The sequence below is a fragment of the Pseudomonas sp. NMI760_13 genome (genome assembly GCF_021283245.1).
Classification (GTDB): domain Bacteria; phylum Pseudomonadota; class Gammaproteobacteria; order Pseudomonadales; family Pseudomonadaceae; genus Aquipseudomonas; species Aquipseudomonas peradeniyensis.
In genome coordinates this window covers 113033-226504 of sequence record NZ_JAJSRC010000001.1, presented here as the reverse complement: position 1 = coordinate 226504, position 113472 = coordinate 113033, and the positions used below count along the sequence as shown (strand labels likewise).

At 64.9% G+C, this 113472-nt stretch carries 105 protein-coding genes and 1 other RNA gene (1 of these 106 running past the window's edge); 75 read left to right on the top strand and 31 right to left on the bottom strand.

The features are described from left to right. Positions 1–19: 19 nt before the first annotated feature. The 5 genes from LU671_RS01040 (at position 20) to LU671_RS01020 (ending at position 2494) form a co-directional block, all read left to right on the top strand. The gene (locus LU671_RS01040) at positions 20–265 is read left to right on the top strand and encodes a hypothetical protein (protein WP_232854693.1); all 246 of its coding nucleotides are present in this window, start codon (positions 20–22) and stop codon (positions 263–265) included. Then, a complete protein-coding gene (locus LU671_RS01035; protein WP_050703802.1) occupies positions 262–513 on the top strand; it encodes a DUF3077 domain-containing protein in 252 nt (83 codons plus the stop codon). The genes LU671_RS01040 and LU671_RS01035 overlap by 4 nt, the downstream gene beginning before the upstream one ends. A 202-nt stretch (positions 514–715) precedes the next feature. Then, entirely contained in the window at positions 716–1279 is a 564-nt protein-coding gene (locus LU671_RS01030) for a GNAT family N-acetyltransferase (protein WP_232854692.1), read from the top strand. A 51-nt stretch (positions 1280–1330) separates the two neighbouring features. Next, positions 1331–1870, top strand: a complete 540-nt coding sequence (locus LU671_RS01025) for a hypothetical protein (RefSeq protein WP_110736792.1) — start codon at positions 1331–1333, stop codon at positions 1868–1870. An 84-nt stretch (positions 1871–1954) separates the two neighbouring features. Then, the gene (locus tag LU671_RS01020) at positions 1955–2494 is read left to right on the top strand and encodes a hypothetical protein (protein WP_232854691.1); all 540 of its coding nucleotides are present in this window, start codon (positions 1955–1957) and stop codon (positions 2492–2494) included. Between the two features lie 124 nt (positions 2495–2618). Here LU671_RS01020 and LU671_RS01015 read toward each other — a convergent pair whose 3' ends face one another. Further along, on the bottom strand, positions 2619–3086 hold the full coding sequence (locus tag LU671_RS01015) for a DMT family transporter (protein WP_203647938.1): 468 nt from the start codon (positions 3084–3086) through the stop codon (positions 2619–2621). Positions 3087–3177: 91 nt separating this feature from the next. Here LU671_RS01015 and LU671_RS01010 point away from each other — a divergent pair, with 91 nt between their 5' ends. The 4 genes from LU671_RS01010 (at position 3178) to LU671_RS00995 (ending at position 5659) form a co-directional block, all read left to right on the top strand. Further along, positions 3178–4098 (top strand): LysR family transcriptional regulator, encoded by a 921-nt coding sequence (locus LU671_RS01010; RefSeq protein WP_203647937.1) that lies wholly within the window; start codon positions 3178–3180, stop codon positions 4096–4098. 196 nt (positions 4099–4294) lie between these two features. Next, positions 4295–4681, top strand: coding sequence for a lysozyme inhibitor LprI family protein (locus LU671_RS01005; RefSeq protein ID WP_062575096.1), 387 nt, complete (start codon positions 4295–4297; stop codon positions 4679–4681). Positions 4682–4798: 117 nt separating this feature from the next. Next, positions 4799–5239, top strand: coding sequence for a Panacea domain-containing protein (locus LU671_RS01000; protein ID WP_203647936.1), 441 nt, complete (start codon positions 4799–4801; stop codon positions 5237–5239). Positions 5240–5242: 3 nt separating this feature from the next. Then, positions 5243–5659, top strand: a complete 417-nt coding sequence (locus tag LU671_RS00995) for a hypothetical protein (RefSeq protein ID WP_232854690.1) — start codon at positions 5243–5245, stop codon at positions 5657–5659. 270 nt (positions 5660–5929) lie between these two features. On the opposite strand, the gene mnmH is transcribed toward LU671_RS00995, so the two are convergent. Continuing rightward, a complete protein-coding gene (mnmH, locus tag LU671_RS00990) occupies positions 5930–7042 on the bottom strand; it encodes a tRNA 2-selenouridine(34) synthase MnmH (protein ID WP_232854689.1) in 1113 nt (370 codons plus the stop codon). Next, entirely contained in the window at positions 7042–8076 is a 1035-nt protein-coding gene (gene selD / locus LU671_RS00985) for a selenide, water dikinase SelD (RefSeq protein WP_232854688.1), read from the bottom strand. The genes mnmH and selD overlap by 1 nt, the downstream gene beginning before the upstream one ends. Positions 8077–8239: 163 nt before the next feature. On the opposite strand from selD, the gene LU671_RS00980 reads away from it, so the two are divergent. The 8 genes from LU671_RS00980 (at position 8240) to moaE (ending at position 14451) form a co-directional block, all read left to right on the top strand. Beyond that, entirely contained in the window at positions 8240–9094 is an 855-nt protein-coding gene (locus LU671_RS00980; RefSeq protein WP_232854687.1) for a putative selenate ABC transporter substrate-binding protein, read from the top strand. Continuing rightward, a complete protein-coding gene (locus LU671_RS00975) occupies positions 9091–9885 on the top strand; it encodes a phosphonate ABC transporter ATP-binding protein (protein WP_232854686.1) in 795 nt (264 codons plus the stop codon). Before LU671_RS00980 ends, LU671_RS00975 begins: the two co-directional genes overlap by 4 nt. Continuing rightward, the gene (locus LU671_RS00970) at positions 9879–10706 is read left to right on the top strand and encodes a PhnE/PtxC family ABC transporter permease (protein ID WP_232854685.1); all 828 of its coding nucleotides are present in this window, start codon (positions 9879–9881) and stop codon (positions 10704–10706) included. The genes LU671_RS00975 and LU671_RS00970 overlap by 7 nt, the downstream gene beginning before the upstream one ends. Further along, positions 10703–11470 (top strand): phosphonate ABC transporter, permease protein PhnE, encoded by a 768-nt coding sequence (phnE, locus tag LU671_RS00965; protein WP_232854684.1) that lies wholly within the window; start codon positions 10703–10705, stop codon positions 11468–11470. The genes LU671_RS00970 and phnE overlap by 4 nt, the downstream gene beginning before the upstream one ends. A 294-nt stretch (positions 11471–11764) precedes the next feature. After that, a complete protein-coding gene (locus LU671_RS00960) occupies positions 11765–13159 on the top strand; it encodes a PhoH family protein (protein ID WP_011535580.1) in 1395 nt (464 codons plus the stop codon). Positions 13160–13280: 121 nt separating this feature from the next. Further along, positions 13281–13751 (top strand): cyclic pyranopterin monophosphate synthase MoaC, encoded by a 471-nt coding sequence (gene moaC / locus LU671_RS00955; RefSeq protein WP_046857035.1) that lies wholly within the window; start codon positions 13281–13283, stop codon positions 13749–13751. Continuing rightward, positions 13751–13996 (top strand): molybdopterin converting factor subunit 1, encoded by a 246-nt coding sequence (gene moaD / locus LU671_RS00950; protein WP_203647930.1) that lies wholly within the window; start codon positions 13751–13753, stop codon positions 13994–13996. The genes moaC and moaD overlap by 1 nt, the downstream gene beginning before the upstream one ends. 2 nt (positions 13997–13998) lie before the next feature. Next, positions 13999–14451: a molybdopterin synthase catalytic subunit MoaE gene (gene moaE / locus LU671_RS00945; RefSeq protein WP_203647929.1), complete on the top strand. Its 453-nt coding sequence runs from the start codon at positions 13999–14001 to the stop codon at positions 14449–14451. 154 nt (positions 14452–14605) lie between these two features. On the opposite strand, the gene rhlB is transcribed toward moaE, so the two are convergent. Both rhlB and LU671_RS00935 read right to left on the bottom strand, forming a co-directional pair. Beyond that, positions 14606–16072 carry an ATP-dependent RNA helicase RhlB gene (gene rhlB / locus LU671_RS00940; RefSeq protein WP_203647928.1) on the bottom strand — a complete coding sequence of 489 codons (1467 nt, stop codon included), beginning with the start codon at positions 16070–16072 and terminating at the stop codon, positions 14606–14608. 92 nt (positions 16073–16164) lie between these two features. Continuing rightward, entirely contained in the window at positions 16165–16821 is a 657-nt protein-coding gene (locus tag LU671_RS00935) for an alpha/beta hydrolase (protein ID WP_203647927.1), read from the bottom strand. A gap of 335 nt (positions 16822–17156) precedes the next feature. Between LU671_RS00935 and LU671_RS00930 the strand changes: the two genes are divergently transcribed. The 4 genes from LU671_RS00930 to LU671_RS00915 all read left to right on the top strand — a co-directional run bounded on the left by LU671_RS00930 (position 17157) and on the right by LU671_RS00915 (position 21314). Further along, positions 17157–18185, top strand: a complete 1029-nt coding sequence (locus tag LU671_RS00930; RefSeq protein ID WP_232854683.1) for an amino acid ABC transporter substrate-binding protein — start codon at positions 17157–17159, stop codon at positions 18183–18185. A 67-nt stretch (positions 18186–18252) separates the two neighbouring features. Beyond that, positions 18253–19431 carry an amino acid ABC transporter permease gene (locus LU671_RS00925; RefSeq protein WP_232854682.1) on the top strand — a complete coding sequence of 393 codons (1179 nt, stop codon included), beginning with the start codon at positions 18253–18255 and terminating at the stop codon, positions 19429–19431. Between the two features lie 10 nt (positions 19432–19441). Beyond that, positions 19442–20539 carry an amino acid ABC transporter permease gene (locus LU671_RS00920; protein ID WP_232854681.1) on the top strand — a complete coding sequence of 366 codons (1098 nt, stop codon included), beginning with the start codon at positions 19442–19444 and terminating at the stop codon, positions 20537–20539. Positions 20540–20549: 10 nt separating this feature from the next. Beyond that, positions 20550–21314 (top strand): amino acid ABC transporter ATP-binding protein, encoded by a 765-nt coding sequence (locus LU671_RS00915; protein WP_232854680.1) that lies wholly within the window; start codon positions 20550–20552, stop codon positions 21312–21314. A gap of 123 nt (positions 21315–21437) precedes the next feature. Here LU671_RS00915 and algW read toward each other — a convergent pair whose 3' ends face one another. Further along, entirely contained in the window at positions 21438–22598 is a 1161-nt protein-coding gene (gene algW, locus LU671_RS00910) for a Do family serine endopeptidase AlgW (RefSeq protein ID WP_198745891.1), read from the bottom strand. A gap of 268 nt (positions 22599–22866) precedes the next feature. Here algW and LU671_RS00905 point away from each other — a divergent pair, with 268 nt between their 5' ends. The 3 genes from LU671_RS00905 (at position 22867) to cysN (ending at position 26731) form a co-directional block, all read left to right on the top strand. Further along, positions 22867–23625, top strand: coding sequence for a Nif3-like dinuclear metal center hexameric protein (locus LU671_RS00905; RefSeq protein WP_028689771.1), 759 nt, complete (start codon positions 22867–22869; stop codon positions 23623–23625). Positions 23626–23896: 271 nt separating this feature from the next. Then, positions 23897–24814, top strand: a complete 918-nt coding sequence (gene cysD / locus LU671_RS00900) for a sulfate adenylyltransferase subunit CysD (RefSeq protein ID WP_011535568.1) — start codon at positions 23897–23899, stop codon at positions 24812–24814. A gap of 15 nt (positions 24815–24829) precedes the next feature. Continuing rightward, a complete protein-coding gene (gene cysN / locus LU671_RS00895) occupies positions 24830–26731 on the top strand; it encodes a sulfate adenylyltransferase subunit CysN (protein ID WP_203647925.1) in 1902 nt (633 codons plus the stop codon). 171 nt (positions 26732–26902) lie between these two features. On the opposite strand, the gene LU671_RS00890 is transcribed toward cysN, so the two are convergent. Further along, the gene (locus LU671_RS00890; protein ID WP_028689769.1) at positions 26903–27382 is read right to left on the bottom strand and encodes an Lrp/AsnC family transcriptional regulator; all 480 of its coding nucleotides are present in this window, start codon (positions 27380–27382) and stop codon (positions 26903–26905) included. Positions 27383–27509: 127 nt separating this feature from the next. Here LU671_RS00890 and LU671_RS00885 point away from each other — a divergent pair, with 127 nt between their 5' ends. After that, positions 27510–28706 carry a methionine gamma-lyase gene (locus LU671_RS00885; protein WP_232854679.1) on the top strand — a complete coding sequence of 399 codons (1197 nt, stop codon included), beginning with the start codon at positions 27510–27512 and terminating at the stop codon, positions 28704–28706. Positions 28707–28730: 24 nt separating this feature from the next. After that, positions 28731–31421 (top strand): alpha-ketoglutarate dehydrogenase, encoded by a 2691-nt coding sequence (gene mdeB / locus LU671_RS00880; RefSeq protein WP_232854678.1) that lies wholly within the window; start codon positions 28731–28733, stop codon positions 31419–31421. A gap of 282 nt (positions 31422–31703) precedes the next feature. Here the strand turns inward: mdeB and LU671_RS00875 are convergent, their stop codons facing one another. After that, positions 31704–32141, bottom strand: a complete 438-nt coding sequence (locus tag LU671_RS00875; protein ID WP_203647922.1) for a YhcB family protein — start codon at positions 32139–32141, stop codon at positions 31704–31706. 135 nt (positions 32142–32276) lie between these two features. Here LU671_RS00875 and LU671_RS00870 point away from each other — a divergent pair, with 135 nt between their 5' ends. From LU671_RS00870 to zapE, 3 genes are all read left to right on the top strand, one after another. Continuing rightward, positions 32277–32912, top strand: coding sequence for an alpha/beta hydrolase (locus LU671_RS00870; RefSeq protein ID WP_232854677.1), 636 nt, complete (start codon positions 32277–32279; stop codon positions 32910–32912). A 25-nt stretch (positions 32913–32937) separates the two neighbouring features. After that, the gene (locus tag LU671_RS00865) at positions 32938–34287 is read left to right on the top strand and encodes a tryptophan--tRNA ligase (protein WP_232854676.1); all 1350 of its coding nucleotides are present in this window, start codon (positions 32938–32940) and stop codon (positions 34285–34287) included. A gap of 224 nt (positions 34288–34511) precedes the next feature. Next, positions 34512–35606, top strand: coding sequence for a cell division protein ZapE (zapE, locus tag LU671_RS00860; protein WP_203647919.1), 1095 nt, complete (start codon positions 34512–34514; stop codon positions 35604–35606). A 109-nt stretch (positions 35607–35715) separates the two neighbouring features. On the opposite strand, the gene LU671_RS00855 is transcribed toward zapE, so the two are convergent. Beyond that, positions 35716–36612, bottom strand: coding sequence for a GlxA family transcriptional regulator (locus tag LU671_RS00855; protein WP_203652703.1), 897 nt, complete (start codon positions 36610–36612; stop codon positions 35716–35718). A gap of 243 nt (positions 36613–36855) precedes the next feature. Next, on the bottom strand, positions 36856–37896 hold the full coding sequence (locus LU671_RS00850) for an NADP(H)-dependent aldo-keto reductase (protein WP_232854675.1): 1041 nt from the start codon (positions 37894–37896) through the stop codon (positions 36856–36858). A 256-nt stretch (positions 37897–38152) separates the two neighbouring features. On the opposite strand from LU671_RS00850, the gene rplM reads away from it, so the two are divergent. From rplM to LU671_RS00805, 9 genes are all read left to right on the top strand, one after another. Next, positions 38153–38581 carry a 50S ribosomal protein L13 gene (gene rplM, locus LU671_RS00845; protein ID WP_008097538.1) on the top strand — a complete coding sequence of 143 codons (429 nt, stop codon included), beginning with the start codon at positions 38153–38155 and terminating at the stop codon, positions 38579–38581. A 14-nt stretch (positions 38582–38595) separates the two neighbouring features. Beyond that, positions 38596–38988 carry a 30S ribosomal protein S9 gene (gene rpsI / locus LU671_RS00840; RefSeq protein ID WP_043198013.1) on the top strand — a complete coding sequence of 131 codons (393 nt, stop codon included), beginning with the start codon at positions 38596–38598 and terminating at the stop codon, positions 38986–38988. A gap of 265 nt (positions 38989–39253) precedes the next feature. Beyond that, positions 39254–39847: a ubiquinol-cytochrome c reductase iron-sulfur subunit gene (gene petA / locus LU671_RS00835; protein WP_023628711.1), complete on the top strand. Its 594-nt coding sequence runs from the start codon at positions 39254–39256 to the stop codon at positions 39845–39847. Continuing rightward, positions 39847–41058 (top strand): cytochrome b, encoded by a 1212-nt coding sequence (locus LU671_RS00830; protein WP_203647917.1) that lies wholly within the window; start codon positions 39847–39849, stop codon positions 41056–41058. Before petA ends, LU671_RS00830 begins: the two co-directional genes overlap by 1 nt. After that, positions 41058–41837: a cytochrome c1 gene (locus tag LU671_RS00825; RefSeq protein WP_050703833.1), complete on the top strand. Its 780-nt coding sequence runs from the start codon at positions 41058–41060 to the stop codon at positions 41835–41837. Before LU671_RS00830 ends, LU671_RS00825 begins: the two co-directional genes overlap by 1 nt. 117 nt (positions 41838–41954) lie before the next feature. Beyond that, positions 41955–42578 carry a glutathione S-transferase N-terminal domain-containing protein gene (locus tag LU671_RS00820; protein WP_232854674.1) on the top strand — a complete coding sequence of 208 codons (624 nt, stop codon included), beginning with the start codon at positions 41955–41957 and terminating at the stop codon, positions 42576–42578. A gap of 12 nt (positions 42579–42590) precedes the next feature. Beyond that, the gene (locus tag LU671_RS00815; protein WP_203647915.1) at positions 42591–43010 is read left to right on the top strand and encodes a ClpXP protease specificity-enhancing factor; all 420 of its coding nucleotides are present in this window, start codon (positions 42591–42593) and stop codon (positions 43008–43010) included. A 286-nt stretch (positions 43011–43296) separates the two neighbouring features. After that, positions 43297–46296 carry an autotransporter serine peptidase EprS gene (eprS, locus tag LU671_RS00810; protein ID WP_232854673.1) on the top strand — a complete coding sequence of 1000 codons (3000 nt, stop codon included), beginning with the start codon at positions 43297–43299 and terminating at the stop codon, positions 46294–46296. Positions 46297–46474: 178 nt separating this feature from the next. Next, positions 46475–49471: an autotransporter domain-containing protein gene (locus LU671_RS00805; RefSeq protein ID WP_232854779.1), complete on the top strand. Its 2997-nt coding sequence runs from the start codon at positions 46475–46477 to the stop codon at positions 49469–49471. A 74-nt stretch (positions 49472–49545) separates the two neighbouring features. Here LU671_RS00805 and LU671_RS00800 read toward each other — a convergent pair whose 3' ends face one another. From LU671_RS00800 to LU671_RS00780, 5 genes are all read right to left on the bottom strand, one after another. Next, positions 49546–49764 (bottom strand): YgdI/YgdR family lipoprotein, encoded by a 219-nt coding sequence (locus tag LU671_RS00800; protein ID WP_028689754.1) that lies wholly within the window; start codon positions 49762–49764, stop codon positions 49546–49548. A gap of 58 nt (positions 49765–49822) precedes the next feature. After that, the gene (locus LU671_RS00795; protein ID WP_050703839.1) at positions 49823–50401 is read right to left on the bottom strand and encodes a BON domain-containing protein; all 579 of its coding nucleotides are present in this window, start codon (positions 50399–50401) and stop codon (positions 49823–49825) included. Then, positions 50398–50991 carry a phosphoheptose isomerase gene (locus LU671_RS00790; RefSeq protein ID WP_198744430.1) on the bottom strand — a complete coding sequence of 198 codons (594 nt, stop codon included), beginning with the start codon at positions 50989–50991 and terminating at the stop codon, positions 50398–50400. The genes LU671_RS00795 and LU671_RS00790 overlap by 4 nt, the downstream gene beginning before the upstream one ends. An 87-nt stretch (positions 50992–51078) precedes the next feature. After that, positions 51079–51450: a YraN family protein gene (locus tag LU671_RS00785; protein ID WP_203647913.1), complete on the bottom strand. Its 372-nt coding sequence runs from the start codon at positions 51448–51450 to the stop codon at positions 51079–51081. Continuing rightward, positions 51450–53267 (bottom strand): penicillin-binding protein activator, encoded by a 1818-nt coding sequence (locus LU671_RS00780; protein WP_232854672.1) that lies wholly within the window; start codon positions 53265–53267, stop codon positions 51450–51452. The genes LU671_RS00785 and LU671_RS00780 overlap by 1 nt, the downstream gene beginning before the upstream one ends. Positions 53268–53456: 189 nt before the next feature. Here LU671_RS00780 and rsmI point away from each other — a divergent pair, with 189 nt between their 5' ends. From rsmI to lpxC, 18 genes are all read left to right on the top strand, one after another. Next, a complete protein-coding gene (gene rsmI / locus LU671_RS00775; protein WP_332880035.1) occupies positions 53457–54332 on the top strand; it encodes a 16S rRNA (cytidine(1402)-2'-O)-methyltransferase in 876 nt (291 codons plus the stop codon). Between the two features lie 379 nt (positions 54333–54711). Then, positions 54712–55071: RNase P RNA component class A (gene rnpB, locus LU671_RS00770), an RNA gene on the top strand. Positions 55072–55380: 309 nt separating this feature from the next. Next, positions 55381–55836 (top strand): division/cell wall cluster transcriptional repressor MraZ, encoded by a 456-nt coding sequence (gene mraZ, locus LU671_RS00765; RefSeq protein WP_011535546.1) that lies wholly within the window; start codon positions 55381–55383, stop codon positions 55834–55836. After that, on the top strand, positions 55833–56780 hold the full coding sequence (gene rsmH, locus LU671_RS00760) for a 16S rRNA (cytosine(1402)-N(4))-methyltransferase RsmH (RefSeq protein ID WP_442964114.1): 948 nt from the start codon (positions 55833–55835) through the stop codon (positions 56778–56780). The genes mraZ and rsmH overlap by 4 nt, the downstream gene beginning before the upstream one ends. Then, positions 56777–57070, top strand: coding sequence for a cell division protein FtsL (ftsL, locus tag LU671_RS00755; RefSeq protein WP_028689746.1), 294 nt, complete (start codon positions 56777–56779; stop codon positions 57068–57070). The genes rsmH and ftsL overlap by 4 nt, the downstream gene beginning before the upstream one ends. After that, a complete protein-coding gene (locus tag LU671_RS00750) occupies positions 57070–58797 on the top strand; it encodes a peptidoglycan D,D-transpeptidase FtsI family protein (protein WP_162232950.1) in 1728 nt (575 codons plus the stop codon). The genes ftsL and LU671_RS00750 overlap by 1 nt, the downstream gene beginning before the upstream one ends. Beyond that, a complete protein-coding gene (locus tag LU671_RS00745) occupies positions 58797–60260 on the top strand; it encodes a UDP-N-acetylmuramoyl-L-alanyl-D-glutamate--2,6-diaminopimelate ligase (RefSeq protein WP_232854671.1) in 1464 nt (487 codons plus the stop codon). Before LU671_RS00750 ends, LU671_RS00745 begins: the two co-directional genes overlap by 1 nt. Further along, on the top strand, positions 60253–61620 hold the full coding sequence (locus LU671_RS00740; RefSeq protein ID WP_232854670.1) for a UDP-N-acetylmuramoyl-tripeptide--D-alanyl-D-alanine ligase: 1368 nt from the start codon (positions 60253–60255) through the stop codon (positions 61618–61620). Before LU671_RS00745 ends, LU671_RS00740 begins: the two co-directional genes overlap by 8 nt. After that, on the top strand, positions 61620–62702 hold the full coding sequence (mraY, locus tag LU671_RS00735) for a phospho-N-acetylmuramoyl-pentapeptide-transferase (RefSeq protein ID WP_028689742.1): 1083 nt from the start codon (positions 61620–61622) through the stop codon (positions 62700–62702). The genes LU671_RS00740 and mraY overlap by 1 nt, the downstream gene beginning before the upstream one ends. A 6-nt stretch (positions 62703–62708) precedes the next feature. Beyond that, a complete protein-coding gene (gene murD / locus LU671_RS00730) occupies positions 62709–64055 on the top strand; it encodes a UDP-N-acetylmuramoyl-L-alanine--D-glutamate ligase (protein ID WP_203647908.1) in 1347 nt (448 codons plus the stop codon). Beyond that, entirely contained in the window at positions 64052–65266 is a 1215-nt protein-coding gene (gene ftsW / locus LU671_RS00725) for a putative lipid II flippase FtsW (RefSeq protein WP_189657241.1), read from the top strand. The genes murD and ftsW overlap by 4 nt, the downstream gene beginning before the upstream one ends. Next, complete coding sequence (murG, locus tag LU671_RS00720) at positions 65256–66335, top strand: undecaprenyldiphospho-muramoylpentapeptide beta-N-acetylglucosaminyltransferase (RefSeq protein WP_203647907.1); 1080 nt, start codon at positions 65256–65258, stop codon at positions 66333–66335. Before ftsW ends, murG begins: the two co-directional genes overlap by 11 nt. Further along, a complete protein-coding gene (gene murC / locus LU671_RS00715) occupies positions 66328–67776 on the top strand; it encodes a UDP-N-acetylmuramate--L-alanine ligase (protein WP_203647906.1) in 1449 nt (482 codons plus the stop codon). The genes murG and murC overlap by 8 nt, the downstream gene beginning before the upstream one ends. Further along, entirely contained in the window at positions 67773–68729 is a 957-nt protein-coding gene (locus tag LU671_RS00710) for a D-alanine--D-alanine ligase (protein ID WP_232854669.1), read from the top strand. The genes murC and LU671_RS00710 overlap by 4 nt, the downstream gene beginning before the upstream one ends. A 6-nt stretch (positions 68730–68735) precedes the next feature. Further along, a complete protein-coding gene (locus LU671_RS00705; protein ID WP_232854668.1) occupies positions 68736–69605 on the top strand; it encodes a cell division protein FtsQ/DivIB in 870 nt (289 codons plus the stop codon). A 14-nt stretch (positions 69606–69619) separates the two neighbouring features. Further along, the gene (gene ftsA, locus LU671_RS00700) at positions 69620–70888 is read left to right on the top strand and encodes a cell division protein FtsA (RefSeq protein ID WP_028689735.1); all 1269 of its coding nucleotides are present in this window, start codon (positions 69620–69622) and stop codon (positions 70886–70888) included. A 55-nt stretch (positions 70889–70943) separates the two neighbouring features. Next, positions 70944–72140: a cell division protein FtsZ gene (ftsZ, locus tag LU671_RS00695; RefSeq protein WP_054894013.1), complete on the top strand. Its 1197-nt coding sequence runs from the start codon at positions 70944–70946 to the stop codon at positions 72138–72140. A 112-nt stretch (positions 72141–72252) separates the two neighbouring features. Further along, positions 72253–73164 carry a UDP-3-O-acyl-N-acetylglucosamine deacetylase gene (gene lpxC, locus LU671_RS00690; protein WP_028689733.1) on the top strand — a complete coding sequence of 304 codons (912 nt, stop codon included), beginning with the start codon at positions 72253–72255 and terminating at the stop codon, positions 73162–73164. 164 nt (positions 73165–73328) lie between these two features. Here the strand turns inward: lpxC and LU671_RS00685 are convergent, their stop codons facing one another. Further along, a complete protein-coding gene (locus LU671_RS00685) occupies positions 73329–73784 on the bottom strand; it encodes a DUF721 domain-containing protein (protein ID WP_232854667.1) in 456 nt (151 codons plus the stop codon). Between the two features lie 355 nt (positions 73785–74139). Here LU671_RS00685 and secA point away from each other — a divergent pair, with 355 nt between their 5' ends. From secA to LU671_RS00665, 4 genes are all read left to right on the top strand, one after another. Then, positions 74140–76875 (top strand): preprotein translocase subunit SecA, encoded by a 2736-nt coding sequence (secA, locus tag LU671_RS00680; RefSeq protein WP_203647903.1) that lies wholly within the window; start codon positions 74140–74142, stop codon positions 76873–76875. Between the two features lie 162 nt (positions 76876–77037). Continuing rightward, the gene (gene argJ, locus LU671_RS00675) at positions 77038–78255 is read left to right on the top strand and encodes a bifunctional glutamate N-acetyltransferase/amino-acid acetyltransferase ArgJ (protein WP_232854666.1); all 1218 of its coding nucleotides are present in this window, start codon (positions 77038–77040) and stop codon (positions 78253–78255) included. A 138-nt stretch (positions 78256–78393) separates the two neighbouring features. Continuing rightward, positions 78394–79026, top strand: a complete 633-nt coding sequence (locus tag LU671_RS00670; protein WP_232854665.1) for a glutathione S-transferase family protein — start codon at positions 78394–78396, stop codon at positions 79024–79026. After that, positions 79023–79967: a Nudix family hydrolase gene (locus tag LU671_RS00665; protein ID WP_232854664.1), complete on the top strand. Its 945-nt coding sequence runs from the start codon at positions 79023–79025 to the stop codon at positions 79965–79967. The genes LU671_RS00670 and LU671_RS00665 overlap by 4 nt, the downstream gene beginning before the upstream one ends. A gap of 81 nt (positions 79968–80048) precedes the next feature. On the opposite strand, the gene LU671_RS00660 is transcribed toward LU671_RS00665, so the two are convergent. Genes LU671_RS00660 through LU671_RS00650 form a run of 3 tightly spaced genes read right to left on the bottom strand, consistent with a single transcriptional unit; the run spans position 80049 to position 83595 of the window. Then, positions 80049–80612, bottom strand: a complete 564-nt coding sequence (locus LU671_RS00660) for a cob(I)yrinic acid a,c-diamide adenosyltransferase (RefSeq protein ID WP_203647899.1) — start codon at positions 80610–80612, stop codon at positions 80049–80051. A 1-nt stretch (position 80613) separates the two neighbouring features. After that, complete coding sequence (locus LU671_RS00655; RefSeq protein ID WP_232854663.1) at positions 80614–82641, bottom strand: sensor histidine kinase; 2028 nt, start codon at positions 82639–82641, stop codon at positions 80614–80616. Positions 82642–82677: 36 nt separating this feature from the next. Next, positions 82678–83595 (bottom strand): putative 2-dehydropantoate 2-reductase, encoded by a 918-nt coding sequence (locus LU671_RS00650; RefSeq protein WP_203647897.1) that lies wholly within the window; start codon positions 83593–83595, stop codon positions 82678–82680. Between the two features lie 100 nt (positions 83596–83695). Here LU671_RS00650 and LU671_RS00645 point away from each other — a divergent pair, with 100 nt between their 5' ends. The 3 genes from LU671_RS00645 (at position 83696) to LU671_RS00635 (ending at position 86548) form a co-directional block, all read left to right on the top strand. Continuing rightward, positions 83696–84181: a YajQ family cyclic di-GMP-binding protein gene (locus LU671_RS00645; RefSeq protein WP_203647896.1), complete on the top strand. Its 486-nt coding sequence runs from the start codon at positions 83696–83698 to the stop codon at positions 84179–84181. A 112-nt stretch (positions 84182–84293) separates the two neighbouring features. After that, on the top strand, positions 84294–85133 hold the full coding sequence (locus LU671_RS00640; protein ID WP_203647895.1) for a mechanosensitive ion channel family protein: 840 nt from the start codon (positions 84294–84296) through the stop codon (positions 85131–85133). Between the two features lie 170 nt (positions 85134–85303). Beyond that, positions 85304–86548 (top strand): MFS transporter, encoded by a 1245-nt coding sequence (locus LU671_RS00635; RefSeq protein WP_232854662.1) that lies wholly within the window; start codon positions 85304–85306, stop codon positions 86546–86548. 130 nt (positions 86549–86678) lie between these two features. Here the strand turns inward: LU671_RS00635 and LU671_RS00630 are convergent, their stop codons facing one another. Both LU671_RS00630 and LU671_RS00625 read right to left on the bottom strand, forming a co-directional pair. Continuing rightward, entirely contained in the window at positions 86679–88226 is a 1548-nt protein-coding gene (locus LU671_RS00630; RefSeq protein ID WP_203647893.1) for an AmpG family muropeptide MFS transporter, read from the bottom strand. 44 nt (positions 88227–88270) lie between these two features. Continuing rightward, positions 88271–88624, bottom strand: a complete 354-nt coding sequence (locus LU671_RS00625; protein WP_110739830.1) for an MGMT family protein — start codon at positions 88622–88624, stop codon at positions 88271–88273. A 152-nt stretch (positions 88625–88776) separates the two neighbouring features. On the opposite strand from LU671_RS00625, the gene LU671_RS00620 reads away from it, so the two are divergent. From LU671_RS00620 to groL, 5 genes are all read left to right on the top strand, one after another. Then, entirely contained in the window at positions 88777–89784 is a 1008-nt protein-coding gene (locus tag LU671_RS00620; protein ID WP_232854661.1) for a DUF481 domain-containing protein, read from the top strand. 247 nt (positions 89785–90031) lie between these two features. Next, on the top strand, positions 90032–90757 hold the full coding sequence (locus LU671_RS00615) for a HugZ family pyridoxamine 5'-phosphate oxidase (RefSeq protein WP_232854660.1): 726 nt from the start codon (positions 90032–90034) through the stop codon (positions 90755–90757). A gap of 66 nt (positions 90758–90823) precedes the next feature. After that, positions 90824–91285, top strand: a complete 462-nt coding sequence (locus tag LU671_RS00610) for an FxsA family protein (protein WP_232854659.1) — start codon at positions 90824–90826, stop codon at positions 91283–91285. 302 nt (positions 91286–91587) lie between these two features. Beyond that, positions 91588–91881: a co-chaperone GroES gene (locus LU671_RS00605; protein WP_028689692.1), complete on the top strand. Its 294-nt coding sequence runs from the start codon at positions 91588–91590 to the stop codon at positions 91879–91881. Positions 91882–91931: 50 nt separating this feature from the next. After that, positions 91932–93584 (top strand): chaperonin GroEL, encoded by a 1653-nt coding sequence (gene groL / locus LU671_RS00600; RefSeq protein WP_203647890.1) that lies wholly within the window; start codon positions 91932–91934, stop codon positions 93582–93584. Between the two features lie 140 nt (positions 93585–93724). Here the strand turns inward: groL and LU671_RS00595 are convergent, their stop codons facing one another. Beyond that, a complete protein-coding gene (locus LU671_RS00595; protein WP_232854658.1) occupies positions 93725–94453 on the bottom strand; it encodes a phosphatase PAP2 family protein in 729 nt (242 codons plus the stop codon). A 179-nt stretch (positions 94454–94632) separates the two neighbouring features. Between LU671_RS00595 and colR the strand changes: the two genes are divergently transcribed. From colR to LU671_RS00570, 5 genes are all read left to right on the top strand, one after another. Further along, the gene (gene colR, locus LU671_RS00590; RefSeq protein WP_028689695.1) at positions 94633–95316 is read left to right on the top strand and encodes a two-component system response regulator ColR; all 684 of its coding nucleotides are present in this window, start codon (positions 94633–94635) and stop codon (positions 95314–95316) included. After that, complete coding sequence (locus LU671_RS00585) at positions 95306–96634, top strand: sensor histidine kinase (protein WP_232854657.1); 1329 nt, start codon at positions 95306–95308, stop codon at positions 96632–96634. The genes colR and LU671_RS00585 overlap by 11 nt, the downstream gene beginning before the upstream one ends. Positions 96635–96741: 107 nt before the next feature. Continuing rightward, positions 96742–97422, top strand: coding sequence for a class I SAM-dependent methyltransferase (locus LU671_RS00580; RefSeq protein WP_050703871.1), 681 nt, complete (start codon positions 96742–96744; stop codon positions 97420–97422). 6 nt (positions 97423–97428) lie between these two features. Further along, on the top strand, positions 97429–98130 hold the full coding sequence (locus LU671_RS00575) for a lipopolysaccharide kinase InaA family protein (protein ID WP_203647888.1): 702 nt from the start codon (positions 97429–97431) through the stop codon (positions 98128–98130). After that, positions 98127–98357 carry a hypothetical protein gene (locus tag LU671_RS00570; RefSeq protein ID WP_028689699.1) on the top strand — a complete coding sequence of 77 codons (231 nt, stop codon included), beginning with the start codon at positions 98127–98129 and terminating at the stop codon, positions 98355–98357. The genes LU671_RS00575 and LU671_RS00570 overlap by 4 nt, the downstream gene beginning before the upstream one ends. An 864-nt stretch (positions 98358–99221) precedes the next feature. Here the strand turns inward: LU671_RS00570 and LU671_RS00565 are convergent. The 5 genes from LU671_RS00565 to LU671_RS00545 form a co-directional block, all read right to left on the bottom strand. After that, positions 99222–102269 (bottom strand): multidrug efflux RND transporter permease subunit, encoded by a 3048-nt coding sequence (locus tag LU671_RS00565; RefSeq protein ID WP_232854656.1) that lies wholly within the window; start codon positions 102267–102269, stop codon positions 99222–99224. Between the two features lie 13 nt (positions 102270–102282). Then, complete coding sequence (locus LU671_RS00560; protein ID WP_232854655.1) at positions 102283–103425, bottom strand: efflux RND transporter periplasmic adaptor subunit; 1143 nt, start codon at positions 103423–103425, stop codon at positions 102283–102285. A gap of 175 nt (positions 103426–103600) precedes the next feature. Beyond that, positions 103601–104698: a DUF1513 domain-containing protein gene (locus LU671_RS00555; protein ID WP_232854654.1), complete on the bottom strand. Its 1098-nt coding sequence runs from the start codon at positions 104696–104698 to the stop codon at positions 103601–103603. Between the two features lie 2 nt (positions 104699–104700). Continuing rightward, a complete protein-coding gene (locus LU671_RS00550; protein ID WP_203647884.1) occupies positions 104701–105765 on the bottom strand; it encodes an imelysin family protein in 1065 nt (354 codons plus the stop codon). Positions 105766–105784: 19 nt separating this feature from the next. Then, positions 105785–107206 (bottom strand): di-heme oxidoreductase family protein, encoded by a 1422-nt coding sequence (locus LU671_RS00545; RefSeq protein WP_232854653.1) that lies wholly within the window; start codon positions 107204–107206, stop codon positions 105785–105787. A 170-nt stretch (positions 107207–107376) separates the two neighbouring features. Between LU671_RS00545 and LU671_RS00540 the strand changes: the two genes are divergently transcribed. Continuing rightward, positions 107377–107517 carry a hypothetical protein gene (locus LU671_RS00540; RefSeq protein ID WP_232854652.1) on the top strand — a complete coding sequence of 47 codons (141 nt, stop codon included), beginning with the start codon at positions 107377–107379 and terminating at the stop codon, positions 107515–107517. Here LU671_RS00540 and LU671_RS00535 read toward each other — a convergent pair. From LU671_RS00535 to LU671_RS00520, 4 genes are all read right to left on the bottom strand, one after another. Then, positions 107505–108842 carry an imelysin family protein gene (locus LU671_RS00535; protein ID WP_203647882.1) on the bottom strand — a complete coding sequence of 446 codons (1338 nt, stop codon included), beginning with the start codon at positions 108840–108842 and terminating at the stop codon, positions 107505–107507. The two genes, LU671_RS00540 and LU671_RS00535, sit on opposite strands and share 13 nt — an antisense overlap. A 158-nt stretch (positions 108843–109000) precedes the next feature. Further along, the gene (locus LU671_RS00530; RefSeq protein ID WP_050703880.1) at positions 109001–111052 is read right to left on the bottom strand and encodes a putative bifunctional diguanylate cyclase/phosphodiesterase; all 2052 of its coding nucleotides are present in this window, start codon (positions 111050–111052) and stop codon (positions 109001–109003) included. Between the two features lie 321 nt (positions 111053–111373). Then, positions 111374–111970 (bottom strand): superoxide dismutase, encoded by a 597-nt coding sequence (locus LU671_RS00525; protein ID WP_203647881.1) that lies wholly within the window; start codon positions 111968–111970, stop codon positions 111374–111376. Between the two features lie 354 nt (positions 111971–112324). Further along, positions 112325–112924, bottom strand: coding sequence for a LysE/ArgO family amino acid transporter (locus LU671_RS00520; RefSeq protein WP_186713154.1), 600 nt, complete (start codon positions 112922–112924; stop codon positions 112325–112327). Positions 112925–113049: 125 nt separating this feature from the next. Here LU671_RS00520 and LU671_RS00515 point away from each other — a divergent pair, with 125 nt between their 5' ends. Continuing rightward, positions 113050–113472, top strand: the start of a protein-coding gene (locus LU671_RS00515) for a LysR family transcriptional regulator ArgP (RefSeq protein WP_186713153.1). Its footprint extends 468 nt past the window's final position; the window shows 423 of its 891 coding nt (coding positions 1–423); it begins with the start codon at positions 113050–113052; the stop codon falls past the right edge of the window.

Below are 113472 nucleotides of genomic sequence, written 5' to 3'. Positions count from 1 at the left end.
TCAATTTCGAGGAGTAACCATGAAAAAACTAGTACCCGACCCACCCTACCCAATCCCCTTCGTCACCATCATCAGCGACCTCGACCACGAAGAAGCCATGGCCCACGCCAACAAGCTGATGCACACCCTCAGCGACACCGTCCACGCCTACACCGTCTGCCAGCGCGACGAGCGCCTCGACGTGATGAAGGACAGCGTCGAGATCCTCGGCCAACTGGTCATCTCGCTGGTCCTCCACGCCCGGGCCAAGGGGGCGCCGGTATGAGCGACGACTTCAAGCCCGGCCCGACCCAGGGCAAGACCACCTGCCTCGAGATCTTCTGCATCCAGCCTGGCATCCCGTTCGATCACGCCTTCAGCGACCTGTCGGTGCTGCTCGGCTGCGTGGCGCATTTCACTACCGAGGCGGAGATGGAAGGGGACCTCATGGCCGCCAGTGCGGCGCGGATTCTCAGCGGTCTGGCCAAGGGGCTGATCGATGACATGGAGTTGGGGTTGAATCGAGCGCGGTGAATGGGGGGCTGCTGCGCAGCCCTTTCCGGCCGGTCCGACGCCTCGGCAAGGCCGCTCCTACAGGGGATCGCGTTTTCTTGTAGGAGCGGCCTTGCCGAGGCGTCGGACCGGCCGGAAAGGGCCGCAAAGCGGCCCCAGGGATGCCAGACCGGGCCACTGTCGTTAGACTGTCATCTCCCCACCACCGGACAGGAGTCCCGGCGTGCCCGACCCCCGCAGTTTCCCCAGCGACCTGTGCCTTGAAAGCCCACGCCTGCAGCTGCGCCCCATGCGCCATGGCGACGCGCAGCAGTGGCTGACCATCATGGCCGACCCGGAAGTGATGCGTTACTGGTACCACGCCCCCTGGCAGACCCTGGCCGAGGCCGAAAGCGCCCTGGCCGCCGACCGCGAAGCCTATGCCGCCGGCCAGTTGCTCAAACTGGGCATGTACCGCCGCGACAACGGCGAGCTGATCGGCATGGTCCAGCTGTTCAACCTCGAGGAGGGCTCGCGCCGTGGCGAGGTCGGCTACTGCCTGGCCAAGTCGGCCCAAGGGCGGGGCTACATGGACGAGGCGCTGACCTGCTTCATCGACTACCTCGCCCACACCCTGCACCTGCGTCGCCTGGAGGCGGAAATCGACCCGCGCAACCAGGGCTCGGCGCGCACCCTCGAGCGCCAGGGCTTCGTCCTGGAGGGGACGCTGCGGGCCCGCTGGTGCGTAGCGGGTGAGCTGTCTGACTCGGGGCTGTACGGGCTGCTGCTGGAACCGCCTGTGGCCTGATACCCGAGGGTGTCATGGACGAGTCTTTTATTGATGGATGGAGCCCGTGTTTTGCCTGTTTTATATGTGACGTTCACCTTGCTGCTGTTCCTGCTATGCCTGTGTTTCGACGGCATCCTGATGGGCGTCGATGGGCATATGCCTGCTTTGCAGATACTGCTCATGGGCCCTTGGGGCATTGCCTTCGGGCAGTACCAGTGGTTTGCCAATCCGCTGCTGGGCCTGGCGCTGCTCGCCCATCGGCGCTTTCGCCGGCTGGCGCTTGCAGCCGGGGTGATCGCGCTGGGCCTGGCGCTCAGTTGCCTTGGCATCGAACGGGTGCCGGACAACCGCAGCTATAACTTCCTGCCCCTGACGGGTTTTGGCGCCGGTTACTATCTATGGACACTGGCGATCCTGCTGTTCTGCGTCGGGCAGGCCTGGTGGTGCCGCAAGGTGCGTTCGGCGGCGGATGTGCCGGGCTGGCGCTGGTTCGATGGTGTGTTGATCACGGTGCTGGTGGCGACGATCTACGCCGGGACGCAGATGCCGAGCCTGCGCGTCCAGCCGAGCGGCGCCGACGAGTTGCCGGAGCAGGCTGCGACACGCTGATGCGGTGCGGCCCGGATGGGTTTGGAAAGTCGACAGGGGCTGGGTTAAGGTCGCAGCTTGTCCCGTTTTCTCCAGGTACCTGACTTGCCCGCTTTCTACCTGACCACAAGCCTGGCCCTGTACCTGCTGAGCCTGGCTTTCGACGGTGCCCTGACGGGCGCCGGGCGGCATGTGCCGGCGCTGCAGATGCTGCTCTACGGCCCCTGGGGCATCGCCTTCGGCCTGTACCAGTGGTTCGCCAATCCGCTGCTGGCGCTGGCTATCCTCGCCCATCGACGGTTCCGCCGCCTGGCGCTGGTATGCGGCCTGGTGGCGTTGTACCTGGCGGCCAGCAGTTTTGCCATCAGCCGCTTGCCGGACAACCAGAGCTACGCCTTCCAGGATGTGACCGGCTTCGGCGTGGGCTTCTACCTGTGGCTGCTGGCGATCCTGGTGTTCTGCCTGGGGCAGCTGTGGTGGTGCTGGAAGGCGCGCTCGGCGGCGGATGTGCCGGGCTGGGGTTGGCTCGATGTGGCGCTGATCGCTGCCCTGAGCGTGGCGCTGTATGCCGGTACGCAGATGCCCTCGCTGCGCTTCGAGCCGCACAAGGTGATCGTGCCGCCGGAGCAGCCGCGCAGCTTGTGATGGATTGCCCTGCGACAAGGCCCTTAATGCCAGCTCTTTCAAGGTCTTTGGGTGCGAGGATTGTTGACCGAGTGAGGGCCACCAAGTGTTCGCTGCAAGGCGAGCGGCGGGCACTTGATGGCCCTCAACGCACCGTTCCCCACTGCACCACGATCATCCCGATCACGATCATCCCCACCCCCGCCAGCCGCAACAGGTTCACCGGCCGCTCCGGCAACCCCATCAAGCCAAACTGGTCGATCAGCAGCGACGACAGCACCTGCCCGGCCACCACGCAGACGATGAACCCGGCTGCCCCCAGGCGCGGCGTCAGCACCAGCGCGGCGGTGATGTACAGCACCCCGGCGACCCCGCCGAACCAGGCCCACCAGGGCGCATGGGCCAGTTGCTGCACCTGCGGCAGCGGCGCGCGCATCAGCAGCAGGGCCGGCACCAGCATCAGCAGGCTGACCAGCAACGACACCCCGGCGGCCCACAGCGGATGGCCGAGCAGGCGCCCGAGCGCGGCGTTGCTGCCCGCCTGGAACGGCACGGCGGCGCCTGCAAGGAGGGCGATGAGCAAGGGGAGGGCGGCGAAGAGGCTGGCGGGCATGGTGTCTACTCCAGATAAGAACACTGGCCTCAGTCTCGATCATGCATTTCAATGATGGAAATTCGAACTTCGCACAGGCTGTATTCGTACCATGGATGATTTGCGCCGCATCGACCTGAACCTGCTGCTGACCTTGCACGCCTTGCTCAGCGAGCAACATGTCTCCCGCGCGGCCCTGCGCCTGCACCGCAGCCAGCCGGCGGTCAGCCATGCCCTGGCGCAGTTGCGCGAGCTCTTCGCCGACCCGCTGCTGGTGCGACGCGGTGGCCGCCTGCAACTGACAGCCCGTGCCGAGGCCTTGCAAGCGCCGTTGCAGGAGGCGTTGCAGCAACTCGACGGATTGCTCGGCACGCCGGGCTTCGAGCCGGCGCGGGTACGGCGTACCTTTCGCTTGGCCATGTCCGACTACGGCGCCCGCGTGGTGCTGCCAGCGCTGATGCGCCTGCTGCGGCGCGAAGCGCCGGGCATTGACCTGGTGGTGTCCCAGGGCAGCCGTGAGGCGATGCTCGGCCAATTGATCGACGGCGAAGCGGACCTGGCGCTGGGCGTGTTCCCGGAGCTGCCGACGGAGATGGCCCAGCAGGTGCTGTTCGAGGAATCCTTCGTCTGCCTGGCCGACCGCGCCAGCCTGCCGCCCCGTGGCGGCCTGGCGCTCGACCCGTGGCTGGCGCGGCCCCATGTGCTGGTGGCGGTACGCCCCGGCATCGACAACGAGATCGACCAGGCCCTGGCCAGCTTGGGCGCACGTCGGCGCATCGCCTTGACCCTGCCGCATTGGGGTGTGGCCCAAAGCCTCATTGCCGGGACCGATCTGGTGCTCACCGTGGCCCGGCGCAGCCTCGCCGGTGCCCGGCTGGACCCGGCGCTGCGCCAGTTCGCGCCGCCCCTGGCGATCTCGCCGTTCGCCTTCGCCCAGGCCTGGCATTCGCGGCGTGACGGCGATGCCGGGCACCGCTGGCTGCGGGCGCGGATCCAGGCGCTGTGCGTGAACGAAAGCGTGGCAGGGTGCTAGTGTCCTGTCTCGGAAATAAGCTGTTCACTTTTGGCGGCGTCTTGGGCGCCCGGCCGGCGTTGCCACTCCTCGCCATAGCCCTGCTATGACTCGTCGCGGCGCCTTGCCCGAACACCCAAGCCACTCGCCAAAAGAGAACGTATTTCCGAGACAGGACACTAGGCTGTGCCAAGACCCTAAGCGAGAAGGAATGCCCATGTTCAAGCGTTACCTGCCCGGCGTTGCCGCCCTGCTGATCGCGACCGCTGCCCAGGCCGAAGACTATTCGCCCACCTACACCCAGTGCATGGACAAGGCCTCCAGCACCTTGGCCATGGGCGCCTGTATCCAGGCCGAGACCCAGCTACAGGATGACCGGCTGAACCGGGTCTACAAGCAGTTGATGGCCAAGCTCGACAGCCAGCAGCAGAAGGACCTGCGCGAAGTCCAGCGTACCTGGATGAAGTACCGCGACGGCAACTGCGCGTTCCACGGCAAGTTGAGCAACGGCAGCATCTACCGCATCGAAGGCGCGATGTGCGAGATGGACATGAGCAAGGACCGGGCGGCGGAGCTGGAGCGTGTGCTCAGTCCGGGGCAGTAGCGCAGCATCAGCTTACAGATTGGTGGTTGATCTGGTCGGCTGAAGGGTATCGCCGCGACCTTGATGGCTGTATTTTTGTACAGCTCATGGACAGCTTGTTCACCAAGGGAGGAGCACATGCCTGACAGCACCGATGTCGCCAACTACTTCCTCACGCTGGAAGGCGAGGCGGGTGAAATCTCGAACCTGAAGCTGCAGAAGCTGGTTTATTACGCGCAGGGCTTCAGCTTGGTCTTGCTGGGCGGGCCGTTGTTCGAAGAGCGAATCGAGGCCTGGATGCATGGCCCGGTGGTGCCCGACCTCTACCGCCGGTTCAGCCAGCACGGCTCGAACCCGATTCCGGTGCCTGCCGTGTTCGAGCCGACCTGCTTTTCCCGGGAGCAGGCCCGTCTGATCAAGGAGGTCTTCGAGGTTTATGGGCAGTATTCGGCGTGGAAGCTCCGCCAACTGACCCATGAAGAAGACCCCTGGCGGGACAATTATCAGGAGGGCGCTTTCAGCCGGGAAATTCCCCGGGACGAAATGCAGCGCTACTTCAGGAACCACCTGGTGAACTGAGCAATGGTACGCAAGCGACTCAAGGAGCGAGACGCCCAGGGAAATCAGGTCAGGACACGCCAAGCGGCAGGCGAGGCTGACGATTCGGACCTGCGCCCACCAGTGTTCTCACTGGAGCACCTGCAATCAGGTTGGTGCATCCAGGATTGCCAGCAGGCGGAGCGGGCGCGGATGCTCGAGCGACTGCGCCAGATCAGCCAACGCACGTGGCGAGAGATCCGCCAGCTCGATCGACACGGTTATGGCACGGAGACGATTTCACGCGGCAGTATCAGGGCTGTGTTGCCTTCATTTCTCACCGAGGATGTTCGGTTGCTGGCGTTCAGGGCTTTCGATCTGGTGGCGATGGTGGGGTATCGCAGCGGGCGGATCTTCCATGTGATCTGGATAGATCGTGAGTTCAAGTTGTACAAGCATTGACGCGAAGTGCAGTGGTCCTTTGGTGGGCTAGTCAAGCGGGGTATGGCACCGGCTTTGCCGGTGTTCGCGGGCAAGCCCGCTCCCACAGGGTGCGCGGACTACCCGCGAAGTCAGCTCCCTGCGCGACTGTGGGAGCGGGTTTACCCGCGAAGAATCCAACGCGGTGCCTGGCACCGGCTTCGCCGGTGTTCGCGGCTAAAGCCGCTCCCACAGGTCCCTGCTAAATCAATCAGTCATTTGCAGTTCCATTGGAGCGGTCTTGCCCGAGCTTCAGGCGCTGCGGTGCGCGCGTCGTGCCCGGGCCTTCAGGTACTCGCGCACCTCCACGCCGTCTCCGGCGAACTCGATCCGCTGTGCCTTGGCCTCACGCTGGTAGGCGTACATCGGGTCGTAGTACTCCTTGAGCAGCCCTTCGATCCACCCTCGGTGCAGGCTCACGTCACCACTGCGCAACTGCTCCTCCAGCGCCTGGTCGAGCAACGTCGACAGCCGCTGGAAGCGTTCGCCGCCCAGGCGCTTGTGGATGTTGGCCATGCTCTGGCGCATACGCTCGGCGAACAGTGGGCCGCCGGCCTCTGCACCGTGCACGGCGATGTATTCGGCGCACAGGTTGATCACGTAGTCGCGCAGGATGCGTTCCACGCGATGCTCGAAGCTGTCTTCAAGCCACACCAGCGGATAGCGCTGCATGCCCTGGTACAGCTCCAGCGGCACCGCGCAGCTGCCGACCACGCGGCCTTCGTCCTCGAGCACGAACTGGCCGGTGCCACGCTCGCGTTTCTTGAGGATGTCGATGGCCAGCGCGTTCTCGAAATCGATCTGCGCCGGCTGCGCCGTGGCGCGCTTGCCGAAGCTGGAGCCGCGGTGGTTGGCGTGGCCTTCGAGGTCGAGCACGTTGTCCAGCTGGTGCAGCACATCGGTCTTGCCGGTGCCGGTCAGTCCGCCCAGCAGGACGAACTCGCACTGCTGCACCGCCTGCAGCGTGGTATCCATCAGCAGGGTGCGCATGGCCTTGTAGCCGCCCACCACCTTCGGATACTGGATGCCGGCGTCCTTGAGCCAGCCCTGGACGATCTGCGAGCGCAGACCGCCACGGAAACAATAGAGGTAGCCGTCGGGATGGACCTGGGTGAACGCGGCCCAGGCTTCCAGGCGCTGCTGCTTGAGCGCGCCGTTGACCAACTGATGGCCCAGGGCGATGGCGGCGGCCTGGCCCTGCTGCTTGTAGCAGGTGCCGACCTTCTGCCGCTCCTGGTCGTTCATCAGCGGCAGGTTGACGGCGCCGGGGAAGGCGCCCTTGGTGAATTCGATCGGCGCGCGCATGTCCATCATCGGCACGTCGTCGAGGAACAGCTGTTTCAGCTCGGTGCAGTCGGGGCGCATCAGATCACCTCGACTGCGTGGCTCTGTCGCTCGACCAGCTCGCCGATCGGCGCCAGCTCGAGCCCCAGTTCCCGCGCCACGGCGAGGAATTCGGCCTCGCCCTGCGGGGTGACCGCCACCAGCAGGCCGCCGCTGGTCTGCGGGTCGCACAGTAGGTGCTTCTGCTCGTCGCTCAGCGCGCCGATCTTGTGGCCGTAGCTGTCGAAGTTGCGCAGGGTGCCGCCGGGGATGCAGCCCTCGGCCAGGTAGTGTTCGACGCTGGGCAGGCGCGGCACGGCATTGAACTGCAGGCGGGCGGTGAGGCCGCTGCCCTCGGCGACTTCGACCAGGTGGCCGAGCAGGCCGAAACCGGTGACGTCGGTCATCGCCTGCACGCCGTCGAGCTTGCCGAAGCGGCTGCCCGGGGTGTTGAGGGTGCACATCCAGTCGCGGGCCAGGCCCTGGTCCTGTTCGCGCAGCTTGGCCTTCTTCTCGGCGGTGGTGAGGATGCCGATGCCCAGCGGCTTGGTCAGGTACAGGTGGCAACCGACGCTGGCGGTGTCGTTGCGCTTGAGGTGGCGCTTGCTCACCACGCCGGTCACGGCCAGGCCGAAGATCGGTTCGGGGGCGTCGATGGAGTGGCCGCCGGCCAGCGGGATACCCGCTTCGGCGCACACGGCGCGGCCACCGCGGATCACCTCGCGGGCGACCTCCGGCGGCAGCACGTTGACCGGCCAGCCGAGGATGGCGATGGCCATCAGCGGATCGCCGCCCATGGCGTAGATGTCACTGATGGCGTTGGTGGCGGCGATGCGGCCGAAGTCGTACGGGTCGTCGACGATGGGCATGAAGAAGTCAGTGGTCGAGACCACCCCACGCTCGTCATCCAGGGCGTAGACGGCGGCGTCGTCGCGCGAGGCGTTGCCGACCCAGAGTTTCGGGTCGAGGGCCTGGGTGCCGCTCTCGGCGAGGATCACATCCAGGACCTTGGGAGAAATCTTGCAGCCACAGCCAGCGCCGTGGCTGTACTGTGTCAGACGAATCGGCTCGCTCATGTGCACCTCGACTTTTCGTGATGCGCGATTGTAGCAAAGCTGGCCTTTGTGCCTGCGGCTCTTATACTTCCCTCGTTTATCAGCATCGCGGGGCAAGCCCGCTCCCACGCAGACCTGCGATGCGCCATCGACTCATGCCCCGCTATCGAACCGGAGAATCCCCATGCTCAAACGCCCCCTGGCCCTGTTTGCCGGCCTCGCGCTGTCCTGCTGCGCGGTGGTCGCCCAGGCCGCCGATGTGCTGCGCGTCAGCGCCATCCCCGACGAGGCGCCGACCGAACTGCTGCGCAAGTTCAAGCCGCTGGGCGAATACCTCGAGCAGCAGCTGGGCATGAAGGTGCAGTTCGTGCCGGTGGCCGACTACCCGGCGGTGGTCGAGTCGCTGGCCAGCGATCGCCTGGACCTGGCCTGGCTGGGGGGCTTCACCTTCGTCCAGGTGCACCTGAAGGACCCCAAGGCCACGCCGCTGGTGCAGCGTGAGCAGGATGCCAAGTTCACCAGCAAGTTCATCACCGCCAACCCGGACGTGAAGAGCCTCAAGGACCTGAAGGGCAAGACCTTCGCCTTCGGTTCGATTTCGTCCACCTCGGGCAGCCTGATGCCGCGTTACTTCATGCTCAAGAACGACAACATCAAGCCCGAGGAGTACTTCAGTCGCGTCGCTTATTCCGGCGCCCACGATGCCACCGCCGCCTGGGTCCAGGCCGGCAAGGCCGATGCCGGCGTGCTCAATGCCAGCGTCTGGGACAAGCTGGTCGCGGCAGGCAAGGTCGACACCAGCAAGGTCAAGGTGTTCGCCACCACGCCGGAGTACTTCGACTACAACTGGACCGTGCGCGGCAACATGGACCCGGCGCTGAAAGAGAAGATCAAGCAGGCCTTCCTCGCCCTGGACCCAGCCAAGCCTGCGGACAAGGCGATCCTCGACCTGCAGGCCGCCAGCCGCTTCATCGAGACCAAGCCGGAGAACTACCAAGGCACCGAGCAAGCCGCGCGTGAGGCTGGCCTGCTCAAGTGAGTATCCGTGTTCAGGGCGCCAGTGTGCGCCATGGTCAGGTCCAGGCCTTGAGCGCGGTGGACCTGCAGTTCGGCCAGGGCGAGCGGGTGGCGATCATCGGCCCGTCCGGGGCCGGCAAGTCCAGCCTGCTGCACCTGATGGCCACTGCCGTGCCGCCCAGTGACGGGCGCCTGGAGCTGTTGGGCGAGCAACCCTGGGCCTTGTCTGCCCGGGCCCGCCAGCGCTTGCGCGCACGGGTTGGCCTGGTGCACCAGGCGCCGCCCCTGCCGCCGCGCCAGCGGGTGGTCACCGCCGTGCTGGCGGGGCGCCTCGGGCAGTGGGGCACGTTGCGCGGGCTGCTCAATCTGATCCATCCCGGCGATGTGCCCGGTGCCCGCGCGGCGCTGGCCGAGCTGGGCATGGCCGACAAGCTGTTCGCCCAGTGCGGGCAGTTGTCCGGTGGCCAGTTGCAGCGGGTCGGCATTGCCCGCGCCTTGTACCAGCGACCTGAAGTGCTGCTGACCGACGAACCGGTCTCGGCCATGGACCCGGTGCTGGCCGACCACAGCCTGGCGCTGCTCAACCGCCATGCCCAGGCCCATGGCGTGACCCTGGTCGCCAGCCTGCACGCGGTGGAGCTCGCGCTGGCGCATTTTCCGCGCATTGTCGGCATTCGTGCCGGGCAGGTGGCGTTCGACTGCCCGGCAGCAGCGGTCAGCGAAGCGATGCTCGATGCCTTGTACGCCAACGAGCAACTGGCCTCGCCTGTCACCGCGACGGCAAGCCTGCAGGTGCAGATCCCGCGATGCTGAGCACTGACCAGCGCGATCCCGCTGCCATCCCTCGCTTGTTGCTGACCCTGCTGTGCCTGGCGCTGCTGTGGCCGGGCTTGCACTTGAGCGAGCTGGATCCCGGCGTGCTGTTGCAGGCCGAGAACCGTCAACAGATGGCCAGCTTCGTCAGCGCGTTCTGGCCCCCGGCCCACGACGGCGAGTTTCTCGATTTATTGCTCAGCGCCACGGTGCAGACCCTGGCCGTGGCCACGGCGGGCATGACCCTGGCGCTGCTGCTGGCGGTACCGGCCAGTCTGTTGGCCAGCCGGGCACTGTCGCTGCGGGCGGCTTCCAACGGTGGACGTCTGCGACCGTGGTCACGCGCTGCGCGCCTGCCGGTGCGCGGCGTGTTGATCTTCCTGCGCAGCGTGCCCGAGATTGTCTGGGCACTGCTGTTCGTCCGCGCTGTAGGCCTGGGCCCGACCGCCGGGGTGCTGGCCATCGCCATTACCTACAGCGGCATGCTCGGCAAGGTCTACGCGGAGATCTTCGAATCGGTGGACCAGCGCCCGGCCCATGCCTTGCTCCAGGCCGGCAGCAGCCGGCTGTCGGCGTTTCTCTACGGCACCCTGCCCGAGGCCGCGAGCGAGGTGGTGTCCTACACCGTGTACCGCTGGGAATGCGCGGTGCGCGCCTCGGTGGTGATGGGCTTCGTCGGCGCCGGCGGCCTGGGCCAGCAGATCGACCTGTCGATGCGCATGTTCGCCGGCGCCGAGGTGGCGAGCATGCTGCTGACCTTCCTGCTGCTGGTGATGCTGGCCGACCTGCTCAGCCGCTTCCTGCGCGGGAGGCTCGCATGAGGCGGGTGATCAATGGGCTGGTGATTGTCGCGATCCTGGCGGCGGTGCTGGCGTCGTTCGCCTACCTGGAGCTGGACCTGGCAGCGGTTGTCGGCAGCGGTGGGCCGGCGCAGATGGGGGAATACGCGGCGCGTTTCCTGCACCCGGACCTCTCTGTGGCGAACCTGCGGGCGGTTGGGCGCGGCGCCTTGGAAACGCTGGCGATGTCGGGGATGGGGACACTGCTGGCAATACTGCTCGGCCTGATGCTGGCGCTGCCGGCCGCCGGACGCTTTGGCTGGCCGTTGCAGGGCGCGGCGCGCCTGCTGCTCAATGCGCTGCGGGCGATTCCGGAGCTGGTCTGGGCGGCGCTGACCGTGCTGGCGGCGGGCCTGGGGCCGAATGCCGGCACCCTGGCGCTGGCGCTGCACACCGCCGGGGTGCTGGGGCGGCTGTTCGCCGAGGCGCTGGAGAATGCGCCGCCTGAGCCTGCGACGGCGATCCGCCTGCAAGGCGGCAGCCAGGTGGCGGCGTTCTGTTTCGGCACGTTGCCCAACCTGTGGCCACAACTGCTGGCGTACAGCCTGTATCGCTGGGAAAACAACATCCGCATGGCCAGCGTGCTGGGCTTCGTGGGGGCGGGCGGGCTGGGACAGATGCTCTACGCGACCCTGAGCCTGTTCCAGGAGGCCCAGGCCAGCACGGTGATCATCGCCATGCTGTTGCTGGTGCTGCTGGTGGATGCCCTGAGCAATGTGCTGCGCCAGCGTTTCGTGCGCGCCTGAACGGGCTTGATGCGCTACCTGATCTCTGACTGTAGTCCCGCTCCGGCCTCGCGCCAAGCCCTGTTCGTCAATCCGAAAAATAAACTTCACCGGAGCGTAAAAAGACTTTTTTCGGTCATGGTTTTTGCGGTATCAAGGAACCAGACAGCCGAACCCTGCAGCACAGGTGGCGTCATCCACGCCCTCCTTGCCAGGTGAGCTTCCCGCCCGTAACAACGCGGATACGGGAAGAACGGCAGTCACTCTGCGGCGCAGCCGTTCGCGCCGTGTGGCTTTCACATAAGGTGAACGAGTATGGATGACCAAGGACGCAACCCTTCCTCCAACCAGCCAATCCTGTATGTGCTCGATACCAACGTCCTGATTCACGACCCCAACGCCCTGCTCAACTTCGAGGAGCACCACGTCGCCATACCGATGACGGTGCTGGAGGAACTCGACAAGCTCAAGACCGGTAAACACACCATCGCCGCCGAGTGTCGCCAGGCCATCCGCCTGATCGACCAGACCCTCGGTGATGCCTCGCCCAGCGATGTCGAGCAGGGCGTGCCGATCCAGCGCGGCAAGAGCGGGCCCAAGGGCTTCCTGTCCATCCTCATGAGCACGCGCAACGAGCCGAACCGCCTGCTCCCCGAAAACCTCGCCGACAACATCATCATCAACCAGCTGCTGGACCTGCGCGCCAAGCGCAAGGACCTCGACGTGGTGCTGGTGACCAAGGATATCAACATGCGCCTGAAGGCGCGTGCCTGCGGGATCGCCGCCGAGGACTACAGCACCGACCAGCTGGTCGACGACGTGTCCTTGCTGTCCAAGGGCTATCACTCGGTCACAGGGTCGTTCTGGGACCGCGTGAGCAAGGTCGACACCCGCCAGGAGCGCGGCCGTACCTGGCACCGGGTGCAACTGATCGACAACCTGCCGGCGGTGCATATCAACGAGTTCATCATCGATGAACAGGGCTTCGTCGGTTGGATCAAGGGCATCCGCAACGACGAGCTGCTGCTGCTCGACCTGCACCAGGAACCGCTGCTGCACCAGGAAGCCTGGGGCCTCAAGCCGCGGGACATCCACCAGAGCCTGGCGCTGTTCGCCCTGCTCGACCCGGATATCCACCTGGTCAACCTGACCGGCGCCGCCGGCTCCGGCAAGACCATCCTGGCGTTGGCCGCGGCCATCGAGCAGACCATGGTCAGCAAGCGCTACCGGCGCATCATCGCCACCCGCAGCGTGCAGGGGCTGGACCAGGAGATCGGCTTCCTGCCGGGCACCGAGGCGGAGAAGATGGAGCCCTGGCTGGGCGCCATCACCGACAACCTCGAAGCGCTGCACATGGACGACGAGAGCACCCACGGCAGCGTCGAGTACATCCTCGAGCGGGTGCCGTTGCAGTTCAAGTCGCTGAACTACATCCGGGGTCGCAGCTTCCAGCAGAGCCTGATCCTCATCGACGAGTGCCAGAACCTCACGCCGCACCAGATCAAGACCATCATCACCCGCGCGGGGAACGGGTCCAAGGTGGTCTGCCTGGGCAACCTGGCGCAGATCGACACGCCGTACCTGTCGGCCACCAGCTCCGGGCTGACCTACCTGACCGAACGCTTCAAGGACTTCCCCCACGGCGTTCACATCACCCTGCAGGGCGTGCCGCGCTCGGTGCTGGCCGAGTACGCCGAGTCGCATCTGTAACCCAAGCCCGCTCCCACGATTCGTCGTGGGAGCGGGCTTACCCCGCGATGCGCTGATCTGCCCTCTGCTCAAAGCTGACCTGCAGGTTTACACTCTGTATTCCCTACCCAGGAGCAGAGCAGTGCTGACTCATCTTGATTCCCAGGGGCGCGCCAACATGGTCGACGTCACTGAAAAGGCCGTGACCGCCCGCGAGGCGATTGCCGAGGCGCGGGTGCGCATGTTGCCGGACACCCTGCGCATGATCGTCGATGGCCAACACCCCAAGGGCGACGTGTTCGCCGTGGCGCGCATCGCCGGCATCCAGGCGGCGAAGAAGACCAGCGACCTGATCCCGCTGTGCCATCCGCTGATGCTCACCGGCGTCAAGGTCGAGCTGGCCGCCGAAGGCGAGGATGTGGTGCACATCGTCGCCCGCTGCAAGTTGGCCGGGCAGACCGGCGTCGAGATGGAAGCCCTGACCGCCGCCAGCGTCGCCGCGCTGACCATCTACGACATGTGCAAGGCGGTGGACAAGGGCATGGTCATCGAGCAAGTGCGCCTGCTGGAGAAGACCGGCGGCAAGAGCGGCCACTACAAGGTGGAGGGGTGATGAAGGTCAAGGTCATGTATTTCGCCCGCTACCGTGAGTTGCTGGGCGTCGATGCCGAGCGCCTGGAAGGTGACTTCAAGGTACTGGAGGATGTGCGCCAGGCCCTGGTGGGCAAGGGCGGGCATTATGCGGTGCTGGCCGAGCAGAACCTGATGTGCGCCCGCAACGAAGAGCTGTGCCGGCTCGATGAGCCAGTGGAAGAGGGTGACGAGATCGCGTTCTTCCCACCCGTGACCGGAGGTTGACCGTGGCCGTACGTGTCCAGCAGGCGGCCTTCGACCCGGGCGCTGAGGTCAACGCCATGCACGCCGCCAATGTCGGCGTGGGCGCGGTAGTCGGTTTCGTCGGCTACGTGCGCGACTTCAACGATGGCCTGGATGTGGCCGGGATGTTCCTCGAGCACTACCCGGGGATGACCGAGAAGGCCCTGGCCAAGATCGTGGTCGAGGCCGAGCAGCGCTGGCCGTTGCTCAAGGTCGAGGTGCTGCACCGCATCGGCGCCCTGGAGCCGGGCGAGCCGATCGTCTTCGTCGGCGTGGCCAGCGCGCACCGCCAGGCGGCGTTCGATGCCTGCAACTTCATCATGGATTACCTGAAGACCCGGGCGCCGTTCTGGAAGAAGGAGAACACCCGGGAAGGGCCGCGCTGGGTCGAGGGTAAGCAGAGCGATCAGGATGCGGCGGGGCGCTGGGAGTCCTAGGGAAAGGTCGCTTTCTGTAGGAGCGGCCTTGTGCCGCGAAAGGGCCGCAAAGCGGCCCCAGGGTTTCAGCATTGATGCAGATATTGCTGGGGCCGCTGCGCGGCCCTTTCGCGGCACAAGGCCGCTCCTACAGGGAGGTGAGCGGCCTTGAAGATCAATGATGCTTGCGCGGCACCGGCTTCAACAGCTCGTCCGGCGGCATCTCGCACTTGATCTTGCGCCCCAGCAGCTCCTCGATCGCCGGCAGCTGGTACGAATCGTCCTCGCCGGCAAAGCTGATCGACACACCGCTGCTGCCCGCACGGCCGGTACGGCCGATACGGTGCACGTAGTCGTCCGGATCTTCCGGCAGGGTGAAGTTGATCACATGGCTGATGCCGTCGATGTGGATGCCGCGGCCGGCCACATCGGTGGCCACCAGCACGCTGATGCGTCCTTCGCGGAAATTCTCCAGGGTGCGGATGCGCTTGTGCTGTGGCACGTCGCCCGACAGCTGGGCGGCGTTGATGCCGTCGCGCACCAGTTTCTCCTCGATGCGCCGCACCTCGTCCTTGCGGTTGGCGAACACCATCACCCGTTCCCACTTGTTCTGCGTGACCAGGTTGTACAGCAGCTTGTACTTGTCGCTGCCGGCCACGGCGTAGACGTGCTGCTCGACGGTCTCGCTGGCCACGTTCTCCGGCTCGATCTCGACGATGGCCGGATCGGTGGTCCACTGCTTGGCCAGGTTCATCACATCGTCGGTGAAGGTGGCCGAGAACAGCAGGGTCTGGCGCTCGCTCTTGGGCGGGGTCTGGCGGATGATCTGGCGGACCTGGGGGATGAAGCCCATGTCGAGCATGCGGTCGGCCTCGTCCAGCACCAGCACCTCGACCATGTCCAGGTGCACCTCGCCGCGCTGGTTGAAGTCCAGCAGGCGGCCGGGGGTGGCCACCAGGATGTCGCAGTGGCGGGCCTCCAGCGATTTCAGCTGCTTGTCGAAGTCCATGCCGCCGACGAAGCTCATCACGTTCAGGCCGCTGTACTTGGTCAGGGCCTGGGCATCCTTGGCGATCTGCACCACCAGCTCGCGGGTCGGGGCGATGATCAGCGCCCGCGGCTCGCCCATGTAGCGCTCCTTGGGCGGCGGCACCTGCTGCAGCTGCGAGATGATCGAGACCAGGAACGCGGCGGTCTTGCCGGTGCCGGTCTGGGCCCGGCCGATGGCGTCCTGGCCACGCAGGGTGTGGCCCAGGACCTGGGCCTGGATCGGCGTGCAGTAGGGGAAGCCGAGGTCGTGGATGGCGTGCATCAGCTCGTTGGAGAGCTTGAAGTCGTGGAAGCGGGTCTTGCCTTCCTGCGGCTCGACCACGAAGTCCTCGGGCTTCCACAGGCTGGCCTGGGGCTTGGGCTTGCGTTCGCGGCGCGGCTTGTCCCGGGCGGGCTGCTCGGCGCGTGGCTGGTCGGCGGGCTGGGGTTCGGCCTGCGGTTTTGCCGCGGCCCTGGGCTTGGCGTGCTGGCGCGCTGGTGCCTTTTCGACGGCCGGTTGCGCGGCCGGCGCGGGCGGGGTCACGGCGACGGGCTCGGCGGCCTGTGGCGCGGCGTCTCCCTTGGCGAATATTTTCTTGAGTGCCTTGAGCACGGTCGTCTCGTCAACTGGTTAAGGAATGTACGCCGGGCAGTGTAATGCAAGAATCGGGCGCGGCGTAGTGCAATGCATCCTGGGCTACAGGATCACTTCAGCTGGTGGCTCAGCCAGTCGTGGATGTCGGACAGCTCGGCCACCGCCACTTCGTGTTCCATGGGGTACTCGTGCCACTGGGCAGCCACACCCCAGGTATCGAGGTATTCGAACGCCGTGCGGCCCATCGACGGGATCACCACCGAGTCATGCACGCCGTGCAGGCACAGCGCCGGGGTGCGCTGCTGGCAGGCGCTCAACTGCTGGCTGTCGGTGAAGGTCGGTGCGTAGGTGGACAGGGCGATCACCCCGCCCAGGGCCTCCTGCCACTTTATATAGGCGGTGTGCAGCACCACGGCGCCGCCCTGGGAGAAACCGGCGAGGAAGATGCGCGACAGGTTGATGCCCTTGGCCTGTTCCGCCTTGATCAGGGCAATGACCTGATCGGCCGATTCCTCCAGCTGCGTTTCGTCGATGGCCCGCGCCGGGGTCATGGCCTTGATGTCGTACCAGCTGGGCATCTGGTAGCCACCGTTGATGGTCACCGGGCGGGTGGGGGCCTGGGGCATGATGAAGCGGGTGCTCAGCAGGCGTTCCTGGAGAAATTCCGCCACAGGTAGGAAGTCGTAACGGTCGGCCCCCAGGCCGTGCAACCAGATCACACAGGCGTCGGCGGTTTTCTGGGGTTCGAGGATCAGCGGGTTGGTCATGACTGCTCCGAAAGAGTGCTTGCGTACTTATGTAGTGCGTAAAAAGAAGGCATTGGAGGTTAATGCCAGAAAAAGATGTCGCAACTCTACAACTTTTACTACTTGACTACCGCTTAATCGCTTAAGCCTTCGACTGTGGTACGCCCTTTGCTATGTCCTTGCCATGCGAAGAGGTGGACCGGTCGCGGTAACACCCCTCGTGTGGATCGAAGGCTGTCATAGAACAGCCCATTGCGCCAATTGACCCAAAAACAAGCCAACAAGGGGTCGGATGCGCCTCATAAGGGTGCGGTGCAATTCCGGCTCATACAACAAGAGCGATTTGGAGGTTGTTGATGAAGATGTTGAAAACCACCCTGGCAGTCCTGACCGCCGCCGCCGCGCTGGGCGCCACCAGCTTCGCCCAGGCCGGCGCCACCCTCGATGCGGTGAAGAAGAAGGGCTTCGTCCAGTGTGGCGTGAGCGATGGTCTTCCAGGCTTCTCCGTACCGGACGCGCAAGGCAAGATCGTCGGCATCGACGCCGATGTGTGCCGCGCCGTGGCCGCCGCCGTGTTCGGCGACGCGACCAAGGTCAAGTTCAGCCAGCTCAACGCCAAGGAGCGCTTCACCGCGCTGCAGTCCGGCGAAGTCGACGTGCTGTCGCGCAACACCACCTGGACCAGCTCGCGCGATGCCGGCATGGGCCTGGTGTTCGCTGGCGTCACCTACTACGACGGCGTCGGCTTCCTCGCCAACAAGAAACTCGGCGTCTCCAGCGCCAAGGAACTCGACGGCGCGACCATCTGCATCCAGGCCGGCACCACCACCGAGCTGAACGTCTCCGACTACTTCCGCGCCAATGGCCTGAAGTACACCCCGATCACCTTCGACACCTCCGACGAAAGCGCCAAGTCGCTGGAGTCCGGCCGTTGCGACGTGCTGACCTCGGACAAGTCGCAGCTGTTCGCCCAGCGTTCCAAGCTGGCCGCGCCGACCGAGTACGTGGTGCTGCCGGAAACCATCTCCAAGGAGCCGCTGGGCCCGGTGGTGCGCAAGGGCGACGAGGAGTGGTTCAGCATCGTCAAGTGGACCCTGTTCGCCATGCTCAATGCTGAAGAGGCCGGCGTCACCTCGAAGAACGCCGAGGCCGAGGCCAAGTCCACCAAGAACCCTGACGTCGCCCGCCTGCTGGGCGCCGATGGCGAGTACGGCAAGGACCTCAAGCTGCCCAAGGACTGGGTAGTGCAGATCGTCAAGCAAGTCGGCAACTATGGCGAAGTGTTCGAGAAGAACCTGGGCCAGAGCACCGACCTGAAGATCGACCGTGGCATGAACGCCCTGTGGAACAACGGCGGCATCCAGTACGCGCCACCGGTGCGCTGATGGTTGCACCCCGCGGCGGCATCCTGCCGCCGCGGGTCGTTCGAATCCCTTCTTTTCGGGGCACTTCATGCAAAATCAAATCGGCGCACGGAAAGGGTTTTCCCTTAGTGATCCACGTGTGCGCGCGTGGCTGTTCCAGATCCTCACGGTGGTCTTCGTGGTGGGCCTGGGCTGGTACCTGTTCCACAACACCCAGACCAACCTGCAGCACCGGGGCATCACCTCGGGCTTCGATTTCCTCGAGCGCAGCGCCGGCTTCGGCATCGCCCAGCACCTGATTCCCTACGTGGAGTCGGACAGCTACGCCCGGGTATTCGTCATCGGCCTGCTCAACACCCTGCTGGTGACCTTCATCGGCATCATCCTGGCGACGCTGCTGGGCTTCATCATCGGCGTGGCGCGGCTGTCGCCGAACTGGATGATCAACAAGCTGGCGACGGTGTATGTGGAGACCTTCCGCAACATTCCGCCGCTGCTGCAGATCCTGTTCTGGTACTTCGCCGTGTTCCTGACCCTGCCGGGGCCACGGGGCAGCATCAACATCGACGACACCTTCTTCATCAGCAATCGCGGCCTGAACATGCCCGGCGCCTCGATGGCCGAGGGCTTCTGGCCGTTCGTCATCGCGCTGGTGCTGGCGATCGTCGCCATCGCGGTGATGGTGCGTTTCGCCAACAAGCGTTTCAACGAAACCGGCGAGCCGTTCCACAAGTTCTGGGTCGGCCTGCTGCTGTTCATCGGCATCCCCGGCGTCTGCGCGCTGCTGTTCGGCAGCCCGGTGCACTGGGAAGTGCCGCAGCTCAAGGGCTTCAACTTCGTCGGTGGCTGGGTGCTGATCCCCGAGCTGCTGGCGCTGACCCTGGCGCTGACCATCTATACCGCGGCGTTCATCGCCGAGATCGTGCGTTCCGGTATCCGTTCGGTCAGCCACGGCCAGACCGAGGCGGCCCGCTCGCTGGGCCTGCGCGAAGGCCCGACGCTGCGCAAGGTGATCATTCCCCAGGCCTTGCGGGTGATCATTCCGCCGCTGACCAGCCAGTACCTGAACCTGGCAAAGAACTCGTCGCTGGCCGCCGGTATCGGCTACCCGGAGATGGTCTCGCTGTTCGCCGGTACCGTGCTCAACCAGACCGGCCAGGCCATCGAGGTGATCGCCATCACCATGAGCGTCTATCTCGCCATCAGCATCAGCATTTCGCTGTTGATGAACTGGTACAACAAGCGCATTGCGCTGATCGAACGGTGAGGGTACATCCGTGACAGCCCATGTTTTCAAACCCGACATGCCGCCACCGGTGAAGACCGTTGGCGTGCTCGCCTGGATGCGGGCCAACCTGTTCTCCAGCTGGCTCAACACCCTGCTGACATTGTTCGCCCTGTACCTGGTCTGGCTGATCGTGCCGCCGCTGGTGCAGTGGGCGTTCATCGACGCCAACTGGGTCGGCACCACTCGCGCCGACTGCACCAAGGAGGGCGCCTGCTGGGTGTTCATCCAACAGCGCTTCGGCCAGTTCATGTACGGCTACTACCCGGCGGAACTGCGCTGGCGCGTCGACCTGAGCGTATGGCTCGCCGTGCTCGGCGCCGCACCGCTGTTCATCAAGCGCTTCCCGCGCAAGGCGGTGTACGGCCTGGGCTTCCTGGTGCTGTACCCGATCCTCGCCTACATCCTGCTGCATGGCGGTGTGCTGGGCCTGGACACGGTGCCCACCAGCCAGTGGGGCGGCCTGATGCTGACCCTGGTGATCGCCACGGTCGGTATCGTCGGCGCCTTGCCGCTGGGCATCCTGCTGGCGCTGGGGCGGCGTTCGAACATGCCGGCGGTGAAGGTGGTCTGCGTGACCTTCATCGAGTTCTGGCGCGGCGTGCCGCTGATCACCGTGCTGTTCATGTCATCGGTGATGCTGCCGCTGTTCCTGCCCGAGGGCATGAGCTTCGACAAGCTGCTGCGGGCGATGATCGGCGTGATCCTGTTCCAGTCGGCGTACATCGCCGAGGTGGTGCGCGGCGGCCTGCAGGCCATCCCCAAGGGCCAGTACGAAGCCGCCGCGGCCATGGGCCTGGGCTACTGGCGGGCGATGGGCCTGGTGATCCTGCCCCAGGCGCTCAAGCTGGTGATTCCTGGCATCGTCAACACCTTCATCGCCCTGTTCAAGGACACCAGCCTTGTGATCATCATCGGCCTGTTCGACCTGCTCAACAGCGTCAAGCAGGCAGCGGCTGACCCGGCCTGGCTGGGCATGGCCACCGAGGGCTATGTGTTCGCCGCCCTGGTGTTCTGGATTTTCTGTTTCGGTATGTCCCGCTACTCCATGCACCTGGAGCGCAAGCTGGACACTGGCCACAAGCGTTAGGAGTTTCGAAATGAGTGAAGCGATCAAGCAGCCTGCCGGCCCCGAAGGCATCATCCAGATGCAGGGCGTGAACAAGTGGTACGGCCAGTTCCATGTGCTCAAGGACATCAACCTGAACGTGCGCCAGGGCGAGCGCATCGTCCTGTGCGGGCCGTCCGGCTCGGGCAAGTCGACCACCATCCGCTGCCTCAACCGGCTGGAGGAACACCAGCAGGGGCGCATCGTCGTCGATGGCGTGGAGCTAACCAATGACCTCAAGCAGATCGAGGCGATCCGCCGCGAGGTGGGCATGGTGTTCCAGCACTTCAACCTGTTCCCGCACCTGAGCATCCTTGAAAACTGCACCCTGGCGCCGATGTGGGTGCGCAAGCTGCCGCGGCGCAAGGCCGAGGAAATCGCCATGCACTTCCTCGAGCGCGTGCGCATTCCGGAGCAGGCGCACAAGTACCCGGGGCAGTTGTCTGGTGGTCAACAGCAGCGGGTGGCGATTGCCCGGGCGCTGTGCATGAAGCCGAAGATCATGCTGTTCGACGAGCCGACTTCGGCGCTGGACCCGGAGATGGTCAAGGAGGTGCTGGACACCATGGTCAGCCTGGCCGAAGACGGTATGACCATGCTCTGCGTGACCCACGAGATGGGCTTTGCCCGCACCGTGGCGAACCGGGTGATCTTCATGGACAAGGGGGAGATCGTCGAGCAGGCCGCGCCGGATGACTTCTTCGACCGGCCGCGCAGTGATCGGACCAAGTTGTTCCTGAGCCAGATCCTGCATTGATGCAGTCGGGGCCGCTTTGCGGCCCTTTCGCGGCACAAGGCCGCTCCTACAGGAACAACGCGATCCTTGTAGGAGCGGCCTTGTGCCGCGAAAGGGCTGCAAAGCAGCCCCAATCAAGCAATATCACTTCTCTTCTTTGGTGGCCACCGGCGCTGGCGGCGGCCGCAGCCCCACCTCGGCCACCAGCTTCAGCTGCTGCCCATTGCGCACCACCTCGATGGTGATCTTCTCATTGGGCTTGATCCGCGCCACTTGGTTCATCGATTTGCGCCCGTCACCGGCCGGCTCGCCATTGATGCTCAGGATCACATCGCCCAGTTGCAGCCCCGCGCGCGCCGCCGGGCCATCGCGGAAGATACCCGCCACGACGATCCCCGGGCGCCCCTGCATACCAAACGATTCGGCCAGCTCCTGGCTCAGCGGTTGTACTTCGATGCCCAGCCAGCCACGGATCACCTGGCCGTGCTCGACGATCGACTTCATCACCTCCAGTGCCAGCTTGACCGGAATGGCGAAGCCGATGCCCTGGGAACCACCGGACTTGGAAAAGATAGCCGTGTTGATGCCCACCAGGTTGCCGTTGGCATCCACCAGCGCGCCGCCGGAGTTGCCCGGGTTGATCGCCGCGTCAGTCTGGATGAAGTCTTCGTAGTTGTTCAGGCCCAGCTGGTTGCGCCCGGTGGCGCTGATGATGCCCATGGTCACGGTCTGGCCGACGCCGAACGGGTTGCCGATGGCCAGGGTCACGTCACCGATGTGGATGTTGTCGGAGCGGCCGATGGTGATCGCCGGCAGGCTCTTGAGGTCGATCTTCAGCACCGCCAGGTCGGTTTCCGGGTCGCTGCCGATCACCCGGGCGAGGGTCTCGCGGCCGTCCTTGAGGGCCACGACGATCTGGTCGGCGCCGCTGGTGACGTGGTTGTTGGTCAGCAGGTAGCCTTCCGGGCTCATGATCACCGCCGAGCCCAGGCTCGACTCCCAGCGCCGCTGCTTGGGCAGGTTGTCGCCGAAGAAGCGGCGGAACTGCGGGTCTTCGAACAGCGGGTGGGCGCTCTTGTTCACCACCTTGGTGGTGTACAGGTTGACCACCGCGGGCGCGGCCAGGGTCACGGCATCGGCGTAGGACACCGGGCCCTGCATGATCTTCGTGGTTTGCGGGGCCTGCTGCAGGTTGACGTCCTGGCTGGGCAGGCCGACCCATTGCGGGAAACGCTGGATGATCAGGATGGCGATCAGCACACCGGTGAGCAGGGGCCAGCCGAAGTAACGCAGAGCCTTGAACATGAATGAATCCTGGGAGTAGGGCGGGGGCCTTGTCAGTTCGGCCCGGGGCGAGCGCGCGCGATCATACACGTGAAAAAACCGGACGGCGACGGTTGGTGTATCGCGGGGCAAGCCCGCTCCCACGCCGTTCGCGCACGGCGTGGGAGCGGGCTTGCCCCGCGAAGGGGAGAACCTGACAGCGGTTCCCCCGAAACCGGCGACGGCCCATAATGGCGGCCATTATAGGGCCTCGCGCCCTGGTGCAACGCCGAATTCGAGGAGATTTTTCATGGCCGTCGCCCTCAATACCCTGGTCGAGGAAGCCGAGCGCTACCTGGGCAGCGCGAAGATCCAGGACTACTGCCCCAACGGCCTGCAGGTCGAAGGCCGCCCCCAGGTCAGCCGTATCGTCAGCGGCGTGACCGCCAGCCAGGCGCTGCTGGACGCGGCGGTCGAGGCCGAAGCCGACCTGGTGCTGGTGCACCATGGCTACTTCTGGAAGGGCGAGAACCCGTGCATCACCGGGATCAAGCAGCGGCGCCTGAAGACCCTGCTCAAGCACGACATCAGCCTGCTGGCCTTCCACCTGCCGCTGGACGTACACCCGGAAGTGGGCAACAACGTGCAGCTGGCGCGCCAGTTGGATATCACGGTCGAAGGCCCGCTGGACCCGAACAATCCCAAGGTGGTCGGCCTGGTCGGTTCGCTGGCGGAACCGGTGTCGGCGCGGGACTTTGCCCGCCGGGTGCGCGAGGCGCTGGGGCGTGAGCCGCTGGTCGTCGAGGGTGAGCAGATGATCCGCCGGGTCGGCTGGTGCACCGGCGGTGGGCAGGGCTACATCGACACCGCCATCGCCGCCGGGGTCGACCTGTTCATCAGTGGCGAGGCGTCGGAGCAGACCTTCCACAGTGCCCGCGAGAATGGCGTGAGCTTCATTGCCGCCGGGCACCACGCCACCGAACGCTATGGCGTGCAGGCGCTGGGCGATTACCTGGCGCGGCGGTTCGCGGTCGAGCACCTGTTCATCGATTGCCCGAATCCGATCTGATGATGCAGATGTCGTTCCTGTAGGAGCGGCCTTGTGCCGCGAAAGGGCTGCGCAGCAGCCCCAGGATTTCAGCGTTGATGCATAAATCGCCGGGGCTGCCTTGCAGCCCTTTCGCGGCACAAGGCCGCTCCTACAGGGCCCAAACCCCCAGTCATATCGTTAGATTGTTTCGATCTAGGCAGCCTCCTAAATAGAATCAGGTGCTGTGATAAAGTGGCTCGCTCGAACACGGCCCGCAGGCCGTCCATAAGATCGTTTTTCGTGAGTAGCCATGGTCGACAATCTGACGCACTTGAAACAGCTGGAGGCGGAGAGCATCCACATCATCCGCGAGGTGGCCGCCGAGTTCGACAACCCGGTGATGCTGTACTCGATCGGCAAGGATTCCGCGGTCATGCTGCACCTGGCGCGCAAGGCGTTCTTCCCGGGCAAGCTGCCGTTCCCGGTGATGCACGTCGACACCCAGTGGAAGTTCCAGGAGATGTACCGCTTCCGCGACAAGATGGTCGAAGAGATGGGCCTGGAGCTGATCACCCACGTCAACCCCGAGGGTGTGGCGCAGGGCATCAACCCGTTCACCCATGGCAGCTCCAAGCACACCGACATCATGAAGACCCAGGGCCTGAAGCAGGCGCTGGACAAGCATGGCTTCGACGCCGCCTTCGGCGGTGCGCGCCGTGACGAAGAGAAGTCGCGGGCCAAGGAGCGCGTCTACTCGTTCCGTGACAGCAAGCACCGCTGGGACCCGAAGAACCAGCGCCCGGAGCTGTGGAACATCTACAACGGCAAGGTCAACAAGGGCGAGTCGATCCGCGTGTTCCCGCTGTCGAACTGGACCGAGCTGGACATCTGGCAGTACATCTACCTCGAAGGCATCCCGATCGTGCCGCTGTACTTCGCCGCCGAGCGCGAAGTGATCGAGAAGAACGGCACCCTGATCATGATCGACGACGAGCGCATCCTCGAGCACCTGAGCGACGAGGAGAAGGCGCGCATCGTCAAGAAGAAAGTGCGTTTCCGTACCCTGGGCTGCTACCCGCTGACGGGCGCGGTCGAGTCTGAAGCCGAGACCCTGACGGACATCATCCAGGAAATGCTCCTGACCCGAACGTCCGAGCGCCAGGGCCGCGTCATCGACCACGATGGCGCCGGTTCCATGGAAGACAAAAAACGCCAAGGCTACTTCTAATTTCAGGGTTTCCTCATGTCGCACCAATCCGATTTGATCAGCGAGGACATCCTCGCCTACCTGGCCCAGCACGAGCGTAAAGAGCTGCTGCGCTTCCTGACCTGTGGCAACGTGGACGACGGCAAGAGCACCCTGATCGGGCGCCTGCTGCACGACTCGAAGATGATCTACGAGGACCACCTCGAGGCCATCACCCGCGACTCGAAAAAATCCGGCACCACTGGCGAGGAAGTCGACCTGGCGCTGCTGGTGGACGGCCTGCAGGCCGAGCGCGAGCAGGGCATCACCATCGATGTCGCCTACCGCTACTTCTCCACCGCCAAGCGCAAGTTCATCATCGCCGACACCCCGGGCCACGAGCAGTACACCCGCAACATGGCCACCGGCGCGTCCACGTGCGATCTGGCGATCATCCTGGTCGATGCCCGCTACGGCGTACAGACCCAGACCCGCCGGCACAGCTACATCGCCTCGTTGCTGGGCATCAAGCACATCGTCGTCGCGGTCAACAAGATGGACCTCAAGGGCTTCGACGAGCAGGTCTTCGAGTCGATCAAGGCCGACTACCTGAAGTTCGCCGAGGGCATCAACCTCAAGCCGAGCAGCCTGCACTTCGTGCCGATGTCGGCGCTCAAGGGCGACAACGTGGTCAACCGCAGCGAGCGTTCGCCGTGGTACACGGGCCCGGCGCTGATGGAGATCCTCGAGACCGTCGAGATCGCCGCCGACCGCAACGTCACCGACCTGCGTTTCCCGGTGCAGTACGTCAACCGTCCGAACCTGAACTTCCGTGGCTTCGCCGGCACCATCGCCGGTGGCGTGGTGCACAAGGGCGACGAGATCGTCGTGCTGCCGTCGGGCAAGAGCAGCCGGGTCAAGTCCATCGTCACCTACGAAGGTGAACTGGAGAACGCCGGCCCCGGCCAGGCCGTGACCCTGACCATGGAAGACGAGATCGACATCTCCCGTGGCGACCTGCTGGTACATGCCGACAATGTACCGTCGGTCACCGACCAGTTCGATGCCATGCTGGTGTGGATGGCCGAGGAGCCAATGCTCCCGGGCAAGAAGTACGACATCAAGCGCGCCACCAGCTACGTGCCGGGCTCGATTGCGAGCATCACCCACAAGGTCGATGTGAACACCCTGGAGCAGGGCGCCGCCAGCGCGCTGCAGCTCAACGAGATCGGCCGGGTCAAGGTCGCGCTGGACAGCGCCATTGCCCTGGACGGCTACGAGAGCAACCGCACCACCGGCGCGTTCATCGTCATCGACCGCCTGACCAACGGCACCGTCGGCGCCGGCATGATCATCGCCCCGCCGGTACTGCCGCACGGCAGCACCGGTCAGCACGGCAAGCTGGCCCATGTGTCGACCGAAGAGCGCGCCCTGCGCTTCGGCCAGCAGCCGGCCACCGTGCTGTTCAGCGGCCTGTCCGGCGCCGGCAAGAGCACCCTGGCCTACGCGGTGGAGCGCAAGCTGTTCGACATGGGCCGTGCGGTCTATGTGCTCGATGGCCAGAACCTGCGCCACGACCTGAACAAGGGCCTGCCGCAGGATCGCGCCGGGCGCACCGAGAACTGGCGCCGCGCCGCCCATGTGGCGCGCCAGTTCAACGAAGCCGGCCTGCTGACCCTGGCTGCGTTCGTTGCCCCGGATGCCGAAGGCCGCGAGCAGGCCAAGGCGCTGATCGGCAAGGAGCGCCTGGTCACGGTCTACGTCCAGGCGTCGCCGCTGGTGTGCCGTGAGCGTGATCCACAGGGGCTGTACGCGGCCGGTGGCGACAACATTCCGGGCGAGAGCTTCCCGTTCGATGTGCCGCTGGATGCGGACCTGGTGATCGACACCCAGTCGGTCAGTGTCGATGAAGGTGTGAAGCTGGTGCTGGATGTGCTGCGTCTGCGTGGCGCGATCTGAGTAACCGCGTGATCTGAGAAACCCCGCTTCGGCGGGGTTTTTTGTTTGGTTCGGGAGAGCCGGGGCTGCTGTGCAGCCCGTTCGCGGCACAAGGCCGCTCCTACAGGGGACCGCGCAACCCTGTAGGAGCGGCCTTGTGCCGCGAAAGGGGCGCAGCGCGCCCCCGACTCTCTAAATGTGTTTCTCGGAAACGGGAATCACCCGCCGCTCCTTCACCGCCTTGTACGAAAAACTCGAATAGATCTCCTTCACCCCCGGCAACCGTTGCAGCACCTCCCGGGTGAATTCGCCAAACGACTCCAGGTCCCGGGCGAGGATCTCCAGCAAAAAGTCATAGCGCCCGGAGATGTTGTGGCAGGCGACGATCTCGGGAATTTCCATCAGCCGCTGTTCGAATGCCAGGGCCATCTCCTTGGTGTGCGAGTCCATCATGATGCTGACGAACGCGGTCACCCCGAAGCCCAGCGACTTGGGCGAAAGAATGGCCTGGTAGCCGGTGATGTAGCCGTTGTCCTCCAGCAACTTGACCCGCCGCCAGCAGGGCGAGGTGGTCAGGGCGACCTGGTCGGCGAGTTCGGAAACGGTCAGGCGGGCGTTGTCCTGCAGGGCGGCGAGCAGGGCGCGGTCGGTACGGTCGAGAGCTGAAGGCATATCTTGCCCTCCTGGTTCTGTTTTTGTTGTTTTTCTTTCAAAACATGCCCGATTGCGTGGGCAAATTTGGAAAAAGCGCGGCAGCTTGGTGGCATAAGCTTATAACAAACCACAAGAGGCTGTTGCCATGCGCGACTCCAACAAGAACACCGGATTCTCCACGCGGGCCATCCACCATGGCTACGACCCGCTGTCCCACGGCGGCGCCCTGGTGCCGCCGGTGTACCAGACCGCCACCTATGCCTTCCCCACCGTCGAGTACGGCGCCGCCTGCTTCGCGGGTGAGGAACCGGGGCATTTCTATAGCCGTATTTCCAATCCGACCCTGGCCCTGCTCGAGCAGCGCATGGCGTCCCTGGAAGGAGGCGAGGCCGGGCTGGCGCTGGCCTCCGGCATGGGCGCCATCACCGCCACGCTATGGACCCTGCTACGCCCGGGTGACGAGCTGATCGTCGGCAGCATCCTGTACGGCTGCACCTTCGCCTACCTGCACCACGGCATCGGCGAGTTCGGCGTGAAGATCCGCCATGTCGACCTCAACGACATCCCGGCACTGCAGGCCGCGATCACCCCGAAGACGCGGATGATCTATTTCGAATCGCCGGCCAACCCCAACATGCAGCTGGTGGATATCACCGCGGTGGTCGATGCCGCCCGTGGCCACGACCTGAGCATCGTGGTCGACAACACCTACTGCACGCCCTACCTGCAACGCCCGCTGGAGCTTGGCGTGGACCTGGTGGTGCATTCGGCCACCAAGTACCTGTCCGGGCATGGCGACATCACCGCCGGGCTGGTGGTCGGGCGCAAGGCGCTGGTCGATCGCATCCGCCTGGAAGGGCTCAAGGACATGACCGGCGCGGTGCTGTCGCCCCATGACGCGGCGCTGCTGATGCGCGGCATCAAGACCTTGGCCCTGCGCATGGACCGTCACTGCGCCAATGCCCAGCAGGTGGCCGAGTTCCTCGCCGAACAATCACAGGTCGAGCTGCTGCATTACCCGGGCCTGCCATCCTTCCCGCAGTACGCGCTGGCCCAGCGGCAGATGCGCCTGCCGGGCGGCATGATCGCCTTCGAACTCAAGGGCGGGATCGAGGCCGGCCGTCGCTTCATGAACGCCCTGCAGCTGTTCAGCCGTGCGGTGAGCCTGGGCGATGCCGAGTCGCTGGCCCAGCACCCGGCGAGCATGACCCACTCCAGCTATACCCAGCAGGAGCGTGCCGAGCACGGCATCTCGGAAGGCCTGGTGCGTCTGTCGGTGGGGCTGGAAGACATCGACGACCTGCTCGCCGACATTGCCCAGGCCCTGAAGGCCTGCGCCTGAACCGCCACGGACGAGGCCTGCGCGATGGTAGCGATGATGAACCCGAACGAGCCGTTGACGGCCCTGGAAGCCGCCCTGGACAGTGACCCCGGGGAAACCGCCGAGTGGTGCGAGGCCCTGTCCTCGACCCTGGCACACTGTGGCCCGGCACGGGCGCGCTATCTGCTGCAGCGCCTGCAGGCCCATGCCCTGGAACTGGGCCTTGAACGTGAGGCCCAGGCCTTCTCGGCCTATCGCAACACCTTGCCGGTGGAGCAGCAGGGCAACTATCCGGGCGATCTGGAGCTGGACGAGCGAATCACCGGCATCCTGCGCTGGAACGCCCTGGCCATGGTGGTGCGGGCCAACCATGCCTACGGCGAGCTTGGCGGGCATATCGCCAGCTATGCCTCGGCGGCGGAAATCTTCGAGGTCGGTTTCCAGCATTTCTTCCGTGGCGAGGGCGGCGGCGCGCAGCGCAGTGGCGACCTGGTGTTTTTCCAGCCGCACTCGGCGCCGGGCATCTATGCCCGCGCCTTCCTTGAAGGGCGTCTGAGCGAGGCGCAACTGGCCAACTACCGGCAGGAAGTCGCGGGCAATGGCCTGTGCTCCTATCCGCATCCCTGGCTGATGCCTGACTTCTGGCAGTTCCCCACCGGCTCCATGGGCATCGGCCCACTCAATGCCATCTACCAGGCGCGGTTCATGCGCTACCTGCAGCACCGCGGCCTGCTCGACACCTCGGCGCGGCATGTGTGGGGCGTGTTCGGCGATGGCGAGATGGACGAGCCGGAATCGATCGCCGGCCTGACCCTGGCGGCCCGCGAAGGCCTGGACAACCTGACCTTCATCGTCAACTGCAACCTGCAGCGCCTGGACGGCCCGGTGCGCGGCAACGGCCAGATCATCCAGGAACTCGAAGCGCTGTTCAGCGGCGCCGGCTGGAACGTGATCAAGGTGCTGTGGGGCTCGGAGTGGGACGCGCTGTTCGCCCGGGATCATGAGCATGCGCTGCTGCGCCAGCTGGCAGCGACACCCGACGGGCAGTTCCAGACCCTCGGCGCCAAGGACGGCAGCTACAACCTCGAGCACTTCTTCAAGCAGAACCCGGCGCTGCAGCGCCTGGTGGCGCATATGAGCGCCGACGAGATCAACGCCCTCAAGCGCGGTGGCCACGATTTTCGCAAGCTGCATGCCGCCTATGCCGCGGCCAAGGCCTGCAAGGGCCGGCCGACGGTGATCCTGGCCAAGACCAAGAAAGGCTACGGCATGAGCAGCGCCGGCGAGTCGCGGATGACCGCGCACCAGGCCAAGAAGCTCGATGTGCAGGCACTGCTGGCCTTCCGCGACCGTTTCCACCTGCCGCTGTCGGATGAGGCAGTGGAGCAGCTGCGGTTCTATCGTCCGGCCGCCGACAGCCCGGAGATGATCTACCTGCGCCAGCGCCGCGAGGCCCTGGGCGGGCCGCTGCCGGTGCGGCGCAGCGACTGCGCCGGCCTGCCCGTGCCGGACCTGGACAGCTTCGCCGGCTTTGCCCTGCGCGCCGAGGGCAAGGAGATGTCCACCACCATGGCCGCCGTGCGCCTGCTCGGCAACTGGCTCAAGGTGCCGGGGCTGGGGCCTAGGGTAGTGCCGATTGTCGCCGATGAGGCGCGGACCTTCGGCATGGCCAGCCTGTTCCGCCAGATCGGCATCTACTCGCCCCAGGGGCAACGCTACGAGCCGGAGGACGCCGGCTCACTGCTGGTCTACAAGGAAGCGCGCGACGGCCAGTTGCTGGAGGAGGGCATCACCGAGGCCGGGGCGATCTCCTCGTGGATCGCGGCGGCGACTGCTTACGCGGTGCATGGCGAGGCGATGCTGCCGGTGTACATCTATTACTCGATGTTCGGCTTCCAGCGGGTCGGCGACCTGATCTGGGCCGCCGCCGACCAGCGCGCCCGCGGTCTGTTGCTCGGTGCCACCGCGGGGCGCACCACGCTGGGTGGCGAGGGGCTGCAGCACCAGGACGGCTCGAGCCTGGTCATGGCTTCCATGGTGCCCAACTGCCGGGCCTGGGACCCGTGCTTTGCCGGCGAGCTGGCGGTGATCCTTGATCATGCCGCACGGCGCATGCTGGTAGAGCAACAAGACGAGTTCCACTACGTGGCGGTGATGAATGAAAACTACCCGCAGCCGTCATTGCCCGAGGACGTGCACGAGGATGTGTTGCGAGGCATGTACCGGTTTGCCCGGCATGCGTCGGCAGCGCCCCGTGGCCAGGTACGGCTGTTGGGTTCGGGCACCATCCTGCGCGAGGTGATCGCCGCCGGCGAGTTGTTGGCCAGCGACTGGCAGGTCGACAGCGAGGTGTTCAGCGTCACCAGCTTCAGCGAGCTGGCGCGTGGGGCCAGGGATGCGCAACGCCTGGCGATGGCCGGGGATCAGGGAGATTGCCATGTGCGTCAAAGCCTGCCCGGTGATGCCCCGGTGATTGCGGCTAGCGACTATGTGCGTGCCTGGCCGCAGCTGATTGCCGAGTATGTGCAGGCGCCCTACATCACCCTGGGCACCGATGGATTCGGGCGCAGTGATACGCGTCAGCAACTGCGGCGGTTCTTTGAGGTGGACCGGCATGCCGTGGTCTTGGCGGCGTTGTACGGGCTGGTGTGCCAGGGCGTATTGCCGGCGGATGTGCTGGGGGAGGCGAGGGCGCGGTATGGGATTGGCGAGGAGGGGGCGGCCTGGTATCGGTGAGGTAGCCTGTGCCAGCCCTATCGCGGGTCAAGCCCGCTCCCACGGAAAACATTACGCTGTGAGTTAAATGGAACTGCGTGGGAGCGGGCTTGCCCCGCGATCACCGGCGAAGCCGGTGCCATACACCACAGCAAGCCCGCTCCCCCCGCTGGTGCAATTTGCGACGTTTCCCTGCACGCAGGCGCAGCTGGGAGATCTTCTACAGGTATTGAGTGAGTGATATGGCGGGTAGATCCTGCCCACAAAAAAGGCCTCTTTCGAGGCCTTCTGCTTGTCATCGACTCAACGCTTGAGCCCGTAGCTCTCGTCGAGCATGCCCGGCGAGTTCGGGGTCTTCGGTGCGTAGTCGCGCGGCACCTCGGCGGTGTCCTTCGGCGGCGTCAGGCGATCACGCGGGCCTTGCGCGGCTTCCGAGTGCAGCGCGGCCAGCAGGCGCTGGCGGGTCAGTTCATCCAGGGCCAGGCGGTTGGCGCCGTCGGCCAGGTGATCCTGGACGTCCTGGTAGCTCTGGGTCAGCTTCTTGACCAGCGAAGCGGTGCTGTTGAAGTGGGTCACCACTTCATTCTGGTAATTGTCGAAGCGCTGCTGGATGTCATCCAGCTGGCGTTGGGTGTTGCTCGGTGCCGCGTTGGGCAGCAGGCGGGCCAGCGCGAAACCGACGCCGACGCCGACAACCAGGGCCAGGGTCGGCAGCAACCAAACAAGGAGCGAGTGTTCCACGAGTCCTTCCTCTATAAACGGCTTTGCTTTACGTTAACGGCTCAGACCTGCGCTGTATACCGCGAGCGATCGCAAATCAGAACAGAATTCCTCAGCTAGACGAGTCGACCCTCCTCGAGGTCACGGAGTAGTGCCTTGCTTATCCGCGAAACACCCTTGTTCATCGATGGCCCGTGTGGCCAGCTGGAAGCCTTGTACCTGGACGTGGCCGACGCCCGCGGCGCGGTGCTGATCTGCCACCCCAACCCGGTCCAGGGCGGCACCATGCTCAACAAGGTGGTCTCGACCCTGCAACGCACCGCCCGCGACGCCGGTTACGTCACCCTGCGCTTCAACTACCGTGGCGTTGGCCAGAGCGCCGGCAGCCACGACATGGGCGCCGGTGAAGTGGCCGATGCCGAGGCCGCCGCGGCCTGGCTGCGCGCGCAGCATCCCGAACTGCCGCTGGTGCTGATGGGCTTCTCCTTCGGTGGTTTCGTCGCCGCCAGCCTGGCCGGGCGCCTGGAAGCCGGGGGCGCGGCCCTGCAGCAGCTGTTCATGATCGCCCCGGCGGTGATGCGCCTGAGCGAACAGTTCCCGTTGCCTGAGCGTGTCACCCTCACGGTGGTGCAGCCGGACACCGACGAAGTGGTCGATCCGCAGCTGGTCTACGACTGGTCGAATGACCTGTCGCGTCCCCATGAGCTGCTGAAAGTGGCAGAATGCGGACACTTCTTCCATGGCAAGCTGACCGATCTGAAGGATCTGCTGCTGCCGCGCCTTTCGAACTGAGCCAAGCCTGAATAAGCGAACACCCATGACCACGCGCATCCTCACCGGTATCACCACCACCGGCACCCCGCACCTGGGCAACTACGCCGGCGCCATCCGTCCGGCCATCCTCGCCAGCCAGCAGCCCGGCGTCGACTCGTTCTACTTCCTGGCCGACTACCACGCCCTGATCAAGTGCGACGACCCGCAGCGCATCCAGCGCTCGCGCCTGGAAATCGCCGCCACCTGGCTGGCCGGTGGCCTGGATCCGGACAAGGTGACCTTCTACCGTCAGTCGGACATCCCCGAGATCCCCGAGCTGACCTGGCTGCTGACCTGCGTCGCCGCCAAGGGTCTGCTCAACCGCGCCCACGCCTACAAGGCCTCGGTGGACAAGAACGTCGAGGCCGGCGAAGACCCGGATGCCGGCGTGACCATGGGCCTGTTCAGCTACCCGGTGCTGATGGCCGCCGACATCCTGATGTTCAACGCCAACAAGGTACCGGTCGGCCGCGACCAGATCCAGCACGTGGAAATGGCCCGCGACATCGGCCAGCGCTTCAACCACCTGTTCGGCCAGGGCAAGGACTTCTTCGCCCTGCCGGAGGCGGTGATCGAGGAGAGCGTCGCCACCCTGCCGGGCCTGGACGGTCGCAAGATGTCCAAGAGCTACGACAACACCATCCCGCTGTTCACCAGCGCCAAGGACATGAAGGACGCCATCTCGCGCATCGTCACCGACTCCAAGGCGCCGGGCGAGGCCAAGGACCCGGACAATTCGCACCTGTTCACCCTGTTCCAGGCCTTCTCCACGCCAGCGCAGTGCGCCGAGTTCCGCGAAGAGCTGGTGCAGGGCCTGGGCTGGGGCGAGGCCAAGCAGCGTCTGTTCCAGCTGCTCGACGGCCAGCTGGCGGAAAAGCGCGAGCACTATCACCAGCTGATCTCGCGCCCGTCGGATCTGGAGGACATTCTCCTTACCGGTGCCGCCAAGGCCCGCAAGATCGCCACGCCGTTCCTCGAGCAGCTGCGCGAGGCGGTTGGCCTGCGTTCGTTCCGCACGGCGGTCCAGGCCAGCACCGAAGTGAAGAAGAAGGCCGCCAAGGCCGCCCGCTTTGTCAGCTTCCGCGATGAAGACGGCAGCTTCCGTTTCCGCCTGCTGGCCGCCGATGGCGAGCAACTGCTGCTGTCGCGCAGCTTCGCCGATGGCAAGAGCGCAGGGGCGGTGAGCAAGCAACTGCAGCAAGGTGGCGAGGCCGATGTACGGGTCGAGGGCCTGAGCTTCAGCCTGTGGCTGGAAGGTGAGCAGGTTGCCGACGGGCCGCAGTTCGAGGCCGCTGAGGCCCGTGATGCAGCCATCGCAAGCCTGCGCGAGGCCCTGGCGCCACAGCAGGACTGAGCGCTTCCCCTGTAGGAGCGGCCTTGTGCCGCGAAAGGGGCGCGAAGCGGCCCCGGCAGTTCTGCATGAAACGGAGATCCCGGGGCCGCTGCGCAGCCCTTTCGCGGCGCAAGGCCGCTCCTACAGGTGCAGGTAATGAGGCAAGTGGTCGCATGTATCATTGCCATCAGGCGGGCCGGTCGCTACAGTGACGGCCCGTTTTTTGTTGCCTCGCTAACGAAATCATGACGCCCCTAGAACGATATCAAGCAGATCTGAAACGTCCCGACTTCTTCCATGACGCGGCGCAGGAAACTGCGGTGCGTCACCTGCAGCGCCTGTACGATGACCTGGTGCGCGCGCAGAACAACAAGCCGGGCATGTTCGGCAAGCTGTTCGGCAAGAAGGAGCAGACGCCGGTCAAGGGCCTGTACTTCTGGGGTGGGGTAGGGCGAGGCAAGACCTACCTGGTCGACACCTTCTATGAAGCGCTGCCCTTCAAGCAGAAGATGCGCACGCACTTCCACCGTTTCATGAAGCGCGTCCATGAGGAAATGAAGACCCTCAAGGGCGAGAAGAACCCGTTGACCATCATCGCCAAGCGCTTCAGCGAAGAGGCCAAGGTGATCTGCTTCGACGAGTTCTTCGTCTCCGACATCACCGATGCGATGATCCTCGGCACCCTGATGGAAGAGCTGTTCAAGAACGGCGTGTCGCTGGTGGCCACCTCCAACATCGTGCCGGACGGCCTGTACAAGGACGGCCTGCAGCGCGCGCGCTTCCTGCCGGCCATCGCCATGATCAAGCAGTACACCGATGTGGTGAACGTCGACAGCGGGGTGGACTACCGGTTGCGCCACCTGGAACAGGCCGAGCTGTTCCACTTCCCGCTCGACGACGCGGCGCATGAAAGCCTGCGCGCCAGCTTCAAAGCGTTGACCCCAGAGTGCACCCAGGCCGTCGAGAACGACGTGCTGATGATCGAGAACCGCGAGATTCATGCCCTGCGCACCTGCGACGACGTCGCCTGGTTCGACTTCCGTGCCCTGTGCGATGGGCCGCGCAGCCAGAACGACTACATCGAGCTGGGCAAGATCTTCCACGCCGTGCTGCTGAGCAACGTCGAGCAGATGGGCGTGACCACCGACGACATCGCCCGGCGCTTCATCAACATGGTCGACGAGTTCTACGACCGTAACGTGAAGCTGATCATCTCGGCCGAGGTGGAGCTCAAGGACCTGTACACCGGCGGGCGCCTGAGCTTCGAGTTCCAGCGGACCCTGAGCCGGTTGCTGGAGATGCAGTCCCACGAGTTCCTGTCGCGGGCGCACAAGCCGTAAGCCATTCCTGTCGTGGGAGCGGGCTTGCCCCGCGATGGCGCCAGATCAAACAGCCCTTTTGTCTGATCTGGCGCCATCGCGGGGCAAGCCCGCTCCCACGATAGAAGGCTCAGGCCTCCTGCATGAACTGCTGCCGATACTGGTTCGGCGACAGCTCCGTGTGCTGGCGGAACAACCGGGCGAAGAAGCTCGCGTCGTCGTACCCCACCTCGTAGCTGATGGTCTTGATGCTCTTGCGCGTGCTCGACAGCAGGCCCTTGGCCGTCTCGATCCGTAGCCGCTGAAGGTAGTGCAGGGGCTTGTCGCCGGTGGCGCTCTGGAAGCGGCGCATGAAGTTGCGGATGCTCATGCCGTGGTTGCGGGCCACGTCCTCGAAGCGGAACTTGTCGGCGAAGTGTTCCTCGAGCCAGTGCTGGATCTGCAGGATGATCAGGTCCTGGTGCAGCTTCTGGCCGCCGAAGCCCATGCGCCCCGGGGTGTAGCTGCGCTGCACCTCGTAGAGGATGTCGCGGGCCACGGCGCGGGCCACGTTGGCGCCGCAGAAACGCTCGATCAGGTAGATGTACAGGTCGCAGGCTGAGGTGGTGCCGCCGGCGCAGTACAGGTTGTCGGCGTCGGTCAGGTGCTTGTCCTGGTTCAGGCGGATCTTCGGGAAGCGCTCGGCGAAGTTGGCGAAGAAGCGCCAGTAGGTGGTCGCCTCCTTGCCATCGAGCAGCCCGGATTCGGCCAGCCAGAACACGCCGCTGGCCTCGGCGCACAGCACCGCGCCACGGGCATGCTGCTCGCGCAACCAGGGCAGGACCTGGGGATAGCGTTGCAGCAGGTTGTCGAAGTCGTCCCAGAACGCCGGCAGGATGATCACGTCGGCGTCGTTCAGGCCGCTGTCGACCGGCAGCTGCACGTTGCTGAAGCTGTCCACGGGCAAGCCGTCCGGGCTCACCAGGCCGATCTCGAACATCGGCTGCAGGCCCAGGCCCAGCTGCTTGCTGTAGCGCAGGCTGGCCAGGTGGAAGAAATCCTTGGCCTGCATCAGTGTCGAAGCGAACACTTTATCCACGGCCAGGATGCTGACGCGCCGCAAGGACGCGGAGGGTTGGGTAAACATCATTGTCATTGTTCTTATAGGGTAGAGTGGTCAATCACCGGCTGGATCGTCTTATTTTTTGGCGATTGTGTCTACCCCGCCAAAGTACGATCTCCCTCGCGGGGCAAGCCCGCTCCCACGCCTGCCTCGCGATGGGGGCTACGCTCAAGGCGCCGGGTTCGGCTGCTCCTGATGCACCGCCTCGATCGCCGCCAGCAGCTCATCGCCCAGGTTCAGCGCCTGGCTGTCGATATTGCTCTGCAACTGTTCGATGCTGGTGGCGCCGATGATGTTGCTGGTTACGAACGGCTGGCGCGTCACGAACGCCAGCGCCATCTGCGCCGGGTCCAGCCCATGCTCGCGAGCCAGCTGCACGTAGCGGTCGCAGGCGGCCACGGTCTGCGGGTTGGAGTAGCGGGCGAAGCGGCTGTACAGGGTCAGGCGGGCGTTTGCCGGGCGGGCGCCGTCCTGGTACTTGCCCGAGAGCATGCCGAAGGCCAGCGGCGAATAGGCCAGCAGACCGCACTGCTCGCGGATCGCCACCTCCGCCAGGCCCACCTCGAAGCTGCGGTTGAGCAGGTTGTAGGGGTTCTGGATCGACACCGCCCGCGGCCAGCCGCGGGTCTCGGCCAGGTGCAGGAACTTCAGGGTGCCCCATGGGGTTTCGTTGGACAGGCCGATATGACGGATCTTGCCGGCGCGCACCTGGTCGTCGAGCACCTCCAGGGTTTCCTCCAGCGGAGTGAAGATGTCCTGGGGCAGGTGCTGGTAGCCGAGCTTGCCGAAGAAGTTGGTGCTGCGCTCGGGCCAGTGCAACTGGTACAGGTCGATGCGGTCGGTCTGCAGGCGCTTCAGGCTCTCGTCCAGGGCGGCGACGATGTGCTGGCGGTTGTGCTTGAGCTGGCCGTCGCGGATATGGCTGATGCCGTTGCCGGGGCCGGCGACCTTGCTGGCGAGGATCCAGTCGTCGCGGTCGCCGTTGGCGGCGAACCAGTTGCCGATGATGCGTTCGGTGGCGGCATAGGTTTCCGGGCGCGGCGGCACCGGGTACATCTCGGCGGTGTCGATGAAGTTGATGCCGTGGGCCTTGGCCAGCTTGATCTGGGCGAAGGCGTCATCCTGGGTGTTCTGCTCGCCCCAGGTCATGGTGCCCAGGCACAGGGCGCTGACGTTGAGGTCGGTACGAGCGAGCTTGCGGTAATCCATCGGGAAGGCGCTCCGTGGCAAAGAGGTCCATAAAAGCAGGTTGAAATTTTTCCTGCAATCTGGATAATTCGGCCCCTCTCCGTGTGGCGGAAGTGATGCACCACCACAAAGGGAACCCTTGTCGAACATTGGCGTGCCCGACCCGAGCCCCCAAAAGCGTCAGCGTTCGGCTGCGCGCTTGCCCTTGGCAAGCTGTGCACTATCCAGTAAGATTCGCCGTCTATTTTTCGCTGGGCGGCCTCTGAGGCTTTAGAGAATGAAAACTTTTACTGCTAAACCGGAAACAGTAAAGCGCGAGTGGTTCGTAGTCGACGCCGCTGGTCAGACCCTGGGTCGTCTGGCTACCGAAATCGCTAGCCGCCTGCGTGGCAAGCACAAGCCAGAATACACCCCTCACGTTGACACCGGCGACTACATCGTCGTCATCAACGCCGAGCAAATCCGTGTGACTGGTGCCAAGTCTTCCGACAAGATGTACTACTCCCACTCCGGCTTCCCGGGCGGTATCAAGGAAATCAACTTCGAGAAGTTGATCGCCAAGGCCCCTGAGCGTGTTATCGAAACCGCGGTCAAAGGCATGCTGCCGAAGAACCCGCTGGGTCGCGACATGTACCGCAAGCTGAAAGTGTACGCGGGTGCAGCTCACCCACACACTGCTCAGCAGCCTCAAGAACTGAAGATCTAACGGGATAGTTCATTATGTCGGCGACTCAAAACTACGGCACTGGCCGTCGCAAGACCGCAACCGCACGTGTATTCCTGCGTCCGGGCACTGGCAACATTTCCATCAACAACCGTTCTCTGGACGTGTTCTTCGGCCGCGAAACCGCTCGCATGGTTGTTCGCCAGCCGCTGGAACTGACCGAGACCGTTGAGAAGTTCGACATCTACGTCACCGTTTCCGGTGGTGGTGTCAGCGGTCAAGCCGGTGCAATCCGCCACGGCATCACCCGCGCCCTGATGGAATACGACGAAACCCTGCGTGGCGCCCTGCGTCGTGCTGGCTTCGTCACCCGCGACGCTCGTGAAGTCGAGCGTAAGAAAGTGGGTCTGCGTAAAGCGCGTAAGCGTCCTCAGTACTCCAAGCGTTAATACCGCTTCGGCAGTCGAAAAAAGCCCGGTTCCTTTTTGGAACCGGGCTTTTTTTATGTCTTCAACTAACCTGTTTGCTAGTCCGTGGCCGTTTGTCGCATAGACGCAGATCAAGCAAAGCGAGGGTAGTGGCCCGACCAGCGGGTAATCACCTTGTCAGCGTGTGGATTTGTTCCTTACCATTGCGGCCAATTTTTAGTGCCACAGACGTACCTAAGTAGATGCCTGTTAGAACAGGCCAAGCAAGCTGATGGGAGAGGACTGAATGAGCAATGACGGCGTCAACGCAGGCCGGCGCCGCTTCCTCGTAGCCGCGACATCCGTGGTCGGGGCAGCGGGGGCAGTGGGGGCAGCGGTACCGTTCGTGGGGTCATGGTTTCCCAGTGCCAAGGCGAAAGCCGCAGGGGCACCGGTGAAGGTCAATATCGCCAAGGTCGAGCCCGGCCAGCAGATGGTGGCCGAGTGGCGCGGTCAACCTGTATTCATCGTGCGGCGAACGGAAGAGATCCTCGGAAATCTGAAAAAGATCACCGGCGAGCTGTCCGACCCCGAATCCAAGGCGTCGGTGCAGCCGACCTACGTCGATCCGCAAGTTCGCTCGATCAAGCCCGAGATCCTCATCCTGGTCGGCCTGTGCACGCACCTGGGCTGCTCGCCGACGTTCCGTCCTGAAGTCGCTCCCGCCGACCTGGGCCCGAAATGGGTCGGTGGCTATTTCTGCCCGTGCCACGGCTCGCACTACGACCTCGCCGGGCGCGTCTACAAGTCCCAGCCGGCGCCTCTTAACCTGCCAGTGCCACCGCACTCGTACGAGTCGGACGAAATCATCGTCATCGGCGTCGATCAGGAGAACGCATGATGAGCAAGTTCATGGAGTGGATCGATGCGCGCTTCCCCGCGACGAAGATGTGGGAAGACCACCTGAGCAAGTATTACGCGCCCAAGAACTTCAACTTCCTGTACTTCTTCGGCTCCCTGGCACTGCTGGTGCTGGTCAACCAGATCGTCACCGGCGTGTGGCTGACCATGAGTTTCACCCCCTCGGCGGAAGAGGCCTTCGCCTCGGTCGAGTACATCATGCGCGACGTCGAGTACGGCTGGATCCTGCGCTACCTGCACTCCACCGGTGCGTCGGCGTTCTTCATCGTGGTCTACCTGCACATGTTCCGCGGGCTGCTCTACGGCTCCTACCAGAAGCCGCGCGAGCTGGTCTGGCTGTTCGGCATGCTGATCTACCTGGCGCTGATGGCCGAGGCCTTCATGGGCTACCTGCTGCCGTGGGGCCAGATGTCCTACTGGGGTGCCCAGGTGATCATCTCGCTGTTCGGCGCGATCCCGGTCATCGGTGACGACCTGACCCAGTGGATCCGTGGTGACTACCTGATCTCCGGCATCACCTTGAACCGCTTCTTCGCCCTGCATGTGGTGGCCCTGCCGATCGTGATCCTCGGCCTGGTGGTGCTGCACATCCTGGCACTGCACGAAGTGGGTTCGAACAACCCCGATGGTGTGGATATCAAGAAGAACAAGGACGAGAACGGCATTCCGCTGGATGGCATCCCGTTCCACCCGTACTACACCGTCAAGGATATCGCCGGTGTGGTGGTGTTCCTCTTCGTGTTCTGCGCGGTGGTGTTCTTCTTCCCGGAAATGGGTGGCTACTTCCTGGAAAAACCGAACTTCGAACAGGCCAACGCCTTCAAGACCCCTGAGCACATCGCGCCTGTGTGGTACTTCACGCCGTTCTACGCGATCCTCCGTGCGGTGCCCGACAAGTTGTTCGGGGTCATCGCCATGGGTGCGGCGATCGCCGTGCTGTTCGTGTTGCCCTGGCTGGACCGCAGCCCCGTGCGCTCCATGCGCTACAAGGGCTGGCTGAGCAAGATCTGGTTGCTGGTGTTCTGCGTGTCCTTCGTCATCCTTGGCGTGCTGGGCGTACTGGCGCCAACCCCGGGACGTACCTTGCTGTCGCAGGTGTGCACGGTGCTGTACTTCGCCTACTTCCTGCTGATGCCGTTCTACACAAGGCTCGAGAAGACCAAACCGGTTCCGGAAAGGGTGACTGGCTGATGAAAAAGTTGATTGCAGTATGCTTGCTGGCACTGATGCCTAGCCTGTCGTTCGCCGCCGAACATGGCCTGGAGCTGGACAAGGTCGATATCGACCTGACCGACAAGGCCGCGATGCAGGATGGCGCGCGCACCTTCGCCAACTATTGCATGGGCTGCCACAGCGCCAAGTTCCAACGCTATGAGCGCGTGGCCGACGACCTGGGGATTCCCCATGAGCTGATGCTCGAGAACCTGGTGTTCACCGGCGCCAAGATCGGCGACCACATGAAGATCGGCATGCAGCCCAACGATGCCAAGACCTGGTTCGGCGCCGCGCCGCCCGACCTGACCCTGGTCGCCCGGGTGCGTGGCAACGACTGGCTGTACACCTACCTGCGCAGCTTCTACGAGGACAAGTCGCGACCATACGGGGTGAACAACAAGGTCTTCCCCAACGTCGGCATGCCCAACGTGCTGGTGGGCCTGCAGGGCAACCAGGTGATCGGTTGCAAGCAGGTGCAGACCGAAGTCGATGGCAAGAAGCAGTTCGACCCGCTGACTGGCAGTCCGCTGACCCATGAAGCATGCGACCAGCTGACCGTGGAGGAGAAATCCGGTACCCTGACGGCCGAGCAGTTCGACGAGAAGGTCAAGAACCTGGTGACCTTCCTGGCCTATTCGGCCAACCCGGTCAAACTGGAAAGCCAGCGCATCGGTACCTACGTGTTGCTGTACCTGGCTTTCTTCTTCGTGTTCGCCTACTTGCTCAAGCGCGAATACTGGAAGGACGTGCACTGATCACGCAGTAGTTTCTGGTAGTTGAACGCGCCCGGGGGGCTCCAGCGATATTGCTGGGGCGCCCCGGGCGCGTTTTCATTTGAAGTTTTACAAGCATCCCGTGCGAGGAGGCGCTACATGGGCGCAACCAACAGGTTAGCCTGCTATTCCGACCCCGCTGATCATTACTCTCATCGGGTCCGCCTGGTGCTCGCGGAGAAAGGCGTCACGGTGCAGATCATCGATGTCGACGCCAATCGCCTGCCGCCCAAGCTGATTGAAGTGAACCCTTACGGCAGCTTGCCGACCCTGGTCGATCGCGACCTGGCGCTGTACGAGTCGACCGTGGTGATGGAGTACCTCGAGGAGCGTTACCCGCACCCGCCGCTGATGCCGGTCTACCCGGTGGCCCGGGGCAACAGCCGCCTGCTGATGCACCGCATCCAGCGTGACTGGTGCGCCCTGGCCGACACCGTGCTCGATGCGCGCAGCAGCGAGGCGGCACGCACCCAGGCGCGCAAGGAACTGCGCGAGAGCCTGACCGGCGTGGCCCCGCTGTTCGGCGAGATGGCCTGCTTCATGAGCGAGGAGCAAAGCCTGGTCGATTGCTGTCTACTGCCCATACTCTGGCGCTTGCAGGTGATGGGTATCGAATTGCCGCGGCAGGCCAAGCCGCTGCTGGATTACATGGAGCGACAGTTCGCCCGCGAGCCTTTCCAGGCGAGCCTGTCCGCTGCCGAACGTGAAATGCGCAAGGTTTAAGAGGAACCGTTGATGAACTCCAGTCGCCCCTATCTGGTTCGTGCGCTGTACGAGTGGATCGTCGACAACGATTGCACGCCGCATATGCTGGTCAATGCCGAGTATCCGGCGGTCCAGGTGCCCCAGGGTTTTGCCAGCGATGGCCAGATCGTCCTGAACATTTCTCCCAGTGCCGTGCGCAGCCTGCACATGGACAACGAGGCGGTGAGCTTCGAAGGCCGCTTCGGCGGCGTGGCGCACTCGCTCTTTGTGCCGGTCGGCGCCATCCTCGGGATCTACGCCCGGGAGAACGGTCAGGGTATGGTCTTCGAGCTGGAGCCACCGCTCGAGGATGAGGATGACCTTGAAGACGACGCCGTGGAGCCGGATGACCAAGGTCCGCCCGAGCCGCCGCGCCCGAGTGGCCGTCCAAGCCTGAAGGTGGTCAAGTAACTACGCAGCAAGAAGATCCCGGCCGCTGCGCGAGCCTCATGGAGCGCATGCCTGTGTTTTGTGACAGCTGTTGGCTATTTATTAACGCCGATTGACATATCGTAATCAATTTCAGAAGCTCACGACTTGCAGCCGAAGGCTGCCTCCAGGCCTGAGGCCGAAGTAACCTGGCCAGGGGCGGGAAACCGCCTCTGGCTCGATGGGGCCTTGCGGCCAGGTAATGCAGCGACACACCGGTCGACCCAGGACGGGCGACCCGACAACAAAAACAAGAGAAGTCATCGACATGGATGTGAGATGTGATCAGCTCAAGGCGCTGACGGGCACCCTGTGCCTGGCGTTCGCCACCGGACTGCCGCTGTCTGCTGCGGCGGCCTACCAGGAAACCGGTCGCCCGGGCGACCCCGCCAGCTGGCGGTCGGCCGAGTACCAGCAGGACTGGGGCCTGGAGCGCATGCAGGCGAGCCAAGCCTATGCCGCCGGCATCACCGGCGCCGGGGTCAGCATCGGCGCCTTGGACTCGGGGTTCGATGCCGCCCATCCCGAAGCCAGTCCCGGACGTTTTCACTCGGTTACCGCCACCGGCCAGTATCTGGACGGCACTCCGTTCAGCGTGTCCGGGGTGCTCAATGGCGCCAACGACAGCCATGGCACCCATGTCACCGGCACCATGGGTGCGGCCCGTGATGGCGCTGGCATGCATGGCGTGGCCTTCAATGCCCAGGTCTACGTGGGCAACACCAACCACGACGACAAGTTTTTGTTCGGTCCCGGCCCTGACCCCAAGTATTTCAAGGCGGTCTACGATGCCCAGGTGGACGCCGGTGTGCGGGCCATCAACAACAGCTGGGGCAGCCAGCCCAAGGATGTCAGCTACCAAACCCTGGACGGCTTGCGCGCGGCCTACGCCCAGCATTTTCAGCAGGACACCTGGCTCGACGCCGCCGGCGACGTGGCGCGCCGCGGCGTGATCAACGTATTCAGCGCCGGCAACAGCGGCTATGCCAACGCCAGCGTGCGCTCGGCGCTGCCGTACTTCCAGCCGGAGCTGGAAGGTCACTGGCTGGCGGTGTCGGGTCTGGACAAGAACAACCAGCAGAAATACAACCAGTGCGGTATCGCCAAGTACTGGTGCCTGGCGACCCCGGGTGCGGCGATCAGCAGTACCGTGCCCGGTGGCGGCTACGCCACCTACAACGGCACCTCGATGGCCGCGCCCCATGCCACCGGGGCCTTGGCCCTGGTCATGGAGCGCTATCCCTACCTGAACAACCAGCAGGCCCTGCAAGTACTGCTGACTACCTCGCGCCAGCTCGACGGTTCGCCAACCCAAGGACCTAGTGACCGGGTAGGTTGGGGCGTCCCGGACCTGGGCCGGGCGTTGCACGGGCCCGGGCAGTTGCTGGGTGAATTCGACGTCAACCTGGGGCGCGGGCAGGGCGATACCTGGAGCAACGGCATCTCTGACCAGGCCTTGGTGCAGCGTCAAACCGAGGACGCCGCGGAGCGCCAGGCCTGGCAGCAGACCCTCAAGGATCGCGGCTGGGAGCATGGCCTGGCAGCGGGCGCCAGCCAGCAGGATCGCAGCGACTATGCCCTGGGCATGGCTCGCGACGCGGCTGCCGCGCAGCGTGTCTACCAGGGCAGCCTGGTCAAGTCCGGGGCTGGCTGGCTCGAACTCACGGGGGACAGCAGCTACCGTGGCCCGACCCGGGTCGATGGCGGCCTGCTGGCGGTCAACGGCAGCCTGCAATCGGCGGTGACGGTCAACGCAGGCGGTACCCTGGGCGGCAATGGGCGGGTCGGCGCCCTGACCGCCAGCGCCGGGGGCGTGGTGGCCCCGGGTAACTCCATTGGCACCTTGAATGTCGCTGGCAACCTGGACTTGCAGCCGGGCTCGACCTACCGGGTGGAACTGTCGCCCACGGCCAGCGACCGGCTCGTCGTTGCTGGCCAGGCCAGTGTCGGCGGCGCCAATCTCAGCCTGGAGCCCCAGGCGCGGGCGAACCTGTTGGCCGGCGGCCCGGTATCCAGCCTGGTGGGGCGCCAGTTCGATATCCTGCAGGCGGCGGGTGGCGTCAACGGGCGCTTTGCCCAGGTCGAGCCCGACTACCTGTTCCTGGGGACCTTCCTCGATTATTCAGCCAACGGCGTGCAACTGGACGTGACGCGCAGCGCCACGACGTTCGCCAGCGTCGGCGCCACGCCCAACCAGCGCGCCAGCGGCGGCGCCGTGGAACGGTTGGGTCCAGGCAATCCCGTGTATGAAAGCCTGCTGCTTTCGACCTCGGCGGACCAGGCCCGGGACGGCCTGCGCCAGCTGGCCGGGGAGATCTACCCGGCGCTGGACTCGATGCTGCTCAGCCAGGGCTCGGTCTTGCGCGATGCCCTGGGTGAGCGCGTGCAAGACCGAGCCTTGAGCGCTGGCGCGTCTGGAGCGAGTGCCAGCGAGTCGGGCTCGACCCAGCTCTGGCTCAAGGGCCTGGGCAGTTGGGGGCGCATCGAGGGCGTGCAGGGCAGCGAGTCCTATACCAGTTCCCTGGGCGGCGTGCTGTTGGGCGTGGACCATGACCTTGACGAGCAGACCCGGGCCGGCCTGGCCGCAGGTTATAGCGACAGCTCCCTGGGCATGGGCGGCAGCCATTCCCGGGCCACGGTCGACAGCTATCACCTGGGCGCCTATGTCCGCCACGACCTGGACCAGCTGCGCCTGAGCCTGGGCGCCAGCCACAGCTGGCATCGTGCCGAGGTCCGGCGCGACCTGGCCTATGGCGAGGTGTCCGGTCGTCAGCGCGCACGGGTCGATGCCCGCAGCCAGCAGGTGTTCGCCGAGGCGGCCTATCGCCTGGCGTTGCCAGCGGTGCAGTTGGAACCTTTCGCCAACCTGACCTACCAGCACCTGGAACGCGACGGCTTCCACGAGAAAGGCGATGCCGCGGCGCTGCATGCCGGTGACGAGCAGCGCGACGCCTGGCTCAGCACCTTGGGCCTGCGTGGGCGCCAGCAATGGCAGATAGGCCCGCAACAGGACCTGCAACTGGCGGCAAGCCTGGGCTGGCAGCATCGCCTGAGCGGCACCCAGGATCGCGAACACCTGGCTTTCGCCGGCAGCGACCTGCCGTTCCGGGTGGAGACTGCGCCGGCCTTGCGCGATGCCGCGCTGGTGGGGCTGCAGGCACGGGTAGGGCTGACCCGCGACCTGGACCTGAGCCTGGACTACCAGGGGCGCCTGGCCAGTCGCGAACAACAGCATGGCGCGGGACTCAACCTGCAATGGCGGTTCTGAAACGCCCTGGCGCGAGTTGGGCCAGGCGTTGCAACACGGAGTGTGACCAACGCGGTACTTAACCAAAACAAAACTAAGGAAGGTTGTAGTGAAGCAAGTCAGAAAGGATGACAGCGCACTCGCGCAGGGCTGGGCCCTGGCCCCACTGGGGCGGGCATTGGTGGGTTGGGTGGCGTTGATGGGCACGGCCCAGGCCGCGCCCTATGTGGAGAGTGGCCGGCTGGGTGACGCCAGCAGCTGGCGCAGCAGCGAGTTCAAGGCCGATTGGGGGCTGGGGGCAATCCACGCCGACAGCGCCTATGCCGCCGGCTATAGCGGCAAGGGGGTGAAACTGGGGATCTTCGACCAGCCGGTATACGCCCCGCACCCCGAGTTCGCCGGCAAGGACAAGATCGTGACCCTGGTCACCAGCGGCATCCGCCAGTACACCGACCCCTATATTCCGGTGAAGGCCGGCGATGCGTTCCGCTATGACGGCAGCCCGTCGGTGGGCTCGGACGGCAAGCTCGGCTCCCACGGCACCCACGTCGGCGGGATCGCCGCCGGCAACCGTGACGGCGAGTCGATGCACGGCGTGGCCTATGATGCGCAGATCATCAGCGCGGACAACGGCGACCCCGGTCCCGAGGACGGCATCGTCCTGGGCAACGATGGCGCGGTATACAAGGCCGGTTGGGACAGCCTGGTGGCCAGCGGCGCGCGGATCATCAACAACAGCTGGGGCATCGGCATCACCGATCGCTTCGCCAAGGGCGGGCGCAATCCGGACTTCCCGCATTTCACCGTGGACGATGCCCGGGCACAGTTCGCGCAGATCCAGCCGCTGCTGGGCACCTTGCCCGGCGGCGCCTACGACGGGGCCATCGCTGCAGCCCGCAGCGGAGTGCTGACGATCTTCGCCGCCGGCAACGACTACAACCTGAACAACCCGGATGCGATTGCCGGGCTGGGCTACTTCGTCCCGGAGATCGCGCCCAACTGGCTGACCGTCGCGGCGTTGCAGCAGAACCCAGACACCAGCAGCGCCAACCCCTACCTGGTCAGTACGTTCTCTTCCCGTTGCGGCTATACCGCAAGCTTCTGCGTATCGGCCCCCGGTACCCGGATCTACAGCGCGGTGATCGGCGGCACCAGCCTGGCAGACCTGACCCAGGGCTACGCCAACAAGAACGGTACGTCCATGGCCGCGCCCCATGCCGCTGGCGCGGCGGCGGTGCTGATGGAGCGCTTCCCCTACATGAGCGGCGCTCAGATCGCCAGCGTGCTGCGCACCACCGCCACCGACATGGGCGCGCCCGGCATCGATGCCTTGTACGGTTGGGGCATGATCAACCTGGACAAGGGTATCCGCGGTCCGGGCATGTTGGTCACCGAGCAGGACATCCCCGAGGAGTTCCGCATCGCCGGTGGCTACGGCCCGAGCCAGTTCGTGGTCGATCTGCCGGGTGTCGGCGCCGTGGTGGATGCCGGCAGGCCGACCCAGCGACGCTGCAACGACCTTAGCTGCGTGCTGGACCTGTGGAGCAACGATATCTCCGGCCATGGCGGCCTGACCAAGCAGGGTATCGGTACCCTGGTGCTCAGCGGCAACAACACCTATGCCGGGCCGACCCTGGTCAACCAGGGGCGGCTGGCGGTCAATGGCTCGCTGCAATCGACGGTGACCGTCAATGACGGCGGCGTGCTGGGTGGCAATGGCCGGATCGGTGCGCTGGTGGTCAACCGTGGTGGCGTGGTGGCGCCGGGCAACTCAATCGGCACCTTGCGCGTGGCCTCCGACGTGACCTTCCAGCCGGGCTCGACCTATGCCGTGGAGGTTGATGCTACTGGCAGCGACCGCCTGGTCAGCGATGGCACGGTTTCGGTAAACGGTGCGAACCTGGCCCTGGATCTGCGGAACCCCGGTGTTTCGCTGCAGTCCCGGCAGGCAACCAGCCTGGTGGGGCGTCAGTTCGACATCCTGCAGGCCGCAGGCGGCGTGCAGGGCGGTTTTGCCGCTGTGCAGTCCAACCTGCTGTTCCTCGGTGGTGGCTTGGCCTATACCGGCACCGGGGTGCAGCTGGCGGTGCAACGTAGCGCCAGCTTCGCCAGTGTCGGCTTGACCGCCAACCAGCGTTCGGTGGCCGCGGCTGCCGATCGGCTCGGTGCGGGCAACCCGGTCTATGAGAGCCTGCTGTTGTCGGCTGATGCCGGCAGCGCCCGGCAGGCGTTCGATCAGCTGTCCGGTGAAATCCACCCGGCGGTGGGCAACCTGCTGCTCAACGACAGTCGCCAATTGCGCGACGCCGTGGGCGAGCGTACTCGCCAGCAGGGTGTCGCCGCCGCTCCGGCCTTGGACGGTCAGGGCAACGGCCTGTGGGTCAAAGCCCTGGGAGCCTGGGGCAAGGCCGACGGTGATTCCGGGCATGCGCGCTACAGCAGTTCGATTGGCGGCATGCTGCTGGGTGTCGATGGGCAGATGAGCGAGGACACCCGCGTCGGCGTCTTCACCGGCTACAGCGACAGCTCGCTGAGCATGGGCGATGGTCGTCATTCCTCGGCCAGCGTCGACAGCTACCACCTGGGTGCCTATGCCGGTAAGGAACTGGAGCAGGTGCGCCTGAGCCTGGGCGGCAGCCACAGCTGGCACCGCATCGAGACCAAGCGCGAGCTGCAGTACAACGAGGTCAGTGATCGCCAGAAGAGCAAGCGCGATGCGCAGAGCACCCAGGTGTTCGGCGAGGCCGCCTGGAAGGTCGCGGTGCCGGGCATGGCCCTGGAGCCGTTCGCCAACCTGGCCTATGTGCATATCGCCAGCGACAGCTTCAAGGAGCATGGTGGCGCTGCCGCGCTCAAGGGTGGACGGGATAACCGCGATGCCTGGCTCTCGACCCTGGGCATGCGCGCCGGCAAGCAGCTGCAGTTGTCCAGCGGCCAGGCGGTGGAACTTTCCGCGACCCTGGGCTGGCAGCACAACCTGAGCTCCACCGGATCCGACCAGCACCTGGCCTTTGCCGGTCAGGGCGATACCTACAAGGTCCAGGCGCTGTCTCTGGACCGTGATGCGGCGGTGGTCGGCGCACGGGCGGGGATCAGCCTGGGCCGTCAGGCCCGGGTCAACCTCGATTACAACGGACTGCTGGGTAGCCGCGACAAGAGCCACGGGGTCGGCCTGACCCTGGACTGGGCGTTCTGAGGCCCTGAAAAACAAAACGCCCGATGCTGTGCATCGGGCGTTTTGCTTGGCCTGGCTGAACCGCCATTTCGCAATTACAGGTCCTTGATGCTCTGCACCTGGTCCTTGTTGATGCGGGTCGGCTTGCCGTCCAGTTGCTTGAACTCGTAGAAGCCGGAGTTGCGATCGAAGTGCGGGGTATCGGTGGTCTGCAGTTCGCGGCCATCGTTGAGGGTGATCACGCTCGGGGTGGAGCAGCCGGCCAGGGTGGCGAAGGCGCCGATCAGCAGGGCGGGCAGCAGCAGCTTTTTCATGGGGTACTTCCTGGATCAGAGGGAAAAGGCGAGCGTCATGACGCCCGCCGAAGGATTGTCAGTCGATGTATTCGAACAATTTGACGATCTTCTGCACGCCCGACACGCCCTGCACCACGTTGGTGGCGGCGTTGGCCTCCTGCTGCCGGACCAGGCCGAGCAGGTAGACAATACCGTTCTCGGTGATCACCTTGATGCGCGAGCTGGGAACGCTTTCGTCGGTCAGCATCTGGGTCTTGATCTTGGTGGTCAGCCAGGCGTCGTTGTTGCGCGCCAGGATCGAAGAGGGCTGAATCACTTGCAGCTCGTTATGCACCTTCTTGACCCGCTGCACCTGGCCGGCGGTCTGCTCGGCGAGGGACTTGAGGTCGGCGCGCGGGGTCTGGCCGGCGAGCAGCACCACGCCGTTGTAGCTGCTGACGACGATGTGCGAGCCCTTGTCCAGCTCAGGGTTGGCCTTGGCGATGTTGACCGAGACCTTGGTCTCGATCAGCGAATCGTCGATCTTGCTGCCGATGGTGCGGGTGCCGCGGTCGTCCTCGATCGGCGAGTTGCGGGTCGAGGTCAGCACGGAACTGCAGCCGGAGACACCCAGGCACAGGGTTAGGGCCATCAGGCCGAGACGCTTGGAGATCATTCTTCACTCCCGAACAGTTGGCTGTCGATCAGGTCGCACAGACAGTGGATCGCCAGCAGGTGGACTTCCTGGATGCGTGCGGTCACGGTCGAGGGTACGCGGATTTCCACGTCCTCGGGCAGCAGCAGCGAGGCCATGCCGCCGCCGTCGCGCCCGGTCAGGGCAACGACGATCATTTCGCGGTCATGGGCGGCCTGGATCGCCTGGATCACGTTGGCCGAGTTGCCGCTGGTGGAGATCGCCAGCAGAACGTCGCCGGGCTGGCCCAGGGCGCGGATCTGCTTGGAGAAGATTTCGTTGTAGCTGTAGTCGTTGGCGATCGAGGTGAGCGTGGAGCTGTCGGTGGTCAGGGCGATGGCCGGCAGGCTCGGGCGCTCGCGCTCGAAGCGGTTGAGCAGCTCCGAAGAGAAATGCTGCGCATCACCGGCCGAGCCGCCGTTGCCGCAGGCGAGCATCTTGCCGTCGTTGAGCAGGGTGTTGACCATGACCAGGCTGGCCTGCTCGATGTAGGGTGCCAGGATGTCCATTGCCTGTTGCTTGGTGTCGATGCTGTTCTGGAACAGTCGGCGGATTCGGGATTGCATGTCCATCTGGGTGACCTTAAGAGGGGCGGTGGCCTTTGCTACGCGCAACAGTGACCAGCCCGCGAAACATAGAGCTAGAAAATCGAATTGGGTTCAGCATTCGAAGGCGTTTTTCAGCCAATGAAGCGGTTGCCCCGCATGCCCCTGGCCCTGCAGGGCGACTACGTCGAAACGGCAGGGGTGGGTGGCCCAGTGGGGCGTTTGCTGCAGGAAGAGGTTGGCGGCCAGCGCCAGTCGCTGCTGCTTGCGCCCATCGATACTGGCGAGCGCTCCGCCGAACTCCGCATGCAACCGGTAGCGGACTTCGACGAATACTACTGTATCGGCATCGAGCATGACCAGATCGAGCTCGCCCCGCTTGCATCGCCAGTTGCGCGCCAGCAGCCGCAGGCCTTGCCCTTGAAGGTAGTCAAGGGCATGGTCCTCGGCGGCCTGGCCGGCATGGCTGGGCGATGCGCCAGGCATCAGCGCGGCGTGTCCGGCAGGCGCTTGACCTGGCCGCCGGCGAACTCGGCCCACGGCAGCTGGCGTTCGACGCGCTGGTTGGCATTCATGCTCAGGCTGCCGGACAGGCCTTCGACGCGGTTGTCCGGCAGTGCCTTGAGCTGGCCCAGGCGCGGTGCCAGGCTGTAGGCATCGACGCCCATGGCGTACAGGCGGCCGAGGCTGCCGGCGGCCTGCGGCCACTGCTGCACGACCTGCTGGCGCAGGCTGTTGCTGGTGTCCAGCAGCCACGGCGTTTCGCAGAAGCGGATGCCGTTCATGTCGTTGTACTGGTTGACGTCGCCGCTGGCGCTGTACAGGTTGGAGGTGGCGTAGACCGGCACGTCGCCGGCGTACTGGAAGTTCAGCGTCGGCTTGATCTGCTGGGCCTGCTGCGGCGTCGAGGCGAGGAAGATGAAATCGATGTCCTGGCGGCGCGAAGGCTGGGCGGCGATGTTACCGCCGACGGTGCTCTGCAGGCTCTTGGCGCGGCCTTCGCTCTGGCGCAGCTGGAACAGGTCGGCGATCTGCTGGGCGAGGGCGACTGGCTGGGCAATACGTTGGGCACTGATCAGGGTGCCGCCATTGCCTTCCCAGTCCTGACGGAAGGCGGCGAGCACGCGGTCGCCCCATTCACCGCTCGGCACCAGGGCCACGGCGCGAACCATGCCGTCGGCGCGGGCGCGGCGGGCGACTTCGCGGGCTTCGTCCTCGGCGGCCAGACCGAACTGGAACAGTTGCGGCGGGGCTTTCTGGCCGGCGTCAGCGTAGTTCAGGGCCAGGGTGGTGATGGGCAGTTGCGGGTAGGCGGCGAGCTTCTTGACCAGCGGTTTTTCCAGCGGGCCGACCACCAGTTGCACACCGGCGGCCTGGGCCTGGCGGTAGAAGTCATCGAGCGAGGTGATGCGCGAGCTGTCGAACACCTGCACCGCCGGGGCCGGCTGGCCACCTTGCTGGGCCTGGAAGTGGGCGGCCATGAAGCCGTCGCGCAGGGCGCGGGCGACGCCGGCCAGCGGGCCTTCCTGGGGCAGCAGCAGGGCGATCTTGGTCAACGGCTGGCTGGCCAGTTCCTTGAGCTTGACCAGGGCGGTCGGCAGTTGCCGGGCCGCCGGGTGCTCGGGGTGTTGCTGGCGCCAGCTGTCGATGGCGGCCTGTTGCTGCTCCAGGGTGCCGGCGCGCTTCACGGCGAGGGCCAGGCTGGTCCAGCTGGCCAGGGTCTCGTTGGCGGCGGGCTGCTGCAGCTGTTCGGCGGGCAGCGAGGCGACCAGGGCCCAGGTCGCGTCGTTGTTGGCGGCGGCGGCCTGCTCGCTGAGCAGCGGTGCCAGCAGTACGCGCTGCTGGGCGGCGGCCAGGGCCTGGCCGTCGGCTTCGAGGGCGGCGGCGTGGACGCTGTAGGTGCGAACCTGCTGCTCGGCCGGCAGTTCGCCGACGCGCTGCAGGCTCGGGTGGCCGAGGGCGGTCAGGGCGGCCTTGGGCTGGTTGCGGCTCATGGCCAGTTCCGCGGCCAGGGTCGAGGCGAACACCTGCTGGGCGGGCTTGAGCGGTTCCAGCGGGACCTGCTCGAGGATCCGGGCCGCGCGCGGGAAGTCCTTCTGCTTGTATGCCAGGTCCGCGGCGCTCAGGCGCAGCAGGGCCGCGTCCTCGGCGGACTTGCTGGAGGCCGCCTTCTCGAGCAGTTGCTCGATGCTGGCGTCCGGGGTGCGCGGCAGTTCGCCCAGGCTGGATGAGGGCGAGCTGGCGCAGGCTGCCAGCAGGGCAGCGAGGCAGAGGGCTGTGAGCAGCCGCAGACAAGCGATCATGTAAAGGTCCTGTTACTCGATCAAGTTGGCCGGCAATTGTACCCAAGCGGGGGGCGGGGCGCGATCTCGTCGACACTGATCCTTCACTATAGGTGGCCGCTGGGGGGGCCGGGGGTGAAGTTCTTTGCGCCCTGTTACCGGCGCTCGGGCTACAATGACGACCTTTGATCCGGAAAGCAGGTGTGCGCAGTGACTGATGTTGCAGGGGTTTCGAAATCCACGTTGGGCAAGCTTTACGTCGTCGCCACGCCCATCGGCAACCTCGACGACATGAGCGCCCGGGCGCTGAAGGTGCTGGCCGACGTGAGCCTGATCGCCGCCGAGGACACCCGTCACTCGGTGCGCCTGCTGCAGCATTTCGGCATCGACACGCCGCTGGCGGCCTGCCATGAGCACAACGAGCGCGATGAAGGCGGGCGTTTCATCACCCGCCTGCTGGCCGGCGACGATGTGGCGCTGGTGTCCGATGCCGGCACGCCGCTGATTTCCGACCCGGGTTATCATCTGGTGCGCCAGGCGCGTGCCGCCGGGGTGCAGGTGGTGCCGGTGCCCGGCGCCTGCGCGCTGATCGCCGCGCTGTCGGCGGCGGGGCTGCCGTCGGACCGCTTCATCTTCGAGGGGTTCCTGCCGGCCAAGGCCGCCGGGCGCAAGGCGCGCCTGGAGCAGGTCAGGGAAGAGCCGCGCACGCTGATCTTCTATGAGGCGCCGCATCGCATCCTCGAATGCCTGCAAGACATGGAGGCGGTGTTCGGCGGCGAGCGTCCGGCGCTATTGGCCCGCGAGATCACCAAGACCTTCGAGACCCTGAAGGGGCTGCCCCTGGCCGAGCTGCGCGCGTTCGTGCAGGACGATAGCAACCAGCAGCGCGGCGAGTGCGTGGTGCTGGTGGCCGGCTGGAGTGCGCCGGAGGGCGAGCAGGCGATCAGCGCCCTGGCCCAGCGCGTGCTGGACTTGCTGCTGGCCGAGCTGCCGTTGAAGAAGGCCGCGGCATTGGCGGCCGAGATTACCGGGGTACGCAAGAACCTGCTCTATCAGTTGGCGCTGGAGAAACAGAAGGCCGATTAATAGCCTTCGAGGTGCTCGACGTTGGGGTTGCAGCGCCTGTGAGACCGAGCGCCGCCCGCGCGGCGCATCGCGGATGAATCCGCTCCTACATCTGTTGCAACGTACCGAACCTGTCAGGCCATGGTTGCCAGCCTTGGCGCAGGTCTTGAGAGGAGTGGGGCGGCAACAATGCCCACCGAAAAAACCGCGTCGAGCACACAAGGCTTACAACCATGGCCTATCAGGCATGGTCACGTTGCGACAAATGTAGGAGCGGATTCATCCGCGATGCGCCGCGCGGGCGGCGCTCGATCTCAAGGATGCTGCCGATAGTGGCGTAACGGCATTATTTGTCACATCGCTTGTTCTTGGGCGCGCCTCCCGGTAACCTTGTCGGCGGAGAGTCGATCGGACAGTCGCTGCCGTCTTTTGTTCTGCAAGAGGCGGGGGAGGAAAGTCCGGGCTCCATAGGGCAGAGTGCCAGGTAACGCCTGGGAGGCGCGAGCCTACGGAAAGTGCCACAGAAAACAACCGCCTAAGCGCTTCGGCGCCGGTAAGGGTGAAAAGGTGCGGTAAGAGCGCACCGCGCGACTGGCAACAGTTCGTGGCTAGGTAAACCCCACTCGGAGCAAGACCAAATAGGGTTCCATACGGCGTGGCCCGCGTCGGAACCGGGTAGGTTGCTAGAGGCGTCCAGTGATGGCCGTCGTAGAGGAATGACTGTCCTCGACAAAACCCGGCTTACAGATCGACTCTCCACCTCTTCCTTCCCTGCTTGAATCGATAGCAGAAGCGTCCTGGTAATACCGAAAAATTCTTACTCTTAATAAATCACTTTAACTTCGCACTCTATCCGCTTGAGTGTGTTTGATTTTTCCCGTCAGTTTTCTTCTCCGGCAATCCTTCCACCTTCCTTTGTTGAGCTAAATCGCCGTCCTGTAAGGGATTTCCTTATGAACGTGCCTTGACGGTGTGGCGGGCGGATTCCTATAGTGTGCGCAAGTGGCAGAAAGTGGGATGAAGTGGGTTTTCTGACACAAAAAAGCTAACATTGTGGGGAATCGCAGCCGTGTTCCGCGGAGCCAACGCCGTCAGCCTCGATGCCAAGGGTCGTCTCGCCATGCCGAGCCGGTACCGTGACGAGCTCGATTCGCGTTGCAATGGTCAACTGATCGTGACCATCGACGCCGTTGACCCCTGCTTGTGTGTTTATCCCCTCGATGAGTGGGAACAGATAGAAGCCAAGTTGCGCGCCTTGCCGTCGTTGCGTGAGGAAAACCGTCGCCTGCAGCGTTTGCTGATCGGGAACGCGGTTGACCTGGAGCTCGATGGCAGCGGGCGTTTCCTGGTGCCGCCGCGCCTGCGTGAGTACGCCAAGCTGGACAAGAAGGCGATGCTGGTGGGGCAGCTGAACAAATTCCAGCTGTGGGATGAGGATGCCTGGAACGCGGTTTCGGCAGCCGACCTTGCAGCTATTCAACAACCGGGCGCCATGCCCGATGATTTGCGTGACCTGATCCTGTGACCATAGATAGCGGCTTCAACCACATCACCGTCCTCCTCGACGAAGCCGTCGAGGCCTTGGCCCTGCGCGCCGACGGTTGCTATCTGGACGGCACCTTCGGGCGCGGCGGCCACAGTCGGCTGATCCTCAGCAAGCTCGGGTCGCAAGGGCGACTGCTGGGGTTCGACAAGGATCCACAGGCGATTGCCACCGGGCAAGCGCTGGCGGCCGAAGACGGCCGCTTTGTCATTGTGCAGCGCAGCTTTGCCGAGCTGGGCGCCGAGGTGGCCGAGCGCGGACTGGACGGCAAGGTCGGCGGCATCCTGCTCGACCTGGGCGTGTCTTCGCCGCAGCTCGATGACCCCGAGCGCGGCTTCAGCTTCCTCAACGACGGCCCGCTGGACATGCGCATGAACCCGGACCAGGGCGTCAGCGCCGCCGAGTTCATCGCCACCGCGCCAGAGGAAGAAATCGCCCGCGTGTTCAAGGAATACGGCGAGGAGCGCTTCGCCAAGCGCATGGCCCGTGCCGTGGTGCTGCGCCGCGAGCAGCAGCCGTTCACCCGCACCGGCGATCTGGCCGAGGTGCTCAAGGTCGCCAACCCGGCCTGGGAGAAGGGCAAGAACCCGGCCACCCGTGCCTTCCAGGGGCTGCGCATCCACGTCAACAACGAACTGGGCGACCTGGAGACCGGCCTCGAAGCCGCGATCGACGCGCTGGAGGTCGGTGGCCGCCTGGCGGTGATCAGCTTCCATTCCCTCGAGGATCGCATCGTCAAGCTGTTCATGCGCAAGCTGGCCAAGGGCGAGGCGGACAACCTGCCGCGCAACCTGCCGGTGCAGCACAAGACCTTCGAGCCGAAGATCAAGCTCATCGGCAAGGCGCAGTTCGCCTCCGAAGCCGAGCTCAAGGCCAACCCGCGATCGCGCAGCGCCGTGATGCGGGTGGCGGAGAAGTTGCGGTGAGCCGGCTGTTTGCCAAACCTTTGCCAGGCGGAAGCTTCCTGATGCTTCTGCTGTTCGTCGCCGTCCTGATTTCGGCCATTGCCGTCTCCTACAGCGCCCACTGGAACCGCCAGTTGCTCAACACCCTGTATGGCGAGTTGAGCGAGCGCGACAAGGCCCAGGCCGAGTGGGGTCGGCTGATCCTCGAGCAAAGCACCTGGACCGCGTCCAGCCGTATCGAGAGCCTGGCCTCCGAGCAGCTCAAGATGCGCGTGCCCGCCGCTGACGAAGTGCGGATGGTGGCGCCATGATGAAGCTCGAGGGTGCACTCTACCCCTGGCGGTTCAGGGTGGTGATCGGCTTGCTGGCGCTGATGGTCGGTGCCATCTGCTGGCGCATCATCGACCTGCAGGTGGTCGACCGTGACTTCCTCAAGGGCCAGGGTGATGCCCGCAGCCTGCGTCATATCCCCATTCCCGCGCACCGTGGCCTGATCACCGATCGCAATGGCGAGCCGCTGGCCGTCAGTACCCCGGTCACCACCCTGTGGGCCAACCCCAAGGAGATGCAGGCAGCCAAGGAACGCTGGCCGCAGCTGGCCGCCGCGCTCGGGCAGAACCCGCAGCAGCTGACCGAGCGCCTCACCCAGCAGGCCAGCAAGGAATTCATCTACCTGGTCCGCGGCCTGACCCCGGAGCAGGGCCAGCACGTGCTCGACCTGAAGGTGCCGGGCGTCTACGGCCTGGAAGAGTTCCGCCGCTTCTATCCGGCCGGCGATGTCACCGCGCACATGGTCGGCTTCACCGACCTGGACGACCATGGTCGTGAAGGCGTCGAGCTGGCCTATGACGAATGGCTCGCCGGAGTGCCCGGCAAGCGGCAGGTGATCAAGGACCGGCGCGGCCGGCTGATCAAGGACATCCAGGTAACCAAGAACGCCAAGGCCGGCAAGACCTTGGCGTTGTCGATAGACCTGCGCCTGCAATACCTGGCCACCCGCGAACTGCGCAACGCCATCGCCGAACAGGAAGCCAAGGCTGGCAGCCTGGTGATCATGGACGTCAAGACCGGCGAGGTCCTGGCCATGGTCAACCAGCCGACCTACAACCCGAACAACCGCCGCAGCATGTTCCCGGCGGCCATGCGCAACCGGGCGATCATCGACGTCTTCGAGCCGGGCTCGACGGTCAAGCCGATCTCCATGAGCGCGGCGCTGCAGAGCGGCCGCTGGAAACCCACCGACAAGGTCGAGGTGTATCCGGGCAGCCTGCAAATTGGTCGCTACACCATCAAGGACGTGTCCAGGAGCGAGGGCCCGATCCTCGACCTGACCGGCATCCTGATCAACTCGTCCAACGTCGGCATGAGCAAGATCGCCTTCGATATCGGTGGCGAGGCCATCTACCGGGTGATGTCCCAGGTCGGTCTGGGCCAGTACACCGGCCTCGGTTTCCCGGGCGAGCGCGTCGGCAACCTGCCCAACCACCGCGAGTGGCGCAAGGCCGAGACCGCGACCCTGTCGTACGGTTACGGCGTGTCGGTGACCGCCCTGCAACTGGTGCATGCCTACGCCGCGCTGGCCAACGACGGCAAGATGGTGCCGCTGTCGATCCTCAAGGTCGACAAGGCGCCGGAAGCCGTGCAGGCGATCCCCAAGGAAACCGCCGAAACCGTGCAGGCCATGCTGCAGCAGGTGATCGAGGCGCCGCGCGGGGTATTCCGCGCCCAGGTGCCGTTCTACCACGTGGGGGGCAAGTCGGGTACCGCGCGCAAGGCCACCGTCGGCTCCAAGGGCTACACCGAGAACGCCTATCGCTCGCTGTTCGCTGGCTTCGGCCCGATGAGCGACCCGCGCTACGCCATCGTCGTGGTCATCGACGAGCCGAGCAAGGGCGGCTACTTCGGCGGCCTGGTCTCGGCCCCCGTATTCAGCAAAGTGATGTCGGGCACCCTGCGCCTGATGAATGTACCGCCGGACAACCTGCCGCCCTCGACGCAGCAAGCCAGCGCAGTACCCGCCAAGGGAGGGCGAGGTTGATGACGATGCCATTGAGCAAACTGTTTGCCCATGCCAGCCGCGATCCGTTGATCCGCGAGCTGACCCTGGACAGCCGCGCCGTGCGTCCGGGCGACCTGTTCCTGGCCGTGCCGGGGGCCAAGGTCGATGGTCGCGCGCACATCGCCGATGCCCTGGCCCGTGGCGCCGCCGCGGTGGCCTATGAAGAGCAGGGCGCCAGCGTGCTGCCGCTCACCGATGCGCCGCTGATTCCGGTCAAGGGCCTGATCGGCCAGTTGTCGCAGATTGCCGGGCGCTTCTATGGCGAGCCGAGCCGTCAGCTCGACCTGGTCGGCGTGACCGGTACCAACGGCAAGACCAGCGTGACCCAGCTGCTGGGCCAGGCGCTTGATGCCCTTGGCCGGCGTTGTGGCCTGATCGGCACGCTTGGCACTGGCTTCTATGGCGAGCTGCAGAGTGGTCGCCTGACCACGCCGGACCCGATTGCCGTGCAATCGACCTTGAACGACCTGAAAAAGGGCGGCGCCAAGGCCGTGGCCATGGAGGTTTCCTCCCATGCCCTCGAACAGGGTCGGGTGGCCGCGCTGGACTTCGATATCGCGGTGATGACCAACCTGTCCCGCGACCACCTGGACTACCACGGCAGCATGGAGGCCTACGAGGCCGCCAAGGCCAAGCTGTTCGCCTGGCCAAGCCTGCGCGCCCGGGTGGTCAACCTGGATGATGACTTTGGACGTCGCCTGGCAGATGCTCCAGCCACATCGCGCCTGATCAGCTACAGCCTGCAGGATTCGGCGGCGACGCTGTTCTGCAAAGAGTCTGCCTTCAACGATGATGGCGTGCGCGCCGTGATCGTCACCCCACAGGGCGAGCATGTCCTGCGCAGCCGTCTGCTGGGGCGTTTCAATCTGAGCAACATGCTGGCGGCGGTAGCCACGCTGATGGCGCTGGACTACCCGCTGGATGAAATTCTCAAGGTCACCCCGCAACTGCACGGGCCGGTCGGCCGCATGCAGCGCCTGGGTGGCGGTGACAAGCCGTTGGTGGTGGTCGATTACGCTCACACCCCGGATGCCTTGGAAAAAGTACTCGAAGCGCTACGTCCGCACGCTCACGGCAAGCTGCTGTGCCTGTTCGGCTGCGGTGGCGATCGTGACGCCGGCAAGCGTCCGCTGATGGCCGAAGTGGCCGAGCGCCTGGCCGACCGTGTGCTGGTCACCGACGACAACCCGCGTAGCGAAGACCCCCTGCGGATCTTTGACGATATTCGCCCCGGTTTCGCCACGCCTGCGGCCGTCGCGTTCGTCGCCGGCCGTGGCGCGGCCATTGCCCAACTGATCGCCAGTGCCAGTGCCGACGACGTGATCGTCTTGGCAGGCAAGGGACACGAGGATTACCAGGAGATCAACGGCAAGCGCCATGACTTCTCCGACCTGGTCGAAGCCGACAAGGCACTTGCAGCCTGGGAGGCGCCACATGCTTAAGCCGATGATTCTCAGCCAGCTGACCGGTGCCTTGGGTGCGCGCCTGGCAGGTGCCGACGCCAGCTTCAGCGGAGTGAGCATCGACAGCCGCACCGTCGCTGCCGGCCAGCTGTTCGTCGCCCTGACCGGGCCGCGCTTCGATGGCCACGACTATCTGGCCGACGTGAAGGCCAAAGGCGCCGTCGCCGCGCTGGTCGAGCGTAAAGTCAGCGATGTCGACCTGCCACAGCTGCTGGTCGCCGATTGCCGTGTCGCCCTTGGTCAGCTCGGCGCCCTGAACCGTGCCGCCTTCGACAAGCCGGTGGTGGCCATCACCGGCTCCAGCGGCAAGACCACGGTCAAGGAAATGCTCGCCGCGATCCTGCGCACCCGCGGGCCGGTGCATGCCACCCGTGGCAACCTGAACAACGACCTTGGCGCACCTTTGACCCTGCTGGAGATCGCTCCGGAGCACAGCGCCGCGGTGATCGAGCTGGGCGCCTCGCGCATTGGCGAGATTCGCTACACCGTTGGCCTGACCCAGCCGCAAGTGGTCATCATCAATAACGCCGGTACCGCCCATGTCGGTGAGTTCGGCGGCCCGGAGAAGATCGTCGAAGCCAAGGGCGAAATCCTCGAAGGCCTGGGCGAGGGCGGCACGGCCATCCTCAACCTGGCCGACAAGGCGTTCGAGATCTGGCGCAAGCGGGCGGGCGCTCACCGCATCTTCAGTTTCGCCCTGGACAACCCGCAGGCGGACTTCCACGCCAGTGATATCGGGCGCGACGCTCGTGGCTGCCCGTCGTTCACCCTGCACGGCCCGACTGGCAGCGTTCCGGTGCAACTGAACCTGCTCGGCACCCACAACGTCAGCAACGCCCTGGCCGCCGCCGCCGCCGCCCATGCCGTTGGTCTGAGCCTGAGTGGCATCGCCGCCGGCCTCGCTGCCGTGCAACCGGTCAAGGGCCGCACCGTGGCGCAGATCGCGCCCAGCGGCGTGCGGGTCATCGACGACAGCTACAACGCAAATCCCACCTCGATGTGCGCCGCCATTGATATACTCGCCGGCTTTTCCGGACGCACCGTCCTGGTGCTCGGGGATATCGGCGAACTGGGGCAATGGGCCGAGGAAGGTCACCGCCAGGTGGGTGACTACGCACGCGGCAAGGTCGACGCGCTGTACGCGGTGGGTACCAACATGGCCCATGCGGTCAAGGCGTTCGGCGCCAATGCCCGCCATTTCGCTACTCAAGCTGAGCTTATCGCTGCCGTTGGCACCGAGAATGCCAGCGACACCACTATCTTGATCAAGGGCTCGCGCAGCGCTGCGATGGAAAACGTCGTGGCCGCACTGTGTGGTGCCAGCGGGGAGAAACATTAATGCTGCTGCTGTTGGCTGAGTATCTGCAACAGTTCCACAAGGGCTTCGCGGTCTTCCAGTACCTGACCCTGCGCGGGATCCTGGGTGTGCTGACCGCGTTGTCCCTGGCCCTGTGGTTGGGCCCGTGGATGATCCGTACCCTGCAGATCCGCCAGATCGGTCAGGCCGTGCGCAACGACGGCCCGCAATCGCACCTGTCCAAATCCGGCACCCCGACCATGGGCGGCGCGCTGATCCTGTCGGCCATCGCCATCAGCACCCTGCTGTGGGCCGACCTGACCAACCGCTACGTATGGGTGGTGCTGATCGTCACCCTGGCGTTCGGCGCCATCGGCTGGGTCGACGACTACCGCAAGGTGATCGAGAAGAATTCCCGCGGCCTGCCGAGCCGCTGGAAGTATTTCTGGCAGTCGGTGTTCGGCCTGGCCGCGGCGATCTTCCTGTACAAGACCGCGCCGACCAGCGTCGAGACCACGCTGATCATCCCGATGCTCAAGGACCTGGCGATTCCGCTGGGTGCCGGGTTCATCGTGCTGACCTATTTCGTCATCGTCGGCTCGAGCAACGCGGTCAACCTGACCGACGGCCTCGATGGCCTGGCGATCATGCCGACGGTGATGGTTGGCGGTGCCCTGGGCATCTTCTGCTACCTGTCGGGCAACGTGAAGTTCGCCGAATACCTGCTGATCCCGTACGTGCCTGGCGCGGGCGAGCTGATCGTGTTCTGCGGCGCGCTGATCGGCGCCGGCCTGGGCTTCCTGTGGTTCAACACCTACCCGGCCCAGGTGTTCATGGGCGACGTCGGCGCACTGGCGCTGGGCGCGGCCCTGGGGACCATCGCGGTGATCGTCCGCCAGGAGATCGTCCTGTTCATCATGGGCGGCGTGTTCGTGATGGAAACCCTGTCGGTGGTCATCCAGGTGGCTTCGTTCAAGCTCACCGGCAAGCGCGTGTTCCGCATGGCGCCGATCCATCACCACTTTGAACTCAAGGGTTGGCCCGAGCCACGGGTGATCGTCCGCTTCTGGATCATCACCGTGATTCTGGTGCTGATTGGCCTTGCCACCCTGAAACTGAGGTAACCGAGCGTGTCACTGATCGCTTCCGACCAATTCCGCATCGTTGTCGGCCTCGGCAAGAGCGGCATGTCCCTGGTTCGCTTCCTGGCGAACCGGGGCATTGCCTTTGCGGTCGCCGACACCCGCGAGCAACCGCCGGAACTGGATACCTTGCGCCGTGAATACCCGCAGGTGGAAGTGCGCTGTGGCGAGCTGGACGTGGACTTCCTGTGCCGGGCCAACGAGCTGTATGTGAGCCCCGGCCTGGCCCTGGCCACGCCTGCCCTGCAGCAGGCCGCCGCGCGCGGCGTGAAGCTGTCCGGCGACATCGAGCTGTTCGCCCGCCACGCCAAGGCACCGATCGTCGCCATCAGCGGCTCCAACGCCAAGAGCACCGTGACCACCCTGGTCGGCGAGATGGCCGCCAAGGCAGGCAAACGTGTGGCAGTCGGCGGCAACCTTGGCACCCCGGCCCTCGACCTGCTGGCCGACGATGTCGAGCTGTACGTGCTGGAGCTGTCGAGCTTCCAGCTGGAGACCACCGACCAGCTCAACGCCGAAGTGGCCACCGTGCTGAACATCAGCGAAGACCACATGGACCGCTACAGCGGCCTGCCGGCCTATCACCTGGCCAAGCACCGGATCTTCCGCGGCGCCCGCCAGGTGGTGGTGAACCGCCAGGATGCCCTGAGCCGTCCATTGCCGGTCGAAGGCCGGCCGAGCTGGAGCTTCGGTCTCAACGCGCCGGACTTCAAGGCCTTCGGCCTGCGCGAGGTCGAGGGCGAGAAGTACCTGGCCTTCGAATTCCAGGCCCTCATGCCGGTGCGTGAGCTGAAGATCCGTGGCGCCCACAACCAGAGCAATGCCCTGGCCGCGTTGGCTCTCGGCCATGCCGCCGGTCTGCCATTCGAGCCGATGCTCGAGGCGCTGCGTGAATTCAAGGGCCTGGCCCATCGCTGCCAGTGGGTACGTGAGCGCAACGGAGTGAACTGGTACGACGATTCCAAGGCCACCAACGTCGGTGCGGCCCTGGCCGCCATCGAAGGCCTGGGCGCCGATATCGAAGGCAAGCTGGTACTGATCGCCGGTGGCGACGGCAAGGGCGCCGACTTCGCCGCCCTGCGCGAGCCGGTGGCTCAACACTGCCGTGCCGTGGTGCTGCTCGGCCGTGACGCCGAGCGTCTGGCCGAAACCTTGGGCGATGCCGTGGCGCAAGTCCGGGTCAAGAGCCTCGACGAAGCCGTGCAGCGTTGCGCCGAGCTGGCCCAGCCGGGTGACGCGGTACTGCTGTCGCCTGCCTGCGCCAGCCTCGACATGTTCAAGAATTTCGAAGAACGCGGGCGCCTGTTCGCCCAGGCGGCGGAGGGGCTGGCATGATCTTCGGCATCCTCAAACCGTACCCGTCGCCGCTGATCAGCGGCCGTGGCATCGACCTCGACTTCCCGCTGCTGGCCGGTTGCCTGGCGCTGCTGGGCCTGGGCCTGGTGATGATTACTTCGGCCTCCTCGGAAGTGGCCGCGGTGCAGTCGGGCAACCCGCTGTACCACATGTTCCGCCACCTGGTGTACGTCACCCTCGGCCTGGGCGCCGGGTTGATGACCATGCTGGTGCCGATCGCCACCTGGCAGCGCATGGGCTTCCTCATGCTGATCGGTGCCTTCGGCCTGCTGGTGCTGGTACTGGTACCGGGTATTGGCCGCGAAGTGAACGGTTCGATGCGCTGGATCGGCTTCAGCTTCTTCAACGTGCAGCCGTCGGAGATCGCCAAGGTCTTCGTGGTCATCTACCTCGCTGGCTACCTGGTGCGCCGGCAGACCGAGGTGCGCGAGAGCTGGATGGGCTTCTTCAAGCCGTTCATCGTGCTGCTGCCGATGGCCGGCCTACTGCTGATGGAGCCGGACTTCGGCGCCACGGTGGTGATGATGGGCGCCGCGGCGGCCATGCTGTTCCTTGGCGGGGTAGGGTTGTTCCGCTTCTCGCTGATGGTGGTGCTGGCGGTCATTTCGGTGGTGGTGCTGGTCCAGGCCCAGCCGTACCGCATGGCGCGACTGATCACTTTCACCGACCCCTGGTCCGACCAGTTCGGCTCCGGCTACCAGCTGACCCAGGCGCTGATCGCCTTCGGCCGCGGCGAGTGGCTGGGTGTGGGCCTGGGCAACAGTGTGCAGAAGCAGTTCTACCTGCCCGAGGCGCACACCGACTTCGTGTTCTCGGTGCTGGCCGAAGAGCTGGGCGTGATCGGCTCGCTGCTGACCATCGCGCTGTTCGTCTTCATTACCGTGCGTGCGCTGTACATCGGCCTGTGGGCCGAGAAGGCCAAGCAGTTCTTCGCCGCCTACATGGCCTTTGGCCTGTCGTTCCTGTGGATCGGCCAGTTCCTGATCAACATCGGCGTGAACGTCGGCCTGCTGCCGACCAAGGGCCTGACCCTGCCGTTCCTCAGCTACGGCGGCAGCTCGCTGGTGATCTGCTGCGCCTGCGTAGGGCTGTTGCTGCGCATCGAGTGGGAGAGTCGCACGCACCTGGGCAGCGAGGAACACGAATTCAAGGAGAGCGATTTTGCCGAGGAGACCAGTCATGGCCGCTGACGGCAAGAACATCCTGATCATGGCCGGCGGTACCGGGGGCCACGTGTTCCCGGCCCTGGCCTGCGCCCGCGAGTTCCAGGCCCGTGGCTACAGCGTGCACTGGCTGGGCACCCCGCGTGGCATCGAGAACGAACTGGTACCCCAGGCCGGCCTGCCGCTGCACTTGATCCAGGTCACCGGCCTGCGTGGCAAGGGCAAGCTGTCGCTGCTCAAGGCACCGTTCACTTTGATCAAGGCCGTGCTGCAGGCGCGGCGCATCGTGCGTGAGCTCAAGCCGGTCTGCGTGGTCGGCTTCGGTGGCTATGTGACCGGCCCCGGCGGTGTTGCCGCCCGCTTGTGCGGGGTGCCGCTGGTGATCCACGAGCAGAATGCCCGCGCCGGCACCACCAATCGCCTGCTGCTGCCGTTGGCCGCACGTGTCTGCGAAGCCTTCCCGGACACCTTCGCCGCCAGCGACAAGCTGCGCACCACCGGCAATCCGGTGCGTGCTGAGCTGTTCATGGAGGCGGCACGCGCGCCCCTGGCCGAGCGCCGTGCGCGCCTGCTGGTCATGGGCGGCAGCCTGGGTGCGGAACCATTGAACAAATTGTTGCCTAAGGCCCTGTCCGAAGTGCCGGCGAACCTGCGCCCCGAGGTGTTCCACCAGGCCGGGAAAAATCACGCCCCTGTCACCGCCGAGCGTTATCACGAGGCGGGTGTCGAGGCCCAGGTCGAACCGTTCATCAAGGACATGGCCCATGCCTATGGCTGGGCCGATATGGTGGTGTGCCGGGCCGGCGCCCTGACCGTCAGCGAACTCGCGGCGGCGGGCCTGCCCTCGATGCTGGTGCCCTTGCCCCATGCCATCGACGACCACCAGACCCACAACGCCCAATACCTGGCTCGCGAAGGCGCCGCCTTCCTGATGCCACAAGCGACTACTGGCGCAGCGCAGCTCGCTGAACGCCTGAACGAGGTGCTGATGCAACCCGAGAAACTCAACGCCATGGCCGGCACCGCCCGCCGCCTGGCCAAACCTGGCGCAACCAGCACCGTGGTCGATATCTGCCTGGAGGTGGCCCATGGTTGAGAGCCAGAAAGCCATGCCCCACCCGAAAATGGGCCGTATCCGTCGCATCCACTTCGTCGGTATCGGCGGCGTGGGCATGTGCGGCATTGCCGAAGTGCTGCTGAACCTGGGCTATGAAGTGTCCGGTTCCGACCTGAAGGAGTCGCCGGTGACCGAGCGCCTGCAGTCGTTCGGCGCGCAGATCTTCGTCGGCCACCGCGCCGAGAACGCCGCCAACGCTGACGTGCTGGTGGTGTCGAGCGCGATCAACCCGGCCAACCCGGAAGTCGCCACCGCCCTGGAGCGCCGCATTCCCGTGGTGCCGCGCGCCGAGATGCTCGCCGAGCTGATGCGCTACCGCCACGGCGTAGCCGTTGCCGGCACCCACGGCAAGACCACCACCACCAGCCTGCTGGCCTCGGTGTTCGCCGCCGGTGGCCTGGACCCGACTTTCGTCATCGGTGGCCGCCTGACCGCGGCCGGCACCAACGCGCAGCTGGGCACCAGCCGCTACCTGATCGCCGAGGCCGACGAGAGCGACGCCAGTTTCCTGCACCTGCAGCCGATGGTCGCCGTGGTCACCAACATCGACGCCGACCACATGGCCACCTACGAAGGTGACTTCAACAAGCTGAAGAAGACCTTCGTCGAGTTCCTGCACAACCTGCCGTTCTACGGGCTGGCGGTGATGTGCCTGGACGACCCGGTGGTGCGCGAGATCCTGCCGCAGGTCAAGCGTCCGACCGTCACCTACGGCTTCAGCGAAGAGGCCGATATCCGCGCCATCAACGTACGCCAGCAAGGCATGCAGACCCACTTCACCGTGCTGCGCCGTGACTGCGAGCCGCTGGAAGTGTCGGTGAACATGCCGGGCAACCACAACGTGCTCAACGCCCTGGCCACCATCGCCATCGCCACCGACGAAGGCATCAGCGACCAAGCCATCGTCCAGGGCCTGTCGGGCTTCCAGGGCGTCGGTCGACGCTTCCAGGTGTACGGCGAGTTGCCGGTCGACGGCGGCAGCGTGATGCTGGTCGACGACTACGGCCACCACCCGACCGAAGTCGCCGCGGTGATCAAGGCCGTGCGTGGCGGCTGGCCGAGCCGTCGCCTGGTGATCGTCTACCAGCCGCACCGCTACAGCCGCACCCGCGACCTGTACGACGATTTCGTGCAGGTGCTGGGCGATGCCAACGTGCTGCTGCTGATGGAGGTCTACCCGGCCGGCGAAGAGCCGATCCCCGGTGCCGACAGCCGCCAGCTGTGCCACAGCATCCGCCAGCGCGGCAAGCTCGACCCGATCTACATCGAGCGCGGCGCCGAGCTCGCGCCGCTGGTCAAGCCGCTGCTGCGCGCCGGCGACATCCTGATCTGCCAGGGTGCCGGTGATGTCGGCGGCCTGGCCCCGCAACTGATGAAAAGCCCGCTGTTCGCTGGCGCCAAGCAGGAGAAGTCGAAATGACCAGCGCCTACGACAAATTGCATTCCACCCTCGACGTCAAGGCCTTCGGCCGCGTTGCCGTGCTGTACGGTGGCAAGAGCGCCGAGCGCGAGGTCTCGCTCAAGTCGGGCAAGGCCGTGATCGAGGCGCTGAGCAGCGCCGGAGTCGACGTGGTCGCCATCGACGTCGGTGACGACCTGCTGGATCGCTTGCAGAACGAGAAGATCGACCGCGCCTTCATCATCCTCCACGGCCGTGGCGGTGAGGACGGCAGCATGCAGGGCCTGCTCGAATGCCTGGGCATCCCTTACACCGGCAGCGGCATCCTCGCCTCGGCGCTGGCCATGGACAAGCTGCGCACCAAGCAGGTGTGGCAGAGCCTGGGCATCCCGACCCCGCGTCACGCGGTGCTGGGCAGCGAGCAGGATTGTGTTGCCGCCAGTGCGGAACTGGGCTTCCCGTTGATCGTCAAACCTGCCCATGAAGGTTCGAGCATCGGCATGGCCAAGGTGAACAGCGAGCAGGAACTGGTCGCCGCCTGGAAAGACGCCGCCAAATACGATTCGCAGGTACTGGTCGAGCAATGGATCCACGGCCCGGAGTTCACCGTCGCCGTATTGCGTGGCCAGGTGCTGCCGCCGATCGCGCTGGGCACCCCGCACGTGTTCTACGACTACGACGCCAAGTACATCGCCAATGACACCCAGTACCGCATCCCGTGCGGCCTGGACAGCGTCAAGGAACAGGAACTGATCGACCTGACCGCGCGCGCCTGCGATGCCGTTGGCATCGAGGGTTGGGGCCGGCTGGACGTGATGCAGGACGAGCAGGGCCGGTTCTGGCTGCTCGAGGTCAACACCGCACCGGGCATGACCGACCATAGCCTGGTGCCCATGGCGGCCCGCGCCGCCGGCCTGGACTTCCAGCAACTGGTGCTGGCGATCCTGGCCGACAGCGTAGCGAAGCGAGGTTAACCAGCCATGCAAGGCGCGATGATACGTCAGCAACCACCCGTTACCGGCCGCAGCAAGCCGGTGCCACGTGGTGCCAGCCGACTGGTGGCCGACGAGCCCGTATCGGCGCGCCTGCCTCGGCCAAGCTTCGGCGGTCTCAAGCGCCTGTTGTGGCCGGTGCTGCTGGTGGCCGCAGGCTTTGGCGCCTACGAGGGCGCCATCCGCCTGATGCCCTACGCCGACCGACCGATCACCAAGATCGACGTGCAGGGCGACCTCAGCTACATCAGCCAGCAGTCGGTGCAGCAGCGGATCGCGCCGTACGTGGCGGCGAGCTTCTTCACCGTCGACCTGGCGGCGATGCGCGTGGAGCTGGAGCAGATGCCCTGGATCGCCCACGCCGAAGTGCGCCGGGTGTGGCCGGACGAGGTGGTGATCCGCCTGGAAGAACAGTTGCCGGTGGCGCGCTGGGGCGACGAGGCCTTGCTCAACAACCAGGGCCAGGCCTTCACCCCGCGCGAGCTGGCCAACTACGAGCACCTGCCGCAGCTGTTCGGGCCGCAGCGCGCTCAGCAACAAGTCATGCAGCAGTATCAGGTATTGAGCCAGATGCTGCGCCCCATGGGCTTTTCCATCGCTCGCCTGGAGCTGCGCGAGCGAGGCAGCTGGTTCCTGACCACCGGTGCGGGCAGCGCCGGGCAGGGCGTCGAGCTGCTGCTGGGGCGCGACCATCTGGTGGAGAAGATGCGCCGTTTCATTGCCATTTACGACAAATCGCTTAAAGACCAGATCACCAATATCGCCCGCATCGATCTGCGTTATTCCAACGGACTTGCCGTTGGTTGGCGGGAACCGAATGCACCGACGACGGCCCAACCCGCCGTTGCGAAGAATTAGAGAGAGGCAGGACCATGGCAAACGCGCATAGCGGCAAAATGATCGTCGGGCTGGACATCGGCACCTCCAAGGTGGTGGCGCTGGTGGGTGAGGTCGGCGAGGATGGCACCCTGGAAATCGTCGGGATCGGCACCCATCCGTCCCGCGGCCTGAAGAAGGGCGTGGTGGTGAACATCGAATCGACCGTGCAGTCGATCCAGCGCGCCGTCGAAGAGGCCCAGCTGATGGCCGGCTGCCGCATCCACTCGGCGTTCGTCGGCGTGGCCGGCAACCACATCCGCAGCCTGAACTCCCACGGCATCGTCGCCATCCGCGACCGCGAAGTCAGCACCGCCGACCTCGAGCGCGTGCTCGATGCCGCCCAGGCCGTGGCCATTCCGGCCGACCAGCGGGTGCTGCACACCCTGCCGCAGGACTACGTGATCGACAACCAGGAGGGCGTGCGCGAGCCCCTGGGCATGTCGGGCGTGCGCCTGGAAGCCAAGGTCCACGTGGTCACCTGCGCGGTCAACGCGGCGCAGAACATCGAGAAGTGCGTGCGCCGCTGCGGCCTGGAAATCGACGACATCATCCTCGAGCAGCTGGCCTCGGCCTACTCGGTGCTGACTGACGACGAGAAAGAGCTGGGCGTGTGCCTGGTGGACATCGGTGGCGGCACCACCGACATCGCCATCTTCACCGAAGGCGCGATCCGTCACACCGCGGTGATCCCGATCGCCGGTGATCAGGTCACCAACGACATCGCCATGGCCCTGCGCACCCCCACGCAGTACGCCGAGGAAATCAAGATCCGCTACGCCTGCGCCCTGGCCAAGCTGGCCGGCGCCGGCGAGACCATCAAGGTGCCGAGCGTCGGCGACCGCCCGCCACGCGAGCTGTCGCGCCAGGCCCTGGCCGAAGTGGTGGAGCCGCGTTACGACGAGCTGTTCACCCTGATCCAGGCTGAACTGCGTCGCAGCGGTTTCGAGGACCTGGTGCCGGCCGGCATCGTCCTCACCGGCGGCACCGCGAAGATGGAAGGCGCCGTGGAACTGGCCGAGGAGATCTTCCACATGCCGGTACGCCTGGGCGTGCCGCACAGCGTTCGGGGCCTGAGCGACGTGGTGCGCAACCCGATCTATTCCACCGGCGTGGGCCTGCTCACCTACGGCCTGCAGAAGCAGTCCGAGGACCCGTCCCTGACCGGTATCAGCAACAGCAACAGCAGCAACAACAGCTATGGCGATGAACCGAAGGGCCCTGTGCTTGAACGACTCAAGCGTTGGGTCCAGAGCAACTTCTAAGTTTCAAAGCAGTAGTGGTAGGCGCGACAACTAGAGAACTGTAAGGAGAGGGAAAATGTTCGAGCTCGTAGACAACGTCCCGCAAAGTCCGGTCATCAAGGTGATCGGCGTTGGCGGTGGCGGCGGCAACGCCGTCAACCACATGGTCAAGAGCAGCATCGAAGGCGTGGAATTCATCTGCGCCAACACCGATGCTCAGGCGCTGAAAAACATCGGCGCACGCACCATCCTGCAACTGGGCACGGGTGTGACCAAGGGCCTGGGTGCCGGTGCCAATCCGGAAGTCGGTCGTCAGGCCGCGCTGGAAGACCGTGAGCGCATCGCCGAGGTGCTGCAGGGCACCAACATGGTGTTCATCACCACCGGCATGGGCGGCGGTACCGGTACCGGCGCGGCGCCAATCATCGCCGAAGTGGCGAAAGAGATGGGTATCCTCACCGTTGCGGTGGTGACCCGTCCGTTCCCGTTCGAGGGCCGCAAGCGCATGCAGATCGCCGACGAAGGCATCCGCATGCTGGCTGAGAGCGTCGACTCGCTGATCACCATCCCCAACGAGAAGCTGCTGACCATCCTGGGCAAGGATGCAAGCCTGCTGTCCGCCTTCGCCAAGGCCGACGACGTGCTGGCCGGTGCCGTTCGCGGTATCTCCGACATCATCAAGCGTCCGGGCATGATCAACGTCGACTTTGCCGACGTGCGCACCGTGATGGGCGAGATGGGCATGGCGATGATGGGTACCGGTTGCGCCAGCGGCCCGAACCGTGCTCGCGAAGCCACCGAGGCGGCGATCCGCAACCCGCTGCTCGAGGACGTCAACCTGCAGGGCGCCCGCGGCATCCTGGTGAACATCACCGCCGGTCCCGACCTGTCGCTGGGCGAGTACTCCGACGTGGGTAGCATCATCGAGGCCTTCGCCTCCGACCACGCGATGGTCAAGGTCGGCACCGTGATCGATCCGGACATGCGCGACGAGCTGCACGTGACCGTGGTGGCCACTGGCCTGGGCGCGCGTATCGAGAAACCGGTCAAGGTGGTCGACAACACCCTGCAGACTGCCCAGCAGGTGTATGAGTCCTCCAACCCGGCCCCGGTTCGCCAGGAGCAGTCGGCGGTCAACTACCGTGACCTGGAGCGTCCGACCGTGATGCGCAACCAGGCCCACGCGGGTGCCGCGGCGGCAGCTAAACTCAACCCTCAGGATGATCTGGACTACCTGGATATCCCGGCGTTCCTGCGTCGTCAGGCCGATTAATGGAATTTATCAGGGGTATTAGGGTGATTGGTGTTCAGCAAAGGCCGGGTCTGTTATCATCCCCAGCCTTTGTTGATACCTGTTCGCAATTTGCGCTGAAGCGGCCAATGCCATGATTAGACAACGCACCCTGAAGAATACCATCCGTGCCACAGGTGTCGGCCTGCACTCCGGGGAGAAGGTCTACCTGACCCTCAAGCCTGCGCCTGTCGACACCGGCATCGTCTTCCGTCGCGCCGACCTCGACCCTGTGGTCGAAATCCCGGCGCGCGCGGCCAACGTCGGTGAGACCACCATGTCCACGACATTGGTCAACGGTGACGTCAAAGTCGATACGGTCGAGCACCTGCTCTCCGCCATGGCGGGCCTGGGCATCGATAACGCCTACGTCGAGCTCTCCGCCTCGGAAGTGCCGATCATGGATGGCAGCGCCGGACCCTTCGTATTCCTGATCCAATCGGCCGGCCTGGAAGAACAGGACGCAGCCAAGAAGTTCATCCGCATCCTGCGCGAAGTGACAGTGGAAGAGGGCGACAAGCGCGCCACTTTCCTGCCTTTCGACGGGTTCAAGGTGAGCTTCGAGATCGACTTCGATCACCCGGTCCTCAAGGGCCAGACCCAGAGCGCGGTCGTCGATTTCTCCAGCACCTCGTTCGTCAAGGAAGTCAGCCGTGCCCGCACGTTCGGCTTCATGCGTGACATCGAGTACCTGCGCAAGCACAACCTTGCGTTGGGCGGCAGCGTGGAGAACGCCATCGTGGTCGACGAGACCGGTGTGCTTAACGAAGACGGCCTTCGTTCCGATGACGAATTCGTCAAGCACAAGATCCTCGACGCCATCGGCGACCTTTATCTGCTGGGCAATAGCCTGATCGGCGAGTTCAAGGGCTACAAGTCCGGGCACGCGCTGAACAACCAGCTGCTGCGCAAGCTGATCGCTGAAACGGACGCTTGGGAAGTGGTCACCTTCGAAGATGCCAGCACGGCACCGATCTCGTACATGCGCCCTGTTGCGGCCGTGTAAGTTCGAACACTCTCTCTAGTGATTAAGGCCACCTTCGGGTGGCCTTTTTTATGGAGTGCAGCCAGAAGGTGGAGCGTGGGAGCGGGCTTGACCCGCGATAGGCCCGCGCACGCTATCGCGGGGCAAGTCGGGTCGCCGCATCGCCGCTCCCACGTGGTCGTGTATCAGGCTTTGCTCTGCGCATGCGCCGCCAGGCGCTCCAGCGCTGCGCGCAGCTTCGGGTCGCTGATGCCCTCGGCCGAACCTAGGATGCTGTCTGCGGCAGATTCCGACAGTTCAGGCCCGTGACCTTCGTGTTTTGCTGCTACCAGCGGTGGTTGCACCTTGAACTGGATGCGGCTCAGGTTGGCGAACGCCTCCATGGCTTGCAGCTGGCGTTGCAGGCGCTTCTGCTGGTAGCGCAGACGGGTGGCCCAATGGCCGTCGGTTACCACCAGCAATAATGTCCCTTCCTTCCAGGAGGCCACGTGGCAGTGCTCGCGGGCGGCCGGTTGCAGCTGGCTTTCCAGCAGGCGCTGCAGGTGCTCGAGGCGTTCGGCCTGGTTGAGCAGCAGGCGCAGTGGCCGTGCCTTGCGCAACAGGTCGGCGGGGGGGCGGGCAGGGGTGGGTTTGTAGGCCATGGAGGTCTGCAGAGGGTTACAGGATCGACAGTCTACCAGTTGGGCATTCATCGCGGGGCAAGCCCGCTCCCACGCCAGCGTGTGGCGGGGCGTGGGAGCGGGCTTGCCCCGCGAGCGGTCGTCGGATCTTGATGCAAGTCATTCGCGATACGTTTCATCTTCGCGCACCTTGAACTTGCGCAAAAAGCCCCTATGTTAGTCAGGCCCCCTAAAAGCGCTGTGCCAGCATCGTGGAAATCCACCACTTTCCTCACCATCGTTTCCGGGTAGAATGCTCGTTCGCATGCGGCCTCAGGGCTGCACGGGCGACTCACGGGGCCGCCCTCCATCCCTACGTGTGGAAGATCCTGCCGATATGTTTGCGCCTTTGTTAAAAAAACTTTTTGGAAGCAAGAACGAGCGTGAAATCAAACGCATGCTCAAGACGGTGAGCACCGTCAATGCCTTCGAAGAGAAGATGGTGGCCCTCTCCGACGAGCAGCTGCGGGGCAAGACCGCAGAGTTCAAGGAGCGTCTGGCCAAAGGCGAGACTCTCGACCAGCTGCTGCCCGAAGCCTTCGCCGTGGCCCGCGAGGCCGGCAAGCGCGTGATGGGCATGCGTCACTTCGATGTCCAGCTGATCGGCGGCATGACCTTGCACGAAGGCATGATCGCAGAAATGCGTACCGGTGAAGGCAAGACCTTGGTCGGTACCCTGGCCGTGTACCTCAACGCGCTGTCCGGCAAGGGCGTGCACGTGGTCACCGTCAACGACTACCTGGCCCGCCGCGACGCCAACTGGATGCGTCCGCTGTACGAGTTCCTCGGCCTCAACGTCGGCATCGTCTCGGCCTTCCAGCCGCCGGAAGAAAAGCGTGCCGCCTATGCCGCCGACATCACCTACGGCACCAACAACGAATTCGGTTTCGACTACCTGCGCGACAACATGGCGTTCAGTCAGGACGAGAAGTTCCAGCGTGAGCTGAACTTCGCCGTGATCGACGAAGTCGACTCGATCCTCATCGACGAGGCGCGCACCCCGCTGATCATCTCCGGCCAGGCCGAGGACAGCTCCAAGCTGTACATCGAGATCAACCGCCTGATCCCGCGTCTGACCCAGCACATCGAGGAAGTCGAAGGCCAGGTGACCCAAGAGGGCCACTACAGCATCGACGAGAAGAGCCGCCAGGTCGAACTGAACGAGGCCGGCCACCAGTTCATCGAGGACATGCTGACCCAGTCCGGCCTGCTGGCCGAGGGCGAGAGCCTGTATTCGGCGCACAACCTGAGCCTGCTGACCCACGTCTACGCCGGCCTGCGCGCGCACAAGCTGTTCCACCGCAACGTCGAGTACATCGTCCAGGAAGGCCAGATCCTCCTGATCGACGAGCACACCGGCCGTACCATGCCGGGCCGCCGCCTGTCCGAAGGCCTGCACCAGGCCATCGAGGCCAAGGAAAACCTGAACATCCAGGCCGAGAGCCAGACCCTGGCCTCGACCACCTTCCAGAACTACTTCCGTCTCTACAGCAAGCTGTCCGGCATGACCGGTACCGCCGACACCGAGGCGTTCGAGTTCGCCCAGATCTACAACCTCAACGTGATGGTCATCCCACCGAACAAGCCGTTGGCCCGCAAGGACTTCAACGACCTGGTGTACCTGACCGCCGACGAGAAGTACGCCGCGATCATCGCCGACATCAAGGAAAGCATGGCCCATGGCCGTCCGGTCCTGGTCGGTACCGCGACCATCGAAACCTCCGAGCACATGTCCAACCTGCTCAAGAAGGAAGGTATCGACCACAAGGTCCTGAACGCCAAGTACCACGAGAAAGAAGCCGAGATCATCGCGCAAGCCGGTGCTCCGGGCGCGCTGACCATCGCCACCAACATGGCCGGTCGTGGTACCGACATCCTGCTGGGCGGCAACTGGGAGGCCGAAGTGGCCGCCCTGGACAACCCGACCACCGAGCAGATCGCCCAGATCAAGGCCGACTGGCAGAAGCGTCACCAGCAGGTGCTGGAAGCCGGTGGCCTGCACGTGATCGCCTCCGAGCGCCACGAGTCGCGCCGCATCGACAACCAGCTGCGTGGCCGTGCCGGCCGTCAGGGCGATGCCGGTTCCAGCCGCTTCTACCTGTCGCTGGAAGACAGCCTGATGCGCATCTTCGCCTCCGACCGGGTGAAGAACTTCATGAAGGCCCTGGGGATGCAGTCCGGCGAGGCCATCGAGCACCGCATGGTGACCAACGCCATCGAGAAGGCGCAGCGCAAGGTCGAAGGCCGCAACTTCGACATCCGCAAGCAACTGCTCGAATACGATGACGTGGCCAACGAGCAGCGCAAGGTGATCTACCACATGCGCAACAGCCTGCTGGCCGCCGAGAACATCGGCGACACCATCGCCGAGTTCCGCCAGGAAGTGCTCGACGCCACCATCAGCCAGCACATCCCGCCGCAATCGCTGCCCGAGCAGTGGGACGTGGCCGGCCTGGAAGCTTCGCTGGCTAGCGATTTCGCCATCAAGCTGCCGATCCAGCAGTGGCTCGACGAGGACGATCACCTCTACGAGGAGACCCTGCGCGAGCGGCTGATCAAGGAAATCACCGACGCCTACAACGAGAAGGAAGACCAGGCCGGCATCGACGCCCTGCGCACCTTCGAGAAGCAGATCCTGCTGCGCGTGCTGGACGACCTGTGGAAAGACCACCTGTCGACCATGGACCACCTGCGCCACGGTATCCACCTGCGTGGCTATGCGCAGAAGAACCCGAAGCAGGAGTACAAGCGCGAGTCGTTCACCCTGTTCCAGGAACTGCTGGAGTCGATCAAGCGCGACACCATCCGCGTGCTGTCGCACGTCCAGGTACGCCGCGAAGACCCGGCCGAGGAAGAGGCGCGCCTGCGCCGCGAGGCCGAGGAACTGGCCAGCCGCATGCAGTTCCAGCATGCCGCCGCGCCGGGCCTGGAAGGTGAGCAGCTGGCTGAGGAAGGCGCTGAAGTCGCGGTGGCCTCTGCACCGGTTCGCAACGACATGAAGCTGGGCCGCAACGAGCCGTGCTGGTGTGGTTCGGGCAAGAAATTCAAGCATTGCCATGGTCAGATTGAATGATCTGAATTCGCCACTGGCTTGAGATCCCGGGGCTGCCTTGCAGCCCTTCGCGGCACAAGGCCGCTCCTACAGGAATCGCAACACCCCTGTAGGAGCGGCCTTGTGCCGCGAAAGGGGCGCAAAGCGCCCCCTAATTCCCCACAATTTTCTAGGAGCGCTCTAATGGCTGTTGGTCTTGGTCCCCTGCCCACCCTGCACCCGGTTCCCGGTTTCGAACTCGGTATCGCCTCGGCGGGCATCAAGCGCCCAGGGCGCAAGGATGTGGTGGTGATGCGCTGCGCCGAAGGCTCCAGCGTCGCCGGCGTGTTCACCCTCAACGCCTTTTGCGCGGCCCCGGTGATCCTCTCCAAGCAGCGTGTGCTGGGCACCGTGCGTTATCTGCTGACCAACACCGGCAACGCCAACGCCGGGACCGGCGCGCCGGGTCTGGCCGCCGCCGAGCGCACCTGCGCCAAGCTGGCGGAGCTTGCCGGCGTGCCGGCGGAGTCCGTGTTGCCGTTCTCCACCGGCGTGATCGGCGAGCCGCTGCCGGTCGAGAAGATCGAAGGCGCGCTGCAGGCCGCCCTGGACAACCTGTCGGAAAACCACTGGGCCGAAGCCGCCACCGGCATCATGACCACCGACACCCTGCCCAAGGGCGCCAGCCGCCAGTTCCAGTACGACGGCAAGACCATCACCGTCACCGGCATCAGCAAGGGCGCGGGCATGATTCGCCCGAACATGGCCACCATGCTCGGCTACATCGCCACCGACGCCAAGGTCGCCCCGGCGGTGCTCAAGGACCTGATGCTCGACGGCGCCAACAAGTCGTTCAACCGCATCACCATCGACGGCGACACCTCGACCAACGACTGCTGCATGCTGATTGCCACCGGCAAGGCCGATGTGCCGGAAGTGACCGAGGCCAGCGGCGCACTGTTCGAAGCGCTGAAGAAAGCGGTGTTCGAGGTGTGCATGGAGGTGGCCCAGGCCATCGTCCGTGACGGCGAAGGCGCCACCAAGTTCGTCACCGTGCAGGTCAACGGCGGTGGCAACCACCAGGAGTGCCTGGACGTCGGCTACGCCGTGGCCCACTCGCCGCTGATCAAGACCGCGCTGTTCGCCTCCGACCCCAACTGGGGCCGTATCCTCGCCGCGGTTGGCCGTGCCGGTGTGCCAGAGCTGGATGTTAGCCTGATCGACGTCTACCTCGACAACGTGTGCATCGCCAGCCAGGGCGGTCGCAGCCCGAGCTACACCGAGGCGCAGGGTTCGGCAGTGATGGCCCAGGAGGAGATCACCATCCGCATCGAGCTGGGTCGTGGCCAGTGCAGCGAAACCATCTGGACCACCGACCTGTCCCACGAGTACGTGAAGATCAACGCCGAATACCGGACCTGATGCATAGGGGCCGCTTTGCGGCCCTTTCGCGGCACAAGGCCGCTCCTACAAGGGAACGCGATCTCCTGTAGGAGCGGCCTTGTGCCGCGAAAGGGCTGCAAGGCAGCCCCAATATCCCGATTCCGCTGGAGCCCAATCATGAGCTATCACCTGATCATCGGCGACAAGCTGTATTCCTCCTGGTCGCTACGCGGCGCCCTGGCCCTCGAGCTGGCCGGCGTCCCCTACGAAGAAACCCTGGTCAAGCTCAACCAGCCTGACACCCGCCAGCGCCTGCTGGCCTTCTCGGCCACCGCCAAGGTGCCGCTGCTGCAGAGCGAGCACGGCGTGATCGCCGACTCCCTGGCCATCGCCGAATACCTCAACGAACGCCACCCCGAGGCCCGCCTGTGGCCCGAGGACATCGCCGCCCGTGCCCAGGCCCGTTCGGCCTGCGCGCAGATGCACAGCGGCTTCTTCGCCCTGCGTGGCGCCATGCCGTTCGACCTGTCTCGTGCCCAGGCGCTGGATGAGGTGCCGCTGGACGTGCAGGTCGATATCGACCGCATCGTTGCCCTGTGGAACGAATGCCGCGTGGTCGCCAAGGGCAACGGCCCGTTCCTGTTCGGCCGGCCGACCCTGGCCGACGCCTTCTTCGCGCCGGTGGCCGTACGCCTGCGTACCTACCGTGTTGCGGTGCCGGCCGAAGCGGCTGCCTACATCGAGACCATCTACCAATGGCCGGCCTTCCAGGCCTGGCAACAAGCTGGCCTGGCGGAGCGTGAAGGGTGAAACGGATTCATGTAGTCGCAGCGGTCATTCGTGGCGCCGACGGGCGGATCCTGATTGCCCGCCGCGCCGATACCCAGCACCAGGGCGGCCTGTGGGAGTTCCCCGGCGGCAAGGTGGAGGAGGGTGAGGGCGTCGAGGCGGCGCTGGCCCGTGAGTTGCGTGAGGAACTGGGTATCGAGGTCGCGACTTCGCGGCCGTTGATCAAGGTCAGCCACGACTATCCGGACAAGCAAGTGCTGCTGGATGTGCGTGAAGTGCACGCCTTTACCGGCGAGCCCCATGGCGCCGAGGGGCAGCCCCTGGCCTGGGTGGCGCCGCGTGATCTTGGTCAGTATGAGTTCCCCGAGGCCAACAAGCCGATCGTCGCTGCGGCGCGCTTGCCCGACCAGTACCTGATCACCCCGGACGGTTTGGAGGTGCCTGAGCTGCTCAAGGGTGTCCAGAAGGCCGTGGCCAGCGGCATCAAGCTGATCCAGCTGCGTGCGCCGGACATGTACGACCCCAAGTACCGCGACGTCGCGGTGGATGCGGTCGGCCTGTGTGCGGGCAAAGCCCAGTTGATGCTCAAGGGGCCACTGGAATGGCTGGGCGACTTCCCGTCGGCGGGCTGGCACCTGACCGCCGCGCAGTTGCGCAAGTACGCGGCCAAGGGCCGGCCATTCCCGAAGGAGCGTTGGCTGGCGGCGTCCTGCCACAGTGCCGAGGAACTGGCGCTGGCCGAGCAGATGGGGGTGGATTTTGTCACCCTGTCGCCGGTGCAGGCGACCCAGACTCATCCCGAGGCGGTGCCGTTGGGGTGGGACGAGGCGCAGCGGTTGATCGGCGGAATCAGCCATCCGGTGTTTCTGCTGGGCGGGGTCGGGCCGAGCGAGCGGGAGCGGGCCTGGGAGGTTGGGGCGCAGGGTGTTGCGGGGATTCGGGCGTTCTGGCCTGAGATCTGATACATCAGGCCATCGCGGGGCAAGCCCGCTCCCACGCCAGTCCACAATCTGGCGTGGGAGCGGGCTTGCCCCGCGATGCGTTCAGGCGGGCTTCTCGGCCGCTTGCCACAGCACTTCATTCACTCCCTGGCGCCGCCCAATGATCCGGGCCGCGACGAACAGCAGGTCCGACACCCGGTTGATATAGGCCAGCCCCACCCCCTCCAGCGGTTCCAGCGCATTCAGCTGCTGGCAACGCCGTTCCGCCGCCCGCGCCGCGCTGCGGCAGACATGGGCTTGGGCCACCAGCATCGAACCCCCGGGCAGGATGAAGTTCTTCAGCGGCCCCAACTCTTCGTTCCAGCGGTCGATGGCCGCCTCCAGGCGCTCCACCTCGGCAGAGTTCAACGCCTGGTAGCTGGGCATCGCCAGCTCCCCGCCAAGGTCGAACAAACGGTGCTGACAAGGCGCCAGTACCTCGATCAACTCGCCAAGCCCGGCCTCGGCCAGCCCGGCCAGCAGCACGCCCAACTGGCTGTTGAGGCTGTCCACCTCACCGATCGCCTCGATCCGCGGATGGTCCTTGGGCACCCGGCGCCCGTCGCCCAGGCCGGTTTCGCCTTTGTCGCCGGTGCGGGTGTAGATCTTCGACAGGCGATAGCCCATGTCATGTCTCCGTCTGGGTGGTGCTCGGCTGGGCCGGGCTCAGGGGCAGGCGCAGGGTGAAGCAGGTGCCCTGGCCGGGGGTGGACTGCACCTCCATCTGCCCCTTGTGGTTGTTGGTGATGATGAAGTACGACACCGACAGACCCAGGCCGGTACCCTGGCCGATCTCCTTGGTGGTGAAGAACGGCTCGAAGGTGCGCTTGCGCACCGTCTCGGGCATGCCGACGCCATTGTCCTCGACCTGGATTTCCGCCCACGGCGGATTGAGGCGGGTGCGCAGGGTGATGCGCCCCGGTTCGCTGGGCTGCGGGCGTTGGTGAATGGCCTGGGCGGCGTTCTTCAGCAGGTTGAGCAGCACTTGTTCCAGCTCGTTGGCGGTGCAGGGCACCGGGCCCAGTTGCGGGTCGAACTGGCGGACGATGGCCTGGCCCTTGAAGTCGAAGCCGATGGCCAGGTCGAAGTCGTTGCCGGCAATTTCCACGGCCTGGTCGATTAGCGCCGGCAGTTCGCAGGGGGCCAACTGGCGGTTGCTGCGGCGGCTGAAGCTGAGCATGTGGGTGACGATCTTGGCCGCCCGGGCGCCAGCCTGCTGGATGCCGTCGAGCAGTTGCGGCACTTCGCGGCTCTCCAGATAGCGGTTGACGGCCGGCAGGTCGATGCCCAGCTCGTCGGCCTGTTCCTGGTTGCGCGGCAGGTCTGGCGACAGGCGCCGGCGAATGTTCTGCACATTGTGCAGGATGGCGCCCAGCGGGTTGTTGATCTCGTGGGCCATGCCCGCGGCCAGGCCGCCGACCGAGAGCATCTTTTCCGACTGCACCATCATTTCTTCCAGGGACAGGCGCTGGGTGATGTCGTCGATGCGGATCACCACGCCACGTCCAGCGCCACCCATCAGCGGGTAGAAGGTCAGGGCATAGTGGCGCAGGTCCTCGCCCTTGGGCCAGGTGACCCGCTCGATCTTGGCCACCCGGTGTTTCTCCACGCTCTCCTTGAGCTGCGGCAGGAAGGGCTTGAGCGGCTCGAAGGCGAGGAACACCGGCTGGTTCAGCGCTTCGTCCAGCGGTGTGCCGGAGAGCACCGTGGCCTCGTGGTTCCACTGGGTGACGTAGAGCTGCTCGTCGAGGGCAATCAGTGCCGAGGGCATGGAGTCGATGATGCTGTTCAGGTAGTTCTGAAAGCCCGTGAGTTTTTTCTCGATCTTGCTGCGCACCTGGACTTCAAGTTCCAGCTTGCGGTTGGTGTGACGGGTTTCCTCGGCCAGGCCCTGGGCCTGGTCGTAGGCGTCCTGGAACTCGTCGCGGGTGCGCTTGAGCTGCTGCTCGCGGGCCTCGATGCGCGACAGCATGGTGTTGAACGCCTCGGCCAGGCTGCCGATCTCGTCATCGTTGCCGCGTTTGGCGCGCAGCGCATAGCTCTCCTCGCGAGTAACCTGGCGGGTCAGCTCTTCGAGGCGATTGATCGGCACGGTGATCAGGCGCTTGATCTGCCGGGCGATGACCAGCCACAGCAGTATGCTGAACACCAGGATGGCCAGGCTGGCGGAGAGCGTGCCGGTGTAGAACGCGGTGGGCAGCTCGCTGCTGGCCACCAGCAGCAGGTGCGCGGGCGGGGCGGCGCTGCGCGGCAGGCGGATCAGCTGGGTGCTGCGAAACTCCATCAGGCGCCAGCCATCGATGTTGCGGTAGCGCTTGGGCAGGGTCAGCGGGTCGCCGTGCTGCAGCTGGGCCAGCATCTGCCCGTCGCCGCCATAGATTGCGGCGGCGCGCAACGGCGAGTAGCTGTCGAGCTCCTTGAGCAGCGCCGTGGCGTTCTGTGTCGAGTCGCCGGCGCGCGCGGACAGCTGCGGGTTGGAGACCAGCCGGCCGATGGTCTGCAGGGCCTGGGGCGCCATGCTCTCCTGGGTGATCCAGTAGGCGGCGCTGATGAAGGCAAGGTTGGCCACCAGCAGGATGGTCACCAGCAGCACCAGCAGGGCCGCCAGCAGTTTCTGCCCGACCGGGAGGTTTTCCAGGCGTTGACGCAAGGTCATGGGTGAAGAGGTGTCCTGTCCTGTGGATAAGGGGCGTCAGTCGCTGCGCAAACCGCGCGCCTCGAGGTTTACCGCCAGGCGCCGGCGCAACTTTTCCAGATGCGGCACGCTGGCGCCATGCCGTGCGGCGGCGCGGCAGGCGTGGCCGAGCAGGTAGTGGACCTCGGTGCGCCGGCCATGGCGAACGTCCTGGTACATGGAAGAGTAGTTGGCCGCAGTGGCGATGATCACCCGCTGCACTTCCTCGTGCAGGTCGTTGGCGGCCTCGGGCTGGCCGCAGCGGCGCAGCAGGTCGGCCAGTTCGTCGCACAGTTGGTCGACTTCGGCCAGGTGGCCAAGCAGGCCGCCGTTCTGGCAGTCGTGCAGTACGGTGAGCGGATTGATCGCGCAGTTGAGCGCTAGCTTGCGCCACAGGCGGGTAGGGATGTCGAGCGCCCATTGGGCCGGGATGCCGGCGTCGTGCAGGTCTGTGAACCAGGACGGGACGTTGGGATTGGCCGGGTCGCCCAGCCAGTTGAAGCCGTGGCCGGCGAAGCGCACCTGCCAGTCGGCCTCGCGGAACGCGCCCTCGGTGCTGGAGGCGAAGATGCAGCGGGCGTGGGGCACCTGGTCGGCGACTTCGTCCTGGCTGCCCAGGCCGTTCTGCAACAGCACCAGCTCGGCGCCGTTGGCCAGCCGCGGGGCCAGACGGGCCACGGCGGGCGCGGCGTCGTAGGCCTTGCAGGCGACCAGCAGGCGATGGATCGGGCCGCGGGCGTCGGCAGTCTCCGCGGGGATCGCGTAGTGGTGGGCGCCGTTCTGTTCGACCAGGGTCAGCCCACCGCCGTGCTCATAGGCGGCCAGACGCTGTTGGTCGCGCAGGATCAGGCGGACCGCCTTGCCGGCGCGGGCCAGGCGACAGGCCCAGAGGCTGCCGAGGCTGCCGGCGCCGAGAATATGCCAGGTGCTGCTCATCTGCGTTTCGCAACCCGTTATAATGAGTCCGCATTTTAACCATCAAACCCGACGCGCTCCATCTTCAGGCCGAGCGCGCTTTTTTTTATGGAGAACAACCATGCCTTCGTTCGACGTGGTATCGGAACTGGACAAGCACGAAGTGCAGAACGCCGTCGAAAACGCCATCAAGGAGCTCGACCGCCGTTACGACCTCAAAGGCAAGGGCAGCTTCGAGTTCAAGGAGAAGGAGCAGACCGTACTGCTGACTGCCGAGGCCGAGTTCCAGCTCGAGGCGATGATCGAGATCCTGCGCTTGGCGCTGGTCAAGCGCAAGATCGACGTCAAATGCCTGGAAGCCAAGGACGCCTATGCCTCCGGTAAGGAAATGAAGCAGGAAGCCAAGTTCCGCGAAGGCATCGACAAGGAGCTGGCGAAGAAGATCGTCGCTCACATCAAGGACGCCAAGCTCAAGGTCCAGGCCGCCATTCAGGGCGAGCAGGTACGTGTTACCGGCAAGAAGCGTGATGATCTGCAAGAGGCCATTGCTGCCTTGCGCGCCAAGGAATTCGACATGCCGCTGCAGTTCAACAACTTCCGCGACTGATCCGCGGCGGCCCGGAACCTTGATGGCGCAGTGATGTCCATCGGGGTCCGGGCCGCTTGCTTTGCGTTGCCCGCCTCATTGTGTACTTGCCGTTCGGCATCAGGAGATAAACATGGATTTGAACGCTGAAGTCGATCAGCTGGTCCGCCAATCGCAAACCTGGCTCCCCTTGATCATGGAGTACGGCAGCCGCCTGTTGCTGGCGCTGCTGACTCTGGCCATCGGCTGGTGGATCATCAACAAGCTCAGCGCCCGCCTGGGCAAGCTGGTCGGCCTGCGTGCCGATGCGGCGCTGCAGGGCTTCATCAGCACCCTGGCCAACATCGTGCTGAAGGTGCTGCTGATGGTCAGCGTGGCCTCGATGATCGGCATCGAGACCACTTCGTTCGTCGCCGCCATCGGTGCCGCGGGCCTGGCCATCGGCCTGGCCCTGCAGGGGAGCCTGGCGAACTTCGCCGGCGGCGTGCTGATCCTGATGTTCCGTCCGTTCCGCATCGGTGACTGGATCGAGGCGCAAGGTGTCAGTGGCACCGTGGACAGCATCCAGATCTTCCACACCGTGCTGCGCACCGGTGACAACAAGACCGTGATCATGCCCAACGGCAGCCTGTCCAACGGCATCATCACCAACACCAACCGCCAGCCGACCCGCAAGGTGGTGTTCGACGTGGGCGTGGACTACGACGCCGACCTGCAGAAGGCGCGCAACGTGCTGCTGGAGCTGGCCCAGGACCCGCGCGTGCTGCAGGATCCGGCGCCACAGGCGGTGATCTCGACCCTGGGTGACAGCTCGATCACCGTGTCGCTGCGTATCTGGGTCAAGACTGCCGACTACTGGGACGTGCTGTTCATGCTCAACGAGCATGCCCGCGACCGTCTCAAGGCCGAAGGCATCGACATTCCGTTTCCGCAGCGGGTGATCCGCGTGGTGCAGGAGGCGGCGGTCCAGTAACGCCGCGTCGCTTCCTATCGCGGGGCAAGCCCGCTCCCACATGGCCAGCAACGGTCTTGTGGGAGCGGGCTTGCCCCGCGATGCTTTTCAAGACCCTTACACTTGTTCACAGCCGGGTACTGTCATTTCTGGCATATACCTTGATCCTGCCTACAAACCCGATGTCCGCCATGAAACCTTTGCTGTATATCACTCCCTTGCGCGCCTTGCTGTTCGGTCTGACCCTGGCGCTGTTCGAACTGCTGACCTACCTCGCCAGCGACGCGGTCATGCCCGCCATGCCGGTGGTGGTTGGCGATCTTCAGGCCAGTCCCGAATACATTCCCCACGCCCTCAACCTCTACCTGCTGGGCGGGGTGCTGCTGCAATGGCTGATCGGCCCGCTGGCGGATCGCTATGGCCGGCGCCCCTTGCTGCTGGTCGGCTGCATCTTCTTCGGCCTGGCCTGCCTTGCAACCTTCTGGGCGCAGGACATCGGCCTGTTCAACCTGCTGCGCCTGCTGCAGGGCATCGGTCTGGGCTTCGTGGTCACGGTCAGCTATCCGGCGCTCAATGAGGCGTTCAGCGAGGCCGATGCGGTGCGCATGATGGCCCTGCTGGCCAATATCGCCCTGCTGTCGCCGCTGCTCGGCCCGCTGGTGGGTACCCTGATGCTGCAGTGGCTGGACTGGCGCTGGCTGTTCGTGGCGTTTGCCGCAGGCGCGGTGCTGTGCTGGTTGCTGCTCTACCGGCTGATGCCGGAAACCCTTGGCGTGGAGCGGCGCGACGGTTCGCGCCTGCCGTTTACGCCCATCCACCTGCTGCCGTTGCTGGCTGGCTACGGCCAGTTGCTGGGCAATCGGCGCTTCGTGGCCGGCAGTGCGGCGCTGGGGTTGGTGGGGCTGCCGCTGATTGGCTGGATCGGCCTGTCGCCAGTGTTGCTGATCCATGACGAAGGCCTGAGCACCCTGGAATACGCGCTGTGGCAGCTGCCGGTGTTCGGCGGGCTGATCATGGGCAACCTGATCATCAACCGCATCGCCGATCGCTACCCGCTGCCGGCACTGGTGCGCGGGGCCCTGTGGCCATACCTGGCGGGGCTGTCGCTGATGGTCGCGGCGACCTGGTATTGGCCGACGGTTCCCAGCGTGGTGGCCGGCATGTCGCTGTACGCGCTGGGCCTGGGCGTGGCCAACGCCGTGCTGTACCGCATGACGCTGTTCTCCAGCGAACAGAGCAAGGGCCTGGTATCGGCGATGCTGGGGATGATCACCATCGCCTTGCTGGGGCTGGGCGGCGCGGTGTTGGCGATGCTCGGCGCGGGTGCGAGCCTGATGCACTTTGCCGTGGCGGCGGGCGTGGCGGGGGCACTGGCGTTGTGGCCATTGTGGTTCGTGGTGGGCAGGCGTTCGGGGGAAGGGGCTGTCACTCAGTAAACCCGAGTCCTGTAGGAGCGGCCTTGCGCCGCGAAAGGGGCGCAGCGCGCCCCCTGCAATAGTCATGTGGACGCTCTGAGTGCCGGGGCCGCTATGCGGCCCTTTCGCGGCACAAGGCCGCTCCTACAGGTCAGGGTTGCTCGGCGGTCGAGTTATTCACCGGCACCGGCTTTCCCCGACCAACCTCCTGCCGCCAGTGCAGGGCGATCAGCACCAGCGTCGGCACGCCGAGCAGCGCGGTGATCAGGAAGAAGTCGTGGTAGCCGAACTTCTCCACCATCACCCCGGAATAGCCACCGATCAGGCGCGGCAGCAACAGCATGATCGAGCTCAGCAGGGCGTACTGGGTGGCCGAGAACTTCAGGTTGGTCAGGCTCGACAGGTAGGCGACGAAGGCCGACGTGGCCAGCCCCGAGCTGAAGTTGTCCAGCGAAATGGTCACCACCAGCATTTCCAGGTTCGGGCCCATGTCGGCCAGCATCAGGAACAGGATGTTGGTCGCCGCCGAGGCCGCGCCGCCGATGAACAGGATCGGCAGGATGCCGAAACGCACGATCAGCAGGCCACCGGCACCGGCGCCGACCAGGGTCATGATCAGGCCGAAGATCTTGCTGACGCTGGCGATCTGGTCCTTGGTGAAGCCCATGTCGATATAGAACACGTTGGCCATCACGCCCATCACCGTGTCGGACATGCGGTAGGTGGCGATCAGCCCGAGCAGCAGCAGGGCCTGCCAGCGGTAGCGCGCGATGAAGTCGTTGACCGGTGTGAGCACCGGCGCCAGGCCGCGTCGGCCCAGGGACGACAGGCACGCCCAGGTCAGCAGCACGTAGAGGATCAGGCGCAGGAAGGCGCGGTCCTCGAGCAGCAGGTCGAGCATGGTCGAGTCGCCGAACACCACGCTGGCCCAGTCGGTGTTGAACAGCTGGGTGAAGCTGGCGGGCACCGAGACCAGCAGGATGATCAGCACGAACACCGAGGCCAGCTGGTGCATAAGCCCGTAGCGGGCCGCCGACAGCTGGGTGCGCAGGGGCACCGGCGGTTCGCGCATCACCAGGGTGGTGAACAGCGCGGGCAGCATCAGCACGCCGAACAGCACGTAGGTGCCGGTCCAGGCCTGGTGCAGGTAGCTGAATCCGGTGGAGCCGAACCACTCGGCGAAGAACAGCGCACCGGCGGTGGCGAGCAGGGCGGCAACCCGGTATCCGGCCATGTAGCTGGCGGCCAGGGCGGCCTGGCGCTGATCGTCGGCGATCTCCAGGCGGTAGGCGTCGACGGCAATGTCCTGGGTGGCGGAGGCGAAGGCCACCAGCACCGCCAGGGCAATCAGCCACGACAGGTGCTTCTGCGGGTCGCAGAAGCCCATGCCGATCAGCCCGAGCACCACCAGCACCTGGGACAACAGCAGCCACGAACGACGACGGCCCATGCCGCCGAGCAGCGGCAGGCGCCATTGGTCGAGCAGCGGCGACCAGACCCACTTGAAGGCGTACGCCAGGCCGATCAGGCTGGCATAGCCGATGGTCTCGCGCGCCACACCCGCCTCGCGCAGCCAGACCGAAAGCGTCGAGAACACCAGCATGTACGGCAGGCCGGCGGCGAATCCGAGCAGCAAAAGCACCAAAGTTGACGGGCTGGCATAGGCAGCGAGCGCAGCGCGCCAGGTTTTACGGGGCATGGGCCAACATCTGCCTCAAGGTTTGCGAAAACAAAGCGCGCACTCTAACCGCTGTGCTCCATTGGACGCCAGCCATGGCGCGCCATATCCACACGATTATTGGCCACATTCACCCCTTCTGCGCGTAGACGGGCGCGTTGTTCGTCGCCCGACGGCGTGCCCAGGGCCAGGCTCAGCCGACCGCCGGCACCCAGCACCCGGTGCCAGGGCAGGCGAGTGTCCGCCGGCAACTGCCCGAGGGTACGCCCGACCCAGCGTGCGGCACGGCCGAGGCCGGCCAGTTCGGCCAGCTGCCCGTAGCTGACCACCTTGCCGGCGGGCACTTGGCCCAGCACCGAGTACAGTGCCATTCGTCGGGCCTCTGCGTCTTCCGGCGGGGAGGGTGGTGGCATGGACATCACGGGGTACCTGGCCTGCGGATGAAACCGGACAGGCGGTCCGGGCAAATGCGAGTGGAACTCATCGGCATGCTCTGGGTCTGTCCTTGCTCAGGTTGTCGGTATCTGGATAATGCCCGGCTTTTTCGTCGAATCGAACCCATATTGCGCTTATGTCTTCTAGAACCCTGCTTTGCCTCATCACCGCGTCCCTCTGTACTCCCGTGCTCGCCGACACCGTGTGGATGAAGAACGGTGACCGCCTGAGCGGCAAGATCAAGGTCTTCGACGGCGGCAAGCTGCTGCTGGAGACGCCCTACGGCGGTTCGATCGCCCTGGACTGGAAACAGGTGAAGACGCTGGAGAGCGACCAGGAACTGCTGGTCAAGCAGGACGCCTACTCCGGCGAGAAGGCCAAGTCGCTCAAGGCCGCCGAACCGGGCAAGGTGACCCTGGCCAACGGCGATGCGCCGAAGACCGTCGAGCTGGCCAGCATCGAGCAGATCATGAAGCCACGGCCGGTGGTCGAGGACTTCCTGTGGAAGGGCAATGTCGATGTGGCGATGGACTACAAGCGCGCCGAGAACAATACCGACGACTACGACGTCAGCTTCAAGACCACTGCCCGCCACGGTCGTTGGCGGCACAACGCCGAGGGCGAGTACAACCGCGAGACCAAGGACGACGTCACCACCACCAACAACTGGAGCGCCGAGTACGCCCTGGACCGCTTCATCACCGAGAAGTGGTTCTGGCAGGGGCGCCTGGAGTACAAGCGCGACCATATCGAGGACCTGGCGCGCCAGCGTACCGTTGGTACCGGCCCAGGCTACCAGTTCTGGGATGACGAGCTGGGCGCGTTCTCGCTCGGTTCGCTGATCAACCGAACCGATTTCGAATACCGCGATGGCGGCAAGGACAACTTCTATTCCGCCGCGGTGAAGTGGGACTACAACCGCTACCTGATCGGCAAGAAGGTGGAGTTCTTCACCAATGGCGAGGTCGGCAAGCCGCTGGGCGGTGTGGCCGAGTACGCGCTGGATGCCGAGATGGGGCTGCGTTACAAGGTGACCGAGTGGGCTTCGCTCAACCTGAAGGCGGAGAAGGACCTGATCAAGGGCACCCGCGACAGCGACCTGGACAAGACCCGCTATACCGCCGGGTTTGGTGTTACCTGGTAAGTCGATCCGGTAACGCGCTGCGCGTGCTCTTTGTAGGAGCGGCCTTGCGCCGCGAAAGGGCCGCAAGGCGGCCCCGGCGATGTCTGCCTCATCGCTGAGATCCTGGGGCTGCTATGCAGCCCTTTCGCGGCACAAGGCCGCTCCTACAGGGGTATGCGTAGATCTACACGGCAGCAGACCCAGTGGCAGGGGCGGGTGATAATGCTTATCTTGTCACCCATCCAGTCTGTCGCCAGGAGACTCTCCAGTGAGTACCAACGCCCTCCGCCCCGCCCGGGAACTGCTGCTCAAGGAATATCGTGGCGTTCTCTCGACCCACTCCAAGTCCATGCCCGGCTATCCCTTCGGCTCGGTGGTGCCTTATTGCCTGGACGCCGAGGGCCATCCGCTGATCCTCATCAGCCGTATCGCCCAGCACACCCACAACCTGCAGAAAGACCCCAAATGTTCGCTGCTGGTGGGCGAGCGCGATGCCGAGGACGTCCAGGCAGTCGGGCGCCTGACGGTGATGGCCGAGGCGCGCAAGCTGAGCGACGACGCGGCCATCGAGGCTGCCGCGGCCCGCTACTACCGGTACTTCCCTGAATCGGCCAATTACCACAAGGCCCACGACTTCGATTTCTGGGTGCTCGAGCCGGTACGCCACCGCTACATCGGCGGTTTCGGTGCGATCCACTGGCTCGACCAGGTGACCCTGGCCAACCCGTTTGCGGGCGAGGCCGAAAAAAGCATGATCGAGCACATGAACGATGACCATGCCAATGCCATTGATCACTACGTAAAACTGGCGGGGTTGCCGCGCTCGGCGCACATGGTCGGCATCGACAGCGAGGGCATGCACCTGCGTATTGGCCAGGGCATTTACTGGCTGCCTTTCCCGTCTAGTTGCAATACGCCGACACAAGTCCGTGAGGCCTTGGTTTTGCTGGCGCGCGCTGACAAATGGCCGGATTCGACGCAGGTCGAGGGTTGAAAACAGGCGTCGAGGCATCCATCTGATGGTCTTACAGGAAGACTCTCTTCCGTCGAGGAACCCTTGATGCGTGCTTTTCTACTGCTGTTGTTGCTTTTCCCCGTGCTGGAGCTGTTCGTCTTCGTCAAGGTCAGCGCGGCCATCGGTTTCTTTCCGGCGCTGCTGTTGATCATCGCCGGTTCCGCCCTGGGTGTGCTGGTGATGCGTGTGGCCGGCCTGGCCACCGCCCTGCGTGCCCGGGCGAGCCTGCAGCGCGGCGAGCTGCCAGCTGAGGACATGTTCCAGGGCTTGATGCTCGCCGTCGGTGGTGGCCTGCTGCTGTTGCCAGGCTTCATCAGCGATGTGCTGGGCCTGCTCTGCCTGCTGCCGTTCACCCGCCGCCTGGTTGCCGGCAAGCTCCGTCGCCGCGCCGAGGAACAGGCCCTGCGCCAGCGTGCGTTCCAGGATGACCCATTCCAGGCCCAGCCCCGCGATGGTGGCCATCGTCCGAACGTGATCGAGGGCGAGTACGAACGCCGCGACAAGTAACCCCCGAAAAGGGCTTGGAAGGCGTGGGAGCGGGCTTGCCCCGCGATAGGCGCTCGCATCTGCCTACCCCGTCGCGGGGCAAGCCCGCTCCCACGACGACGCATTCAAAAAAATTTCCATGCAAAGCCTTGTAATTGATTTCACTGGCCGCATGTAGTGGTCACCGCAAGGTTTCCGGTGAGTTCACCGGGCATGACACACAGGGTTCGCTGAAGGCGAGCCCTGACCGGCAACGCCGGATCGAATCAACCCGCCGGTGTCGACACCGGCCGATGAAAACCACAATTTGGGAGAGATCGACAATGAAGCTTCGTCCTCTGCATGACCGCGTCGTCATCCGTCGCAGCGAAGAAGAATCGAAAACCGCTGGCGGTATCGTCCTGCCGGGTTCGGCCGCTGAAAAACCAAACCGCGGCGAAGTCGTTGCCGTCGGCACCGGTCGTATCCTGGACAACGGCGAAGTACGCGCGCTGGCCGTGAAAGTGGGTGACAAAGTGGTTTTCGGCCCTTACTCGGGCAGCAACACCGTGAAAGTCGATGGCGAAGACCTGCTGGTCATGGCCGAGAACGAAATCCTGGCCGTTATCGAAGCCTGATTTCTCCCCGACTTCCCGTTACTCCAAAGAATTCCAAGGATTAAACGATCATGGCTGCTAAAGACGTAAAATTCGGCGATTCCGCCCGTAAGAAAATGCTGGTTGGTGTCAACGTTCTGGCTGACGCGGTAAAAGCGACCCTGGGCCCGAAAGGCCGTAACGTGGTCCTGGCCAAGAGCTTCGGCGCGCCGACCATCACCAAGGACGGCGTTTCCGTCGCCAAAGAGATCGAGCTCAAGGACGCTTTCGAGAACATGGGCGCCCAGCTGGTCAAGGAAGTCGCTTCCAAGGCCAACGACGCTGCCGGTGACGGCACCACCACCGCTACCGTCCTGGCCCAGGCCATCGTCAACGAAGGCCTGAAAGCCGTCGCTGCCGGCATGAACCCGATGGACCTCAAGCGCGGTATCGACAAGGCCACTGCTGCCGTTGTTGCCGAACTGAAAAACCTGTCCAAGCCATGCGCCGACTCCAAGGCCATCGCCCAGGTCGGCACCATCTCCGCCAACTCCGACAACTCCATCGGTGAAATCATCGCCGAAGCCATGGAAAAAGTCGGTAAAGAAGGCGTGATCACCGTTGAAGAAGGCTCGGGCCTGGAAAACGAACTGTCCGTCGTAGAAGGCATGCAGTTTGACCGTGGCTACCTGTCGCCGTACTTCGTCAACAAGCCGGACACCATGGTTGCGGAGCTTGAAGGCGCGCTGCTGCTGCTGGTCGACAAGAAGATCTCCAACATCCGTGAGCTGCTGCCAGTACTGGAAGCCGTTGCCAAGGCCGGCCGTCCGCTGCTGATCGTTGCCGAGGACGTCGAAGGCGAGGCCCTGGCCACCCTGGTGGTCAACAACATGCGCGGCATCGTCAAGGTTGCCGCGGTCAAGGCCCCGGGCTTCGGCGACCGCCGCAAGGCCATGCTGCAGGACATCGCCGTCCTGACCGGCGCTACCGTGATCTCCGAAGAGATCGGCCTGTCCCTGGAAACCGCCACCCTGGAGCACCTGGGTAACGCCAAGCGCGTGATCCTGTCCAAGGAAAACACCACCATCATCGACGGTGCTGGCCAAGAGTCCGACATCCAGGCTCGCGTCACCCAGATCCGCGCCCAGGTTGCCGACACCACTTCGGACTACGACCGTGAGAAGCTGCAAGAGCGTCTGGCCAAGCTGGCTGGCGGTGTTGCCGTGATCAAGGTCGGTGCCGGCACCGAAGTCGAGATGAAAGAGAAGAAAGCCCGCGTCGAAGACGCCCTGCACGCTACCCGTGCAGCCGTCGAAGAAGGCGTGGTGCCTGGCGGTGGCGTTGCCCTGGTGCGCGCCCTGGAAGCCATCAAGGACCTCAAAGGCGACAACGAAGAGCAGAACGTCGGTATCGCCCTGCTGCGCCGTGCTGTTGAAGCGCCACTGCGCCAGATCACTGCCAACGCCGGCGACGAGCCAAGCGTTGTCGCTGACAAGGTCAAGCAAGGTTCGGGCAACTTCGGTTACAACGCCGCCACCGGCGAGTACGGCGACATGATCGAAATGGGCATCCTGGACCCGGCCAAGGTTACCCGTTCGGCGCTGCAAGCTGCCGCTTCGATCGGTGGCCTGATGATCACCACCGAAGCTATGATCGCTGACGCTCCCGTAGAAGCCTCTGCTGGTGGCGGCATGCCAGACATGGGCGGTATGGGTGGCATGGGTGGCATGGGCGGCATGATGTAAGCCAGCCTCACCCCCTGCACCAAGGAAAGCCCCGGTTCGCGAGAGCCGGGGCTTTTCGTTTTTCTGTGCCGGCCTCTTCGCGGGTGAACCCGCTCCCACAGATACGGCGCGATCCCTGTGGGAGCGGGTTTACCCGCGAATCAGGCGACGTTGCGCTCGATGGCTGGTGCTTCCATCAGGCCGCGTCTGTACAACACCAGGTAATACGACCCCAGCCCGATCAACCAGCAGAACACCGCCGTCCACACGTTGTGCGACAGGAAATGCGCGCCCTGCATCATCCGTCCGACTGACAGCACCGAGCCGGCCACGAAGGCTACCGCCAGCGCCACCCGCGCCAGGCGCGGACGCCGGTCGCGCAGCATGAAGAACAGGCCGAACAGACAGAACCCGGTCGCGGCGTGTCCACCCGGCCAGCACAGTCCGGGCTTGTCGGTGGCCGGGCGTGGCTCCAGCAGCTTGCTGTAGGTCTCCTTGCCGCCGAACTGGGTCAGGCTCCACGGGCATTGCACCTGGGTCACCTTCTTCAGCGGCGTGACGAAGGCGGTCGACAGCCCCAGCGCCAACACCAGGCAACCCAGCTCGCGGCGCCAGCCTACCAGTCGTTTCCAGAAGAAGCTCAAGGCGAAGCCGACCACGGCCAGCAGCCCGAAGACGATCACGCCCTGCTTGACCCGGTCATGCAGAATGGTCTCCAGCAGGTAGCTGTGGCGACCGATGAACTGACTGGCAACCGGGTCGTAGAACAGGTTGGCCACGTCCATGTCCAGCGATGTCCATTCAAGCAGGACCAAGGCCACGGCGGTGACGAAAGGAATGCCCAGGTACAGCCACGGGTTGATCGGGCGAGGGCGCACGGATGCCTGCATGGTGACTCCAGAGGATGGAAAAGACCGTGCATTGTCAGGTGCCCGCTATCCTGTGTGCGTGAATGATCGGTGAAAAAACTGTCAAGTTCGGAGATTTCGAGCCAGGGCATGGCACCATGCAGGCATTGGCCGTAAGCTGCGCCTGCCGCGCCCGGCGAAGCGCCGCACAGGAGACCTCGATGCGCATTCTTTTGGTTGAAGACAACCGCGATATTCTGGCCAACCTGGCCGACTACCTCGGCATGAAGGGCTACACCGTCGACTGTGCCCAGGATGGCCTGTCCGGCCTGCATCTGGCCGCGACCGAACACTACGACCTGATCGTGCTCGACATCATGTTGCCCGGCATCGATGGCTACACGCTGTGCAAGCGCCTGCGCGAGGATGCTCGTCGTGACACGCCGGTGATCATGCTCACCGCCCGCGACCAGCTGGACGACCGTCTGCAAGGCTTCCGCTCGGGTGCGGACGACTACCTGCTCAAGCCGTTCGCGCTGTCCGAGCTGGCGGCGCGTATCGAGGCGGTGCTGCGTCGCGCCCAGGGCGGTGGCCGGCGTACCCTGCAGGTCGCCGACCTGAGCTATGACCTCGATACCCTGGAGGTGACCCGCCAGGGGCGCCTGCTCAAGCTCAACCCGGTCGGCTTGAAGCTGCTGGCCGTGCTGATGCAGAAGAGCCCCCATGTGTTGCGTCGGGAAGTGCTGGAGGAAGCCCTGTGGGGCGACGACTGCCCGGACAGCGACAGCCTGCGCAGTCACGTCCACCAGTTGCGCCAGGTGATCGACAAACCGTTCGACAAGCCCCTGCTGCATACCGTCCATGGCGTCGGCTATCGCCTCGCCGAGGGCCGCGATGGAGTTTAAGCAGAGCCTTGCCCAGCGCATCATCATCGCCTTCGCGCTGATGAGCGCGCTGGTGGCCGGGGCCTTCGCCTTCGGCATCGTCGCCACGGTACACCTGGTCGAGGAACGCTTGATCTCGTCGGTGCTCGGTGGCGACCTGCAGCGCCTGCTGCGCATGGACAGCGTCAGTGACTGGAGCCACCGGCCACGCCCCGACCAGCTGTTCTATTTCAGCGGCGGGCGCGATGACTTCGAGTTGCCCAAGGACCTGCGTCACCTGGAGGCGGGTTTCCACGAGGTGTTTCGCGACCAGCTCTCGTACCATGCCATGGTCGAGATCGTCGACGGTCGGCGCTATGTGCTGTTGCAGGACCAGAGCGATTTCGAGGAGCGTGAACGGGTACTGTTCGCCGTGGTGGTGGTCGGCTTCGTGCTCAGCCTGGCCCTGGCGGTGATCCTCGGCTGGTTGCTGGCACGAAGGGTGATGGCGCCGGTGATCCGCCTGGCGCGCCAGGTGCGTCACCGTGACCAGTTGCTGGGGCTGGCGCCGCCGTTGGCGCCGGACTACGCGGCGGACGAGGTCGGCCAGCTGGCCGTTGCCTTCGACGATACCCTGGGGCGCCTGCGCGATGCCCTGACCCGCGAGCGGCTGTTCACCAGTGACGTCAGCCATGAGCTGCGCACACCGTTGATGGTCCTGGCGACCTCGTGCGAGCTGTTGATGGAAAACCCCGGCCTCGATGGGCGGGCGCGCAGCCAGGTCGAACGTATTGCCCGGGCAACCGAGGAAATGCGCGAACTGGTGAAGACCTTCCTGATGCTGGCCCGTGCCCAGCGCGATGAAGGTGCCGTCGCTTCACGGGCAAGCTTGCGCGAGGTGGGCGACGATCTGATCGGCGTATGGCGCGACACCATCGAGCAGAAGGGGCTGGCGCTTTACTACGATGGTCGGATCAGTGCCAGCCCGGTGCTGTACAACGCCACGTTCCTGCAGTCGGTGATGGGTAACCTGCTGCGCAATGCGGCGCACTACACCGACAGCGGTTACATTCGCCTTAGCCTGGAGGCCAATGGCTTCAGTGTCGAGGACAGTGGCGTGGGGATTCCGGAGGAGCAGCGCGAGGCGATGTTCCGGCCGTTCGTGCGTGGCGACGAGCGCCGTGGCGAGGGCCTGGGCCTGGGCTTGTCGCTGGTGCAACGCATCTGTGACGACCAGGGCTGGCGCGTAACCCTGACCGCGACGCTTCCCCATGGCTGCCGCTTCCAGGTCGACCTGAGCCAAGGCACGAAAGTGGTGCAGGATGGTGAAGGCCGGGATGGGCTATTGGATCCTGATTAACGTCCAGTAACACCTGCATTGGTCGCTGACAGATTTTTCACACGGACATGACCTGATTCCAACGCTTGCCTGCCTAAGGTGAGCGCACTGGAGTCAGGAGATGTCCAATGCGTAGCCCCATCAAACTCGAATTCTCGGACAAGTACGACCGCAACCACGCCCGGGAATACTTCCTCAAGCATCAGGATGGCCTGGCTCGACGCCTTTCCCACCAGCGTGACGAGCAACTGGCCCGCCGCGCCCTGGCGCTGGCCGGTGAGCCTGGCCTGGTGCTCGACCTGCCCTGCGGTGCCGGGCGGTTCTGGCCGCTGCTGGCGGAAAAGGCCAACCGCGTGATCATCGGTGCCGACAATTCGGCGGCGATGATCGAGACAGCCTGTGCGTCACAACCGCCAGAGGTGGTTGCACGGGTACGCCCCTTGCAGACTTCCGCGTTCGCCATCGACCTGCCGGACAACGCGGTCGACAGCATCTTTTGCATGCGCCTGTTCCACCATATCGGTGATCCGGCCCATCGGAAGACAATTCTTTCTGAGTTTCAACGAGTTAGCCGCGACAGCGTGATCCTTTCACTGTGGGTGGATGGCAATTTCAAGGCCTGGCGCCGCCGCAAGCTCGAAGCCAGGCGCAGTGCCCGGGCCGCGCAGGACAGCTACCAGAACCGCTTCGTGTTACCGGCGGCTACAGTTGAAGAAGAATTTGTGTCAGCGGGATTCAGAATCCAGGAACGACTCGACTTTCTGCCGTTCTATGCCATGTGGCGAGTGTACGTATTGCGCAAGGGGTAATGAGTGATGGCGGTAGCCCAGAATCAGTCCAGGCAGTTCGACTACTACTGGCAGCAGCAGGGGGAGTGGGTCGAGGAGCCCAACCAGCGGCGTGGTGGCGAGAGTGGCGTGCAGCGCCTGAGCGACGGTGATGGGCATCTGCTGTATGCCAAACGCCAGGTCGGGCACATCTACCGCAGCCTGCTGCATCCGTTCGGGCGCCCCACGGTGTTGCGCGAACTCGATGCGCTGAACAGTTTCGAGCAACTGGGTGTGCGGGTACCGCGGATTGTCTATGCCGGGGCCGAGCGGGACGCGGATCATCAGTGGCGGGCCTTGCTGGTCAGCGAGGCGCTCGATGGTTTCGTCGACCTCGATGCCTGGCATGCCGCCGGGGCCCGCGAGCATTACCCGCAGGCGGTGCACGAGCGCATGCTCAAGGATCTGGCCGACAACCTGGCGCGCATGCACCTGGGGCATTGGCAGCATGGCTGCCTGTACGGCAAGCATGTGTTCGTCAAGGTGCTGGGCGAGGGTGAACAGGCGCGGGTGGAAGTGGCGTTGCTGGACCTGGAGAAGTGCCGGCGGCGGATCAGTTGCCAGCGGGCGGCCTATAACGACCTGCGGCAGTTGCGCCGCCACTCGTCGTTCAACGAGGCGGAATGGCAGACCTTGCTCTATTTTTACCAAATGGCGTTTGGCAGCGCGGTCAAAGGTTTAGAGCAATGAAACTAGAAATCGCTCGAGCTTTGTTCCTGGTCGCGGCGTTGGCGGTGACCACGGCGGCGGCGGCGGCCTGGGAACAGCCGCGGCCTACGGTGTTCAGCAAGGCTGAGGTCGGTGGGGTGTGTCCGTTGCCACGGGTGGCCAAGGTGGAGCAGGGGCGGGCTGAGCCGGATCATGATCTTCTGTTGTTCTTGTTTGGGATGAGGCAGGGGTTACGGCCGTTTGGTTGACGTGGGTTTTGTGTTTTGCGCCGGGGGGGTGTTTATGGATCTCTGGCGTTTGTTTATTAGTTGGTTGGTTGGTGTTTGTTTTTGAAGCTTTATGCGCATTCATTTGCGATGTCGACGCTTATTCACCTTTCCGCCCTTACGGCGGGTAACTTTTTGAAGGATCAAAAAGTCACCAAAAAATCCTCGCTCCATTCATCCGGCCCTACGCTTCGCTCCGGGTTCCCTCACTCCGGTCTTGCTCCCGGGAGGACCGCGCTGCAGGGCCCATCCTAGGCCCCAGCGCTTGACGGGCATCCATGCCCGTCACCTCCCTCCGCAAGTCCTACGTTCGGCCTCCTGAAGTCGCGAAGTTACGAGCGGCGCCTGAACTGGCGCAGCTGTCGCTAGTTTAAACTTAATTAATCTCTCGATCGCATCGCGGGGCAAGCCCGCTCCCACGCAATAGTCGCCGTTATATATAACCCTGTAGGAGCGGGCTTGCCCCGCGAAAGGGCCGGAACAGCCAATTCATAAATAGCTGTCAAACAACTAAATTCGAATTTCTTGCTCTTGCTCTTGCTTCTAAGCGCGCAATAGTCCAGGCGCCGCCAATTGCGACTTCAGGAGGCCGAGCGGAGTTCTTGCGGAGGGAGGTGACGGGCATGGATGCCCGTCAAGCGCTGCGCCCCAGGATGGGGCGTTCAGCGCGGTCCTCCCGGGAGCAAGAACGGAGCGAGGGAACCCCGGAGCGAAGCGCAGGGGCCGGATGAACGGAGCGGAACGGTTTTGCCTACTTTTCCCTAGAGAAAAGTAGGTCGCCGTAAAGGCGAAAAGGTGACTAAGTGTCGACATATTCTACGAATGCGCATAAAAAAACCAAAACAATCACCCGCGAACACCAACGATACCCCGCCCTCCCTTATGCGCCAAAACACTATAAATACAAGGCAAAACAAACAACGTAAACAACGTCCCAACCGACATCCCGGTAGCAATCACCATCCCGATATCAAACCGGCTGACCGCCCCGGCCCCAGAGGCCAAAATCAAGGGCACCATGCCAAACACCATGGCCGCCGTGGTCATCAGCACCGGCCGCAAGCGAATCGCGGCAGCTTCCTCAATCGCCTCCCGTACCCCAAGCCCCCGCTCATCCCGTAGCTGATTGGCAAACTCGACAATGAGAATCCCATGCTTGGTGATCAGCCCGATCAGGGTCACCAAACCCACCTGGGTATAGATGTTCATGCTCGAAACCCCCAGGAACAACGGCAACAACGCCCCGCAGATCGACAACGGCACCGTCACCAGAATCACCAGCGGATCCCGAAAACTCTCGAACTGCGCCGCCAGCACCAGAAAGATGATCGCCAGCGCCAGGCCGAAGGTCACCCACAACGCGCTGCCTTCCTGGACGAACTGCCGCGCCGTCCCGGCATAGTCCAGCGAGAACCCCTCGGGCGCCTCCTCGCGGGCGATGGCGCGCACGGTCTCCAGTGCCTCGCCCATGCTCACCAGCGGCACGCCCTGGATGATCGCCGAGTTCAACTGCTGGAACTGGTTGAGCTGGCGCGGCCGGGCGCGGTCGCTGAGGGTGATCAGGGTCGCGAGCGGCAGCAATTGCCCCTGCTCGTTCTTCACGTAGTAGTTGTTCAGCCAGTCAGGGTTGGCCCGGTACGGGCGCTCGACCTGGGCGATGACCTTGTAGCTGCGGCCCTCCAGGGTGAAGCGGTTGATCTCGGCCTCGCCCAGCAAGGTCGCCAGGGTGCTGCCCAGGGTGTCCATCGACACACCCATCTGCGCCGCCTTGGCACGGTCGATGTCGATCACCACCTCGGGCTTGTCGAAGGCCAGGTCGATGTCGAGGAAGGCGAACTTGCCCGACGCCTGGGCGCGTTCCTTGACCCGCTGGGCCACCTCCAGCAGGGCCGGGTAGTCACCGGCGGTGTTGATCACCAGCTGGAACGGCAGACCCTCGCCGGTGCCGGGCAGCGACGGCAGGTTGAAGCCGAAGATCTGCAGCCCGCCGATCTGCTCGAGCTCGGCCTGCACCAGCGGCAACAGCTGCATCTGCGTGCGCTCGCGCTCGTTCCAGGGCTTGAGCAGGAAGCCACCGATCCCGCTCTGCACACCGTTGAAACCGTTGATCTGGAACGACGAATAGTACTCGGGGAAGCGCTTGAAGATCGGCGTGAACTGGTCAGTGTAGGCGTTGAGGTAGTCCAGGTTGGCGGTCTGCGGCGAGCTGCTCATCATGAAGATCACCCCCTGGTCCTCCTCCGGCGCCAGTTCGTTGCGGGTGAACATCAGCAATACCGGGATCAGGCACAGGATCAGCACGGCGAATACCAGCACCACCGGGCGGCTGTTCAGGGTGCCGTGCAGCAGGCGCTGGTAGCGTACCTTGAGCGCGTCGAAGATCAGGTCCAGGCGGTGCGCCAGGCCACTGGGGTTCTGCTCGTGACGCAGCAGCAGGGCGCACATCATCGGCGACAGGGTGAGGGCGACGATGCCGGAAATGACCACCGCCCCGGCCAGGGTCAGGGCGAACTCCTTGAACAAGGCACCGGTCAGCCCGGTGAGAAAGCCGATGGGTGCGTACACCGCGGCCAGGGTGATGGTCATAGACACCACCGGCAGGGCGATTTCGCGGGCACCTTCCAGGGCCGCGTCGAAGGGCGTCTTGCCCTCCTCGATATGACGGTGAATGTTTTCCACCACCACGATCGCGTCGTCCACCACCAGGCCGATGGCCAGCACCATGGCCAGCAGCGTCAGCAGGTTCAGGGAGTAGCCCATCATCTGCATGAAGAACAGCACGCCGATCATCGACAGCGGGATGGTCACCACCGGGATCACCACCGAGCGCAGGGCGCCGAGGAACAGGAACACCACGACGATGACGATCAGCACCGCTTCGCCGAGGGTCTTGATCACCTCGTCGATGGAGGCCTGGATGAACAGGGTGGCGTCGTAGGCGATGGATACCTTGAGGCTCGAAGGCAGCTCCTCTTCCAGTTGCGGCATGATCCGCCGCACCTCCTTGATCACCTCCAGCGGGTTGGCCGCCGGCGTGGCCTTGATGCCGATGTACACCGATGGCGTGCCGTCGAACGAACTGACCGTGTCGTAGTTTTCCGCGCCCATTTCCACCCGTGCCAAGTCGCCCAGCAGAACCCGGCTGTCGCCGCTGGTCTTGACCGGCAGGGCGGCGAAGGCCTCGGCCGATTTCAGCTCGGTGGTGGCGTTGATGCTGGTGACCACGTACTCGCCCTTCACCTCGCCGGCGGCGGAGAGGAAGTTGTAGCGGCGTACGGCGTTGGTCACGTCCACTGCCGACAGGCCGAAGCCGGCCAGCTTCACCGGGTCGATCCAGATGCGCATGGCGAACACCTGGTTGCCGAGGATCTCGGCCTCGGCCATGCCTGGCAGGGTGGCCAGCTTGGGCTGGATGACCCTGGACAGGTAGTCGGTGATCTGCGGGTTGCTCATCTCGTTGCTGTAGAAGCTGATGTACATCAGCGCCGAGGCATCGGCGGCTTCCTTGCTCAGCACCGGGTCCTCGGAGTCCTGGGGCAGCTTGTTGCGCACCTCGTTGGCCTTGGCCAGCAACTGGGTGAACAGGCGGTCGGTGTCGGCGCCGATCCGCGCATAGACCGAAATGATCGAGAAGTTCTGTCGGCTCACCGAGGTCATGTAGTCGATGCCGTCGGCGCTGGCCAGGCTCTGCTGCAAGGGCTGGGTGATGTAGCCCTGGATGGTCTCGGCATTGGCCCCGGGGTAGGCGGTGGTCACGGTGATCAGGGCGTTTTCCATCTGCGGGTACTGGCGGATCTGCAGCTTGCTCCAGGCCTGCAGGCCGAGCAGCAGGATCAGCAGGCTGACCACGCAAGCCAACACCGGGCGGCGGATGAACGGGTCGGTGAACGCCATGGCCGCCTCCCGTTCACTTCGCGCCGGGCGCGGCGGGCTTGAGGGCGCTGTCGGCGCTGATGCGGATCGCCGCGCCGGGCGTCAGCTTGAGCTGGCCGGCGGTGACCACCTGATCGCCGGCCTGCAGCCCCTTGAGCACCACGACCCAGCCCTCGCGACGCTCGCCGGTCTGTATGGTGAGCTGCTCGGCGATCAATTGCGGCTGGCCGTTGGCGTCGCGCTGGGGCTGGCCGTCCTCGCCCTTTTTCTCGCTGACCCGGTACACCGAGTTGCCGTAGAGGGTGTAGGTGATGGCGTTCTCCGGCACCACCACCAGCGGCTGCGGGTCGGGCAACAGTACTTGCAGGCTGGCGAACATGCCCGGCAGCAGCTTGCCCTCGGGGTTGGCCAGGGTGGCGCGGACCAGCAGGTTGCGGGTGCTTTCCTCGACCTTGGGGTTGATCGCGCTGAGGCTGGCGGGGAAGGTCTGGTCGGGGTAGGCGGCCACCTGTGCCAGCACCCGCTGGCCGAGGCTAAGGTGCGGCAGCGCCTGCTCGGGCACATTGAAGTCGACATAGAGGCTGGACAGGTCCTGCAGGGTGGCGATCACCGTGCCGCTGGCCAGGTAGGCGCCGACATCCACCTGGCGGATGCCGATGGTGCCGCTGAACGGGGCGCTGATGCTCTTTTTCGCCAGCGAGGCCTTGAGCTGTTCGACCACCGCCTGGTTGCGCCGGTACTGGGTGGTCAGGCGGTCGAACTCGCCGCGGGAGATGGCCGAATCACCGACCAGCTGGCTGCCTCGGCCAAAGTCGACCTTGGCCAGCCCCAGGTCGGCCTGGGCGGTGCCGAGCAGGGCGGTTTCCTGGTCGCTGTCCAGTTGCAGCAACAACTGGCCAGCCTTCACCTGTTGCCCGGACTCGAAGTGCAGCGACTTCACCGTGCCGGCGACTTCCAGGCTCAGCTCCACGCCCTGATAGGCCTTGAGGCTGCCGACCGCCGGCAGGCGCTCCTGCCACTGGCGCAGCTCGGCCTGGGCCGCGGCCACGCTCACCGGCGGCCGGGGCTGCGAGAACATCTGCACCTGCTGGTAGATGGAAAAGGCCTTGATGCCCCCCAGGATCAACACGATCAGCAGGACGACGGCCAACATGATCAGCATGCGGCGGCGCAACATGGTCCGGTTCCCTGGATGTGGGTTATCGATTTGTCGGGCACGACCACGGGCGATCCGGCCCACGTGCGGTGGGGGAAAGTATTGTCGGTTTTTGCGAAAAGAGGAGGGATAAACTTGTGCCGGCCAAATCGCGGGGCAAGTCGCATCGGCGCACCGCGATAGTCTCTACAGCCAATCAGACCAGGTGCAGGTGGTTATCCCAGAAGCCTGAAGGCAGGTTCATCGGCTGGCCGATCAGCTCTGCCTTGCGGCAATCGTAGAACCGGCAACGCCCCTGCCCGGAAGTGACGACGAAGCCATCCTTCACCGCCCCGACCCCGGCGCAATCTGGCATCGGCGCGTCGAGCTTCACCGCGCCGCTGTCCAGGTCCCAGATGAACAGGCGATTGGCCCGTGGCGCGGTCAGTGCCACCAGGCGCAGGTCGCTGTGAATCGCGACGCTGGCAGTGTACTGGGCCATCGACTGCAGCTGGCGCTCCGGCACCGGGAAGGCCTTGAACGGCTCGCCCGGACGCTTGATCGCCAGCAGCTCGGCGGTCTCCTCGGCGCCACCCATGAACTGCTGGCAGGCGGCGATGGTGCCATCGTCGCCCACCGCCAGGTGGCGCACGCTGTTCATCTGCTGGGCCAGGGTCTCCTTGCTCAGCAGGGTGCCGTCGCGCTGCATCAGCACCAGGCTCGGCTGCATGGCGTCGAGGTTCATCTCTACCCGGCTCTCGGCCTCGGTGCGGATACCGCCGTTGGCCACCACCAGGGTCTCGCCATCGGGCAGCCAGGCCACTTCGTGGGGGCCGATGCCGTGGGTGGAGAGCTCGCCGCTGTGCACCAGGCGCTCGCCTTCGAAACGGTAGACGCCCAGTACGCCGCGACCGGGGTCGGTGGTGTCGTTCTCGGTGGTGTACAGCCACTCGCCATCCTTGTGGATCACCGCATGGCCGTAGAAGTGCCGCTGCGGTTGCGAGGCGAGGGTCTGCAGCAGCCGGCCGTCGCGCAGGTCGACCAGGTAGCTCTCGGTACCGGGCCGGCGCGCGACGAACAAGGCGATCGGCAGCGTCGGGTGGTTGATGATCGCATGGCAACGCTGGGCCACCTGGGTGCTGAACACCTGGGTGCCGTCCAGGCGAAAGCCCACGGCGTAGTGCTGGCCGTCGCCGTCGTCGCGCGCCGACAGCAGCAAGGGTTCGCTGCCTTTGCCGCGGAACAGGCTCCAGCCGCCCAGGGTCAGGGCACTGAGCAACACGCTACCGAGTTTCAGGGCCTGGCGTCGCAGCATGATCAGTCACCGTCGTTGGCATTGAAGCCCAGCTGGATGTTCAACGCCTTGGCCAGCTCGCCCTCGTGCAGGCGGTGGACGACGTTGAGCGCGTCGTAGATCTGGTTGAGGGTCTGCTTGCCGGCGTCGTCGGCAAGCAGCTCGCCCAGGGTCTTCTGGTTGTCGGCCAGCAGTTTGATCGCCGCAGCGTAGGCGTCGTCGATCTTTTGCGCCAGTGCCGTCTGGTCCTTGCCCAGCAGGCCGCGCAGGCCCTGGTTGTCGACCCCGACCCAGACCGTCTGGGCGGCTTTGAGCGAGGCTTCCAGGCTCTTGATCGAAGAGTGGCTGCGCCAGGCTTCGGCCTGCAGCGGCTGCGCGATGCCCTTGCTCTGCCGGCCCATCGGTGCGCCGAGCTTCTTCTTCAGGGTATCCAGGGCGGTGACCTGGGCACGCAGCAGGTCGGCGATCGCCTCGTGGGAATCGGCGTAGCGCTGGTTGGGGAACTTGGTCATCTGCGACAGCATGCCGTCGGTGCTGTTCCAGCCCTTGAGGATTTCCTCGGCGAGGGCCTTCTGGTGTTCGCCGATGGCCACCAGCAGTGGGCAGTAGCGAGCTTTCTGCTCGGCGCTGGCGATGTCCGGCTTGCTGTCGAACAGGATGTATTCGTAGGCCGACAGGCCACGCACCACGACGCTGGCCTTGCCCAGCGACTCGGTGGTGACAGGCTGCTCGCCGCTGACCAGTTGCTCGACCTGGCGACCGACCAGGTTCTTCTTGTCCGGCCAGAACTGCACCTGCCAGGGGCGGTTGCCCTCGGCCAGCGGGCCGACCAGCAATGGCTGCAGCTCGGCCCAGGCCTTCTGCGCGTTGAGGAAGTCGGCGCGGGCGGTCTCCAGGGACTGTTTGCCTTCGCAGTAGGCCAGGGCGCTGGCGGCCAGCTGCCGGTCGGCCTCGACCCAGCGGCTGTAGGTCGGCAGGATCACCTGTTTGGCGATGGCCGCGGAGGTCACCGCCTGCGGGTCTTGCGGCGAACAGGCGCCGAGGGCGAGTGCGGCGAGGCTGGTGAACAACAGTTTGGGTCGGAACATGCCCGGCTCCTTGTGCGGTTTAAAGGGAATTCAGGAACGCCAGCAGCGCGGCGCGCTGCTCGGCATTGAAGGTCAGTACGTGATCGCGCGCTGCTTGGGCCTCGCCACCGTGCCAGAGCACGGCTTCGAGCAGGTTGCGGGCGCGGCCGTCGTGGAGGAACTGGCTGTGGCCGCTGACGGTTTCGCTCAGGCCGATGCCCCACAGTGGCGGGGTGCGCCAGTCCTGGCCGTTGGCGGCGAACTCGGTGCGCTCGTCGCTAAGGCCCGGGCCCATGTCGTGCAGCAGCAGGTCGCTGTAGGGGCGGATCACCTGGCTGGCCAGTTCCGGTTCGGCCGCATCGGCGGCAGTGGTGAATTGTGGCGTGTGGCAGCCCTGGCAGCCGGCCTGGTAGAACAGGTTCTTGCCCGCCAGCACCTGCGGTGCATCGACATTGCGCCGGGCCGGCACGGCGAGGTTGCGGGTGTAGAAGGTGACCAGGCGCAGGATGTTGTCGCTGACTTCCTTCTCGCCGCCCTGGCCGTCGCCGTTGGGCGCGGCCAGGCAATCGACCTGCGCCGCGGTGCAGTCGTCCTTTGGCAGCAGGGTGGTGGTCAGGCCCATGTCGCCGGCGAAGGCGTGCACGTTCTGCTGGTTGACGTTGGGCTGCCCGGCCTTCCAGCCGAAGCGGCCGACCACGGTCTTGCCCTGGGCGTCGTCCCAGACCCGGTTGGCGCGGCCGCGGATGCCGTCGCGGTTGAGGTCATCCGGGTCCTCGTTGGCCAGCAGGTCGGCTTCGGGGATGGCTTCGAGCAGGCCCAGGCCGATCATCGGCGGGGCGACCCGGGCCGAGAAGCGGGTGTCCGGGTGCAGCGGGCCGTAGCCGAGCTGGCTGATCTGCAGGGTCGGGCGGCGCAGTTCGACCTGGTGGCCGTCCTTGAAGGTGACGCTGTGGTTGTCGTAGCCCACCCGTACCTTGCCTTCCGGGGCCACGCCGGGGATGGCCATGTCCTGCAGCTGGGTGCCGTAGACCGGTTCGGGGACCACGCCCAAACGCTCGATCTCGCGGGCGTAATAGGGCTGGTCGGGGATCGACAGGCGCACCAGCATCGACACCGCGTTGCTGTCGTCCGGCTCCGGCGGATGGCCGCGACCGTCACGCACATGGCAGTTCTGGCAGGCGTTGGTGTTGAACAACGGGCCGAGGCCATCGCGGGCGGTGGTGGTGGACGGTGCAATCACCCAGGGGTTGCGAAAGAAGCTGTTGCCCACGGCGAAATCCAGGCGCCGCTCGGGTGTGAGGTTGGCCGAGGGCAGCGAATAGGCGTTGCGGTCGCTGCGTTGCACCGTGGCCTTGCCGCCGGAGAGGGCTTCGCCGGGCTCGGCCTGGGTGAAACGCGGAGCGTCGTCACAGGCGGCGAGGGCGAAGGCCAGCAGCAGGGGGCTTAGGCGGAGCAAGGACATCGAGGATCCTGGGCATGGGCGAAAAACCGGCGTGCAAGCTTATCAGGCCAGGGATGTTTGAATAAGAGCAATTTGCAATTGCTGGATGAAATCGATGTCAGTTGGCCTATCGGTAGGAGCGGCCTTGTGCCGCGAAAGGGCCGCGAAGCGGCCCCGGGATTTCGGAGCTGATGCAGAAACTGCCGGGGCTGCGTTGCAGCCCTTTCGCGGCACAAGGCCGCTCCTACAAGGGGGCGGTGGTGTTGCTGGAAAACAAAAAGGCGGCCCGAAGGCCGCCTCTGCTGAACCACGACGCTGATCAGAACTCGTGATCGGCGGTATCCGGGTTCAGGTTGTCGATGCCCAGCTTGCCCGCGGCCTGCTCGATCGCGCCGGTCTGCTTGACCAGCGAGGCGATGGCGTCACGCACGATCTGGTTGCCGGCGGCGTTGTCGGCGGCGATCAGCTGGTCGTAGTGCTCGCCCTTGAGGGCGTGATCGACGATCACCTGGATCTTGGCCTCGGTGGCTTCCAGGTCGGCCTTGAGGGTGGCGTCGGTGGCCGGGTCGGCCTTGGCCACCAGCGACGACAGGCTCGGGCCGCTCAGCTTGGTACCGTCGACACGGGTGTACTCGCCCAGGTAGACGTTGCGGATGCCCTTGGCGTCGTAGAAGTGCGAGTAGTGGGTGTTGTCGCTGAAGCAGTCGTGCTCGTCTTCCGGCGAGTTGGCTTCCAGCGAGACCTTCATGCGCTCGCCGGCCAGCTCGCCCAGCGACAGGCTGCCCATGCCGAACAGCATCTTGCGCAGGCCGTCGTTGGCCGGCTCGCCCTCGAGGGTGGCGCGGTAGTTGTCGGCGACGTTCGGCGCCCAGTTGCCGACCATCTCCTCGAGGTCCTTGACCAGCAGGTCGGTAACCGCTTTCAGGTAGGCGCGGCGACGGTCGTTGTGGCCGCCCGTGGCACCCTTGCCTTCCAGGTAGTCGGAAGCCGGACGGTTGCCCGCGCCTGGGCCTGTGCCATTGAGGTCCTGGCCCCAGAGCAGGAACTCGATGGCATGGTAGCCGGTGGCGACGTTGGCCTCCGAGCCGCCCAGCTCGTTGAGGGTGGCGAGCTTCTCGGGGGTGATGTCCTTGACGTCGATCTTGTCTTCGCCGACCTGGATCTCGGTGTTGGCGATGATGTTGGCGTTGGCCGCCGGGTTGCCCAGGGCGTGCTCGTAGCTCTTGTCGACGTAGTCGATCAGGCCTTCGTCCAGGGGCCAGGCGTTCACCTGGCCTTCCCAGTCGTCGATGATGGTGTTGCCGAAGCGGAACACTTCGCTTTGCAGGTACGGCACGCGCGAGGCGACCCAGGCATCACGGGCGGCCTTCAGGGTCTGGTCGTTGGGCTTGGCCAGGAACGCGTCGACGGCGGTCTGCAATTGCTTGGCGGTGCTCAGCGAGTCGCTGTACACGGCATGGACCATGTCGGCGTAGTGCTTGACCACGGCCTTGGCGGCCGCTTCATCGACAGCCCCCGGCGCTGCGGCGGCGGTGCTGGCGGCGGCAGGTGCCTGGGCTTGCGGTGCGGCGGCCTTGTCGTCCTTGCCTTCGCCGCAACCGGCGAGGGCGATGGCGATGGCCAGCAGACTGGCGGAGGCCAGAGGCATTCGAATCATTGTGGTTTCCTGCGTCGTGTGGTTGGACCAAGGGTGGACCGTGCGCCGTGGCACGCGAAACCGCCACATCATGCGAAAGATTTGCATTTGCTGTAAAGGGGCGGGCGCGCATTTCATGCAAACGCCCGTTCGCGGTGCACCGCCAAGGCCGGCGGGGCTTACAGGGCGGAAACCTGGTTGCGTTGCGCCTGTTTGAGGAAACTGGTCAGTTCGCGCGCGGACAACGGCTTGCTGTAGTGGTAGCCCTGACCCTCGTGGCAGCCCTGGGCGATGATGTAGCTCTCCTGCTCGGCGGTCTCGACGCCTTCGGCGATCACCTGCATGCCCAGGCTCTTGCCCAGCTGGATGATGGCGCGAACGATGGTGGCGTCGTCGTCATCGTCGAGCAGGTCCTGGACGAAGCTCTTGTCGATCTTGATCTTGTCCAGCGGCAGCGATTTCAGGTAGCTGAGCGAGGAATAGCCGGTGCCGAAGTCATCGATGGCGATCAAGGCGCCGGAGCGGCGCAGGCTCAGCAGGTGCTGGGCGGCGGTGCTGATGTCTTCCATCAGGCCGGTCTCGGTGACTTCCAGCTCCAGGCTGCGGGGTGGCAGGCGGTAGGCCTGCAGCAGGTTGTTGACCACCCGCGGCAGTTCGTTGTGGTGCAGTTGCACGGTGGACAGGTTGACCGCCATGCGCAGTTCGCTGAAGCCCTGGTCGTGCCATTCGCGCAGTTGCCGGCAGGCTTGGTCGAGCACCCATTCGCCGATGCTGATGATGCTGCCGTTCTGCTCGGCCAGGGGGATGAACTGGTCGGGCGGGACCATGCCCAGCTCCGGGTGCTGCCAGCGCAGCAGCGCCTCGACGCCGACCACGCGGTGGTCGCGGTAGCTGATCTGCGGCTGGTACACCAGGTACAGCTGGTTGCGCGGCAGGGCTTCGCGCAGGTCCTTTTCCAGCTCGCGACGGCGGCGCATCTCGCTGTCGACACTGGCGATGTAGAACTGGTAGCGGTTACGTGAGCGGGCCTTGGCCAGGGTCATGGTCTGCTCGGCTTTCTGCAGCAGCTTCTCGGTGCTGTCGCCGTCCTCGGGGAACAGGGTAATGCCGATGGTGGCGCGCAGGCGGATCTGCTGGTGGTCGAGGTCGAAGGGCGCCTCGAGGTCGTCGAGGATGCTCTGGGCCAGTTCGGCGGCTTCATAGGGCTGCTCGATGTTGGCCTGGACCAGGGCGAACTGGTCGCCCCCCAGCCGGGCCAGGGCGCCAAGGCGGCCGCTGTGGGCGCGCAGGCGGTCGGCCAGGGCCAGCAGCAGCTGGTCGCCGACCTGGTAGCTGAACTGCTCGTTGATGCCCTTGAAGTCGTCCAGGCCCACGCACAGCACGGCGACGCGGCGTTGCAGGCGGCCACCGTCGTCCAGGATCTTGTCCAGTTGCTGTTGCAACTGCTGGCGGTTGGGCAGGCCGGTGAGGAAGTCGTACTGGGCCATGCGCTGCAGGCTGTTCTCGGCCTCGTGGCGCAGGTGGGTGTTGCGTTCGATGGAGGCCAGCAGCTGGTTGGCGGTGTTGACCCAGAGGCCCAGCTCGTTGCGCTCGTGACCCTTGAGCTGCGGGATCTGGTGCTGGCTGGGGCGGTCGGGGTTTATCTGGGTCAGGTGGTCGATGATCTTCGACAGTGGCTTGGTCAGCAGCCAGTGGTACACCAGGTACAGCACCAGGCCCATGGCCAGTGCCCTGAGCACGCCGGAGATGAAGATGATCACGGCGTTGATCAGGAAGTCCTCGCCGTAGGAAGAGGTGTCGAGGGTGATGCTCAGGTCGCCGTAATACTCGCTGTACGGGCCGCGGCCGACCAGCTGCGTGGTGTAGGTGCGCTCCTGGCCGAGGATCAGGTCGGTCAGCCAGCGCATGGACATGTCCTGCAGCGGCCGGGATTTTTCCGCCAGCATGGTTTCGTTCGGGTGGCCGATGGAGGCCATGCGCACCGATTCGTCCTGGAACAGGCCTTCCATCACCTGCATGCCCATTTCCCGGTCGAGGCTGTACACCGCCTGGGTCGATGGGTCGCGGAACATGTCGAGGATGCGCTGGGCATCGTTGTTCACGGACTGGCGGGTCTTGTAGGCGTCATAGACGATCTGCGCACAGCTGAGTACGACGCCGACAGCCAGCGCCGAGAGCAGTACGACCCTCAGCAGCTTGACCGATAAGCTGTTTCGAAATTCCAGCTTCAATGGGGTTTCCTTAATCCATGCGCATGCCATTATTTTGCCATCAACCATGGCGGGAGACTATCGACCCGATACCCCGGCAGGCAACCCGTCCGTCGACGGAATTGCCCTTGGCTCTGTATCGGTCGAGCGGTCATGCGACTTGAGTGCGCTGCGTCAACTTTCCAGATGGTTGATGTTAGCGCGCTATGCGGGCTGAGCAAGAGCGCGGAGATGGGTTGCAAACAATTCTGTCAGGTATGCCGTTACCGAATGCGGCGACATCCCGCCAGGCAATAAAAAACCCGGCACTCAGGCCGGGTCTTTTGAATTCAAGGCGAATGATCAGGCCTTGAAGGTCTTGCCTTCGAACTGCTCGGCAACGAAGGTCCAGTTGACCAGGTTCCAGAACGCCTCGACGTACTTCGGACGCAGGTTGCGGTAGTCGATGTAGTAGGCGTGTTCCCAGACGTCGCAGGTCAGCAGCGGGGTGTCGCCGCTGGTCAGCGGGCAGCCGGCGCCGATGGTGCTGGCCAGGGCCAGGGAGCCGTCGGCCTTCTTCACCAGCCAGCCCCAGCCGGAGCCGAAGGTGCCGACCGAAGTCTTGGTGAACTCTTCCTTGAACTTGTCGAACGAACCGAAGGCGGCGTTGATGGCCTCGGCCAGGGCGCCGGTCGGCTGGCCGCCGCCGTTTGGCGACAGGCAGTTCCAGTAGAAGGTGTGGTTCCAGACTTGGGCTGCGTTGTTGAAGATGCCGCCCGAAGAGCTCTTGACGATCTCTTCCAGGGTCTTGCCTTCGAATTCGGTGCCTGGGACCAGGTTGTTCAGGTTCACGACATAGGTGTTGTGGTGCTTGTCGTGGTGAAACTCCAGGGTTTCCTTGGAGATGTGCGGCTGCAGGGCATCGTGGGCGTACGGCAGCGGCGGCAATTCAAAAGCCATGGTGGATCTCCTGATTCAGGTCTGTTTGCGGTTTGCGCCAGGCCTCACGGGTGGCCTGATGAGCGTCGGCGAGTTTGTACCCTTTGCGACGCAAGGGCAGGATCATAGCACCGGCCCGGGCGCTTAACCACGCAACATCTGTGGGGAATAGAGGTTCCAGAGCGGTTGGCCGGGCCCGACAGGCGGCCCCTTCCAGGCGATGTGCTATCCCTGTAGGAGCGGCCTTGCGCCGCGAAAGGGCCGCAAGGCGGCCCCGGCGATCTTTGCATGCACGCTGAAATCCTGGGGCCGCTACGCAGCCCTTTCCGGCCGGTCCGACGTCTCGGCAAGGCCGCTCCTACACAGGGGCGCGGTTCAGTTGAAAATGAGCTGCGCCGCCACCGCGAACATCATCACCGCCACCATCAGGTCGAGCATGCGCCAGGTCGCCGGGCGAGCCAGCCACGGCGCCAGCCAGGCGGCGCCGATCGCCAGGGTCGAGAACCACACCAGCGAGGCACTGGCGGCGCCGGCCACGTAGGCGCCGGGCACGGTCTGCTGTGCGCCGAGGGAGCCGATCAGCAGCACGGTGTCCAGGTACACATGGGGGTTGAGCAGGGTCACCGCCAGCGCGCTCAGCAGCACCGCGCGGCGCGAGCGCACACCCTGGCCTTGCTGGTGCTGCAGGCTTTGCTTGGAAAACGCGCTGCGCAGGGCCTTGGCGCCGTACCAGATGAGGAACACCGCGCCACCCCAGCGCGCCACGGCCAGCAGCGTGGGATTGTGCGCCAGCACCGTGGCCAGGCCGAACACGCCAGCGGCGACCAGCAGCGCGTCGCAGACCACGCACAGCGCCGCCACCGGCAGGTGATGTTCGCGGCGCAGGCTCTGCGCCAGGACGAAGGCGTTCTGCGCGCCGATGGCCATGATCAGGCCGAAGGCCACCAGCATGCCGTTGAGATAGCTTTGCCACATAGCGGGAACACTCCACGGGCACCGATGCAAGCATCGGCACGGATCAACAAGAAAGATGTGGCTATTGTCAGGGCTGCAGCTGTATAAGAAAAACAAATAGAGCTGATCAGTCATTAGAGAAATCGATGTTCGACTACAAGCTGCTCGCCGCCCTCGCCGCGGTGATCGAACAAGGCGGTTTCGAACGTGCCGCCCAGGTGCTGGGGCTGTCGCAATCGGCCATCTCGCAACGCATCAAGCTGCTCGAAGCGCGGGTCGGCCAGCCGGTGCTGGTGCGCGCCACGCCACCGAGCCCGACCGAGGTCGGCCGGCAGTTGCTCAACCATGTGCAGCAGGTGCGCCTGCTCGAGCGCGACCTGCAGCGCCAGGTGCCGGCGCTGGACGAGGAAGGCATGCCCGAGCGCCTGCGCATCGCCCTCAACGCCGACAGCCTGGCGACCTGGTGGGCCGGTGCGGTGGGGGCCTTCTGCGCGCAGCAGCAGGTCTTGCTTGACCTGGTGGTCGAGGACCAGGAGGTCGGCCTCAAGCGCATGCGTGCCGGCGAGGTT

What these genes read in the sequence shown, in the direction of transcription:
- LU671_RS01040 (WP_232854693.1), top strand. Translation starts at nt 20, where the DNA reads ATGAAAAAACTAGTACCCGACCCACCCTACCCAATCCCCTTCGTCACC.
- LU671_RS01035 (WP_050703802.1), top strand. Translation starts at nt 262, where the DNA reads ATGAGCGACGACTTCAAGCCCGGCCCGACCCAGGGCAAGACCACCTGC.
- LU671_RS01015 (WP_203647938.1), bottom strand. Translation starts at nt 3,086, where the DNA reads ATGCCCGCCAGCCTCTTCGCCGCCCTCCCCTTGCTCATCGCCCTCCTT.
- LU671_RS01010 (WP_203647937.1), top strand. Translation starts at nt 3,178, where the DNA reads ATGGATGATTTGCGCCGCATCGACCTGAACCTGCTGCTGACCTTGCAC.
- LU671_RS01005 (WP_062575096.1), top strand. Translation starts at nt 4,295, where the DNA reads ATGTTCAAGCGTTACCTGCCCGGCGTTGCCGCCCTGCTGATCGCGACC.
- LU671_RS01000 (WP_203647936.1), top strand. Translation starts at nt 4,799, where the DNA reads ATGCCTGACAGCACCGATGTCGCCAACTACTTCCTCACGCTGGAAGGC.
- LU671_RS00995 (WP_232854690.1), top strand. Translation starts at nt 5,243, where the DNA reads ATGGTACGCAAGCGACTCAAGGAGCGAGACGCCCAGGGAAATCAGGTC.
- mnmH (WP_232854689.1), bottom strand. Translation starts at nt 7,042, where the DNA reads ATGCGCCCCGACTGCACCGAGCTGAAACAGCTGTTCCTCGACGACGTG.
- selD (WP_232854688.1), bottom strand. Translation starts at nt 8,076, where the DNA reads ATGAGCGAGCCGATTCGTCTGACACAGTACAGCCACGGCGCTGGCTGT.
- LU671_RS00980 (WP_232854687.1), top strand. Translation starts at nt 8,240, where the DNA reads ATGCTCAAACGCCCCCTGGCCCTGTTTGCCGGCCTCGCGCTGTCCTGC.
- LU671_RS00970 (WP_232854685.1), top strand. Translation starts at nt 9,879, where the DNA reads ATGCTGAGCACTGACCAGCGCGATCCCGCTGCCATCCCTCGCTTGTTG.
- phnE (WP_232854684.1), top strand. Translation starts at nt 10,703, where the DNA reads ATGAGGCGGGTGATCAATGGGCTGGTGATTGTCGCGATCCTGGCGGCG.
- LU671_RS00960 (WP_011535580.1), top strand. Translation starts at nt 11,765, where the DNA reads ATGGATGACCAAGGACGCAACCCTTCCTCCAACCAGCCAATCCTGTAT.
- moaD (WP_203647930.1), top strand. Translation starts at nt 13,751, where the DNA reads ATGAAGGTCAAGGTCATGTATTTCGCCCGCTACCGTGAGTTGCTGGGC.
- LU671_RS00935 (WP_203647927.1), bottom strand. Translation starts at nt 16,821, where the DNA reads ATGACCAACCCGCTGATCCTCGAACCCCAGAAAACCGCCGACGCCTGT.
- LU671_RS00930 (WP_232854683.1), top strand. Translation starts at nt 17,157, where the DNA reads ATGAAGATGTTGAAAACCACCCTGGCAGTCCTGACCGCCGCCGCCGCG.
- LU671_RS00925 (WP_232854682.1), top strand. Translation starts at nt 18,253, where the DNA reads ATGCAAAATCAAATCGGCGCACGGAAAGGGTTTTCCCTTAGTGATCCA.
- LU671_RS00915 (WP_232854680.1), top strand. Translation starts at nt 20,550, where the DNA reads ATGAGTGAAGCGATCAAGCAGCCTGCCGGCCCCGAAGGCATCATCCAG.
- algW (WP_198745891.1), bottom strand. Translation starts at nt 22,598, where the DNA reads ATGTTCAAGGCTCTGCGTTACTTCGGCTGGCCCCTGCTCACCGGTGTG.
- LU671_RS00905 (WP_028689771.1), top strand. Translation starts at nt 22,867, where the DNA reads ATGGCCGTCGCCCTCAATACCCTGGTCGAGGAAGCCGAGCGCTACCTG.
- cysD (WP_011535568.1), top strand. Translation starts at nt 23,897, where the DNA reads ATGGTCGACAATCTGACGCACTTGAAACAGCTGGAGGCGGAGAGCATC.
- cysN (WP_203647925.1), top strand. Translation starts at nt 24,830, where the DNA reads ATGTCGCACCAATCCGATTTGATCAGCGAGGACATCCTCGCCTACCTG.
- LU671_RS00890 (WP_028689769.1), bottom strand. Translation starts at nt 27,382, where the DNA reads ATGCCTTCAGCTCTCGACCGTACCGACCGCGCCCTGCTCGCCGCCCTG.
- LU671_RS00885 (WP_232854679.1), top strand. Translation starts at nt 27,510, where the DNA reads ATGCGCGACTCCAACAAGAACACCGGATTCTCCACGCGGGCCATCCAC.
- mdeB (WP_232854678.1), top strand. Translation starts at nt 28,731, where the DNA reads ATGGTAGCGATGATGAACCCGAACGAGCCGTTGACGGCCCTGGAAGCC.
- LU671_RS00865 (WP_232854676.1), top strand. Translation starts at nt 32,938, where the DNA reads ATGACCACGCGCATCCTCACCGGTATCACCACCACCGGCACCCCGCAC.
- zapE (WP_203647919.1), top strand. Translation starts at nt 34,512, where the DNA reads ATGACGCCCCTAGAACGATATCAAGCAGATCTGAAACGTCCCGACTTC.
- LU671_RS00850 (WP_232854675.1), bottom strand. Translation starts at nt 37,896, where the DNA reads ATGGATTACCGCAAGCTCGCTCGTACCGACCTCAACGTCAGCGCCCTG.
- rplM (WP_008097538.1), top strand. Translation starts at nt 38,153, where the DNA reads ATGAAAACTTTTACTGCTAAACCGGAAACAGTAAAGCGCGAGTGGTTC.
- rpsI (WP_043198013.1), top strand. Translation starts at nt 38,596, where the DNA reads ATGTCGGCGACTCAAAACTACGGCACTGGCCGTCGCAAGACCGCAACC.
- petA (WP_023628711.1), top strand. Translation starts at nt 39,254, where the DNA reads ATGAGCAATGACGGCGTCAACGCAGGCCGGCGCCGCTTCCTCGTAGCC.
- LU671_RS00830 (WP_203647917.1), top strand. Translation starts at nt 39,847, where the DNA reads ATGAGCAAGTTCATGGAGTGGATCGATGCGCGCTTCCCCGCGACGAAG.
- LU671_RS00825 (WP_050703833.1), top strand. Translation starts at nt 41,058, where the DNA reads ATGAAAAAGTTGATTGCAGTATGCTTGCTGGCACTGATGCCTAGCCTG.
- LU671_RS00820 (WP_232854674.1), top strand. Translation starts at nt 41,955, where the DNA reads ATGGGCGCAACCAACAGGTTAGCCTGCTATTCCGACCCCGCTGATCAT.
- LU671_RS00815 (WP_203647915.1), top strand. Translation starts at nt 42,591, where the DNA reads ATGAACTCCAGTCGCCCCTATCTGGTTCGTGCGCTGTACGAGTGGATC.
- eprS (WP_232854673.1), top strand. Translation starts at nt 43,297, where the DNA reads ATGGATGTGAGATGTGATCAGCTCAAGGCGCTGACGGGCACCCTGTGC.
- LU671_RS00805 (WP_232854779.1), top strand. Translation starts at nt 46,475, where the DNA reads ATGGGCACGGCCCAGGCCGCGCCCTATGTGGAGAGTGGCCGGCTGGGT.
- LU671_RS00800 (WP_028689754.1), bottom strand. Translation starts at nt 49,764, where the DNA reads ATGAAAAAGCTGCTGCTGCCCGCCCTGCTGATCGGCGCCTTCGCCACC.
- LU671_RS00795 (WP_050703839.1), bottom strand. Translation starts at nt 50,401, where the DNA reads ATGATCTCCAAGCGTCTCGGCCTGATGGCCCTAACCCTGTGCCTGGGT.
- LU671_RS00790 (WP_198744430.1), bottom strand. Translation starts at nt 50,991, where the DNA reads ATGGACATGCAATCCCGAATCCGCCGACTGTTCCAGAACAGCATCGAC.
- LU671_RS00785 (WP_203647913.1), bottom strand. Translation starts at nt 51,450, where the DNA reads ATGCCTGGCGCATCGCCCAGCCATGCCGGCCAGGCCGCCGAGGACCAT.
- LU671_RS00780 (WP_232854672.1), bottom strand. Translation starts at nt 53,267, where the DNA reads ATGATCGCTTGTCTGCGGCTGCTCACAGCCCTCTGCCTCGCTGCCCTG.
- LU671_RS00750 (WP_162232950.1), top strand. Translation starts at nt 57,070, where the DNA reads ATGAAGCTCGAGGGTGCACTCTACCCCTGGCGGTTCAGGGTGGTGATC.
- LU671_RS00745 (WP_232854671.1), top strand. Translation starts at nt 58,797, where the DNA reads ATGACGATGCCATTGAGCAAACTGTTTGCCCATGCCAGCCGCGATCCG.
- LU671_RS00740 (WP_232854670.1), top strand. Translation starts at nt 60,253, where the DNA reads ATGCTTAAGCCGATGATTCTCAGCCAGCTGACCGGTGCCTTGGGTGCG.
- mraY (WP_028689742.1), top strand. Translation starts at nt 61,620, where the DNA reads ATGCTGCTGCTGTTGGCTGAGTATCTGCAACAGTTCCACAAGGGCTTC.
- ftsW (WP_189657241.1), top strand. Translation starts at nt 64,052, where the DNA reads ATGATCTTCGGCATCCTCAAACCGTACCCGTCGCCGCTGATCAGCGGC.
- murG (WP_203647907.1), top strand. Translation starts at nt 65,256, where the DNA reads ATGGCCGCTGACGGCAAGAACATCCTGATCATGGCCGGCGGTACCGGG.
- murC (WP_203647906.1), top strand. Translation starts at nt 66,328, where the DNA reads ATGGTTGAGAGCCAGAAAGCCATGCCCCACCCGAAAATGGGCCGTATC.
- LU671_RS00710 (WP_232854669.1), top strand. Translation starts at nt 67,773, where the DNA reads ATGACCAGCGCCTACGACAAATTGCATTCCACCCTCGACGTCAAGGCC.
- LU671_RS00705 (WP_232854668.1), top strand. Translation starts at nt 68,736, where the DNA reads ATGCAAGGCGCGATGATACGTCAGCAACCACCCGTTACCGGCCGCAGC.
- ftsA (WP_028689735.1), top strand. Translation starts at nt 69,620, where the DNA reads ATGGCAAACGCGCATAGCGGCAAAATGATCGTCGGGCTGGACATCGGC.
- ftsZ (WP_054894013.1), top strand. Translation starts at nt 70,944, where the DNA reads ATGTTCGAGCTCGTAGACAACGTCCCGCAAAGTCCGGTCATCAAGGTG.
- lpxC (WP_028689733.1), top strand. Translation starts at nt 72,253, where the DNA reads ATGATTAGACAACGCACCCTGAAGAATACCATCCGTGCCACAGGTGTC.
- LU671_RS00685 (WP_232854667.1), bottom strand. Translation starts at nt 73,784, where the DNA reads ATGGCCTACAAACCCACCCCTGCCCGCCCCCCCGCCGACCTGTTGCGC.
- secA (WP_203647903.1), top strand. Translation starts at nt 74,140, where the DNA reads ATGTTTGCGCCTTTGTTAAAAAAACTTTTTGGAAGCAAGAACGAGCGT.
- argJ (WP_232854666.1), top strand. Translation starts at nt 77,038, where the DNA reads ATGGCTGTTGGTCTTGGTCCCCTGCCCACCCTGCACCCGGTTCCCGGT.
- LU671_RS00670 (WP_232854665.1), top strand. Translation starts at nt 78,394, where the DNA reads ATGAGCTATCACCTGATCATCGGCGACAAGCTGTATTCCTCCTGGTCG.
- LU671_RS00660 (WP_203647899.1), bottom strand. Translation starts at nt 80,612, where the DNA reads ATGGGCTATCGCCTGTCGAAGATCTACACCCGCACCGGCGACAAAGGC.
- LU671_RS00655 (WP_232854663.1), bottom strand. Translation starts at nt 82,641, where the DNA reads ATGACCTTGCGTCAACGCCTGGAAAACCTCCCGGTCGGGCAGAAACTG.
- LU671_RS00650 (WP_203647897.1), bottom strand. Translation starts at nt 83,595, where the DNA reads ATGAGCAGCACCTGGCATATTCTCGGCGCCGGCAGCCTCGGCAGCCTC.
- LU671_RS00645 (WP_203647896.1), top strand. Translation starts at nt 83,696, where the DNA reads ATGCCTTCGTTCGACGTGGTATCGGAACTGGACAAGCACGAAGTGCAG.
- LU671_RS00640 (WP_203647895.1), top strand. Translation starts at nt 84,294, where the DNA reads ATGGATTTGAACGCTGAAGTCGATCAGCTGGTCCGCCAATCGCAAACC.
- LU671_RS00635 (WP_232854662.1), top strand. Translation starts at nt 85,304, where the DNA reads ATGAAACCTTTGCTGTATATCACTCCCTTGCGCGCCTTGCTGTTCGGT.
- LU671_RS00630 (WP_203647893.1), bottom strand. Translation starts at nt 88,226, where the DNA reads ATGCCCCGTAAAACCTGGCGCGCTGCGCTCGCTGCCTATGCCAGCCCG.
- LU671_RS00625 (WP_110739830.1), bottom strand. Translation starts at nt 88,624, where the DNA reads ATGTCCATGCCACCACCCTCCCCGCCGGAAGACGCAGAGGCCCGACGA.
- LU671_RS00620 (WP_232854661.1), top strand. Translation starts at nt 88,777, where the DNA reads ATGTCTTCTAGAACCCTGCTTTGCCTCATCACCGCGTCCCTCTGTACT.
- LU671_RS00610 (WP_232854659.1), top strand. Translation starts at nt 90,824, where the DNA reads ATGCGTGCTTTTCTACTGCTGTTGTTGCTTTTCCCCGTGCTGGAGCTG.
- LU671_RS00605 (WP_028689692.1), top strand. Translation starts at nt 91,588, where the DNA reads ATGAAGCTTCGTCCTCTGCATGACCGCGTCGTCATCCGTCGCAGCGAA.
- groL (WP_203647890.1), top strand. Translation starts at nt 91,932, where the DNA reads ATGGCTGCTAAAGACGTAAAATTCGGCGATTCCGCCCGTAAGAAAATG.
- LU671_RS00595 (WP_232854658.1), bottom strand. Translation starts at nt 94,453, where the DNA reads ATGCAGGCATCCGTGCGCCCTCGCCCGATCAACCCGTGGCTGTACCTG.
- colR (WP_028689695.1), top strand. Translation starts at nt 94,633, where the DNA reads ATGCGCATTCTTTTGGTTGAAGACAACCGCGATATTCTGGCCAACCTG.
- LU671_RS00585 (WP_232854657.1), top strand. Translation starts at nt 95,306, where the DNA reads ATGGAGTTTAAGCAGAGCCTTGCCCAGCGCATCATCATCGCCTTCGCG.
- LU671_RS00580 (WP_050703871.1), top strand. Translation starts at nt 96,742, where the DNA reads ATGCGTAGCCCCATCAAACTCGAATTCTCGGACAAGTACGACCGCAAC.
- LU671_RS00575 (WP_203647888.1), top strand. Translation starts at nt 97,429, where the DNA reads ATGGCGGTAGCCCAGAATCAGTCCAGGCAGTTCGACTACTACTGGCAG.
- LU671_RS00570 (WP_028689699.1), top strand. Translation starts at nt 98,127, where the DNA reads ATGAAACTAGAAATCGCTCGAGCTTTGTTCCTGGTCGCGGCGTTGGCG.
- LU671_RS00565 (WP_232854656.1), bottom strand. Translation starts at nt 102,269, where the DNA reads ATGGCGTTCACCGACCCGTTCATCCGCCGCCCGGTGTTGGCTTGCGTG.
- LU671_RS00560 (WP_232854655.1), bottom strand. Translation starts at nt 103,425, where the DNA reads ATGTTGCGCCGCCGCATGCTGATCATGTTGGCCGTCGTCCTGCTGATC.
- LU671_RS00555 (WP_232854654.1), bottom strand. Translation starts at nt 104,698, where the DNA reads ATGCTGCGACGCCAGGCCCTGAAACTCGGTAGCGTGTTGCTCAGTGCC.
- LU671_RS00550 (WP_203647884.1), bottom strand. Translation starts at nt 105,765, where the DNA reads ATGTTCCGACCCAAACTGTTGTTCACCAGCCTCGCCGCACTCGCCCTC.
- LU671_RS00545 (WP_232854653.1), bottom strand. Translation starts at nt 107,206, where the DNA reads ATGTCCTTGCTCCGCCTAAGCCCCCTGCTGCTGGCCTTCGCCCTCGCC.
- LU671_RS00540 (WP_232854652.1), top strand. Translation starts at nt 107,377, where the DNA reads ATGCAGAAACTGCCGGGGCTGCGTTGCAGCCCTTTCGCGGCACAAGGC.
- LU671_RS00535 (WP_203647882.1), bottom strand. Translation starts at nt 108,842, where the DNA reads ATGATTCGAATGCCTCTGGCCTCCGCCAGTCTGCTGGCCATCGCCATC.
- LU671_RS00525 (WP_203647881.1), bottom strand. Translation starts at nt 111,970, where the DNA reads ATGGCTTTTGAATTGCCGCCGCTGCCGTACGCCCACGATGCCCTGCAG.
- LU671_RS00520 (WP_186713154.1), bottom strand. Translation starts at nt 112,924, where the DNA reads ATGTGGCAAAGCTATCTCAACGGCATGCTGGTGGCCTTCGGCCTGATC.